Annotated in this window: 110 protein-coding genes (2 of these 110 cut by a window edge); 56 read left to right on the top strand and 54 right to left on the bottom strand. The window is 70.0% G+C overall.

What is annotated here, in order from left to right; all coding sequences use genetic code 11:
• Positions 1-308: the 3' end of an alpha/beta hydrolase gene (locus RWS82_RS08775; protein WP_314648972.1), read on the top strand. It extends 535 nt beyond the left edge of the window; the window shows 308 of its 843 coding nt (coding positions 536-843); its start codon lies off the left edge, out of view; its stop codon occupies positions 306-308.
• 166 nt (positions 309-474) lie between these two features.
• On the opposite strand, the gene RWS82_RS08770 is transcribed toward RWS82_RS08775, so the two are convergent.
• The 10 genes from RWS82_RS08770 to RWS82_RS08725 form a co-directional block, all read right to left on the bottom strand.
• Positions 475-1,428 carry a siderophore-interacting protein gene (locus tag RWS82_RS08770; RefSeq protein ID WP_314648970.1) on the bottom strand — a complete coding sequence of 318 codons (954 nt, stop codon included), beginning with the start codon at positions 1,426-1,428 and terminating at the stop codon, positions 475-477.
• On the bottom strand, positions 1,418-2,218 hold the full coding sequence (locus RWS82_RS08765; RefSeq protein ID WP_314648968.1) for an ABC transporter ATP-binding protein: 801 nt from the start codon (positions 2,216-2,218) through the stop codon (positions 1,418-1,420). The genes RWS82_RS08770 and RWS82_RS08765 overlap by 11 nt, the downstream gene beginning before the upstream one ends.
• On the bottom strand, positions 2,215-3,306 hold the full coding sequence (locus tag RWS82_RS08760; protein WP_314648965.1) for an iron chelate uptake ABC transporter family permease subunit: 1,092 nt from the start codon (positions 3,304-3,306) through the stop codon (positions 2,215-2,217). The genes RWS82_RS08765 and RWS82_RS08760 overlap by 4 nt, the downstream gene beginning before the upstream one ends.
• A complete protein-coding gene (locus RWS82_RS08755) occupies positions 3,303-4,346 on the bottom strand; it encodes an iron ABC transporter permease (RefSeq protein ID WP_314648962.1) in 1,044 nt (347 codons plus the stop codon). Before RWS82_RS08755 ends, RWS82_RS08760 begins: the two co-directional genes overlap by 4 nt.
• 33 nt (positions 4,347-4,379) lie before the next feature.
• Positions 4,380-5,408 (bottom strand): iron-siderophore ABC transporter substrate-binding protein, encoded by a 1,029-nt coding sequence (locus RWS82_RS08750; RefSeq protein ID WP_314648960.1) that lies wholly within the window; start codon positions 5,406-5,408, stop codon positions 4,380-4,382.
• Between the two features lie 354 nt (positions 5,409-5,762).
• Complete coding sequence (locus RWS82_RS08745) at positions 5,763-5,966, bottom strand: cold-shock protein (protein ID WP_314648958.1); 204 nt, start codon at positions 5,964-5,966, stop codon at positions 5,763-5,765.
• A 196-nt stretch (positions 5,967-6,162) separates the two neighbouring features.
• Positions 6,163-9,057 (bottom strand): AAA family ATPase, encoded by a 2,895-nt coding sequence (locus tag RWS82_RS08740; RefSeq protein ID WP_314648956.1) that lies wholly within the window; start codon positions 9,055-9,057, stop codon positions 6,163-6,165.
• Between the two features lie 89 nt (positions 9,058-9,146).
• The gene (locus RWS82_RS08735) at positions 9,147-9,377 is read right to left on the bottom strand and encodes a hypothetical protein (protein WP_314648954.1); all 231 of its coding nucleotides are present in this window, start codon (positions 9,375-9,377) and stop codon (positions 9,147-9,149) included.
• Between the two features lie 171 nt (positions 9,378-9,548).
• On the bottom strand, positions 9,549-10,004 hold the full coding sequence (locus RWS82_RS08730; protein ID WP_314648952.1) for an SRPBCC family protein: 456 nt from the start codon (positions 10,002-10,004) through the stop codon (positions 9,549-9,551).
• Between the two features lie 103 nt (positions 10,005-10,107).
• Positions 10,108-11,163 (bottom strand): DUF998 domain-containing protein, encoded by a 1,056-nt coding sequence (locus RWS82_RS08725; protein ID WP_314648950.1) that lies wholly within the window; start codon positions 11,161-11,163, stop codon positions 10,108-10,110.
• A 350-nt stretch (positions 11,164-11,513) separates the two neighbouring features.
• On the opposite strand from RWS82_RS08725, the gene RWS82_RS08720 reads away from it, so the two are divergent.
• The 3 genes from RWS82_RS08720 (at position 11,514) to RWS82_RS08710 (ending at position 16,032) form a co-directional block, all read left to right on the top strand.
• Positions 11,514-12,548 carry an FUSC family protein gene (locus RWS82_RS08720; protein WP_314649509.1) on the top strand — a complete coding sequence of 345 codons (1,035 nt, stop codon included), beginning with the start codon at positions 11,514-11,516 and terminating at the stop codon, positions 12,546-12,548.
• A 212-nt stretch (positions 12,549-12,760) separates the two neighbouring features.
• On the top strand, positions 12,761-13,474 hold the full coding sequence (gene deoD, locus RWS82_RS08715) for a purine-nucleoside phosphorylase (RefSeq protein ID WP_314648945.1): 714 nt from the start codon (positions 12,761-12,763) through the stop codon (positions 13,472-13,474).
• A gap of 59 nt (positions 13,475-13,533) precedes the next feature.
• Complete coding sequence (locus tag RWS82_RS08710; RefSeq protein ID WP_314648942.1) at positions 13,534-16,032, top strand: DUF3516 domain-containing protein; 2,499 nt, start codon at positions 13,534-13,536, stop codon at positions 16,030-16,032.
• A gap of 3 nt (positions 16,033-16,035) precedes the next feature.
• Here RWS82_RS08710 and RWS82_RS08705 read toward each other — a convergent pair whose 3' ends face one another.
• Genes RWS82_RS08705 through RWS82_RS08695 form a run of 3 tightly spaced genes read right to left on the bottom strand, consistent with a single transcriptional unit; the run spans position 16,036 to position 18,826 of the window.
• Complete coding sequence (locus RWS82_RS08705) at positions 16,036-16,992, bottom strand: D-alanine--D-alanine ligase (protein WP_314648941.1); 957 nt, start codon at positions 16,990-16,992, stop codon at positions 16,036-16,038.
• On the bottom strand, positions 16,989-18,155 hold the full coding sequence (gene alr / locus RWS82_RS08700; protein WP_314648938.1) for an alanine racemase: 1,167 nt from the start codon (positions 18,153-18,155) through the stop codon (positions 16,989-16,991). The genes RWS82_RS08705 and alr overlap by 4 nt, the downstream gene beginning before the upstream one ends.
• On the bottom strand, positions 18,152-18,826 hold the full coding sequence (locus tag RWS82_RS08695) for a M15 family metallopeptidase (RefSeq protein WP_314648936.1): 675 nt from the start codon (positions 18,824-18,826) through the stop codon (positions 18,152-18,154). The genes alr and RWS82_RS08695 overlap by 4 nt, the downstream gene beginning before the upstream one ends.
• Positions 18,827-18,913: 87 nt before the next feature.
• On the opposite strand from RWS82_RS08695, the gene RWS82_RS08690 reads away from it, so the two are divergent.
• From RWS82_RS08690 to RWS82_RS08675, 4 genes are all read left to right on the top strand, one after another.
• A complete protein-coding gene (locus tag RWS82_RS08690) occupies positions 18,914-19,672 on the top strand; it encodes a response regulator transcription factor (protein ID WP_314648932.1) in 759 nt (252 codons plus the stop codon).
• Positions 19,656-20,774: a HAMP domain-containing sensor histidine kinase gene (locus RWS82_RS08685; protein ID WP_314648930.1), complete on the top strand. Its 1,119-nt coding sequence runs from the start codon at positions 19,656-19,658 to the stop codon at positions 20,772-20,774. The genes RWS82_RS08690 and RWS82_RS08685 overlap by 17 nt, the downstream gene beginning before the upstream one ends.
• Positions 20,775-20,958: 184 nt before the next feature.
• Complete coding sequence (locus RWS82_RS08680) at positions 20,959-21,483, top strand: hypothetical protein (RefSeq protein ID WP_314648928.1); 525 nt, start codon at positions 20,959-20,961, stop codon at positions 21,481-21,483.
• Between the two features lie 287 nt (positions 21,484-21,770).
• Positions 21,771-22,277 (top strand): PKD domain-containing protein, encoded by a 507-nt coding sequence (locus tag RWS82_RS08675; protein WP_314648927.1) that lies wholly within the window; start codon positions 21,771-21,773, stop codon positions 22,275-22,277.
• Between the two features lie 488 nt (positions 22,278-22,765).
• Here RWS82_RS08675 and RWS82_RS08670 read toward each other — a convergent pair whose 3' ends face one another.
• Positions 22,766-23,863, bottom strand: coding sequence for a LacI family DNA-binding transcriptional regulator (locus tag RWS82_RS08670; RefSeq protein WP_314648925.1), 1,098 nt, complete (start codon positions 23,861-23,863; stop codon positions 22,766-22,768).
• A 166-nt stretch (positions 23,864-24,029) separates the two neighbouring features.
• On the opposite strand from RWS82_RS08670, the gene RWS82_RS08665 reads away from it, so the two are divergent.
• The 7 genes from RWS82_RS08665 (at position 24,030) to RWS82_RS08635 (ending at position 30,453) form a co-directional block, all read left to right on the top strand.
• The gene (locus RWS82_RS08665) at positions 24,030-24,899 is read left to right on the top strand and encodes an ABC transporter substrate-binding protein (RefSeq protein ID WP_314648922.1); all 870 of its coding nucleotides are present in this window, start codon (positions 24,030-24,032) and stop codon (positions 24,897-24,899) included.
• A gap of 57 nt (positions 24,900-24,956) precedes the next feature.
• Positions 24,957-25,745 (top strand): amino acid ABC transporter permease, encoded by a 789-nt coding sequence (locus RWS82_RS08660; RefSeq protein ID WP_314648919.1) that lies wholly within the window; start codon positions 24,957-24,959, stop codon positions 25,743-25,745.
• Positions 25,742-26,512, top strand: coding sequence for an amino acid ABC transporter ATP-binding protein (locus RWS82_RS08655; protein ID WP_314648916.1), 771 nt, complete (start codon positions 25,742-25,744; stop codon positions 26,510-26,512). Before RWS82_RS08660 ends, RWS82_RS08655 begins: the two co-directional genes overlap by 4 nt.
• Positions 26,512-27,564 carry a Gfo/Idh/MocA family oxidoreductase gene (locus RWS82_RS08650; protein ID WP_314648914.1) on the top strand — a complete coding sequence of 351 codons (1,053 nt, stop codon included), beginning with the start codon at positions 26,512-26,514 and terminating at the stop codon, positions 27,562-27,564. Before RWS82_RS08655 ends, RWS82_RS08650 begins: the two co-directional genes overlap by 1 nt.
• A 39-nt stretch (positions 27,565-27,603) precedes the next feature.
• Positions 27,604-28,779, top strand: coding sequence for an FAD-binding oxidoreductase (locus RWS82_RS08645; protein WP_314648911.1), 1,176 nt, complete (start codon positions 27,604-27,606; stop codon positions 28,777-28,779).
• Positions 28,780-29,104: 325 nt separating this feature from the next.
• Complete coding sequence (locus RWS82_RS08640; protein WP_314648909.1) at positions 29,105-29,629, top strand: hypothetical protein; 525 nt, start codon at positions 29,105-29,107, stop codon at positions 29,627-29,629.
• Positions 29,623-30,453, top strand: a complete 831-nt coding sequence (locus tag RWS82_RS08635) for a hypothetical protein (RefSeq protein WP_314648908.1) — start codon at positions 29,623-29,625, stop codon at positions 30,451-30,453. Before RWS82_RS08640 ends, RWS82_RS08635 begins: the two co-directional genes overlap by 7 nt.
• Positions 30,454-30,754: 301 nt before the next feature.
• Here the strand turns inward: RWS82_RS08635 and RWS82_RS08630 are convergent, their stop codons facing one another.
• A complete protein-coding gene (locus RWS82_RS08630) occupies positions 30,755-31,408 on the bottom strand; it encodes an NAD(P)H-dependent oxidoreductase (protein ID WP_314648905.1) in 654 nt (217 codons plus the stop codon).
• 76 nt (positions 31,409-31,484) lie between these two features.
• On the opposite strand from RWS82_RS08630, the gene RWS82_RS08625 reads away from it, so the two are divergent.
• Positions 31,485-31,817: a helix-turn-helix domain-containing protein gene (locus RWS82_RS08625; RefSeq protein WP_314648902.1), complete on the top strand. Its 333-nt coding sequence runs from the start codon at positions 31,485-31,487 to the stop codon at positions 31,815-31,817.
• Positions 31,818-32,068: 251 nt separating this feature from the next.
• Here the strand turns inward: RWS82_RS08625 and RWS82_RS08620 are convergent, their stop codons facing one another.
• Entirely contained in the window at positions 32,069-33,598 is a 1,530-nt protein-coding gene (locus RWS82_RS08620; protein WP_314648899.1) for an SDR family NAD(P)-dependent oxidoreductase, read from the bottom strand.
• A 257-nt stretch (positions 33,599-33,855) separates the two neighbouring features.
• On the opposite strand from RWS82_RS08620, the gene RWS82_RS08615 reads away from it, so the two are divergent.
• The 3 genes from RWS82_RS08615 to RWS82_RS08605 are packed head-to-tail and all read left to right on the top strand — an operon-like array spanning position 33,856 to position 35,740.
• Positions 33,856-34,380, top strand: a complete 525-nt coding sequence (locus RWS82_RS08615) for a hypothetical protein (protein ID WP_314648896.1) — start codon at positions 33,856-33,858, stop codon at positions 34,378-34,380.
• 9 nt (positions 34,381-34,389) lie between these two features.
• A complete protein-coding gene (locus RWS82_RS08610; RefSeq protein ID WP_314648894.1) occupies positions 34,390-35,454 on the top strand; it encodes a M4 family metallopeptidase in 1,065 nt (354 codons plus the stop codon).
• On the top strand, positions 35,429-35,740 hold the full coding sequence (locus tag RWS82_RS08605; RefSeq protein ID WP_314648891.1) for a protealysin inhibitor emfourin: 312 nt from the start codon (positions 35,429-35,431) through the stop codon (positions 35,738-35,740). Before RWS82_RS08610 ends, RWS82_RS08605 begins: the two co-directional genes overlap by 26 nt.
• Positions 35,741-36,104: 364 nt before the next feature.
• On the opposite strand, the gene RWS82_RS08600 is transcribed toward RWS82_RS08605, so the two are convergent.
• Positions 36,105-37,154 (bottom strand): mechanosensitive ion channel domain-containing protein, encoded by a 1,050-nt coding sequence (locus RWS82_RS08600; RefSeq protein WP_314648888.1) that lies wholly within the window; start codon positions 37,152-37,154, stop codon positions 36,105-36,107.
• Between the two features lie 98 nt (positions 37,155-37,252).
• Between RWS82_RS08600 and RWS82_RS08595 the strand changes: the two genes are divergently transcribed.
• The 4 genes from RWS82_RS08595 to RWS82_RS08580 all read left to right on the top strand — a co-directional run bounded on the left by RWS82_RS08595 (position 37,253) and on the right by RWS82_RS08580 (position 39,709).
• Positions 37,253-37,531 (top strand): hypothetical protein, encoded by a 279-nt coding sequence (locus tag RWS82_RS08595; RefSeq protein ID WP_314648885.1) that lies wholly within the window; start codon positions 37,253-37,255, stop codon positions 37,529-37,531.
• A 196-nt stretch (positions 37,532-37,727) separates the two neighbouring features.
• A complete protein-coding gene (locus RWS82_RS08590; RefSeq protein WP_314648883.1) occupies positions 37,728-38,477 on the top strand; it encodes a ribonuclease H in 750 nt (249 codons plus the stop codon).
• Positions 38,478-38,513: 36 nt separating this feature from the next.
• On the top strand, positions 38,514-38,900 hold the full coding sequence (locus RWS82_RS08585) for a DoxX family membrane protein (RefSeq protein ID WP_314648882.1): 387 nt from the start codon (positions 38,514-38,516) through the stop codon (positions 38,898-38,900).
• Between the two features lie 74 nt (positions 38,901-38,974).
• Complete coding sequence (locus tag RWS82_RS08580; RefSeq protein ID WP_314648881.1) at positions 38,975-39,709, top strand: Pr6Pr family membrane protein; 735 nt, start codon at positions 38,975-38,977, stop codon at positions 39,707-39,709.
• On the opposite strand, the gene RWS82_RS08575 is transcribed toward RWS82_RS08580, so the two are convergent.
• The 3 genes from RWS82_RS08575 to RWS82_RS08565 all read right to left on the bottom strand — a co-directional run bounded on the left by RWS82_RS08575 (position 39,697) and on the right by RWS82_RS08565 (position 42,681).
• Positions 39,697-41,058 (bottom strand): FAD-dependent oxidoreductase, encoded by a 1,362-nt coding sequence (locus RWS82_RS08575; protein WP_314648879.1) that lies wholly within the window; start codon positions 41,056-41,058, stop codon positions 39,697-39,699. The two genes, RWS82_RS08580 and RWS82_RS08575, sit on opposite strands and share 13 nt — an antisense overlap.
• 199 nt (positions 41,059-41,257) lie before the next feature.
• On the bottom strand, positions 41,258-42,238 hold the full coding sequence (locus RWS82_RS08570; protein ID WP_314648877.1) for an SRPBCC family protein: 981 nt from the start codon (positions 42,236-42,238) through the stop codon (positions 41,258-41,260).
• 2 nt (positions 42,239-42,240) lie between these two features.
• The gene (locus tag RWS82_RS08565; protein WP_314648875.1) at positions 42,241-42,681 is read right to left on the bottom strand and encodes a helix-turn-helix domain-containing protein; all 441 of its coding nucleotides are present in this window, start codon (positions 42,679-42,681) and stop codon (positions 42,241-42,243) included.
• 172 nt (positions 42,682-42,853) lie between these two features.
• Between RWS82_RS08565 and RWS82_RS08560 the strand changes: the two genes are divergently transcribed.
• A complete protein-coding gene (locus tag RWS82_RS08560) occupies positions 42,854-43,474 on the top strand; it encodes a 2'-5' RNA ligase family protein (RefSeq protein WP_314648873.1) in 621 nt (206 codons plus the stop codon).
• A gap of 31 nt (positions 43,475-43,505) precedes the next feature.
• On the opposite strand, the gene RWS82_RS08555 is transcribed toward RWS82_RS08560, so the two are convergent.
• Both RWS82_RS08555 and RWS82_RS08550 read right to left on the bottom strand, forming a co-directional pair.
• Positions 43,506-44,267: an HAD-IIB family hydrolase gene (locus tag RWS82_RS08555; protein WP_314648871.1), complete on the bottom strand. Its 762-nt coding sequence runs from the start codon at positions 44,265-44,267 to the stop codon at positions 43,506-43,508.
• A complete protein-coding gene (locus tag RWS82_RS08550; RefSeq protein ID WP_314648869.1) occupies positions 44,264-45,376 on the bottom strand; it encodes a LacI family DNA-binding transcriptional regulator in 1,113 nt (370 codons plus the stop codon). The genes RWS82_RS08555 and RWS82_RS08550 overlap by 4 nt, the downstream gene beginning before the upstream one ends.
• A gap of 209 nt (positions 45,377-45,585) precedes the next feature.
• On the opposite strand from RWS82_RS08550, the gene RWS82_RS08545 reads away from it, so the two are divergent.
• Genes RWS82_RS08545 through RWS82_RS08535 form a run of 3 tightly spaced genes read left to right on the top strand, consistent with a single transcriptional unit; the run spans position 45,586 to position 48,563 of the window.
• Positions 45,586-46,524, top strand: coding sequence for a sugar ABC transporter permease (locus RWS82_RS08545; RefSeq protein WP_314648867.1), 939 nt, complete (start codon positions 45,586-45,588; stop codon positions 46,522-46,524).
• Positions 46,521-47,417: a carbohydrate ABC transporter permease gene (locus RWS82_RS08540; RefSeq protein ID WP_400190074.1), complete on the top strand. Its 897-nt coding sequence runs from the start codon at positions 46,521-46,523 to the stop codon at positions 47,415-47,417. Before RWS82_RS08545 ends, RWS82_RS08540 begins: the two co-directional genes overlap by 4 nt.
• Before the next feature lie 33 nt (positions 47,418-47,450).
• Positions 47,451-48,563 carry a glycosidase gene (locus tag RWS82_RS08535; RefSeq protein ID WP_314648864.1) on the top strand — a complete coding sequence of 371 codons (1,113 nt, stop codon included), beginning with the start codon at positions 47,451-47,453 and terminating at the stop codon, positions 48,561-48,563.
• Positions 48,564-48,831: 268 nt separating this feature from the next.
• Here RWS82_RS08535 and RWS82_RS08530 read toward each other — a convergent pair whose 3' ends face one another.
• Entirely contained in the window at positions 48,832-53,388 is a 4,557-nt protein-coding gene (locus RWS82_RS08530; RefSeq protein WP_314648862.1) for a discoidin domain-containing protein, read from the bottom strand.
• A gap of 123 nt (positions 53,389-53,511) precedes the next feature.
• Complete coding sequence (locus RWS82_RS08525) at positions 53,512-54,819, bottom strand: sugar ABC transporter substrate-binding protein (protein ID WP_314648859.1); 1,308 nt, start codon at positions 54,817-54,819, stop codon at positions 53,512-53,514.
• A 395-nt stretch (positions 54,820-55,214) separates the two neighbouring features.
• Here RWS82_RS08525 and RWS82_RS08520 point away from each other — a divergent pair, with 395 nt between their 5' ends.
• Together RWS82_RS08520 and RWS82_RS08515 are read left to right on the top strand one after the other, a co-directional pair.
• Positions 55,215-55,967, top strand: coding sequence for an SDR family NAD(P)-dependent oxidoreductase (locus RWS82_RS08520; protein ID WP_314648856.1), 753 nt, complete (start codon positions 55,215-55,217; stop codon positions 55,965-55,967).
• Positions 55,968-56,241: 274 nt separating this feature from the next.
• On the top strand, positions 56,242-61,722 hold the full coding sequence (locus RWS82_RS08515; RefSeq protein ID WP_314648853.1) for a GH92 family glycosyl hydrolase: 5,481 nt from the start codon (positions 56,242-56,244) through the stop codon (positions 61,720-61,722).
• Positions 61,723-61,800: 78 nt separating this feature from the next.
• Here RWS82_RS08515 and RWS82_RS08510 read toward each other — a convergent pair whose 3' ends face one another.
• The 3 genes from RWS82_RS08510 to RWS82_RS08500 form a co-directional block, all read right to left on the bottom strand.
• Entirely contained in the window at positions 61,801-62,076 is a 276-nt protein-coding gene (locus RWS82_RS08510; RefSeq protein ID WP_314648852.1) for a hypothetical protein, read from the bottom strand.
• The gene (locus RWS82_RS08505; protein WP_314648850.1) at positions 62,073-62,402 is read right to left on the bottom strand and encodes a hypothetical protein; all 330 of its coding nucleotides are present in this window, start codon (positions 62,400-62,402) and stop codon (positions 62,073-62,075) included. The genes RWS82_RS08510 and RWS82_RS08505 overlap by 4 nt, the downstream gene beginning before the upstream one ends.
• A gap of 144 nt (positions 62,403-62,546) precedes the next feature.
• Complete coding sequence (locus RWS82_RS08500) at positions 62,547-62,978, bottom strand: MarR family transcriptional regulator (protein ID WP_314648847.1); 432 nt, start codon at positions 62,976-62,978, stop codon at positions 62,547-62,549.
• A 140-nt stretch (positions 62,979-63,118) separates the two neighbouring features.
• On the opposite strand from RWS82_RS08500, the gene RWS82_RS08495 reads away from it, so the two are divergent.
• Positions 63,119-63,379 (top strand): hypothetical protein, encoded by a 261-nt coding sequence (locus RWS82_RS08495; protein ID WP_314648844.1) that lies wholly within the window; start codon positions 63,119-63,121, stop codon positions 63,377-63,379.
• Entirely contained in the window at positions 63,379-64,026 is a 648-nt protein-coding gene (locus tag RWS82_RS08490) for a MarR family transcriptional regulator (RefSeq protein WP_314648842.1), read from the top strand. The genes RWS82_RS08495 and RWS82_RS08490 overlap by 1 nt, the downstream gene beginning before the upstream one ends.
• A gap of 9 nt (positions 64,027-64,035) precedes the next feature.
• Here RWS82_RS08490 and RWS82_RS08485 read toward each other — a convergent pair whose 3' ends face one another.
• From RWS82_RS08485 to RWS82_RS08475, 3 genes are all read right to left on the bottom strand, one after another.
• Positions 64,036-65,595 carry an MFS transporter gene (locus tag RWS82_RS08485; protein ID WP_314648839.1) on the bottom strand — a complete coding sequence of 520 codons (1,560 nt, stop codon included), beginning with the start codon at positions 65,593-65,595 and terminating at the stop codon, positions 64,036-64,038.
• Between the two features lie 107 nt (positions 65,596-65,702).
• The gene (locus RWS82_RS08480; RefSeq protein WP_314648836.1) at positions 65,703-65,876 is read right to left on the bottom strand and encodes a CsbD family protein; all 174 of its coding nucleotides are present in this window, start codon (positions 65,874-65,876) and stop codon (positions 65,703-65,705) included.
• Between the two features lie 50 nt (positions 65,877-65,926).
• A complete protein-coding gene (locus RWS82_RS08475; protein WP_314648833.1) occupies positions 65,927-66,193 on the bottom strand; it encodes a hypothetical protein in 267 nt (88 codons plus the stop codon).
• A 92-nt stretch (positions 66,194-66,285) separates the two neighbouring features.
• Here RWS82_RS08475 and RWS82_RS08470 point away from each other — a divergent pair, with 92 nt between their 5' ends.
• Positions 66,286-67,851 carry an SDR family oxidoreductase gene (locus tag RWS82_RS08470; RefSeq protein WP_314648830.1) on the top strand — a complete coding sequence of 522 codons (1,566 nt, stop codon included), beginning with the start codon at positions 66,286-66,288 and terminating at the stop codon, positions 67,849-67,851.
• A gap of 246 nt (positions 67,852-68,097) precedes the next feature.
• On the opposite strand, the gene RWS82_RS08465 is transcribed toward RWS82_RS08470, so the two are convergent.
• From RWS82_RS08465 to RWS82_RS08455, 3 genes are all read right to left on the bottom strand, one after another.
• Entirely contained in the window at positions 68,098-70,212 is a 2,115-nt protein-coding gene (locus RWS82_RS08465; protein WP_314648828.1) for a BCCT family transporter, read from the bottom strand.
• Between the two features lie 209 nt (positions 70,213-70,421).
• Positions 70,422-72,116 (bottom strand): AarF/UbiB family protein, encoded by a 1,695-nt coding sequence (locus tag RWS82_RS08460; RefSeq protein WP_314648826.1) that lies wholly within the window; start codon positions 72,114-72,116, stop codon positions 70,422-70,424.
• Between the two features lie 75 nt (positions 72,117-72,191).
• A complete protein-coding gene (locus RWS82_RS08455) occupies positions 72,192-72,866 on the bottom strand; it encodes a PadR family transcriptional regulator (RefSeq protein WP_314648823.1) in 675 nt (224 codons plus the stop codon).
• A gap of 128 nt (positions 72,867-72,994) precedes the next feature.
• Here RWS82_RS08455 and RWS82_RS08450 point away from each other — a divergent pair, with 128 nt between their 5' ends.
• Both RWS82_RS08450 and RWS82_RS08445 read left to right on the top strand, forming a co-directional pair.
• Positions 72,995-73,261 carry a hypothetical protein gene (locus RWS82_RS08450; protein ID WP_314648820.1) on the top strand — a complete coding sequence of 89 codons (267 nt, stop codon included), beginning with the start codon at positions 72,995-72,997 and terminating at the stop codon, positions 73,259-73,261.
• A 128-nt stretch (positions 73,262-73,389) separates the two neighbouring features.
• Positions 73,390-73,593, top strand: coding sequence for a hypothetical protein (locus RWS82_RS08445; protein WP_314648816.1), 204 nt, complete (start codon positions 73,390-73,392; stop codon positions 73,591-73,593).
• A gap of 10 nt (positions 73,594-73,603) precedes the next feature.
• On the opposite strand, the gene map is transcribed toward RWS82_RS08445, so the two are convergent.
• Complete coding sequence (gene map / locus RWS82_RS08440) at positions 73,604-74,380, bottom strand: type I methionyl aminopeptidase (RefSeq protein ID WP_314648814.1); 777 nt, start codon at positions 74,378-74,380, stop codon at positions 73,604-73,606.
• A 67-nt stretch (positions 74,381-74,447) separates the two neighbouring features.
• Between map and RWS82_RS08435 the strand changes: the two genes are divergently transcribed.
• The 3 genes from RWS82_RS08435 (at position 74,448) to RWS82_RS08425 (ending at position 75,590) form a co-directional block, all read left to right on the top strand.
• Positions 74,448-74,723 (top strand): helix-turn-helix transcriptional regulator, encoded by a 276-nt coding sequence (locus tag RWS82_RS08435; RefSeq protein ID WP_314649504.1) that lies wholly within the window; start codon positions 74,448-74,450, stop codon positions 74,721-74,723.
• Between the two features lie 175 nt (positions 74,724-74,898).
• A complete protein-coding gene (locus RWS82_RS08430; RefSeq protein WP_314648812.1) occupies positions 74,899-75,387 on the top strand; it encodes a DUF2975 domain-containing protein in 489 nt (162 codons plus the stop codon).
• Entirely contained in the window at positions 75,387-75,590 is a 204-nt protein-coding gene (locus RWS82_RS08425) for a helix-turn-helix transcriptional regulator (protein WP_314648809.1), read from the top strand. Before RWS82_RS08430 ends, RWS82_RS08425 begins: the two co-directional genes overlap by 1 nt.
• 35 nt (positions 75,591-75,625) lie before the next feature.
• On the opposite strand, the gene RWS82_RS08420 is transcribed toward RWS82_RS08425, so the two are convergent.
• Positions 75,626-75,994, bottom strand: a complete 369-nt coding sequence (locus RWS82_RS08420; RefSeq protein WP_314648806.1) for a VOC family protein — start codon at positions 75,992-75,994, stop codon at positions 75,626-75,628.
• Between the two features lie 70 nt (positions 75,995-76,064).
• Here RWS82_RS08420 and RWS82_RS08415 point away from each other — a divergent pair, with 70 nt between their 5' ends.
• The 6 genes from RWS82_RS08415 to RWS82_RS08390 all read left to right on the top strand — a co-directional run bounded on the left by RWS82_RS08415 (position 76,065) and on the right by RWS82_RS08390 (position 82,895).
• Positions 76,065-76,508 carry a MarR family transcriptional regulator gene (locus RWS82_RS08415; protein WP_314648803.1) on the top strand — a complete coding sequence of 148 codons (444 nt, stop codon included), beginning with the start codon at positions 76,065-76,067 and terminating at the stop codon, positions 76,506-76,508.
• Between the two features lie 163 nt (positions 76,509-76,671).
• On the top strand, positions 76,672-77,745 hold the full coding sequence (locus RWS82_RS08410) for an extracellular solute-binding protein (RefSeq protein ID WP_314648801.1): 1,074 nt from the start codon (positions 76,672-76,674) through the stop codon (positions 77,743-77,745).
• 46 nt (positions 77,746-77,791) lie between these two features.
• Positions 77,792-78,820: an ABC transporter ATP-binding protein gene (locus RWS82_RS08405; protein ID WP_314648798.1), complete on the top strand. Its 1,029-nt coding sequence runs from the start codon at positions 77,792-77,794 to the stop codon at positions 78,818-78,820.
• Position 78,821: 1 nt separating this feature from the next.
• A complete protein-coding gene (locus RWS82_RS08400) occupies positions 78,822-80,765 on the top strand; it encodes an iron ABC transporter permease (protein WP_314648796.1) in 1,944 nt (647 codons plus the stop codon).
• Entirely contained in the window at positions 80,762-81,934 is a 1,173-nt protein-coding gene (locus RWS82_RS08395; protein WP_314648794.1) for a LacI family DNA-binding transcriptional regulator, read from the top strand. The genes RWS82_RS08400 and RWS82_RS08395 overlap by 4 nt, the downstream gene beginning before the upstream one ends.
• A 46-nt stretch (positions 81,935-81,980) precedes the next feature.
• Positions 81,981-82,895 carry a metallophosphoesterase gene (locus tag RWS82_RS08390; protein WP_314648792.1) on the top strand — a complete coding sequence of 305 codons (915 nt, stop codon included), beginning with the start codon at positions 81,981-81,983 and terminating at the stop codon, positions 82,893-82,895.
• Between the two features lie 21 nt (positions 82,896-82,916).
• On the opposite strand, the gene RWS82_RS08385 is transcribed toward RWS82_RS08390, so the two are convergent.
• The 8 genes from RWS82_RS08385 to RWS82_RS08350 all read right to left on the bottom strand — a co-directional run bounded on the left by RWS82_RS08385 (position 82,917) and on the right by RWS82_RS08350 (position 89,232).
• Positions 82,917-83,240: a hypothetical protein gene (locus RWS82_RS08385; RefSeq protein ID WP_314648790.1), complete on the bottom strand. Its 324-nt coding sequence runs from the start codon at positions 83,238-83,240 to the stop codon at positions 82,917-82,919.
• A 518-nt stretch (positions 83,241-83,758) separates the two neighbouring features.
• A complete protein-coding gene (gene panB, locus RWS82_RS08380) occupies positions 83,759-84,628 on the bottom strand; it encodes a 3-methyl-2-oxobutanoate hydroxymethyltransferase (RefSeq protein WP_314648788.1) in 870 nt (289 codons plus the stop codon).
• Positions 84,625-85,008, bottom strand: a complete 384-nt coding sequence (panD, locus tag RWS82_RS08375) for an aspartate 1-decarboxylase (RefSeq protein ID WP_314648785.1) — start codon at positions 85,006-85,008, stop codon at positions 84,625-84,627. Before panD ends, panB begins: the two co-directional genes overlap by 4 nt.
• On the bottom strand, positions 85,008-85,856 hold the full coding sequence (gene panC / locus RWS82_RS08370) for a pantoate--beta-alanine ligase (protein ID WP_314648782.1): 849 nt from the start codon (positions 85,854-85,856) through the stop codon (positions 85,008-85,010). Before panC ends, panD begins: the two co-directional genes overlap by 1 nt.
• Positions 85,853-86,725, bottom strand: coding sequence for a DUF2520 domain-containing protein (locus RWS82_RS08365; RefSeq protein WP_314648779.1), 873 nt, complete (start codon positions 86,723-86,725; stop codon positions 85,853-85,855). Before RWS82_RS08365 ends, panC begins: the two co-directional genes overlap by 4 nt.
• A gap of 163 nt (positions 86,726-86,888) precedes the next feature.
• The gene (locus RWS82_RS08360) at positions 86,889-87,404 is read right to left on the bottom strand and encodes a hypothetical protein (protein WP_314648777.1); all 516 of its coding nucleotides are present in this window, start codon (positions 87,402-87,404) and stop codon (positions 86,889-86,891) included.
• A 10-nt stretch (positions 87,405-87,414) separates the two neighbouring features.
• The gene (locus RWS82_RS08355) at positions 87,415-87,666 is read right to left on the bottom strand and encodes a hypothetical protein (protein ID WP_314648776.1); all 252 of its coding nucleotides are present in this window, start codon (positions 87,664-87,666) and stop codon (positions 87,415-87,417) included.
• A 120-nt stretch (positions 87,667-87,786) separates the two neighbouring features.
• Positions 87,787-89,232: a DUF4352 domain-containing protein gene (locus RWS82_RS08350; RefSeq protein WP_314648774.1), complete on the bottom strand. Its 1,446-nt coding sequence runs from the start codon at positions 89,230-89,232 to the stop codon at positions 87,787-87,789.
• A 310-nt stretch (positions 89,233-89,542) separates the two neighbouring features.
• On the opposite strand from RWS82_RS08350, the gene RWS82_RS08345 reads away from it, so the two are divergent.
• The gene (locus tag RWS82_RS08345; protein ID WP_314648771.1) at positions 89,543-90,541 is read left to right on the top strand and encodes a hypothetical protein; all 999 of its coding nucleotides are present in this window, start codon (positions 89,543-89,545) and stop codon (positions 90,539-90,541) included.
• A 150-nt stretch (positions 90,542-90,691) separates the two neighbouring features.
• Here RWS82_RS08345 and RWS82_RS08340 read toward each other — a convergent pair whose 3' ends face one another.
• Positions 90,692-91,777, bottom strand: coding sequence for a type I restriction endonuclease (locus RWS82_RS08340; RefSeq protein WP_314648768.1), 1,086 nt, complete (start codon positions 91,775-91,777; stop codon positions 90,692-90,694).
• A gap of 349 nt (positions 91,778-92,126) precedes the next feature.
• Positions 92,127-93,308, bottom strand: coding sequence for a hypothetical protein (locus RWS82_RS08335; protein ID WP_314648766.1), 1,182 nt, complete (start codon positions 93,306-93,308; stop codon positions 92,127-92,129).
• Positions 93,309-93,452: 144 nt separating this feature from the next.
• Between RWS82_RS08335 and RWS82_RS08330 the strand changes: the two genes are divergently transcribed.
• Both RWS82_RS08330 and RWS82_RS08325 read left to right on the top strand, forming a co-directional pair.
• The gene (locus tag RWS82_RS08330) at positions 93,453-94,610 is read left to right on the top strand and encodes a DNA cytosine methyltransferase (protein WP_314648764.1); all 1,158 of its coding nucleotides are present in this window, start codon (positions 93,453-93,455) and stop codon (positions 94,608-94,610) included.
• Positions 94,611-94,657: 47 nt separating this feature from the next.
• Positions 94,658-95,059 carry a polynucleotide kinase gene (locus RWS82_RS08325; RefSeq protein WP_314648761.1) on the top strand — a complete coding sequence of 134 codons (402 nt, stop codon included), beginning with the start codon at positions 94,658-94,660 and terminating at the stop codon, positions 95,057-95,059.
• A 15-nt stretch (positions 95,060-95,074) separates the two neighbouring features.
• Here RWS82_RS08325 and gnd read toward each other — a convergent pair whose 3' ends face one another.
• Positions 95,075-96,136, bottom strand: a complete 1,062-nt coding sequence (gnd, locus tag RWS82_RS08320) for a phosphogluconate dehydrogenase (NAD(+)-dependent, decarboxylating) (protein ID WP_314648758.1) — start codon at positions 96,134-96,136, stop codon at positions 95,075-95,077.
• 208 nt (positions 96,137-96,344) lie between these two features.
• Positions 96,345-97,511, bottom strand: coding sequence for an MFS transporter (locus tag RWS82_RS08315; RefSeq protein WP_314648754.1), 1,167 nt, complete (start codon positions 97,509-97,511; stop codon positions 96,345-96,347).
• A 243-nt stretch (positions 97,512-97,754) separates the two neighbouring features.
• Here RWS82_RS08315 and RWS82_RS08310 point away from each other — a divergent pair, with 243 nt between their 5' ends.
• Positions 97,755-98,213, top strand: coding sequence for a hypothetical protein (locus RWS82_RS08310; protein ID WP_314648752.1), 459 nt, complete (start codon positions 97,755-97,757; stop codon positions 98,211-98,213).
• Between the two features lie 8 nt (positions 98,214-98,221).
• Here the strand turns inward: RWS82_RS08310 and RWS82_RS08305 are convergent, their stop codons facing one another.
• The gene (locus tag RWS82_RS08305; protein ID WP_314648749.1) at positions 98,222-98,833 is read right to left on the bottom strand and encodes a MerR family transcriptional regulator; all 612 of its coding nucleotides are present in this window, start codon (positions 98,831-98,833) and stop codon (positions 98,222-98,224) included.
• 95 nt (positions 98,834-98,928) lie between these two features.
• On the opposite strand from RWS82_RS08305, the gene RWS82_RS08300 reads away from it, so the two are divergent.
• Together RWS82_RS08300 and RWS82_RS08295 are read left to right on the top strand one after the other, a co-directional pair.
• Positions 98,929-99,438, top strand: a complete 510-nt coding sequence (locus tag RWS82_RS08300; protein WP_314648747.1) for a DUF4188 domain-containing protein — start codon at positions 98,929-98,931, stop codon at positions 99,436-99,438.
• Positions 99,439-99,635: 197 nt separating this feature from the next.
• Positions 99,636-100,640: a hypothetical protein gene (locus tag RWS82_RS08295; protein WP_314648745.1), complete on the top strand. Its 1,005-nt coding sequence runs from the start codon at positions 99,636-99,638 to the stop codon at positions 100,638-100,640.
• A gap of 16 nt (positions 100,641-100,656) precedes the next feature.
• Here the strand turns inward: RWS82_RS08295 and RWS82_RS08290 are convergent, their stop codons facing one another.
• Positions 100,657-101,229: a TetR/AcrR family transcriptional regulator gene (locus tag RWS82_RS08290; RefSeq protein ID WP_314648742.1), complete on the bottom strand. Its 573-nt coding sequence runs from the start codon at positions 101,227-101,229 to the stop codon at positions 100,657-100,659.
• An 85-nt stretch (positions 101,230-101,314) separates the two neighbouring features.
• On the opposite strand from RWS82_RS08290, the gene RWS82_RS08285 reads away from it, so the two are divergent.
• On the top strand, positions 101,315-102,307 hold the full coding sequence (locus RWS82_RS08285) for an SDR family NAD(P)-dependent oxidoreductase (protein ID WP_314648739.1): 993 nt from the start codon (positions 101,315-101,317) through the stop codon (positions 102,305-102,307).
• A 278-nt stretch (positions 102,308-102,585) separates the two neighbouring features.
• Positions 102,586-102,969, top strand: a complete 384-nt coding sequence (locus RWS82_RS08280; RefSeq protein ID WP_314648736.1) for a VOC family protein — start codon at positions 102,586-102,588, stop codon at positions 102,967-102,969.
• Here the strand turns inward: RWS82_RS08280 and RWS82_RS08275 are convergent.
• Together RWS82_RS08275 and RWS82_RS08270 are read right to left on the bottom strand one after the other, a co-directional pair.
• Positions 102,882-103,166: an NUDIX domain-containing protein gene (locus tag RWS82_RS08275; protein ID WP_314649500.1), complete on the bottom strand. Its 285-nt coding sequence runs from the start codon at positions 103,164-103,166 to the stop codon at positions 102,882-102,884. The genes RWS82_RS08280 and RWS82_RS08275 overlap by 88 nt on opposite strands.
• A 74-nt stretch (positions 103,167-103,240) precedes the next feature.
• On the bottom strand, positions 103,241-103,498 hold the full coding sequence (locus tag RWS82_RS08270; protein WP_314648733.1) for a hypothetical protein: 258 nt from the start codon (positions 103,496-103,498) through the stop codon (positions 103,241-103,243).
• Between the two features lie 374 nt (positions 103,499-103,872).
• Between RWS82_RS08270 and RWS82_RS08265 the strand changes: the two genes are divergently transcribed.
• The gene (locus RWS82_RS08265) at positions 103,873-106,296 is read left to right on the top strand and encodes a M1 family metallopeptidase (RefSeq protein WP_314648731.1); all 2,424 of its coding nucleotides are present in this window, start codon (positions 103,873-103,875) and stop codon (positions 106,294-106,296) included.
• Positions 106,297-106,402: 106 nt separating this feature from the next.
• On the opposite strand, the gene RWS82_RS08260 is transcribed toward RWS82_RS08265, so the two are convergent.
• Together RWS82_RS08260 and RWS82_RS08255 are read right to left on the bottom strand one after the other, a co-directional pair.
• Entirely contained in the window at positions 106,403-106,999 is a 597-nt protein-coding gene (locus RWS82_RS08260) for a TetR family transcriptional regulator (RefSeq protein WP_314648728.1), read from the bottom strand.
• A gap of 169 nt (positions 107,000-107,168) precedes the next feature.
• On the bottom strand, positions 107,169-107,612 hold the full coding sequence (locus RWS82_RS08255) for a VOC family protein (RefSeq protein ID WP_314648725.1): 444 nt from the start codon (positions 107,610-107,612) through the stop codon (positions 107,169-107,171).
• 96 nt (positions 107,613-107,708) lie between these two features.
• Here RWS82_RS08255 and RWS82_RS08250 point away from each other — a divergent pair, with 96 nt between their 5' ends.
• From RWS82_RS08250 to RWS82_RS08240, 3 genes are all read left to right on the top strand, one after another.
• Positions 107,709-108,665 carry a WYL domain-containing protein gene (locus tag RWS82_RS08250; RefSeq protein WP_314648722.1) on the top strand — a complete coding sequence of 319 codons (957 nt, stop codon included), beginning with the start codon at positions 107,709-107,711 and terminating at the stop codon, positions 108,663-108,665.
• Between the two features lie 195 nt (positions 108,666-108,860).
• Positions 108,861-111,188, top strand: coding sequence for a phosphoribosylformylglycinamidine synthase subunit PurL (purL, locus tag RWS82_RS08245; RefSeq protein ID WP_314648719.1), 2,328 nt, complete (start codon positions 108,861-108,863; stop codon positions 111,186-111,188).
• Positions 111,188-111,334 carry a hypothetical protein gene (locus RWS82_RS08240; RefSeq protein ID WP_314648717.1) on the top strand — a complete coding sequence of 49 codons (147 nt, stop codon included), beginning with the start codon at positions 111,188-111,190 and terminating at the stop codon, positions 111,332-111,334. The genes purL and RWS82_RS08240 overlap by 1 nt, the downstream gene beginning before the upstream one ends.
• Positions 111,335-111,359: 25 nt before the next feature.
• On the opposite strand, the gene RWS82_RS08235 is transcribed toward RWS82_RS08240, so the two are convergent.
• Complete coding sequence (locus tag RWS82_RS08235; protein ID WP_314648715.1) at positions 111,360-111,932, bottom strand: TetR/AcrR family transcriptional regulator; 573 nt, start codon at positions 111,930-111,932, stop codon at positions 111,360-111,362.
• Between the two features lie 69 nt (positions 111,933-112,001).
• Here RWS82_RS08235 and RWS82_RS08230 point away from each other — a divergent pair, with 69 nt between their 5' ends.
• A protein-coding gene (locus tag RWS82_RS08230; protein ID WP_314648713.1) for an MMPL family transporter crosses the window boundary here: on the top strand, positions 112,002-112,462 show its beginning. Its footprint extends 2,188 nt past the window's final position; 461 of the gene's 2,649 nt are visible here — the first part of the coding sequence; the start codon lies at positions 112,002-112,004; its stop codon lies off the right edge, out of view.

The following is a 112,462-nucleotide window of genomic DNA, read 5'->3' as shown; positions in this document are numbered from 1 at the left end:
GCCAGGAGGCCGTCACCGGCAGCTGGAACGTCGCGGTCGGCAGCGCACCCGTCGCCGCCTACGCCGTGGTGCCCGCCTGGATCGAAGACTTCCGCGCCGACGTGGAGGCCGTGGCCGCCGCCGCCAAGCCCACGCTCATCCTGCACGGCACGAAGGACAACATCCTTCCCATCGACGCCACCGCGCGCCGGTTCCACCAGGCGGTTCCCGCGGCCGAGTACGTCGAGGTCGAGGGTGCCCCGCACGGTCTGCTCTGGACGCACGCCGACGAGGTCAACGCCGCACTGAAGAGCTTCCTCGCCCAGTAACCCCGCACGCGAAGGGCCCGGCGTCCTGCCGGGCCCTTCGTCGTATCGGTCGAGCCCGAAACGCAGACCGTTCGCGCCGCGGTCGGCGCGTCGGGGCCCGACACCCCGGTGCAGGCGGAGGTCGTCTCCGTTTTCGCCCGGCCGACGGGGACGGGGTGGATGCGCGTCAGCCGCGCATCGCGACGCCGCGGCGCCAGTAGCCCATGAAGGCCACCTGCCCCCGGTCGATGCCGAGGTCCTTCACGAGGTGCCGCCGCAGCGTGGTCACGACGCCGCTCTCGCCCGCGATCCAGAAGTACCGGTCGCCCGGAGCATCCGCCGCCGCGATCTCCTCACCCGACGCCGAATACGCCGGCGTCTCCCACAGCAGGTCGTCGCCCTCGATGTCCTTCACCCGGATCTCGTCGCCCGCGTCGTCGTCACCCAGGTGGGCGAGCACCGCGGGGATGAGCTCGAATCCGTGCGGCTCGCCCTGGGCACGCGGCAGCCACCGCACCTCGACCCCGGCGGGGGCATCGATGGGCAGGGCGTCGGCCGGCTCCGGCACCTCGATGAACGCGCATCCGCGGAGGTCGCGCGGGGCGTCTTCGAGGATGCGCGCGATGGCCGGCGCCGCCGTCTCGTCACCGACGAGCAGCACCGAGGATGCCCCACCCGGCGCGTACTCGACGCCACCGAGGCCCACTCGTCCGCGGCGCGGACCGATGAGGAACAGCTCCTGGCCGACCGATGCGGTGCTGGCCCAGCGCGATGCGGGGCCCGAGAGACCGGGCGCGAGGTGCAGCACGAAGTCGACGTCGACCTCGGTGCCGGCATCCGTCACCCGCAGATCGCGCACCGAGTAGGTGCGCATCGAACCGCGCTCGTCCTCCGGCACCGCGAGGTACGAACCCCACCAGTCGTCGGTGTCTCGATCGAGCGGCGGGAGGATGCCGGAGGCGGGCGGGAAGATGAGCTTGATGCGCACGTCGAAGACGCTCCCCGGGGTGGCGAACTCGTCGAGCTCGTCGCCGCCGAACGTGACTCGCACGAAGTTCGGCGACACCCGCTCGACGCCCCGCACCGCGGCGCGGGCGAGCACGTAGGCCGGCTTCTCGGTGGTCGCGGTCTCAGCGGACATGGTGCCTCCCGATGGGTGTGACCATCGGCTTGCCCGAGACGGGATCGATGGTGATCTGATTGGCGAGGCCGAAGACCTCTTCGACGAGCTCGGCGGTGACGACGTCGGCCGGGGCGCCGATCGCATGCACGCGGCCCTGTTTCATCGCCACGAGCTCGTCGGCGTAGCGCGCCGCCAGATTGAGGTCGTGCAGCACCATCACGATGGTGGTGCCGCGGGCGACGCTCAGGTCGGTGAGCAGGTCGAGCACCTCGACCTGGTGCGCGACATCGAGGAAGGTCGTCGGCTCGTCGAGCAGCAGAATGTCGGTCTCCTGCGCCAGCGCCATCGCGATCCACACGCGCTGCCGCTGTCCGCCCGACAGCTCGTCGACGCTGCGGTCCGCGAGGTCGGCGATACCGGTGGCGTCGAGGGCGTCGGCGACGACCTCGTAGTCGTGGGCGGTCCAGCGGGCGAGCGCCTTCTGGTGCGGATGCCGTCCACGACCGACGAGGTCGGCGACGGCGATGCCCTCGGGCGCGACCGGCGACTGCGGGAGCAGGCCGAGGATGCGGGCGACCTCCTTCGTCGGCCGCGAGTGCACCGACTTCCCGTCGAGCACGACCTGCCCCGCGTTCGGCGAGAGCAGGCGGGCGAGCGACCGGAGCAGCGTCGACTTGCCGCATCCGTTCGCGCCGACGATCGTCGTGATCTTGCCGGGAGCGATCGACAGATCGAGGCCGTCGATGATGGTGCGGTCGCCGTACGCGAGGGTGACGCCCTCGGCCGACAGGCTGTGCGAGACGGTCACAGCGATCCTCCCGAGCGGTTGGTGCGGATGAGCAGATAGATCAGGTACGGGGCGCCGAGCACGCCGGTCACCACGCCGACCGGGTAGCGGGTGCCGAGCAGGAACTGCGCGATGAGGTCGCTGCCGAGCACGAGCGCCGCGCCCACCAATGCGCTGGGCAGCAGCAGGTTCGCGCCGGGGCCGGTGAGGCGTGCGGCGATGGGGCCGGCCATGAAGGCCACGAAGGCGACCGGACCGGCGGCCGCGGTCGCGAACGCCAGGAGTCCGACCGCACCGAGGATGAAGAGCAGTCGGGTGAGCGTCACCCGCACCCCGAGCCCGGAGGCCGAGTCGTCGCCGAGCTGCAGCGCTCCGAGCGCACGCCCCTGCGAGAGCATCAGCGGCACCAGCACGGCGGCCGCGATCAGCATCGGCAGCACACGCTCCCAGGAGGCGTTGTTGAGGCTTCCGGTGAGCCATTGCATGGCGACCTGGATGTCCCAGTTGGCCGCCCGCGAGAGCATGTACGAGATGAGGCTCTGCAGCATCGCCGCGATGCCGATGCCGATGAGGATCAGCCGGGTGCCGGCGAAGCCGCCCTTGATCGACAGCAGGTAGATGACGAGGGCCGTCACGACCGCGCCGCCCAGGGCGAACAGCGACACGAGCGGGCCGTTGAGCGAGAGCACGACGATGCCGAACACCGCCGCCGCCCCGGCCCCGCTGGACACGCCGATGATGTCGGGCGAGGCGAGCGGGTTGCGCAACAGGGTCTGGAACGAGACACCGGCCATGCCGAAACCGAGGCCCACCAGGATCGCGAGCAGCGCGCGCGGCAGGCGCAGGTCGCCGACGGTGAAGGATGCCCCCGGCACGGTCTCGCCCAGCATGACGCGGATGATCTGGTCGGGGGTGTAGAACGTGTTGCCGAACATGAGGGCCACGGCGAACAGCGCGAAGACGAGAACGGCGAGGACGATCGTCGCGACGGCGTGACGGCGGTGACGCGCCCGACGGCCGGCGATGATGCGCGCGACGCGGTGCGCGACCGTCTCGTCGCCACGATCGAGAGTGTGCTCGGCGGACACGGGGTGCTCGGTCGTGCTCACAGCTCACGCACCTTCTGACGGCGAACGATCCAGATGAAGAACGGGGCTCCGATGATCGCGGTGATGATGCCGACCTGGATCTCCTCCGACGACGGCGAAATCACCCGGCCGACGATGTCGCTCGCGGTGAGGAGCGCGGCGCCGGCGAGGGCCGAGAACGGCAGCAGCCAGCGGTGGTCGGTGCCCACGAGCATGCGGCACACGTGGGGGATGATCAGGCCGACGAAGCCGATCGGACCGGCGATCGCAGTGGCGGCACCGGCGAGCACCACCGAGCCGAGGGCCGAGATCATGCGCGTGCGGCCGACGTTCTCGCCGAGGCCCTTCGCCATGTCGTCGCCGAGGGCGAGGGAGTTCATGCCGCGGGCGCTGAGCAGGCAGATGAGCGCGCCGACCGCGAGCACCGGGGCGGTCAGGGCGATACGCGACCACTCGGCGCCGCCGACCCCACCGACCTGCCACGACTGGAAGTTCTGCAGCAGATCGACCCGCGGCAGCATGACCGCGCTGATGAGCGAGGCGAAGGCGGCCGAGGTCGCCGCGCCGGCGAGAGCGAGCTTGAGCGGGGTCGCCCCGCCTCGACCGAGCGATCCGACCGTGTAGACGAAGACCGCCGCGGCCGCCGCACCGACGATCGCGAAGGACATCTGCCCGACCGGGTCGTGCACCGCGAAGAACGCGATGCCGAGCACGACGGCGAGCGAGGCGCCGTTCGAGATGCCGAGGATGCCCGGTTCGGCGATCGGGTTGCGCGTGACCGCCTGCATCGTCGCCCCCGAGAGGGCGAGCGCGGCGCCCACCAGCAGCGCCAGCACCGTGCGCGGGATGCGCTTGACGATGGCCGCCTGCTCGATCGTGTCGGTCTGGCCGCCGAGCGCCGCGACGATGTCGTCGAACGACACGGCTCGCACGCCGAACGAGATCGACAGGATGCTCAACACGACGAGCACCCCGAGGCCCACGAGGAGCCAGGTGATGCGCGCCAGCGCCGGCCGCCGCAGATCTGCGGCGGCCGGCGCGAGGGCTGTTACTGAGGTCACGTGCTGTTCACTCCGCTGATGCGGACGAGCCGATCAGCCGGCGAGCGGCTCGGCGAGCATCGCGAGGTAGTCGTCGATGCCCCACGAGATCGACAGCGGCGACGGGTTGGCGGATGCCGCGATCGGGGTGGAGTTCGGAAGGATCGCGACGTGGCCCTCGGCGATGGCCGGGATCTTCGAGAGCAGCGGGTCGGCCTGGAGCGTCGCGAGGAGCGAGTCGTCGCCGTAGGCGACGAACAGGTCGACGTCGTCGAACTTCGCCGCGTCCTCGGCGCTGACCGTCAGGTCGAACTTGGTGCTGCCCACGCTCTCCTCGACGAGTGCCGGGTAGGGCAGGCCGAGGTTGTCGTGCAGGTAGCCGGGGCGCGTGTCGGTCGCGGTGTAGTAGCCGACCTGGCTGAGGTCGGACGGGTCGAGGTAGGCGAAGAGCACCTTCTTGCCCTGCAACGCGGGGGTGGCCTCGAGTGCGGCCTTGCCCTCGGCGTCGATCTTCTCGATGAGGGCCTGGCCCTCCTCCTCGAGCCCGAGGGCCTTCGAGTTCATCTCGATCATCTCGTCGACCGGGGTGCCCCAGGCGACCTCGGGGTAGGCGACGACCGGGGCGATCTTCGAGAGGGTGTCGTACTCCTCCTCGGTCAGGCCGGAGTACGAGGCGAGGATCACATCGGGCTGCGTGTCGGCGACGGCCTCGTAGTCGATGCCGTCGGTCTCGTCGAAGAGCACCGGGGTCTCGCCGCCGAGCTCGTCGATCTTCTCCTCGACCCAGGGCAGGATGCCGTTGTCGTCGTCGTCGCCCCAGGTGACCTTGCTCATACCCACCGGCACGATGCCGAGCGCGAGGGGCACCTCGTGGTTCGCCCACGCGATCGAGGCGACGCGCTCGGGCTTCTCGGTGATCGTGGTTTCGCCGAACGCGTGCTCGATCGTGACGGGGAACGCGTCGTCGGAAGCGGGGTTGGCGTCGGGGGCGGCGTCGCTCTCGGGCGCGGCGGAGGCGCAGGCCGAGAGGCTCAGCGCAAGGGCCGCGGCGGCACCGAGAGCGAGGAGACGAGAAGAGCGCACGGGTGGTCCCATCTGTTCGGGTGGAGGGCTGCGACGCGAGGGCGTCGGCTTCGGTAAGGCTCACCTAATGTAACCCGAAGTAAGGCAATCCTCAATTCGCCCCCGCCCCCTCCCCCCTTCCCTCTCCCCCTCCTCTCCCTCCCCCTCTCCCTCTCCCACTCCCCTCACTCCCTCGCAGCTCCCGTCGCATTTTCTGTCGCCTGGCCGGAGCTCGGGCGACAGAAAGTGCGACGGGAGCAGAGGGGAGGGGTGGGAAGGGACGGGTGGGAGGGGACGGGCGGAGGGGACGGGCGGAGGGGACGAAAAAACCGGCCGGCCCCCGAAGGGGCCGACCGGCTGTTCGATCACGAAGGATCAGAGGGGGCGAATGTTCGCAGCCTGCATGCCCTTGGGGCCACGCTCGGCGTCGAATTCGACCTTCTGGTTCTCGCGCAGCTCCTTGAAGCCGTTGCCGGTGATCGCCGAGTAGTGGGCGAAGAGGTCGTCCGTGCCGTCATCGGGAGCGATGAAGCCGAAGCCCTTCTCCGAGTTGAACCATTTCACAGTGCCGGTGGCCATGTGTTTCTTCTTTCTGTTGAGCTGGCCGCATCTACACGGCCGAGGCGCTGCACCGAATCGTCCGGTGAGCACGAATTGGGGCGTCGATCGACGCGGGAGTGGACTGCCCTCGATGCAGATTGCACGTCGGGATCCCCAGAGCGGGGCTGAGGTCACGGTATCACGTTCGGCTGACAGTGCGACGGGCAACGTCGGATCACCCGGCAATGGCGACGAGACCGCGCCGTCGCGCGGCTGCGGCCGCCTCGGTGCGCGTGCTGACGCCCAGCTTGCGCAGCACCGCCGACACGTGCACGCTGACCGTCTTGACGCTGATGAACAACCGCTCTCCGATCTGCCGGTTGCTCAGGCCCTCGACGACGAGGTCGAGCACCTGCTGCTCGCGCGCAGTGAGCGCGACGACGTCGCCTCCCGGGCGTGGCAGAGCGGATGCGGCGGGCGCCGCGTCGCGGATGCCCGCTGCCGCGGCGAACGTCGCCACTGCTTCATACAGCCGTGCGTGCCCGAGCGCCTCGGCGATGCGTCGCGCCTCGGCGAGCACCGGGACGGCCGCGGAACGGTCGCCGAGGTGCACGAGCAGCCGCGCGTGTTCGAGGCGCACGACCACCCGGAAGGTGACGGGCACGTTCTCGCCGTCGGCCGCCGAGGTGGCCTGCCGAAGCGACGTTTCACCCGGGTCGAGGAGGGCGTGGAGGATGACCGACCACGCGTCGTTCTCCTCGCGCAGCTGCGGTGGTTGCGCGGCCCAGACAGCCGCCACCCGCCGAGCGACGGCGCCCGTATCGTCGCCGCGTGCCCGCAGCTCCGCGATGATCGCCCCGGCTTGCAGCAGCAGACGCCGCTGGTGCAGCAGCACGGGCCCGGGGTCGTCGAGCATCCCGACGATTTCGGCGAGCGCCGCCGCAGGGTCGCCGGCACTCTCGGCGACCGCGACCGACATCGTGATGCGGTCGTACCAGATCTGCCGCTCGGTCTCTCCGGTTTCACGGAACGCCGGCGTCCATTCCCGGAGCATGTCTGCGGCCTCGTCCGACTGCCCCTGCCACGCGAGAGCCCGCACCCTGGTCATGCTCGAGTACATGCGGAAGACCCGCAACGCCCCCTGCCGGTGATCACGCGACATCATCTCGTCGACGCGGGTGATCTCGCCGCGCTCGAACAGCGCGACCGACATGTTCTGCATCATGATCGACCCCGAACTGCGCCCCACGCCCAGCGAGCGGGCGCGCTCGAGACCCTGCTCGGCGATGCGGATGGCCTCGTCGTAGCGGCCGAGCAGCGTGAGCGCGTCGGAGTAGTTGACGCGATAGCGCAGCTCGGCGTTCGAACTGCGGGCCAGCTCCCGGGCCCGGTCGAACTCGGCGATGCCCCGCTCGAGGTCTCCGAGGTGCGAGTAGGAGACACCGCGCACATTCGCTGCGATCGACAGCTGGTCGGGATCACCGGCGCGCTCGGCGGCCCGGTGCGCCTCGTCGGCGGTGCGGAGGGCGTCGTGCAGGCGACCGGCCACCATGTACCGGCTGGCGAGCTGGTTGAGCACGACGGCACGCAACGCCTCGTCGTCGACCCCGTCATCGACGATCTCGAGCGCCTGCTCCGTGAGGGGGATCGCCCCGGGGCGGCCGAGGTTGGCGAGGTACTGCGCCTTGTCGCGCAGCAATCGGGCGTGCAGCCGCGGGGGAACGGAGTCGGGCTCGATCTCGGCGAGCGCCGCACCGACGACCGCGAGGGCCCTCTCGCCGTCTCCCGCGTTTCGCAGCACGGAGCCGAGCAGTTGCAACAGGTCGACGTGAGGAATGCCGACGGCCTCGTCGGCGTCGGGCACATGCGGCCACAGTGCGAGCGCCAGCTCCCCGAATCGGGCGGCCGTGGCGAAGGCGAAGCGCGTCTTCGCATCGCGCATGGCATCGATCGCGGCGATGAGCGCGCGCCTCTCGTCTTGCGCGAGCTGCCAGTGGTGGGCGAGCGACGCCGTGTCGACCTCCTCGACGCCGTCGCGTCGCGCCTCCAGCGCCTCGGCGTAGGCGCGGTGCAGTCGCGCCCGCTCGCCCGGGAGCAGATCGTCGTGCACGGCCTCGCGCAACAGCGCATGGCGGAAGCGGTACAGGTCGTTCTCGACCACGAGGATGCCGCTGCGCGCTGCCTCGCGCAGGGCGGCGTCGAGGCGCATCTCGGGAAGGGCGGCGAGGTCGGCGAGCAGCGGATGCGCGAGCGGGCGCTCGGCGCCCGAGGCGACCTGCACGACGTGGCGCGCATCGTCGCCGAGTCGGTCGAAGCGCGTGAGCAGCACGTCGCGCAGCCCGTCGGGCAGGGGGCCCGTCGAGCAGTCGGCGAGCTCTTCGACGAAGAACGGCACGCCCTCGGCCCGCGTCTGCATGCGAGCGAGCGCGCTGTCGGAGAGCGGTTCGCCGGTGAGCTGCTCGGCGAGTTCGCGCACGGCCCCGACGTCGAGGCGGTCGAGGGTGACGCGCTCGAGCAGGCGTGCCCGGGTGGCCTCGACGAGGAAGCGGCTCACCGCATCGCCACGACGCACGTCGTCGCTCCGGCAGCTCAGCAGCAGCAGGATGCGCCCCCGCGCCAGGGTGCGCAGCAGGAACGACAGCAGCGCCAGCGTCGACTCGTCGGCCCAGTGCAGGTCTTCGATCACGAGCACCTGGGGCGCCGACTCGGCCGCCGTCTCGACCAGCGTGGCGATCGCGTCACGCAGCCGGTCGGGGCTCGAGAGCGAACGATCGACCGGCTCGTCGGCGAGTTCGGGCAGCAGCATCGCGAGCGCCTCGACGCCGATCCCCACACCCTCGCGCACGCGGTCGACGCCCAGCGACGCGACGATCGATCGGAGGATCGCGGTCAGCGGTCCGTACGCCGTGCGCGCCGGCCCCAGGTCGAGGCACCAGCCCACGTGCACATCGGCCCGCCCGGTCACACCCGCTGCGAACTCGCGGAGCAACCGCGACTTGCCGATGCCGGCTTCACCGTCAACGAGCACCCCCACCGCAGCGCCGTCGGACGCACCGTCGAACAGCCGGTGCACGAACGCCAGTTCGGCGTCGCGCCCGACCATCGCGGTGCTCGACGCGAAGGGGGCCATGCTCTCATCGTGCCAGGTGCCGCCGACGTTGGCAGGGCCTTCCACAGCCCCGCGCGCGGTGCCGGACGACCGCAGGGCGACGACCGGATTCACCGTGCCGCGACCGGCTCGCGCGAGTGCCGCACCCCCACCGCCGCGCCCTCGCGCGGCCGGCGGCGGGCGCGGCGCAGGGGCCGCAGCATCCGCCCCCAGAAGCCGGGGGTCGCAGGGACGATCCGATCCGCGTGCTCGTGCAGGAACCGCCGTCGCTCGACCACCCGGTCGAGCTGCGCCCGCTCCATCTCGGCGACGACCTGAGTGGCGTGAAGGGTCTCGTACATGATATCTCCTCTGTCTGTACGCCCTACCCAACGCTCTGAGGCCCCGCCCGGGCATCCGACGGATTCCCTATCTTCCGTCCACGCACCCCCTTATACGCGAGCCACCCCCTCCGGCACGGGGCGGGAGGGGGTGGCTCGAACAGCTGAGGATGGCCCGCGGGGGCCGAGAGGTCAGGCCTCGACGTCGCCGCGCCAGGCACCGGTCTCGGCGCCGCGGCTCTCGATGAACTCCTTGAAGTTCTTGAGGTCCTTCTTGACCGCGTGCGATCCGGCACCCACCAGGGAGCCGACCTTCTCGAGCATGCCCTCGGGCTCCCAATCGATCTGCACCGTCACGCGGGTCTCGATGTCGGAGAGCTTGTGGAAGGTGACGACGCCGGCGTGCTCGGTGTCTCCGCCGATGCTGTTCCAGGCGACGCGCTCGTCGGGGTGCTGCTCGGTGATCTCGGCGTCGAACTCGCGCTCGACTCCGCCGACCTTCACCTTCCAGCGGTTGTGGGTGTCGTCGATCTGCGTGATCGACTCGACCTCGTCGAGGAACTGCGGGAAGCTCTCGAACTGCGTCCACTGGTTGTAAGCCGTGTTGACGGGGACGTCCACGTCGATGGTTTCGATGATCTGCGCCATGGTGTTCTCCTCCTTGTAGATCGGATACCCATTCGAACCCGGCGACTCGATCCGTGCGAAGGGGTTGACACCGACGGCGGGAAAGCGGATGCTCGCGCCTCCGTCACCCGTGCAGGAGATGTGCGCGACGCGACGCCCGCGGCACATCGGGCGAGAGGATCGCGAGCACCCGCACGAGCGTCGTCATCCACAGCAGTCCGAGCCCCACCGCCATCGCCTCGAGCGCGGTCATCGTGATGAGCCCGAATACGGCGAACAGCACGAACGCGACAGTCACGAGCGCGCCGACCCCGATCGTGGTGATGGTGAGGGCGCGCGGCGCGCCGGGAACGATCACCGCGGTCATCGTCATCGACGCCGCGAACAGCAGCAGTGTGACCGGCGCCACCACGTTGTGCGCCTCGGGGAAGCGGTGCAGGGGTAGCAGACCGACGCCGGCGAGCCCGACACCCGTGACGATCCACAACCCGGACGTGATCGCGATGCGCCCCAGCGCGGGATCGCCGAGCACGCGGTGCAGGTCGCGTCCGATGTACGCGCCGACGGTGCCGACCAGCACCCCCGCCACGATGAGCGTGCCGTTGAAGGCCCACGCGTCGTCACCCATGCCGAGTTGCGAGAAGTTGACCTCCCACCAGCGCGGGTCCGCGGCCGTGACCATGGCGAACAGCGTGCCGATCACCAGGTACCCGAACAGGATGCTCGACAGATCGGCGGTGCGCAGGCCGATGCCCGCCGCGAATGCGAACCGACCGCCCACCGCGGCCGCGAAACCGGTGACGAGAGCGCCGCCGACGGTGGTGAGCTCGAGCCCCTGGAGTCCGATGGCGAGCACCTGCATGCCCAGCAGCACCCCCAGGCCGGTGACCCCGACGAAGGCGACCGTGAGAGCGATCGCCGAGACATCCGTCACGACCTTCTGCCAGCGGGGCATCGGCCGGGTCTCGCCCCGGCGGTGGCGGAGCGTGCTGACCACGAACGCGCCGCCCGCGATCACTCCGGCGATGGTCGCGGCGGGGAGCGCGAGCGCGCCGGAACCGATGAGCGGACGGGGGTCCGGGCCGAGCACGGCGAGCGCCGCGACCGCGCCGAGGAGGAAGCAGGCGACCGTGACCCAGACGGCGACCGTCTCACCGCGGAGACGGTCGCTCTGATCCATGGGTACATCGAATCACGACTGTGTTACGCCGGTGTACCGCGATTTCCGTCGATTTCCGGCCCGCACGGTGGCCGCGGCATCCCAGGCCGGAACCTTGCGCGGCCGAAGCGCCGCCGGAGCGCCGCCGAAGCGCCGCAGATCGGCACGATCTCGCACCCCCGGCGGCGGATGCGTGCGAGATTCTGCAGATCTGCGAGATGCCGCGCAAGACCGGGGCATCCGGCATCCGGCATCCGGCCTCCGGCATCCGGCACCCGGCACCCGGCCTCCGGCCTCCGGCCTCCGAACCGACGGGAGCGGCCGAGCGCAAGGGGCAGGGCCACGCGCATCCGCCCGGCTACCGTGGAGGGATGCGCATACCCGCCGCGATCCGCGTCGCCCAGCGCTCGCCGCTGCTCCAGGTCGTGAAGTCGGCCGCCGCGACGATCGCGGCGTGGCTCATCGCGGGGTGGGTGTTCCCGTCGCAGCTGCCGGTGTTCGCGGCGATCGCCGCCCTCCTCGTCGTGCAACCCAGCGTGAACCAGTCGCTGTCGAAGGCGCTGGAGCGCAGCATCGGCGTGATCGCGGGCGTGATCATCGCGGTCGGGCTCGGACTGCTGCTCGGTTCCCCGAGCTGGATCGTGCTGCTCGCGATCGTCGTGGCGATGCTCGTCGCCTGGGTCTTCCGCGCCTCACCCGGCACCGGCAATCAGGTCGCCATCTCGGCCATGCTCGTGCTGGCTCTCGGCTCATCGAGCCCCGAGTACGCGCTGGCCCGCATCGTCGAGACGCTGATCGGCGTCGTCATCGGCATCGTGGTGAACGCCCTCATCGTGCCGCCCGTGCTCGTCGGCCCGGCGCGACGTCAGCTCGGCCTGCTCGGCGCCGAGCTCGCAGCGAGCCTCGACAGGCTGGCCGATGCCCTGCCCCGGCCACAGCAGCCGGCCCGGCTGCAGGAGCTGATGCTCGAAGCGCGGCTGCTGCGGCCGATGAAGGATGCCGCCGATGCGGCGATCGCCGCGGGAGAGGAGTCGCTGACCCTCAACCCGCGCCGGTCGACCCACCGCTCCGATCTGCGCGAGATGCGGGCCCTGATGGAGCGCCTGTCACCGATCGTCACGCAGGTGATCGGCATGACCCGGGCGTACGCCGACCACTACGACGATTCGATCGGCGAGGAGCCGGCGGTCATCGCCATCGCCGAGCAGCTGCGGAGGGCCGGCCATGACGTGCGCCTCGCGGTGCAGATCGCCGACGTCGCGCCCGAACCCGACGCGCTGACGTCGGCCATCCCGGCGCTGACGTCGCCCCTCGTGATCCGACCGCCGTCGTCGCAGCACTGGATCCTCATCGGCTCGCTCATGGAGGACCTCCGCCGCATCCGCGGTGAGCTCGTCGAGGAGTAGCCCGTCGAGCATCCGCCACCGACCCGACAACAACTCAGGACAGCACCGGCCCCGACCGGCTCCGCCGCCTCATGGCGTGCTCTCGACGCGCGGCCGTCCTGAGTTACGGCGAGCCCACGGCGCTGCCACCGCCATGGGCCGCCATGGTCAGGGGGTCTCGGTGACCGTGCGCGGGCGCGGCTCCGCGAAGCGCGTGTCGGTACATTGGCATGGTGAGCACGCACATCGCGGCCGAGCCCGGCCAGATCGCCCCCATCGTCCTGTTCCCCGGAGACCCGCTGCGGGCGAAGTGGATCGCCGAGACGTTCCTCGAGGGCGCGGAGCTCTACAGCGAGACCCGCGGGATGCTGGGCTACACCGGCACCTGGAACGGCCACCGCGTCTCGGTGCAGGGGTCGGGCATGGGGCAGCCGTCGATGGCGATCTACGCCCACGAGCTCTTCGCCGACTACGACGTGCAGACCATCGTGCGCGTGGGGTCGTGCGGCGCCCTGACCGAGAAGCTGACGGTGCGCGACATCGTCATCGCGAACGCCGCCAGCACCGATTCGGGCATCAACCGCGTGCGATTCCACGGCCTCGACTACGCCCCGGTCGCTGACTTCGCGCTGCTGCGCGCCGCGGTCGAGGCGTCCGAGAGCGAGCAGCTCGACTCGACCGTGCATGTCGGGCAGCTGTTCTCGAGCGACCAGTTCTACAGCACGCGCCCCGAGCTCACCCAGGCGTTCGTGCAGCACGGCATCCTGGGCGTCGAGATGGAGGCCGCCGGCCTGTACACGCTCGCCGCATTCCACGGCCGCCGCGCCCTCGCCATCTGCACCGTGAGCGACCACATCGTCACGGGCGAGGAGACCACCGCGCAGGAGCGCGAGCAGACGTTCGGCGACATGATCCGCATCGCGCTGCGCGCCGCCACCGCGGTCTGACCCTCTGCGGCGCCTCCCGGCGTCGCGACCCCGCACCGGGGTGGGATGATCGAAGCACCATGGCATCGCTCCTCGACCCGACCACCCTGCCCGACGGATCCGATGCGGATGCCGTCTACACGGCGTTCGTTGAATGGGCGGAGTCCACCGGTCTCACCCTGTATCCGGCGCAGGACGAGGCCCTGATCGAGATCGTCTCGGGCAACAATCTGATCCTCTCGACCCCGACCGGCACGGGGAAATCGCTGGTCGCCGTCGGCGCCCACTTCGCCGCCCTGCTCGCCGGGCGACGCAGCTACTACACCGCGCCGATCAAGGCGCTGGTGAGCGAGAAGTTCTTCGCCCTCGTCGATGTCTTCGGCGCCGAGAACGTGGGCATGGTCACCGGCGACTCCGCGGTGAACGCCGACGCGCCGATCATCTGCTGCACAGCCGAGATCCTGGCGAACCTGTCACTGCGTCAGGGTTCGGATGCCGAGGTCGGCCAGGTCGTGATGGACGAGTTCCACTTCTACGGCGACCCCGACCGCGGGTGGGCGTGGCAGGTGCCGCTGCTCGAGCTGCCGCAGGCGCAGTTCGTGCTCATGTCGGCGACGCTCGGCGACGTGACCGACCTCGCCGCCGACCTGACTCGTCGCACCGGCCGCGACACCGCGACCGTGACGGGTGTCGAGCGCCCGGTGCCGCTGCACTTCTTCTACGAGCAGACGCCGATCCACGAGACGATCGACGACCTGCTCAACACCGGCCAGGCGCCGATCTACGTCGTGCACTTCTCGCAGGCGGCCGCGATGGAGCGCGCCCAGGCGCTGTCGAGCACGAAGGTGGCCACGCGGGAGCAGCGCGATGCGATCGCCGATCTCATCGGCGCCTTCCGGTTCACGACCGCGTTCGGCAAGACGCTCTCCCGGTTCCTGCGGGCCGGGATCGGTGTGCACCACGCCGGCATGCTGCCGAAGTACCGTCGCCTCGTCGAGCAGCTCGCCCAACGCGGTCTGCTGCGGGTGATCTGCGGCACCGACACGCTCGGCGTGGGCATCAACGTGCCCATCCGCACCGTGCTGCTCACGGCTCTCACCAAGTTCGACGGCACGCGGATGCGCCAGCTGAACGCCCGCGAGTTCCATCAGATCGCGGGGCGGGCGGGCCGTGCCGGCTACGACACCGCCGGCACCGTCGTCGCCCAGGCGCCGGAGCACGAGACCGAGAACCTGGCCGCGATCCGCAAGGCGGGCGACGACCCGAAGAAGAAGCGCAAGATCATCCGCAAGAAGGCCCCGGACGGCTTCGTGTCGTGGGGCGAGCCGTCGTTCCGCAAGCTGATCGACGCCGAGCCCGAGAAGCTCACCTCGCACATGCAGATCACGAGCGCGATGATGCTGAACGTGATCGGCCGCGGCGGCGACGTGTTCGCGAATATGCGCTCGCTCGTATACGACAATCACGAGCCCCGCCCTCGGCAGCGAGAGCTCGCACTCCGCGCCATCGGCATCTACCGCACGCTGCTCGAATCGGGGGTGGTCGAGCAGACCGACGACGGCATCCGCCTCACGGTCGACCTGCAGCCGAACTTCGCGCTCAACCAGCCGTTGTCGCCGTTCGCCCTCGCCGCGTTCGAGCTGCTCGACCCGGATCAGCCGTCGTATGCGCTCGACATGATCTCGGTCGTCGAGTCGACGCTCGACGACCCGCGGGCGGTGCTCAGCCAGCAGGAGTTCCTCGCTCGCGGCGAAGCCGTCGCCGCGATGAAGTCGGAGGGCATCGAGTACGACGAGCGCATGGAGCTGCTCGAGCAGGTCACGTATCCGAAGCCGCTCGACGAGCTGCTGGGTGCCGCGTTCGAGACGTTCAGCGCGGCGCAGCCGTGGATCCGCGACTTCGAGCTGCACCCGAAATCGGTGGTACGCGACATGTACGAGCGAGCCATGTCGTTCGGGGAATACGTCGCGTACTACAAGATCGCCCGGTCGGAGGGCGTGGTGCTCCGGTACCTCTCCGACGCCTACCGCGCGGCTTCGCAGACCATCCCCGAAGACCTGAAGTCGGAGGACCTGCGCGACCTCATCGAGTGGCTCGGCGAACTCGTGCGACAGGTCGACTCGAGCCTGCTCGACGAGTGGGAGGAGCTGCGCGCCGGCATCGACAACGGCCGGGTCGACGGCGTCGACGACGTCGTGCCGCCGGCGCCGAAGCGGCTCACGAGCAACGTGCGCGCGTTCCGCATCCTCGTGCGCAACGAGATGTTCCGCCGTGTGGCGCTGGCCGCACGCGAAGACGTGGAGACCCTCGCCGACCTGGACCCGGCGTTCGGGGCGGATGCCTGGAACACCGCGCTCGACGGCTACTTCGCCGACCACGACGAGATCCTCACGGGGCCCGACGCCCGCAGCTCGGCGCTGCTGATGATCACCGAGGGCGCCGACGCGTGGACCGTGCGGCAGATCCTCGACGACCCCGCAGGCGACCACGACTGGGGCATCTCGGCGACCGTCGACCTCGCGGCATCCGATGAGGCGGGCACCGCCGTCGTCGAGGTCACGGCGGTCGACCGGCTGTGACCGTCACCCCCGTCCCGCCCCGCGCACCATCCGGGCGATGAGGTCGGGGTACGACACTCCGGCCGCCGCGAACATCCGCGGAGCCTGCGAGGCCGCGGTCAACCCGGGCATCGTGTTCACCTCGTTCAGCACCGGCCCGTCCGCGGTGAGGAAGAAGTCCATGCGGGCGAGTCCGGCGCATCCGAGGGCGTCGAACATCGCCAGAGCTGAACGCCGAAGGCCCGCCTGCTCATCGGACGACAGCGCGGCGGGCACTGTGAAGCGCGCCGTGCCGTCGTATTTGGTCGCCGTGTCGAAAGGCCCCGCCGTGTGGATCTCGAGCGGCGGGGCCGCCCACCGGATCCCCCCGCTCTCGCGCAGCACCGCCACGTCGATCTCCCGACCCCGCACGACTTCCTCTACGAGGATGCGCTGATCGAGCCGCGCGGCAGCGCGCAGAGCGGGGAGCAGATCCGCCTCCGTGCGCACGAGGGCGACACCGTGACTCGACCCCGACGACACCGGCTTGACGACCACCGGGCTGTCGAACTCGACGTCGCCGATCTCGTCCGCCGCGACCACCCGACCCTTCGCGGTGCGCAGGCCCACGGCATCCGCCACGAGCTTGGTCGCCCACTTGTCCATGCCGATCGCGCCGGCGCGCAGGCCCGATCCGACGACCCGCACGCCGGCGAGAGCGCAGAGGGCCGCGAGCGCGCCGTCCTCGCCCAGCGCGCCGTGCACCGCGGGGAAGACCACGTCGGCATCGGCCAGCAGCGGCAGGGCTCGCGCGATCGACTCGGCGGGCGTCGCGGCCGAGGGCCCGCCGTCGGTCCGCCAGATGCCGTCGCGGTCGATGGTCACGCACGTCACGACGTGGTCGCTCATGCGCAGGGCGGCGGCGACCGCCGCGGCCGAGGCGAGCGAGACCTCGTGCTCGACGTTCTGACCGCCCCCGATCACCAGAACCTTCGTGGTCATGCGACGCTCCTCCGCACGCGCGGACCGATGCCGGTGAGGATGGTGTGCGGGATGGTGCCCGCCCACCGCGCCCATTCCTGCACCGACGGCACCCCGCCGCCATCCGGTCCGAACACCGTCGCGATGGTTCCGCGCGGCACGACCTCGTCGCCGGTGTCGACGACGATCTGGTCCATCGACACGCGACCGACGATCGGATGCCGTCTGCCCCCGATCTCGACGGATGCCGCGGGCGAGAGTTCTCGGGGGATGCCGTCGGCGTACCCCAGGCCGAGCACGCTGAGGTGCGTCGTCCGCTCCATGACGTGCCCTCCCCCGTAGCCGACGGGGGTGCCCGCGCGGACCCGCGCCGTGTGGACGACGGCGGCGGTGAGTCGGGCGGCGCCGGCGAGGGCGACGGTCTCCGACGGGTCGATGCCGACGAGGCCTGCGCCGATCCGCACCAGGTCGAAGTGCGTGGCGGGGTCGGCGAGGGTCCCCGCGGTCGCCGCGAGGTGCACGATCACCGGCCCGAGGCCGTCCCGCAGAGCGGCGTCCCGCCCTCGTCGCAGACGCTGCACCGCTGCGGCATTCGCCTCCGGCGTTCCCTCCTCCGCTCGCGGAAGGTGCCCCATGATCCCGCGGACCTCGACCGTGTCCCGCGCACCGCGGGCGACGCGCAGCAGGGCGCTCCACTCGTCGATCGGGCATCCGCCGCGCGCCATGCCCGTGTCGAGGTTGAGGTGCACGCGCACCGGAGCACCGTCGACGTCGTCGGCCTCCACGTCGGCCTCCACGTCGGCCTCCACGTCGGCGATGAGCCGACGGAGTTCGTCGACCGACCCCACCGCCACGTCGACCGCGGACCGGCGCGCCGCCCGCACATCGATGCCCGCCGGATGCAGCCAGGCGAGCATCGGCACGCGCAGGCCGGCATCGCGCAGCGCGGCGGCGTCGGCGATGTCGGTCAGCCCCAGCCAGCCCGCTCCCGCGTCGACCGCCGCGCGGGCGACCGGTACGGCGCCGAGGCCGTACCCGTCGGCCTTGACGACGGCCATCACCGTGGCGGCGGTACGTCGACGCACCTCGGCGACGTTCGCCGCGACCGCGTGCGGCAGCGTGGTGAGGGTGGGCGGGGCGAGGCGCGACAGCGCGCGCGTCGACCTGTCGAGCACGGCGGTCATCGTCGCATCCTCGGGTCTTCGGTGGGATCGGTGTACATCTCGGGGCACCCGTCGTCGACCGCCTCGGGCCGCAGCTCGTAGTGCCACGACTCGTTGCCGTAGATCTGGCAGAGGCCGTAGTCGGCTCCGTGCCGCACCAGCCAGTCGAGCGTGGGAAGCCCGCCGAGGTCGACCGCGTCGCCCGACACGTGCAGCGATGTCTCGGGGGTGGCGACCCAGCGCGCCGCCTCTTCGGCCGACCCGTAGCTGACGACGGCCTCGTCGAGCATGTGCTGCTGGAGGGCCGCCGAGCGCCACCCGCTGTTCACGAGGAATGGCACATCGGCGTCGGATGCCGCGCGCTGCAGCGCATCGAGCAGCGCCGGGTCGAGATTGCCCACCGCCACCCGATCGGTGTCGAAGACCGTGGGCTGGTCGCCGTCGCGGATCACGCCGTCGGCCTCGCTCGGCGCGACCGTCGAGCCACCGGCCGGCGAGCCGTTCGGCACGGGGGCGTGGGGCGCGTTCGTGCCCGGAGAGGATCCGCCACTCGCCGAGTGCGGCGAGAACAGGGAGTCGGCGGCGGCGAGCGACTGCTGCACCGCGAACGCGCCGAGCAAGGCGACGAGCAGGGCGCTCAGCAACCAGACGAGGCGTGAGGCACGGCGGTGGGGGGAGGTGGTGCTGTTCATGCCTCCACTCCAGCCGGGGCGCTGTTGCCACGGCGTATGCGGTTTCGCATACGTTCGCGATATACGGCCCTGCGTAGGATCGCTGCCATGCGTGTACTGATCGTCGAGGACGAGCCCTATCTCGCCGAGGCCGTACGCGACGGGCTCCGGCTCGAAGCGATCGCGGCCGACATCGCCGGCGACGGCCACGTCGCACTCGAGATGCTCGACATCAACGAGTACGACATCGCGGTGCTCGACCGTGACATCCCCGGTCCGTCGGGCGACGACATCGCCCGAGCGATCGTCGCGTCGGGCAGCGGCATCCCGATCATCATGCTCACCGCCGCCGACCGGCTCGACGACAAGGCGTCGGGGTTCGAACTCGGTGCCGACGACTACCTCACCAAGCCGTTCGAGCTGCGAGAACTCGTGCTGCGGCTGCGCGCGCTGGCCCGTCGTCGCGAGCGCGTGCGTCCGCCCGTTCTCGAGGTCGCGGGGCTGCGTCTCGACCCGTTCCGGCGGGAGGTCTACCGCGACGGGCACTACATCGCCCTGACGCGCAAGCAGTTCGCGGTGCTCGAAGTGCTCGTCGACGCCGAGGGCGGGGTGGTGAGCGCCGAGGAGCTCCTCGAACGCGCCTGGGACGAGAACGCCGACCCCTTCACGAACGCCGTGCGCATCACCGTGTCGTCGCTGCGCAAGCGGCTGGGCGAGCCGTGGGTGATCGCGACCGTGCCCGGGGTCGGGTATCGGATCGACGTCGGGGGGCCTGCTGACGGGCGGGCGGCACCCGGGGCGGGTGCTGGGGCGGATGCGCGGAGTGGCGCGGGAGTCGCGGCTGGGGCGGATGCGCTCGGTGGATAGGCGCCGAGGCCTGAGCGCGCGCCTCAAGCTCGCGCTCAGCTACGCCGCAGTGGTCGCGGGCACCGGAGCGGTGCTTCTGACCGTGGTCGGTCTGTTCCTGCTGCGCTACGTGCCCGACGTGCAGATCGTCGCCGATGTGCGCGTGCCGAACCGTCGCGACCTGCTGCGTGCCTTCGCCCCCGTCGCGACCTGGGCCATGATCGGCCTGCTCGTCGTCGGACTGGTCGGCGGGTGGCTGCTCGCTGGACGGATGCTCTCGCCGCTGTCGCGCATCGGTGCCGCCGCGCAGCTCGCTGCCCGAGGGTCCTTGTCGCACCGGGTGGCGCTGCCCGGTGCGCGCGACGAGTTCCGCGACCTCGCCGACGTGTTCGACGGGATGCTCGCGCAGCTCGAGGCCCACGTCGACGAGCAACGACGGTTCGCCGCGAACGCCTCGCACGAGCTGCGCACGCCGCTCGCGATCTCGCAAACGCTGCTCGAAGTGGCACGGAACGACCCCGACCGCGACGCCGACGCGCTGATCGCACGGCTGTACGAGGTGAACGCGCGGGCGATCGAGTTGACCGAGGCGCTGTTGCTGTTGAGCCGCGCCGAACGCCGCTCCTTCACGCGGGAGACGGTCGACGTGTCACTCATCGCGGAAGACGCCGTCGAGACGCTCCTGCCGCTCGCCGACCGCCGAGGCGTCGCGGTCGAAGTCGGCGAGACGGTGGTCGGGCCCGGAGGGGACCAGGCGTCGGCCGCGGGTGTCGTGCTCGGATCGGGCGCGCTGCTGCAGCAGCTCGTCGCGAACCTCGTGCACAACGCGATCGTGCACAACCTCCCTGCCGGCGGACGAGTGGCGGTGCGGGTGCACGAGCTGCACGATGCGGTCGCACTGGTCGTGGAGAACACGGGGCCGTCGGTGGCTCCCGAGCGCCTCGACAGCCTGGTCGAGCCGTTCCACCGCGGCGCCGAGCGCACGCGCTCCGACGACCATGCCGGAGCGGGCCTCGGTCTCGCCATCGCCGAGCGGATCACCCAGGCCCACGACGGCTCGCTCATCCTCACCGCGCGTCCCGACGGCGGACTGATCGTCACGGTGTGGCTCCCCCGCGCCTGACCAACGGCCTGCCCGGGTGAACTGCAGGCACCGCGGCCATTTGCAGGCGCGCACGCGCCGAGATCGCCTGCAGATGCCCGCGGTGCCGGCAACTCACAAGGGGCCGTCGGCGGGATGGCCGGAGGCGGCCTGGCCCTGTGGATAACTCCGGCGGATGCGCTCGGATTCGAGCTACCGTGTGCCCGTGATCCCGCCATCCCCTCGCCGCACTGTGCTCGCCTCCGTCGCGCTCATCACGCTCACAACGCTCGCAGCGACAGGCGGATGCTCCGCCTCACCAGCGCCGAAACCCACACCGACTCCGCTTTTCGCATCAGAAGAAGAGGCCTTCGCCGCCGCGGAGGAGGTGTACCGGGAATACAACGAGGCAGGCAGCAGAGGCGACGACACCACTAAGTTCCTCACGGGTACTGCACTCGAGAGCGAGCTCGAGACGCTGCGCTACCTCGAAGAGAACTCACTCGTTCTCGAAGGAGCCAGCGTGCTCACCGGTTTCGAAGCAGTGAACGCGTCGCCGTCAGGTGGTTCCTACGACCTCGACGCTCGCGTGTGCCTCGACCTTTCGTCCGTCGCCGTCCTCGACCAAAACGGGGACGACATCACACCGCCTGAGCGGGCAGATTCGGTTTCGTTGACGGTGTCGTTCGTCCCGCATGGGAAGGCTTTCCTCATCTCGTCATCTGAGACCAGCGAGGAGCTGTCATGCTGAGTCGCGCGGTGGCGGGAGTCCTGCTCCTCTCGTTGTTGTCCGGTGGCCCCAGCGTTCCGATGGAGAACTGCACTGAGGCTCGCGCAAAGGTCAGTTTGTGCGGCTCGAACGATGGATCTTCGGTCACCATCACCGGCGATCAGAAGGGCCCCCGGTCGCCGGGCGGCCCTTCGAACCCCGGTGGCAGCTCGCGTCCGTCGGGTTCCGCCGCTCCCGAAGACACCCGCCCGATCTGCACGAACGTGATCCGCGAGGACTGCCGTAAGGGCCTCATTCGCATCGACGCCGTGCCCTCCCCGGCATCCGGCGCTCCGGAGGTCACCATCTCCGACGTCGCGAGCTTCGCCCCCGCACCCCCGACCACTCTGGCCGAGCCTTCGAGCCTCGGTGTCGCCGGGCGTCCGGCGAACTTCGTCGCGACGGCATCCGCCCACACCCGGGAGGGCACGATTCTCGGCGCGCCCGTCACTGTTCGCTTCACCCCGTCGGCCTACACCTTCGACTACGGCGACGGCACCGCCGCCACCCGAACCACCGGCGGTGCGACGTGGTCGGCGCTCGGTCAGGCGGCCTTCACCCCGACCGACACCAGCCACGTCTACGAGCGCCGCGGGGAGTACACCGCGACCGTCACCGTCCACTACACGGCCGATGTCGATCTCGGCGCCGGATGGATCCCTCTCGACGGCACCCTCCCCGTCGCCAGCCCTCCCCAGACGATCCGCATCTTCGAGGCCCACACCGGCCTCGTCCACCACACCTGCATCGAAGACCCCGACGCTCCCGGCTGCTGATCCCCGCCGATTCCCCGCCCCCCGCCGCCCCTGCGACCCACAGCCCCCACCACTCCCCGCTCCCGTCGCGTTTTCTGTCGCCTCGGCGACGCGCAAGCGACAGAAATTGCGACCGGAGCGGCTGCTGCGGTCGTCACGTCCTCCGGAGCCGCTCATAACCACACGCCGCGGCCCCGCGCGCCCCCCGCCTGCACGGAATGGGCACACTTGCACGACCGAACCGCCCGATCCTCCGTGCATCCGTGCCGGCTCCGTGCAACTGACGCCCGGCACCCCGCACCTCAGCGCCCTGCCTCGACCCCGCCCTTGCCGCGTGTGCCTCGCCCGCACTTGCACGGAATGGGCACAGTTGCACGACCGAACCGCCCGATCCTCCGTGCATCCGTGGCCGCTCCGTGCAACTGACGCCCCGCGCCTTGTCACGCAGCACCCCGCACCCCGGGCACCCGGGCACCCAGGGCGGCACGCCCGGGCGCGCCGACCACCCCCTACCGCGGCGGCCCCACCGACCCGCGCTCGACGAGCTCCTGTGGCAGGGTGTGCACGGTCGCCGGGCCCGATTCGCCCTCGATCCGGGCGATGAGCAGTCGGGCGGCCATGGCGCCGAGTTCGCGTTCCGGCTGCGACACGACGGTGATTCCGGGCTCGGTCACCGACGTCCACGGGGCGTTGTCGAATCCGACCAGCGAGATGTCATCGGGGATGCGCAGGCCGAGGTCGCGGATCGCGCGGAACGCCTGGATCGCGATGACGCTGTCCGACGCGATGATCGCGGTCACGGCGGCGTCGCCGGTGATGAGCTCGGTGACCATGCGTCCGATCCCCTCGACGTTCGCTCCGAGGCGCACGAACGCCAGCGGGTCGTCGATGCCCGCCCGCCGCAGGGCCGTGCCGATGCCGCTCACACGATCGTCGATCACCGACGACGCGAGGCCCGGCGAGAAGCGCAGGGTGCCGTCGTCGTCCCAGACCGCCCGGGGTTCGATGGGCGCGGGGTCTTCGAGCGTCGAGACGTAGGCGATGCGGCGGTGTCCGGCATCCAGCAGCACCTGCGCGAGCCGCTGAGCGCCGTCGCGGTTGTCGGCGATGACGGCCTCGGCGTCGAAGCCGTAGACCACGCGGTCGAAGAACACCACGGGCCGGGCCGCATCGGCGATCGACGCGTAGCTCGCGGCGCGCAGCGAGGATGCCGGTGCGATGAGCAGCCCGTCGACGCGCTTCGACAGCTGCACCTCGATCGCGCTCTCCTCGGCGTCGGGCTGCTCACTCGAGTTCGACAGGATGAGGTCGTATCCGGCGGCTTCGGCGACGTCGGATGCTCCGCGGGTGGCCTGCGCGAAGGCGGGGTTCTCGATGTCGCCGACGATGATGCCGATCGAGTTCGAGCGTCCGGTGCTCATGCTGCGGGCGACCTCGTTCGGCCGGTAGCCGAGCTCGGCAGCCGCCGCGCGCACCTTCTCGCGCACCTTCGCGCTGACGGCGCCGTAGTCGCCGAGGGCCCGTGCCGCGGTGGCCTTCGCCACTCCCGCCAATGTCGCGACATCGGCGACCGTCGCCCCGCGGCGTCCCTCGTTCTGCGCACTCACCCGTCGCACTCTCCCTCTCCCTTGCGGCTTCTCAGCATATTGACGCCCCCGCACCGCGCGTGTACTCTCCTGGAAACACCCAATTGAGACCGGTCTCAATCTACCCGAGATCCGGCACCGGCTCCACGCCGACCGACACAGCAGTCCCTACGAGAGGAGCCACATCGTGGCTAGAAAGTCCTTCCGCCGCACCGCGGGCCGCACCGCGATCGCCGCCGCGATCGCCGGAGTCCTCGCCCTCACCGCCTGCGCCCAGGGCGGCACCGCATCGTCCGGCAGCGACGCCGACGACAACCCCTACGGCCTCATCACCCCCGGCCAGATCCGCGTCGCCAGCCTCGGCGACTCGAAGCCCTACACGTTCACCGACGAGAGCGGCACGTTCACCGGCTTCGACGTCGAGCTCTTCACCGACGTGGCCGGACGCATCGGCATCGACGACGTCGTCTTCACCGGCCAGGACTTCTCCGGCCTGCTCGCCGCCGTCTCGAACGGACAGTTCGACGTGGGCGTCGCCGCCATCGGCATCACCGAGGAGCGCGAGAAGACGGTCGACTTCTCCGACGGCTACCTCGCCGGGTACCTCACCGTCATGGCGTCGCCCGACAGCGACATCACCGACGAGGACAGCCTCGCCGGCAAGCGCCTCGGCGTCGTGCAGGGCACCCTGCAGGAGGCGTACGCCGTGAAGAACTTCACCGACACCGAGCTCGTGCGCTTCCCCGACAACAACTCGGCCATCTCGGCCGTGGTCAGCGGATCGATCGACGCGCACTTCCTCGACTACGAGGCGGCCAAGGAGTACGCCGACCAGTACGGGCTCGAGAACGCGATCGACATCCCCTCGTTCGACGCCCCCGCCGGCTTCGCGATCGCCAAGGGCAAGGACGAGTTCAAGAAGGCCCTGAACGACGCCCTGCACGAGGCGATGGAGGACGGCACCTGGAAGGAGCTCTACGAGAAGTGGTTCCCGGGCTCCCCGATGCCCGACCAGTACCTGCCCAGCGACGAGCAGGGCGACGGCGACAGCGAGTAATCGCCGCGGCGGGTGCGGAGCATCCTCCTCCGCACCCGCCCACCCGAAGGAGATCCCATGGACTGGTTCGACAACATCATCCGCACGTTCCTCGACTTCGACGCGATGCTGCAGGTGCTTCCGCAGCTGCTCGGCACGGGGCTCGTCAACACGCTCATCATCTCGGTCGCCTCGACCGTGCTCGGCATCGTCATCGGCATGGTCCTCGCGATCATGGGGGTCTCCCGCACCGCCTGGCTGCGCGTGCCCGCACGCATCTACACCGACGTCTTCCGCGGCCTGCCCGCGATCCTCACGATCCTGCTCATCGGGCAGGGCTTCGCCCGCATCAGCCAGCAGCTGTTCGGACCCTCGCCGTACCCGCTCGGCATCCTCGCGCTCAGCCTCATCGCCGGCGCCTACATCGGCGAGATCTTCCGCGCCGGCATCCAGAGCGTCGAACGCGGACAGCTCGAGGCCTGCCGTGCCCTCGGCATGACCTACGGCAGCGCGATGCGGCTCGTCGTGGTGCCCCAGGGCATCCGCCGGGTGCTGCCCGCCCTCGTCAACCAGTTCATCGCCATCGTGAAGGACTCCAGCCTGGTGTACTTCCTGGGGCTGCTGGTGAGCGAGCGCGAGCTGTTCCGCGTCGGTCAGGATGCCGCGGTGCTCACCGGCAACCTGTCGCCGCTGGTGCTCGCCGGAGTCTTCTACCTCGTCATCACCGTGCCGCTCACGCACCTCGTGAACTACTTCGACAACCGCTTCCGCACCGGCCGCCGCAAGGCCACCCCGCCGAAGAGCGGACTCGAAGAGGTGCGCGAGCAGTCCCTCAGCCCGGCCCTCGTCCATGGAGAGAACACATGACCTACACCTCCCCGCTCCCCGTCACCGACGGCCGCTTCTACGAGGGATCCGAGCTGCGGATCGACAACCTCGTGATGGCATACGGCGACGTCGACGTCATCCGCGACGTGTCGCTCACCGTCGAGCCCGGCACCACCACCTGCATCATCGGCCCCTCGGGTTCGGGCAAGTCGACGCTGCTGCGCGGCGTCAACCGGCTGCACGAGCCGAAGGCCGGCCGGGTGACCCTGGCCGACGACGACGCCCTGCGCCTGAAGCCCGATGTGCTGCGCCGCCGCGTGGGACTCGTCTTCCAGCACTTCAACCTCTTCCCCGACCACACAGCGCTCGACAACGTGGCGCTCGCGCTGCGCAACGTGAAGCGGATGTCGCGGGGCGAGGCGCAGCGCATCGCCCTGGCCCGTCTGACCGAGGTGGGCCTCGCGGAACGCGCTGACCACCGGCCCCGTGACCTGTCCGGGGGGCAGCAGCAGCGCGTCGCGATCGCCCGCGCCCTCGCGATGGAGCCCGAGGTGATGCTGTTCGACGAGGCCACCAGTGCGCTCGACCCGGAGCTCGTGAAGGGTGTGCTCAACCTCATGGCCGAGCTCGCGCAGCGCGGCATGACCATGCTCGTCGTCACGCACGAGATGGGCTTCGCCCGCAAGGTCGCCGATCAGGTCGTGTTCATGGACGAGGGCCGCATCCTCGAGGCCGGCACTCCCGACGAGATCTTCGATGCCCCGAAGAGCGACCGGTTGAAGCTGTTCCTGTCGGAGGTGCTGTGATGGTCCGTACCGCGATCATCGGCTTCGGCACCGCGGGACGCCTGTTCCACGCGCCGTTCCTCGCGGCCGACCCCGCATTCCGCGTCGAAGCCATCGTCACGTCCGACCCGGATCGGATGCGGCAGGCGGGGCAGGAGCATCCGCAGGCCCGCGTCCTCCCCGACGTCGACGCCCTCTGGGCGCAGGCGGATGCCGTCGATCTGGTGGTCGTCGCATCGCCGAGCGGCTCCCACCGCTCGCATGTCGAGGCCGCCCTGCGCGCCGGATGCCATGTCGTCGTCGACAAGCCGTTCGTCGCGGATGCCGCGGACGGCGAGGCGCTGATCGCCCTCGCGCGCGAGGAGGGGCGGATGCTGACGGTGTTCCAGAACCGTCGATGGGACGGCGACTTCCGCACGGTGCGGCACCTGATCGACGACGGACGCCTGGGACGGGTGCGGCGGTTCGAATCGCGCTTCACCTGGTGGAAGCCCACGATCAGCAAGGACTGGAAGGCGCGCGCGACGGTGGCGGATGCCGGCGGCATCCTGTTCGACCTCGGCCCCCACCTCATCGACCAGGCGGTGCAGCTGTTCGGCCCCGCCCGCGTCGTGCACGCGGAGATCGACCGCGTGCGGCCCGGTGTCGCCGCGGACGATGATGTGTTCGTCGCGCTCGAGCACGAGTCGGGCGTGCGGTCGCACCTGTGGATGAGCGCGGTCACCGCCACTCCCGGGCCGCGGTTCCGGGTGCTCGGAACCGAAGCGGCGTACACGACCTGGGGTCTCGACGGCCAGGAACCTGCGCTCGTCGCGGGCGCCCGTCCCGGCGACCCGGGTTTCGGTGAGACGCCGCCCGAGCAGTGGGGCACGGTCGGGCTGGGCGACGACGTCGAGCCCGTGCCGACCGAGAAGGGCGATTATGGCCTGTTCTACGCGGGCGTCGCCGACGCGATCGAGAACGGCGCCCCCGCCCCGGTCGACCCCGCGGATGCCGTCGCCGGGCTGCGCCTCATCGCGCAGGCCCACGCCCTCGCCGCAGGCGCGGCATCCGCCACCGAGACCACCGACTGAGCGCGCCGAGTACCGCGCGCAACGAGTAAGGAAAAACGCATGTCTGCAGCAGCATCCGAGAAGGTCGTCGTCATCGGCGGCGGCATCCTCGGCGTATCCACCGCCGCCCACCTCGCCCGTGCGGGCGCCGACGTGACCCTGGTCACCGCCGGGCCGCTCGCCGACGGCGCCTCCGGGCGATCGATCGCGTGGCTGAACTCGTCGGGCGACCGCTCGTCGGCCTACCACTACCTGCGCCTGCTGGCCCTCGACCGGTATCGCAGCTGGGGCGCACGGCACCCCGAGAGCGCCGAGTACCTGCGCTTCGACGGGGCGCTGAAGTGGGCGGGTCCGGACGAGAGCTTCCGTCCGACGTTCGAGTTCGAGCGGTCGGTCGGCTACGACTCGCTCTGGGTCGAGAAGGCCGATGTCGGCCGCGTCGCGCCCGACGTGAACCTCGACGCGGTCGCCGACGAGGGGGCCATCTTCAACCCCGGCGAGGGCTGGGTGAACATGCCGCACCTCATCGGTGTGCTCGCCGCTCAGGCGCGCACGGCCGGGGCCGACGTGATCGAGAACGCCGGTAACGCCCGGGTCGACGTCGCCGATGGCGCCGTGGTCGGCGTCGTGCTGGGCGACGGGTCGCGGGTGGCCGCCGACCGCGTGGTGCTCGCGACCGGACCCGGCGTGCCGGCGCAGCTCGCCGACCTCGGCGTCACGATCCCGGATGCCTCGCCCGCCGCCTTCGTGCTGTTCACCGACCCCGTCGACGTTCCGGTGCGCACGGTGCTGAACACGCCCCGCGTGGCCGTGCGGCCCACCCCCGACGGACGCCTCGTGCTCGACGCCGGCTGGGCCGAGGAGTCGATCGTCGTCGGCGACGACGGCTCGATCACGGTGCCGGATGCCTCAGTTCAGGGACTGCTCGACGAGGCGTCGAAGGTGCTAGCCGGTGCACCCGCGCTCACCGCGTCGCGCGTCGGCGCCGGGTGGAAGCCGATTCCGGGCGACGGCGAACCGGTCGCCGGCCCCGTGCCCGGCATCGAGGGGCTCTACGCCCTGTTCACGCACTCCGGGGCGACGCTCGGGCTGATCCTCGGAGAGCTCGCCGCCGACGAGGTTCTGTCGGGGCAGCCGTCGCCGGTGCTGCAGTCGTTCCGCATCGAGCGGTTCGCCGAGCAGGAGCTGCCGGGCTCCGTCGGCACCGACGCGTGGTCGCCGGTGGCGCCCGTGTAGGTGGTTTCGCGGGGCGCGCCGTGCGGAATGCAGGCGCGAGCGGTGCGTGCAGGCGGGATCGAGTCGATCCCGCCTGCACGTGTGTTCTGCGCCTGCAGTTGGGGGCGGGGGTGGCGGGGGCGGCGCGGGGGTCGGGCCGGATGCACGGAATTGCGACGTTTGCACGGCGGAATCGCCGGATGCTCCGTGCATCCGTGCGGTGTCCGTGCACCTGACGCGTTCCCCACGACTCAGCCGTGACCCGCCTCGCTCACCTGGTTCCCCGGACCGATCGGCCTGTGGACAACTCCGGCGGATGCGCTCGGATCCGAGCTACCGTGTGCCCGTGATCCTGCCCTCCCCCCGCTCCGCCCTCCTCGTACCGCTCGCCCTCGCGGCCTCCGTCATGCTCGCCTCGACCAGCGGATGCACCGCCCCACCCGAGCCCGAACCCACCCCCACACCGCTCTTCGCGACGGACGAGGAGGCATTCGTGGCGGCTGAGGAGGTGTACCGGGAGTACATCCGGGCGGGCGATCAGGGGAAGGACACATCCGCATATCTCGTCGGGTCCGCATTAGAGGATGAACTCGAGACCGCTCGCTATCTGGACGAGAGGGGGCTCTCCTTCACCGGAGAAACACTTGTCGCCTCGTTCAAAGGGACGCGCGCGAAGCTCAGGTCGCTCACCCCCACCGTCAATGCACTCGTTTGCTTGGATGCTTCGGCAACCAGGGTGATCGATGACGCGGGGGCCGACGTCACTCCCCCGGATCGTGCCGCTCGTGTCGCCCTGAACGTCAGTTTTTCTTGGGATGTCGAGGCCTTCGCTATCTCGCGCTCGCAAACGACTGAGGAAAGCGCATGCTGACGCGGGCGGCCGCGCTAGTGGCTGTCCTTGCGCTCTCGCTCTCCCCGCTCGGCTTCCGCGCACCGTCGAATGCCTGCAATGCCGCCGACATCAAGTCCGGATTGTGCGGTTCGAATGACGGGTCGTCCGTCATTATCACCGGCGGCCGCGGTAATCCCGCCTCGCCCGGCAGCTCAACGAACCCTCGCCGCCCCACTTCTTCCGTCCCGGATGGTCCGCACTACTCCCGCCCGGACCGGAACTACACGGTCGACGACTGCCGCGGCGTCTCCGACCTGCGATGCTCACGGGTCGCAGAGGCCGAACCGCCCAGCCCGTCCGCTCCTTCATCACCCGGGACCCCCGCGATCACCATCTCCGACGTCGCGAGCTTCGCGCCCGCGCCCCCGAGCGCCGTCGCCGAACCCTCGAACCTCGGTGTCGCGGGGCGACCGGCGAACTTCGTCGCCACCGCATCCGCCCACACTCGCGAGGGCAGCGTGCTCGGCACCCCGGTGACCGTCCGCTTCACGCCCGCCAGCTACACCTTCGCCTACGGCGACGGCACGACGACCACTCGCCCGACCGGCGGAGCATCCTGGACAGCCCTCGGCCAGGCCCCCTTCACCCCGACCGCCACCAGCCACGTGTACGACGAGCGCGGCACCTACGACACCACCGTCACGGTCCACTATTCCGCCGACATCGACCTCGGCACCGGCTGGATTCCCCTCGACGGATCCCTCCCCGTCACAAGCCCCACGCAACCTGTCCGCATCTACGAAGCGCACACCGCCCTCGTGCACCACACCTGCATCGAAGACCCCGGTGCCCCCGGCTGCTGACCGGTCAGCCCCCGCTCCTCCCCGGCACCCCCTGCACGCACCCCTCCCGTCGCACTTTCTGTCGCCCGTCACCGTGCTGGGCGACAGAAAATGCGACCGGAGCAGCTTGTCGGGTGAGTGAGAGGCGGCCCAACCAGCCGTTGCCAACCGCATCCGTTCCCGTCGCACTTTCTGTCGCCCCACTTCAGGCTTGGCGACAGAAAGTGCGACCGGAGCGGAGGGGCCTCAGCCGGGTGGCGGGACGCTGGCCTGCCTGGGCGACAGAGAATGCGACCGGAGCAGCAGCCGCTGCAGCAGGCGATCAGGCTGCGGAGCCGCGCAGCGCCGCGATCTCCTGACCGTAGGTGCGGGCATCCGATTCGGCGGACTCCTTGAGTTCGCGCGCGACGTCGGCGAAGGCGTCGAGCGCCGGGTTCACGCCGACGAGGGTGAACGGACGCTCCACGACGCGCAGGTCGAGGCCCCAGACATCCTCGAGCACGCGGCGGAGCCAACCGGTCGAGTGGTCCCACCCTTCCTTCGGGGTCCCCGGCGCGTAGTTGCCGCCGAGCACCGTCACCAGCGTGGCCGGTTTGCCCCGCAGCGCGGTTCCGGACGGGTCGATGCGCGGGTCGGTGTAGGCCAGGTCGAACCAGGTCTTGAAGTGCTGCGAGACGCCGTAGTTGTACAGCGGCACCGCGAACAGCAGCGCATCGGCACCGATCAGCTCGTCGGCGAAGCGGGTCGCGAGCGCACGCGCGTCGACCTGCGCGGGAGTGCGCTGCGCCTCATCGACGAAGCCGCCGGTGACCGCATCGGCCCACGCCGTGGCCGGCACCGGGTCGGCGGCGAGGTCGCGACGGGTGACGACGGAGTCGGGGTGCGACGACGTCCACTCGGACTCGACGAGATCGGCGAGCGCACGGCTGGCGGACGACCCGGGAAGGATGCTCGCATCCAGACGGAACAGGGACATGGACCTACCTCTCATTTCGGAGTCGCTCGGTTTTTCTTAGCGACAAGGGTTAACGTAGCACGCGTAGAATGGAGGCATGCCCGAGGCCGAGCACGACATCACCCGGTGTGACGCGGCCGTCACACTGGCGTTCAGCGTGCTCGGCAAGAGGTGGAACGGCATGATCGTGTCGTCGCTCGGCGGTGGCCCGTCGACCTTCGTCGCCCTGCGCCGCGCAGTGGTGGGCATCAGCGACACCGTGCTCTCCGACCGCCTCGCCGAACTCGCCGACGCCGGCCTGGTGGCACGCACCGTCGACCCTGGACCGCCGGTCACGGTGTCGTACGCGCTCACCCCCGGCGGCGAAGGACTGCTCCCGATCCTCGATCAGCTCGGCGTCTGGGCATCCGCCACCCTCGCGCGCCGCTGACCCTTCCTGCACCGCGCACCGATCCGCGGCATCGGCCCGCCCCGACTCCTGGCCGGTTGCACGGACTCCGCACAGATGCACGGCTCAACCCCACACTTTCCCGTGCATCCGTGTATTCGCCGTGCAGGCGGCGCGGCCCGCACACCGCCACTCCCGTCGCAATTTCTGTCGCCTCGGGCCACGCCAGGCGACAGAAAATGCGACCGGAACGGGGCAGTGATGAGGCGACGGGCGGCGGGGCGACGGCTACCTCACCAGGGGCTGGGCTCGTAGTCCTTCAGGAACACACCGTGGATGTCCTCACCGGCCTCACCGCGCACGATCGGGTCGTACACGCGGGCGGCACCGTCGACGAGGTCGAGCGGGGCGTGGAACCCCTCCTCCGCGAGACGCACCTTCGTGTAGTGCGGACGCTCGTCGGTGATCCAGCCGGTGTCGACGGCCGTCATGAGGATGCCGTCGGTCTCGAGCATCTCGCCCGCACTGGTGCGCGTGAGCATGTTGAGCGCGGCCTTCGCCATGTTGGTGTGCGGATGCCCCGGCCCCTTGTACCGGCGCGAGAACTGCCCCTCCATCGCCGACACGTTCACGACGTACTTGCGGTGGGCCGACGACGCCGCCATCGACGCGCGCAGCCGGCTGATCAGCAGGAACGGCGCGGTCGTGTTGGCCAGCTGCACCTCGAGCATCTCGAGCGGGTCGACCTGATCGATCGACTGCACCCAACTGTTCACGCGGTTGACGTCGGGCACGAGCCCGCCCGCATCGATCGCGGTGCCGTCGGCATGCTTCTCGAGCGACGACGATCCGGGAGCCATTGCGAGCCGTGCGAGGTCTTCGGCGGTGAGCGCCTGACCGCCCTGCTCGGCGACGGTCCCACCGAGGGCCGCGACAGACAGCAGCGGATGCGCGTCGACGGAGGCCTGCAACGCCTGCGGGTGCGGGTCGGCGGTGTGACCGAACGTCTCCATCTCGGGCAGCGGTCCATCGGGGAGCGGCTGCAGTTCGGCATCCGCGAGCAGGGAGTACGCACCCGGCGAGCGCCGCACGGTCTGGGCGGCGTTGTTGATGAGGATGTCGAGGGGTCCCTGCGCGGCGACCGAGTCGGCGAGACCGATCACCTGCGCGGGGTCGCGCAGATCGATGCCGACGACCCGCAGCCGGTGCAGCCAGTCGCCCGAGTCGGGGAGCGCACTGAAGCGCCGCACCGCGTCGCGCGGGAATCGCGTGGTGATGGTGGTGTGCGCCCCGTCACGCAACAGCCGCAGGGCGATGTGCATGCCGATCTTCGCGCGCCCGCCGGTGAGCAGCGCCCGCTTGCCCGTGAGGTCGGTGCGGGCGTTGCGCTTGCCGTGGCTGAAGCGAGCGCAGTCGGGGCAGAGCTGGTGGTAGAACGCGTCGACCAGGGTGTACGGCTGCTTGCAGATGTAGCAGTTGCGCGGCTTGAGCAGCTCGCCCGCGATGGGGGCGTCGACGACGCTCGACGCGAGGTCGTGGCCGCGCGTCTCGTCGTCGATGCGGTCGGGCGCGCCGGTCGCGGTGCGCGCCACGACGGCCTTGTCGGCCTCGGCGATCGCGTCGCGGATCTCCTTGCGACGCACCCGCTTCACCGCTTTGAACATCGCGGCGGTCGCGTGGCGCACGGCCACGAAGTCGGGGTGCTCGTTGTCGATCGTGTGCAGCTGGGACAGCACGCGGAGGGTGGTGGCGAGGTCGTCCGGGTCGATACCGGCGCCGAAGTCGGCTCGGTCGCTGAGCTCGTCGGAAGGGGCGTCGGTCATTGGGCCGATTCTACGCGAGCACGCTGGGAACGCCGCGCGGGGCGGGGGCTCGAGTGGGCGGCGCTGCGCGGGCGGGTGCGGGGCCGGCGGGCTCGGCCGCGGGCTGGGGCGTCCGGGCGGCTCGACAGGGCGGCGACAACAAGTCAGGACGCACCCGCCCCGGGCCGGCACCGGCGGCACGAACAAGGCGGCCGGCGGGGGATCCGTCCTGAGTTGTGCACCCTCGACCCGCGACCCTCGCGGAGGGACAATGGGGCATGGTCACCGATGATCCGCACGTGCTGGGTGACGGCCTGCTGCCCACTCCGTTCACGGCCGCGGAGATCCGTCGGGCAGCCGGCGACGGACTCACGATCGTGCTGTTCGTCGAGTCGCCCGACGGGTCGCGGCACGAGCGCGTCAACCGTTTCGAGCAGACGGATGCCGAGGGCGCCACGTTGCGGGCGTGGTTCACCGATGCCCCCGATGATGCGGTGATCAGCCGGCTGACCTGGCGGGAGCTGCAGGAGCACGCGTCCTTCCCTCGTGCGCACACGACGGTGACCGACGAAGAGCTCGCGCTGCCGTTCGGCCGTGTGCCCTGTCGGCGGTACGAGATCGCGGATGCCCCGGATGCTCCGGTCGAGACGTACTGGTTCTCGCTCGAGCACCCCGGGATGCCGGTGCGATACGAGGTGCCGCTCGACGGCGGGATCCTGCGGACGACCGTGCGGAGCATCCGCCGCGACGACGATCCAGCGGATGCCGGGAGCGGCGACACCGATGTCGGTGACCGGGCGTAGGGTCGCTGCATGAGCGCACCGATCGAACGTCACGGAGTGGTCCCGTCCTATCTGCTCGCGCGTCTCGCGGAGTCGGGGCGCTTCCCCCGCGCCGCCGCCGCGGCACGCCAGACTCTGACCGCCGGACGTCCGCCGTTCCGCGCGCGCATCGATCTCTCGATCGACGAGAACGGCGACCTGGTCGCGCAGCTCTCCGATGCTCCGAACCGCACGATCAGCGATGCGGGTAACACGCAGCAGCTGCCCGGCGCCGTGGTGCGCACCGAAGACGACGACCCCGTCGACGATGCCGCGGCGAACGAGGCGTTCGACGGGCTCGGGGCCACGTTCGAGATGCTCCTGTCGGCGTTCCGGCGCAATTCGCTCGACGACGCCGGGGCACCACTCGATGCGACGGTGCACTACGGCGTCGACTACGACAACGCCTTCTGGGACGGTGAGCGCATGGTGTTCGGCGACGGCGACGGCGAGGTGTTCCGCGGCTTCACCGGGTCGCTCACGGTCATCGGGCACGAGCTCGCGCACGGCGTCGTGCAGCACACCGCCGATCTCGAGTACCAGGGGCAGCCCGGAGCGTTGAACGAGTCGATCGCCGACGTCTTCGGTGCGCTGACGGAGCAGTACGCTCTCGGCCAGACCGCCGGCGACGCGTCGTGGCTGATCGGCGCCGAGATCTTCACGGATGCCGTCGAAGGCGTGGCGCTGCGGTCGATGATCCACCCCGGCACGGCGTACGACGACGACGAGCTCGGGCGCGATCCTCAGCCCGACCACATGAGCGGATTCGTGCGGACGACGGAAGACAACGGCGGGGTGCACATCAACTCGGGCATCCCGAACCGGGCGTTCGCCCTCTTCGCGATCGATCTCGGCGGGAATGCCTGGGAGACGGCGGGCACGGTCTGGTACCGGGCGCTGACCGGCGGCCTCTCGAGCACCGCGACCTTCACGCAGTTCGCCGACGCGACGGTCGCCGCCGCCCAGACGATCGACGAGGCCACGGCGACGGCGGCTCGACGCGCCTGGACGACCGTGGGAGTCTATGGAGATGAGCGAGTCCCCTCGGCCGAATGACCGCGTCGTCGTCGCGGTGATCCGGTCGGGCGGCATCGCGGGACTCCGTCGACGCTGGCTCATCGAGACCGCGGCGGAGAACGACGAAGCCGCCGCGTGGATCGCCCGGATCGAGCGCTGCCCGTGGGATGCGGACCTCGACACCGACCGCGGCGCCGACCGCTTCGTCTGGACGATCCGCGCACGCACCCCCTCCGAGCAGCGCGAGCGCGAGATCCCCGACGGCGCCCTCGACGGCCCGTGGCTCGAACTCGTCGAAGCCGTCCGCGCCGCCGCGCGGTCCTAGCGCGGTCGTAGCGCCTCATTCCCGCCCCGGGGCCCGGGGCTCGCAGGCCCGGGGCTCGCAGGCCCGGGGCCCGGACCCACCTGAGCGACGGTCGCCCGTCGCCGCATCGTGAGGGGTCACGAACGGCCGTCATTCGGGCATCCGACACGGCGTGTCTTGACCCCTCACGCGGGGCTTTCACTCGGGACCCTCCCACGGATCCCTCACTCACCCCTTTGGTGCGGGACCTGCGCGCTCCCCCAGCTCGCGAGGAGTCACGAGTGGCCGCCATCCGGGCATCCGACACAGCGTGTCTTGACCTCTCACGCGGAGCCCTGACGCGGGACCCCTCACGCGCGGCTCGCACGAGCGCGCCGCGCGAGGGTCAGGCGGAAGGCGAGGGCTCGAGTGCGACGCGAGTGCGGGGCAGCGCCTCGGAGTGGTTCTGCTGCAGCCAGGTCATCATCTTCTCCCGCACCTCGCAGCGAATGTCCCACTGGTCGGACGAGTCCTTCGCCGACATCACGAACCGCACCGTCACGAAGCCGCCCTGCGAATCGGTCACGAGCGCGCTCGACGAACGGCCGTCCCAGAAGGGCGACGCCTGGACGATGCGCATGAACTCCGCGCGCACCTCGTCCATCGGCACCCGCCAGTCGAGGTCCATGAGGACGACACCGAGAATCGCATCGGACCGTCGCGTCCACGTCTCGATCGGGTTCGTCGTGAAGTAGTTGCACGGCACGACCAGCCGGCGCTCGTCCCAGATGTAGACCACGACGTACGAGAGGTTGATCTCTCCGATGCGGCCCCATTCCCCCTCGACCACGACCACATCGCCCACGCGGATCGCATCGGTGAAGGCGACCTGCACCCCGGCGATGAGGTTGCCGAGGATCGACTGCGCGGCAAGACCGGCGATGATGCTGACGATTCCGGCGGACGCGAGCAGGCTCGTGCCGATCGCGCGCATCTCGGGGAACGTGAAGAGCACCGTGCCCAGAGCGAGGATCGCGATCGTCACCAGCACGAGCCGGTGGATGACGAGCAGCTGCGTGCGACGGCGTCGCGCGTGCGGGCCGATGAGCTGCGCCTCTTCGCGCGACATGAGCTGCTCGAAACCGAACGACACCAGGGCGCCGAGCAGCCACGAACCGGAGAGGATCGTGGCGATCAGGAAGATGCGCGAGATCGCCGGCCATTCGTCGATCGATGCCGGCTGCGTGACGGCGCACGCGACCCACAGCGCCACGATCGCCGCGGTCGTGAAGAGCGCGTTGCGCGCGCGGCGAGAGACCTCACGCAACCATTCCAGCTTGCGACTGACCAGGGCGACCACGAGCGCGAGCAGCGCGAGCACGCTCGCCGCCACCACCAGCGCGATGCCGATGGCCGCGACGGTTCCGATCCAGGATTCCCAGGTGAATGCGGGCATCGTCCCACCGTAGGAGAAGGCGCCTGGCCGCGGCCTGGACGGCATGCGATCGACGGAAAAGCCCGCGCAGCGAGGGATCGTGGAGGGAGAATGAGCGCATGGGAATGTTCCAGCAGCGCCGGGAGGACGAAGAAAACCAGTGGGCCGGCCTGCCCTCCGAGCCGCTCGAGCGCGGAGCCGCGGATGCTCTCGACGCCCCGCCCGCCGTCGACCCGCTGTCGATCGGGCTGGGGCTCGGCGGCGACACCACGTCGATCGTCTTCCCCGTCGCGCCACCGCCGCCGGCCGCGTTCGCGGTCGAGAACCGTGAGCCCGACGACTCGGATGACACGAACGGATCGCACGGCGACGACGACGAACCGGACGCCGATGACTGAGTCGTCGCCAGCGCGCCGCTTCCTTCCGGATCGAGAGGCCTGAGGGTCAGAAAGGGCCGCCTGCGCGCCCGCTCATGCGGCGTGTCTTGACCCCTCACGGGGAGAAGACGGGGAGAAGACAGCGAAGCGGGCGGGACGAGGCAGCGCAGAGCGAGGAGCGCCGGGCAGTGGGGGTGGCCCCGGCTACGGTGGAGGGATGACGATCATCGCCGCCGCAGACGGCTCCGCCCTGGGCAACCCCGGCCCCAACGGGTGGGCCTGGTACATCGACGACGACAACTGGGCGGCGGGCGGCTCGCCCCACGGCACCAACAACCAGGGCGAGCTGCAGGCGGTGCTCGAACTGCTGCGCGCGACCGCCGGCACCGACGAGAAGCTCCTCATCCGCTGCGACAGCCGCTACGTGATCGACTCGGTGACGAAGTGGATGCCCGGGTGGAAGCGCAAGGGATGGCGCAAGTCCGACGGCGGTCCGGTGCTCAATCGCGACCTGCTCGAAGGCATCGACGAAGCCATGCGCGGCCGAGACATCGAGTTCTCCTGGGTCAAGGGCCATGCCGGCGACCGCATGAACGAGGCCGCCGACGAACGCGCCAACTCCGCCGCGAAGGCCTATCAGCAGAAGCAGGAACCACGACGCGGCCCCGGTTTCACCCGTGCGACGGATGCTGGAGCCGCCGTGGCCGCATCCGCCCCGCTCGCCGCCGCAGCGAGCGCCGGTCGCTCGGCCACCACGACACCCGTCTCCACTCGCGCGGCGCGCGACGAGCCGGCGGATGCTCCGCTCTGGGCCGAGACCTCGTCGCTGTTCGACGACTTCGACGGCCCGACCGCCGAGCCGATCGAGCTGCGCATCGCCCTGACCGGCGATGAGCACGCCCGCCTCCGCGACCGCGCCGACGCGCAGGGCATCTCGCTCGAAGCCGCCCTGCGCCGCCTCATCTGAGCATCCACTCCACACACCCCGGCGTACACTCGGCTCATGTCGACGACCGCCCGCACCATCGGCCGCATCTTTCTCGGAGCATCCCTCGTGTTCGCCGGGGTCTCGCACCTCACCGTCGCGCGCGACGAGTTCCAGGCGCAGGTTCCCGAGTCGCTTCCGCTCGACCCCGACACGACCGTCGTGGCGTCAGGGGTCGTCGAGGTGGCCCTCGGTTCGGCCCTGCTCTTCGCGCGTCGCCGGCGCAGCCTCGTCGGCACGATCGCGGGCCTGTTCTTCGTCGCGGTGTTCCCGGGCAACGTGTCGCAGTGGATGCACCAGCGCAACGGGTTCGGCCTCGACACCGACATGAAGCGTTTCGTTCGGCTGTTCTTCCAGCCGGTGCTCGTCGCCCTCGCCGTCTGGTCGACCCGCCGCGCTCGCTGACCCCGCGCGCCCGGAGGACTCCCGTCCGGCGAAAAGTAGACTCGGCGGATGGGAGATCGGCCGGTGACGCAGCAGTGAAGACGCGTACGGTCTTCGGTCTGCTCCGTCTCGGCGCCGCTGCCCTCTGCCTCGTGGCCCTCATCCACCGTCTGGCGTGGGGGCTCGCCTCGCACACGATCGCGAGCCAGAACTTCTTCGCGTACCTGACCAACCAGTCGAACGTCGCGTTCGTGGTGGTTCTCACCATCGCCGGCATCCTCGCGCTCCGCCGCGTCCGCGATCCGCGCTGGCTCACGATCGTCCTCGCCCTCGTACTCACCTGGACCATCACGGCCGGCATCGTGTTCGCGATCCTCGTGTGGCAGGCGGGGCTGCGCGGCATCCGCATCGACGTGCCGTGGTCCGACCAGGTGCTGCACTTCTACCTGCCCGCCTGCGCGGCCGCCGCCTGGGCACTCGCCCCCGGCCATCGCATCGTGCCGTGGCGGGTCGTGCCGTCGACCCTGATCTATCCCCTGGTGTGGGGCGGGTTCACGATGCTGCGTGGACCGCTGATCGGTTGGTACCCCTACTACTTCCTCGACCCGCGCCAGGTGAGCGGGCCCGCGGAGTTCTTGGTGTCATCGGGCATCGCGCTCGCGACCTTCGCGGTCGTCGCGACCGCGCTCGTGCTCATCAGTCGGATGCCGTTGCCTCGACGGCTGCGTGACGACCCGGGCGACGACACCCCCGACGGTCCGGGTGATGGCCCCGACCGTGAGGATGCGCCGGTCGACGAGCTCGTCGAATCGGCCGCTCAGGCGAGATAGGGACCGAGCGCCTCGATCGCCTGGGCGAACGCCTCGTCGTCGTCCAGCTCGGCGAACTCGGCGGCGGCGTCACCGCCGACGATGCCCACGAGCACGTTCTCGCCCGTCGCGGGACGCAGGTTGATCCAGGTGCGGATGCCCGCGTCGCCGCCGACCGTGTGCCAGATCGCCTCCTCGGCGTCCCAGAACGGCTCGTCCCACCGCAGCCACACGGTCTCCACCGACCCCATGCCCAGGGAAGAGATCGCTCCACGGTTCGCGAACGGCAACGGGGGGTCGAACTCGATGCCCTGCTCCTGCAGCACCCCGAGCGGCACGGTCACGACGACCCGGTCGAACGACAGCGCCTCGCCGGTGCCCATGCGCACGCTCACCCCGGTGTCGTCGTAGGCGAGGCGGGTCACCGGCTGATTGAGACCGACTTGCACCCCGTCGAGCGTGTGCTCGATGAACGGCTGCAGGCTGTCGCGGGCAGCACGCGGCTCGTCGGCGGGGAACGGCGGGGCGAACCAGCTCGACAGCTGCCCCGCATCCGCCCCGGCCGCGGTCGCAAAGATGGCGAGCAGAGCGGCGGCGGAGGGGTCATCGGGGTCGATGCCGGCGGTGGTGAGGGCATCCTTGACGGAGGTGTCGTCCGCCGCGTCTCGGGCGGTCGCGATCGCCGCGGTCACAGGCTCGGAGGTAAGCGGCTCGACGTCTCCATCGGGTCCGCGCCAGCGCACGCCGGCGAGGTCGACGATGCCCACGTCTTCGGACTCGAGGGTGTCGACGAGGTCGGCGTCGTCGGTGCCGAAGAGCCACGCGCCCAGCTGCACGGGAACCGGCCACGAGTCGTCGACGCGCGAGTGCAACCGCCCGCCCACGCGGTCGCGGGCCTCGATCACGGTGACCTGGTAGTCGGCGGCGGCGAGCCGCGCGGCGGCCGTGGCGCCGGCCAGCCCGGCTCCGATCACCGCGATGCGCTCACCGGTATCTCCGGCATCCCGGACCTCCCCGGCCACGCGCCCACCCGAGGCGATGGCACCGCGCATGGTGCCCGGAGCGTCCTCGTCGGTGGCCTCTCCCGCGAAGAACAAACGGTCGTCGACCGGACGCGCCAGAGCGCTGCGGGTGTCGGCCCCGACTCCCACCGGCACGAAGCTGACGGCACCGAAGGCGTACTGATCGGTGGTCCAGGTGGAGCGGATGCTGCCCGCCGGACGCGGCACCCCGTTCGACGGCCCCGGCTCGGGGGTGCGGGTCGGGGTTCGCGTAGGCGTCGGCTCCGGTTCGGGCGTGCACGATGCCAGAAGCACCGAGACGACACCGGCCCCGGCGCCGAGCAGCAGAGTGCGGCGCGTGATCCTCATCGTGTCGCCACTTTATCCCGGCGGGCGGAGATCCGCCTCGTCCGTGGCGCCTCAGACCCCGGGTCGCCCGCCACAACTCAGGACCGATGGCGCGCTCCTGTCCGCCGCCGACGGCAGCACCGCGGCCGTGACAGCGGTGAGCCCCCGGCGGTCCTGAGTTGAGACCGCCGGGGGCTCGGTGCGGAGAGCCGCCCCCGGGTCAGACCGCGAGCAGCTCGCTCTCGAGGCGACGGTAAGAGGCCTCCATGCCGTCGGCCATGCCCGTCGCGAGGATCATGTCGCGCGTCTCCTTGTCGGGGTACTCGATGTAGAGGGTGAGGAGCGTCGCCCCGTCCTCTTCATAGAGGTTGAGGTCGTTGAGCGTCTCAGGCCCCGGCGTGCCCTGCATCTTCTCGGTGTCGACCGAGCGGCGCGGAGCATCCATCAGCAGCGCCTCACCCTCGAACCCGAACGGCTCGCCCTCGGTGTCGCCGACCGGTGCCCACGAGGTGCGGTAGCGCTGACCGACCTCGGTGGCGACGACGCACTCCGTCATCTCCCAGCCGTCCGGACCGAGCATCCACTTCTTCATGAGCTCGGGGTCGTGGTGCGCGCGCCAGACCAACTCGCGCGGTCCCTCGATGAGGCGGGTGATGCGAACGTGCGTGTCGTCGAGCAGCTCGACCTGCGTGCCCTTGCCCTGGGCGTAGTCGCGCAGGTCCTGCAGCACCGCGTCGAGCTGGCTCATCGCGAGCTTCGTGCCCTCGATCGCGCCCATCGCGACGACCTGCTCGAGCGCCTCGGCCGAGGTGAAGTAGCTCGTGTTGACCATGCGGGTGCCGTCGGCTGTCGCCTCGAACGTGAACGTCATGCGCATCGACGGCAGGTCGGGGTCGGGCGTGCCGTTCTCGTCGGCGAACGAATCGAGCACCGTGAAGCTGCGCGGGGCGTCGATCTCGACGAACTCCCACGTGCCCGACGCGCTCTCGCCGCGCGGACCGGTCATCGTGTAGTTGGCTTTGCCGCCCACCGTGTGATCCCAGTGGGTGAAGGTCGCCGGCCATCCGGGAGGGCCCCAGAAACGCTCGAGCTGGCGCGGGTCGCTGTACGCGTCCCAGACCCGCTCGACGGGGGCCGCCAGATCGGCGACGACCGTCATGGTGAGGTTCTCGGCATCGGTGACGACGTCGGTGACGGGCATGATCATTCTCCTTCTTCGGTTCGTGCGGTCGGGGTGGTGCTGTCGGTGGTCTTCGTGGGAGGGGTGGCCGGTGGCGCGTTCGTCGGTGCGGGCGGCGGCGCGGACGTGGCCGGCTCGGCGAGCAGGTCGTCGAGGCGGGCGATACGCGATCGCCACAGTTCTTCGTAGCGGGCGAGCAGCGCCCGGGCGCGGGCGATCATCTCGGGGTTCGCGCGGACCAGCCGCTCGCGTCCTTCGGCGCGCTTGACGATGAGTTCGGCCGCTTCGAGCACCGCGACGTGCTTCTGCACCGCGGCGAACGACATGTCGTAGGCGCCGGCGAGGGTCGACACCGATTGCTCGCCCTCGATCGTGCGGCGCAGGATGTCACGCCGCGTCGACGTGGCCAGTGCGTGGAAGACACGGTCCACCTCCGCTTCGCTGAGTTCTCGTTGTGCAACCATTTGGTTGTACGTTAGGCCCGGACGGATGCGGTGTCAAGAGGTGTCTCGCGGCCGTCGCGCGACCTGCACGGAACATGCACACCTGCACGGAGGATCGCCGGAGAACTCCGTGCACACGTGGAAAGTCCGTGCGAGCGGGACGCGGCCAGGCCGGGGCGGGTAGCGTCGACGCATGCGCCGACCGTTCATGAACACGCCGGAACAACTCGAATCCCTCGAGGGGCAGCAGTACCTGGTGCTCCGTCCGAGGGTGGGAGTGGCCAATTCGTACGCCGGGGAGCAGGACGAGGCGCTGACTCAAGCGCCGCTTCCGCACCCGCACACCGGTCACGTGACGCTCCGAGCGTTCTACGAGCCGGAGCGTCGCAAGGAGTTGAGCGCCCTCATCCGCCGCTGGGCTTCCGCGCGTCAACCGGTCGAGATCATCGGCGAAGCCGTGGATGCGTTCCCGGAACCGTGGCAGATCCTCATCCTCCGGCTCGCCCGCACTCCCTCCCTCCTCGACGCATACGCCTCATTGACCGAGCTGCTCGATGCGACAGACATGCGTCGACTCGGCGAGCTGCCCCTCGACGACTGGACCTTCCACATGTCGATCGTCTACGGCAAGACGCTGTCACCTGCGGACTGGGCGTCGATCGCCTCCGCACGCATGCGGGAGTTCGAGCATCCGATCGCCGAGACGATCGACGAGGTGGAACTCGTCTCGTACCTCGACGGTGAGGAACACAGCGAGGTCTTCCCTCTCGGCGAGCGCAGCCCCGGCTCTGAAGCCCCGACCTCCGAGGCCTGAACGATCGAGGAGCAGCAGATGCCCGGGGCCCCTACCCGAGCTGCGGGATCAGCTCCTCGAGGAACTCCGCCGTCGACTCCCACCCGGTCACCGCGTGGCAGCGGGCGCCCATCGCGAGCACGGGGTAGTCGTTGCCGGCGGGATCGAGGCGGTCGCCGACGAAGAGCATGTCGTCGAGGGGGATGCCGGTCTGCTCGACGAGCTTGCGCATGCCGTAGGCCTTGTCGATGCCGCGGTCGGTGATGTCGATCGAGGTGGAGCCGCCGGAGCGCACCTCGAGGTCGGGGAGCCGGGCGGCGACGGCCGCACTGAGGGCGTTGCGCTTGGCGCCGGTCGGGTCCCATGCGGCTTTGGCGTCGACCGGGGCGTGCTGCCCGAGGGCCGAGAACGTCACCTGCGACCCGCGGTCCTCGATGATGTCGCCCCAGGTCTGTGACTCCCAGAACCCGAGTCGGCGGGCCTCGTCTTCGAGCGCGGCTGCGGCCTGGGCGCGCTGGGCGGCGGTGAGCGAGAGGGCGTACACGGTCTCGATGCCGTCGGCCCCGATGCGGTAGTACTGCGTGCCGCAGGCGGGCAGCAGGTGGAAGCGCGCGAGCACGGCGGCACTCGGCTCGGGCAGGCGGTCGATCACCTGCGCCGTGAACTGACCGAGCTGTCCGCCCGAGATGATCGCCACCTCGACGCGCGCGGCGAGCGCGACGAGCAGCGCCCCCATGCGCGGATCGATGGCGCTCTTCGACGGGGCGAGGGTGTCGTCGAGGTCGAACGCCACGAGGCGGGGCAGCGGCGTCATGCGGATGCCTCGGCGAGGGCATCCGCATGCCCGCGCGCCGGGCCGGTGCTGCCGCGCACGACGAACTCCACGGGCGGGAGGTCGATCGGACCGGGCTCGCGCCCCTCGACGATCGAGACGAGGGCACGCGCACAGGCGTTGCCCCACTGGAACACGTCCTGCCGCACGGTGGTGAGCGGAGGGATGACGTAGGGCGCGAGGGGGATGTCGTCGAAGCCGATGACCGACAGGTCGTGCGGCACACGGATGCCCCGGTCGATCGCCGCCGAGATGCCGGCGATCGCCATGATGTCGTTCGCGAAGATGATCGCGGTGGGCGGTTCGGGGTCGTCGAGCAGCTCGTGGGTGGCGCGCGCGCCGGCGGCCCCCGTGAAGTCGGCCTCGACGACCGCTCCGGGGCGCAGGCCGAGCTGCGCGAGCTCGCCCGCCCAGGCGTCGCGACGCACCCGCGAGTGCACATACCGGTCGGACCCCGAGACGTGCGCGATGCGCTCGTGCCCGAGAGCGTGCAGGTGACGGACGGCACGACGGATGCCCGCGGCGTCGTCGAGTCCGATGGGCTCGGTGCCCTCGCCTGCACCCGTGCCGAGCAGCACGCACGGCAGACCGAGGCCCGCGAGCTCGGCGGGCCGCTCGTCTTCGACGCGCAGGTCGGTGAGGAAGACGCCGTCGACGCGGGCCTCGTGCGCGAAGCGCGAGTACGCCTCGCGCTCGGCCTGCTCGCCGTCGACGACCTGCAGCACGAGGGCGTAGCCGACGGTCGAGAGGAAGCTCTCGACACCCGCGACGAACTGCGGGAAGAACGGGTCGGTGCTGAGCAGCTCCGGGTCGCGCCGGATCACCAGCCCCAGCGCCTGCGCCCGGCTGCGCGAGAGGGCGCGGGCCCGGGCATCCGGACGCCATTCCAGCTCGCGCGCCGCCTCGAGGATGCGCTCGCGCGCCTCTTCGCCCACCCCGGAGCGACCGTTGAACACGAACGACACCGCGCTCTTCGACACCCCGGCCCGCGCCGCGACATCGCCGATCGTGATCTTGCGTTCCCTGGCGACGCCGTGGGGGGAGGAGGCGGGGCGCCCGGCGCCCGCGCTCTCGGGGATCGAGGCGTTCATGGTCTGTAGTGTAACCGACCGTTTAGCCCGATTTAGCTCGATCTCTTCCGCGCCGAGCTGCCGAAGTGGCGGCGATGTGAGCCCGCGTAGCGATGAGGTTGCAGCCTCTCACCAAAACCGGTTTACTAAGACGAGTCAGCGCCGCCCACCTTCGGGTCTCGCACCCCTCGCGGGCCGGCGGACGGTCGTATCAGTGAGGAACAATCGCCATGGGCAGTGCGGCACCAGCGCAGCAGAACACCACGCGACCCCGACGACGCTCCGGCGCCGTGCAGCGCTGGCTGGGCGAGAACCCGCTCGGCCTGCTGCTGAGCGCCCCGTACACGCTCTTCGTCATCGTCGTCTTCCTCATCCCGTTCGGGTTCGGCATCTGGATGTCGGTGCACGACTTCTACTTCACGGCCCCCGGTGTGGCGGTGGAGCATCCGTTCGTCGGCTTCGACAACTTCGCCGCCGTGCTCGCCGACCCCATCGTGCGCCAGGCCTTCGGCAACCTGCTGATCTTCCTCGTCATCAACGTGCCGCTGACGGTCGTGCTCGGCCTGCTGCTCTCGTCGGGACTCGACGCCGTGGTGCACTGGAAGGGCTTCTTCCGCATCTCGTACTACATCCCCTACGTGACGGCATCCGTCGCGACCCTCGCGGTGTGGATCTTCCTCTTCAACGGCAACGGCGTCGTCAACTCGATGCTCGGCTCGCTCGCCCCCGACCCGTCGTGGCTCGCGAACTCGGGCCTGATCATGCCGCTGATCGCCGTCTACGTCACGTGGAAGAACCTCGGGTTCTACATCCTGCTCTACCTCGCCGCGCTGCAGAACGTACCCAAGGAGCTGCACGAGGCCGCTCAGCTCGACGGTGCAGGACGCTGGCAGCGATTCCGCTCGGTCACCCTCCCCGCCGTCCGCCCGGTCACCTCGCTCGTGGTGCTGCTGTCGATCATCACCACCGGCCAGATCTTCACCGAGCCGTACCTGCTCACCGGCGGTGGACCCAACAACGCCTCGATGACTCCGGCGCTGCTCATGTACCAGCAGGGCATCCAGCAGGGGAAGCCCGACATCGCCGCCGCGATCGGCATGATCCTCGTCATCGCGGTGATGATCGTCTCGCTCGTGTCGCGCCGCATCACGGAAGGCAAGAACCGATGACCGCCCCCGACGCCGACGCGCGCACGACCCGCACGGTCCGCACGACCCGCCCGCCCCGCACCGGCCGGGTGCTCCCGACCCTGCGCTTCGCCCTGCTCTTCGTCGGCGCCCTCGCCGCGCTCGTGCCGTTCTACTACATGGTGATCGGCGCCCTGCAGCGCAAGCGGGACACCAGCCTCTTCGGCCTGCTGCCGCTGCCCGAGAACCTGAGCTTCAACAACTTCGTCGAGATCAACGAGTCGGTCAACCTGCTCGGCTCGCTCCTCAACTCGCTGATCTTCACGGCGGGCGTTGTCGCCTGCACGCTCGTGTTCGGGCTGCTGGTCGGCTACGCGCTCGCGGTGCTGTCGTTCCGCGGTCGCGGCCTCGTGTTCGCGCTCGTGCTGCTCGTGCAGGCGATCCCGTTCCAGCTGCTCATGATCCCGCTGTACGTCATGGTCGTGCGGTACTTCGGCCTCGCCGACAACTTCATCGGCATGATCCTGCCGTTCGCGATCAACTCCGTCGCCGTGCTGATCTTCCGGCAGTACTTCCTGCAGATCCCGCGCGACGTGTTCGACGCCGCCCGCATCGACGGCGCGAGCGAGCTGCGCATCCTGTTGTTCATCGCGGTGCCGCTCGTGCGCCCGGCCGTGCTGACCGCGATGCTCGTGACCTTCATCGGACCGTGGAACGAGTTCCTCTGGCCGTTCCTCGTCACCAAAGACGCCACGAAGCAGACCCTCGCGGTGAGCCTGGCGAACTTCTCGCAGACCAACGGCTCGTTCCTGGAGAACCCGATGGGCGCCGTGCTCGCGGGCGCCTGCGTGCTCGCGGTGCCGGTGGTCGTGCTGTTCCTCCTCTTCCAGCGGCACTTCACCTCCGCCAACCTCGGCTCCGCCATCAAGGGCTGAGCACCCGATACCGAAAGACCCGAAGGCACAGCGATGACATCGTCTCCCTCCCCCGCCGCACAGCGCACCGCCGAAAGCACCGCCGAAAGCACCGCCTCGGTGCCCTATGCCCTGAGCCGCGTCGGCACCATCATGACCGCGCGCACCGACGACCCCCTCGAGGCCGAGGGCGTGCTCAACCCGGGCACCGCCTGGGGCCCCGACGGCGAGCTGTACCTGTACCCGCGCGTCGTCGCGGCGGGCAACGTGTCACGCATCGCCCGTGCCCGCGTGGTCGTCGAGAACGGGGTGCCGGTCGGTGTGGAGCGCCTCGGCGTGGTGCTGTCGCCCGATGAGCAGTGGGAGCACGGGCGACAGAACGGCGGCGTCGAGGACCCCCGCATCACGTTCCTCGAGCCGCTCGGCCTGCACGTCATGACGTACATCGCGTACGGTCCGCTCGGCCCGAAGCCGGCTCTCGCCGTCTCACGCGACACCGTCACCTGGGAGCGCCTCGGGCCGATCCGGTTCGCGTATCAGCCCGAGCTCGGCACCGACCTCAACCTGTTCGCGAACAAGGACATCGTGTTCTTCCCCGAACTGGTGCCCGGCCCCGACGGCACCCCGCGCATCGCGCTGCTGCACCGCCCGATGTGGGACCTCGACTGGCTGCGCCCCGGCGAGGGATCCCGCCCGCCCGTCGGTATCGCCGAGGAACGCCCCTCGATCTGGATCGGCTACATCGACGTCGAGGCCGTCACCCGCGATGTCTCGGCCCTCACCGACGTGCGCGATTCGGCCATGATCGTCGGCCCCGAGATGGCGTACGAGAGCGCCAAGATCGGTGCGGGCCCCTCGCCCGTGCGCGTGCCGGAGGGGTGGCTGCTGCTGCACCACGGCGTCTCGGGCGCCACGCCCAAGGGCTTCGAGCTCGCCCACGGCTCGGTGTACTCCGCGGGCGCGATCCTGCTCGACGCCGACGACCCGCGCCGCGTGATCGCACGCTCGGCCGAACCGCTGCTCGCGCCCGAGACGGCGGAGGAGACCCAGGGCACCCTCGCGAACGTCGTGTTCCCCACGGCGGTCGAGCAGATCGGTGCCCGCACCTTCGTGTTCTACGGCATGGCCGACTCGTCGATCGGCGTCGCCGAACTCACCCGCGTCTGAGCATCCGAAAGGGCCGCCTCCTCCCGAGGCGGCCCTTTTCAATGCTCCCACTCACTCCCACCGACCCCAGTCCCCCGCGCCCTGCACCCTTTCCGCACCTCCTGCCCTCACGAAAACGGAGACGAAGGGCGGATGCTGCGGCGCGCCGCCCCGCGACACGCCGTCGTGCGCTCGGTCGGTCCGGGTTTTCGCGGCGGCGGGCCGCGTCGCGAGCCGCGGCGGGCACGCGGAAGGGGGCCGGTCCGTGGACCGACCCCCTTCTCGCACCTCAGTCGACGCGACCGCGGCGCACCTTCACGGCGATGCCCGACGCGATGAGCAGCAGCGCGATTCCGAGCGTCCAGGGCAGCCAGGTCAGGTCGCCACCGGTGGCCGGCAGGTCGCCGTCGCCATCCGCGCCCCCATCCGAACCGCCGGGAGCACCGCCCGCCCCGGGCGCACCCGGTCCGCCCGGCGAGGCGGGGTCGGCGGCGGCGATCAGCACCGGCGTCGATGCGATGTCGACATCCGCCTGCATCACAACGAGCGTGTGGGCGCCCGCCTCGACATCGACCGGCACCGTGCCGCGGAAGGCGATCGTGCCGTCATCCTCGGCGATCACGGTTCCCAGGTCGACGGGGGTCGATCGCAGCTGGATGCGATACTCGACCCCGGCCTCGAACCCGGTGCCCGTGGCGACAAGAGCGCCGCCGACCTTCGGCGAGCCGTCGACCCGCACCACCGGCACGATCACGTCGGGGTCGACGGTGACGGCGATCGGTGCGGACGGCTCCGACCATCCGCCGGCGTTCTGCGCACGCACCGTCACGGCATGATCGCCCGGGGCGACGTCGGGAACGGATGCCGTGAGCACATCGCCCCCGGTCTGCACGACGATGCCCCCCACGGTGACCTCGTACGCCGAGACGGGCGAGCCGCCGACGCTCTCGGGAGCGGACCACTGCACCTCGACGACCCGGGCCGAGGCGATCGCCCGTACATCCCGCGGAACACTGGGCGCGGCGTCGTTGCGCACGAGTCCGGCGAGCGCGGCCTGCAGCGCGGCGGTCGCGGCATCCACCTCGTCCTGCGGGGCGCCGGGGCGGCCGAGCACGTCCTTCGCGGCCTCGAGCGCGGGCAGCAGCGGCGCCCAGCTGTCGGCGGTGTAGGCGGTGCTGTCGAGCGCGTTCGCGGCGTCGATCTGCGCCTGCAGGCGCGCGGTGTCGGCCGAGACCGTCACGGTGCACCAGGCGATCTCGCTGCCGCCCGCGTGGCGGATGCCGACGCTCGTGCGCCCCGGCTGATGCGGCGCGAGGTCGACCTCGACGCGTCCGTCTCCCGACACCCGGGCGGCGCCCGCGACCGTGACGACCGACTCGTCCATCGACACCGCGCTGAACGTGTCTCCGGGCTGCAGCGGCGTGACGGTGGCGGCGGCCACGGCCGACCCGTCGCGCACGGCCGAGACGGGCGCCGCGCACTCGAAGGTGTAGCCGCCGTACAGCTCGAACTCCCAGATGTTGAGTCCGTACTGCGTCGCCGGCACCCCGGTCAGGCGCACGTACCGCACCTCCGCCGGAGCGAAGTCGTGCGTGTGGGTGAGCGTGGGCTGCGCGGCCTGCACGCGAGCCAGCGGCTGCCACGTCGACCCGTCGACGGAGCCCTCGATGCGGTAGTCGTTCGAGGTGCCGGACTCCCACGCGACGACGGCGCGCGACACCGACTTCACGCTCTGCAGGTCGACCTGCAGCCAGTGCTCGGCGACCGGGCGGGCCGACGACCACTTGGTCGACTTCGAGCCGTCCGTGGCCTTCGGACCGGTGATGGTGGCGTTGTTCTGGTGCACGCTGTCGGCGGTCGTCGGTCGACCGAGCGCGAGGTTGGAGTTGGCCGCGGGGATGACCGGAGCGTCGGCCACCAGCCGGTCGGAGAAGACCTCGAACTCCCACAGCGAGGGGCCGTAGTTCAGCGCGCGGGTGACGGTCTGCATCCGCACGTACCGGGCGGTCTGCCCGTCGAGGGTGATCACGTCGACACCGCCGTCGCTGCCCGCGGCGGGGGTCGTGTACGCGTCGCGCCAGGTTCGGCCGTCGTCGGAGAGCTGGATGCGGTAGGCCTTCGCGAACGCGGCCTCCCACGACAACCGCACGGTTGAGACCGGCTTCGACGCCCCGAGGTCGACCTGCGCCCAGGCGCTGTCGGCGTTGTTGCCGCGCCAGCGCGTGTTCGGGTCGCCGTCGGCGAGGGAGAACACGAGGTTGTAGCCCGCGTAGCCGGAGGCCCGGGTACCGGCGTCGATCGCGAGGTTCACGCTCGACGACACCGACAGCTCACGGATGCCGTACGCCGCCGCGTCCGCGTCGAGCAGCACCACGCGCACATGCTCCGCGGCGGTGGGGGTGATCGGAATCTCGCTGACCCCGCCGGTCGCACCCCTGACGCTCGCCCGGTCGGTCCAGTCGAGGCCGTTCGGCGACGTCTGGACGACGAAGTCGGTGGCGGGGGCATCCGCCGCCCAATCGATCGCGACCTTCGTGACCCACGATCCGCGGGGAAGCGTCTGAGCCACCCACTGCGTGCCGGTGCCCTCGGAGCGCCACACCGTCGCGGGGTCGTGGTCGCCGAGCGCGGCGACCGACGATCCGGAGGCCGTGCTGCTCGCGGTGAACGTCTGGACCGTCGGAAGAGGGCCGTCGGCCAGGGCCGCGGTGACCGTCTTGCCGAGATCCTCGCCCGAGCCGAGCGCGAAGACACCGTGCCGCGCCTGCCCGCCGCCGGTGAGGGTCACGCCGACGCGCAGGCCGGCGCGATCGGGGTTCGACAGGCTCACCACCGGCGCCTCGCCCCGTTCGTCGAGCACGACGAGCGCGGGCTGGTCGACCGCGAGGGTGCGACCGTCGCCCAGGTCGAGCGAGCCGGCGGCGGCGAACGCCGCCATGGTGACGCCGGCCCCGGCATCGCGCACCGCCTGCACCTCGGTGTCGTTGCGCAGCGTGCGGGCGGTCGGCGCCTTCGCGTACGCCTCGACCTCGGCCGGGGTGGCCGCGGGCAGCACGGTGTAGTCGTAGGTGCCGGCCGTCGGCTTCGCGCCGTGGTCAACGAACAGCGAGAAGGCGTCGTGGCTCTGCGCCTCCTGGCCCTCCCAGCTGCCCGACTGCGTCTTGTTCGAGACCTTCACGTTCTGGTCCGCGCCGAAGACGTAGCCGATCTGGTCGTTGTACGCCCAGGTCGCATCGCTTGCACCCTGCCGGTCGGTCCCGGCGGCGATGGGGGCGCCGCCGACCGACGCGTTCGGCTTCGCGACGGCCTGGTTGATCGTCGTGTGCACGGCGGCGTTGCTCGTCGAGGCGATACCGGCGCCGAGCGCGACCATCCCCTGGTCGAACGAGAAGTAGGCCTTGCGCGCCGTCGTGCCCGCGGTGTCGAGGGTCAGCACGCTCACGCCAAACTCGCCGTTCGAGGCACCACCCGTGAACGAGCCGCCGTCGCCGTTGCGGCCCCGATTCTCGAAGCCGCGCTCGGTGCGCTTCTCGTCGGGCGCCGTGACGCCCGGGTAGTGGAACCAGTCGAACGCCGGGCCCAGGTCAAGGTACTCGCGGTTGTCGACCTGGATGGCCGTCGAACCCATCGCGTTCCAGTAGACGGGGTTGCCGATCTCATCGCGGTACGACGTGCGCAGCTCCGCACCGAACGTGCGCGACGAGTTCAGGCGCGTGAAGATCCCGTAGTCGCCGCGCAGGTGCGACGAGAACTCCGACCGCCAGAAGTACTTGTTGCCGGTGACGCCGTTCGTCTCGGTGTCACCGAGCACCCCGTCGAGCACCGCCTGGTACGCGGTCGCGTAGAGGGCATCCGTCCGCACCATGCGCTGCAGCGGCTCGATGAACTCCGACGCGTGGCTCGTGATGCCGCCAATCGTCTTCGGCGGACGGTAGTTGAGGTACAGCATCCCGATCTCGCCGCGGATGAGCCAGCGGGTGCCGTTCACGAAGTAGAAGGCGATCGAGTCGAGCTGGTCGCGCGTGAACGCGAGGCCGGTGCCGCGCGCGACGTCCGACCAGAGGGCGGCGTACGTGAAAAGCACCATGCCGTAGCCCTCGCTGTACAGCTGCGCGCCGTGCGCCCAGAAGCTGCCGTCGGGCTGCACGGCCTCCTGCACGGTGCCGGAGTGGTCGACGGCGATGGTCGCCACGATCGTCGCGAAACCCTCCCTGACCTTCGCGATGTCGCGGGTCGAGAGGGCCTCGAAGATGTAGTTCGAGGTGCGCCACGCGCCGTTGGCACCCACGGGGTCGAGCTTGCCGGTGTTGTGCTTCAGCGCCACGGCGAGCGCCTCGGGGCTCAACTCCCCGCCCAGGAACATCGAGATGCGGCCCATGGCGATCGACTCGCCGATCTCGGTCTCCCACCAGTTGGTGTTGCCCGGGTCGACCTTGTCCCAGTGCAGCAGCGCTCGACCGACGGCGTCGACCAGACGGGGGTCGCCGAAGCCCGCGGCCTTCGGGTCGTTGTAGGCCTGCGTCATCGCGAGCATCCGGTAGAGCGCGGTGTACGCCGACCACACGCTGCCGTTCGCCGAGCTCGTGCGGTCGGCGTAGTTCACGTCGGACCACGAGCCGTCGGCGTTCTGCGACGCGACGTAGTCGAGCGCCTCGGAGGTGCGGGCCAGGTAGATGCCGTTGGCGATGATGATCTCGTCGCCCTGCCCGAGGTAGTACTCCTCGAGGCGGTCGATGACCGTCGCCACGTCGTCTTCGGGGGCGGCGGATGCCGGGGCCGCGACGATCGCGGACGACCCGAGGACGAGGGCGATCGTGAAGGCGATGAACGCGGCGATGCGCTTCATGGCGTGGCTCCTTTGCCGGACTGCTGCGTGAGGCCTCCGCGTTCGGGCGTCGGAGGGGATCCGGGGTGCGCGCCATGACACGCGCACCCCGGGGTGGATCGGCCTGGGCGACCGATCGGTCGATCAGCCCTGCGCGTCGAGCAGAGCGTCAATCTTGTCGGCGGCGGTGCCGAAGGTCTCACCGAGGTCACCCTCGCCCGCCTGCACGGCCTGACCCCACGCGTCGCGGAAGGTCTGCCACATCTCGGTCGCGTCTGCGACGTTCGGCACGTCGACCGTCAGCGGCACCGAGGCGGCGAAGGTCGACAGCACCGGGTTCGTGGCGAGGTAGTCGCCGGCGACCGCGTCGACGTCGCTGCGGGTCGGGAACTGCCCCGTGGTCTCGAGCAGCGCGAGGTCGTTCTCGGCGTTCATCGAGAACTTCGCGAAGTCCCACGCGGTCTGCTTGTTCTCGCACGAGGTGTAGAGGCCCACGTTCTTCGAGTCGCCGAACGTGTAGGTCTCCTCGGCGGCGGTGCCCTCGGCGGTCGGCAGCGGCACGATGCCGTAGTCGACCTTGCCGTCGAAGGCCGCCGCACCCCACGGTCCGGCGATGCCCATGGCCGCGACGCCGTCGGCGAAGGGTCCGGCCCATGCGTCACCGCTGTAGGCCTCGGCCGACGAGTAGCCCTCGGCGTAGAGCGTCTTCCAGAACTCGAGCGTCTCCATGCCCTCGTCGCTCGTGAAGGCGGCCTTGCCGTCGCTCACCAGCTGGGTGCCGCCCGAGTTGGCGAGGAAGAACGGGTAGAAGTCGAACAGCGCGTTCGTGTAGTCGCCGGATGCCGGCGGGTAGAGCGCGAAGTCGGCGGCGCCCGCGTCCTTGATGGCCTTGGCTGCGGCGAGCACGTCGTCGTAGGTCGCGAGCTGCGGGTTCTCGGCGTCGAGGCCGGCCGCGGTGAAGGCGTCCTTGTTGTAGTAGAGCATGAAGGGGTTGGCCTTCCACGGCACCTGGTACAGGTCGCCGTCGGGCGAACGGAAGCCGTCGGCCGCGTCGCCCGAGCGCTCCGTGATGAACGACTCGCCGTCGTCGAACGTCTTCGAGATGTTGACCAGGCCGCCCTGCTTCTGGAAGGCGGGCACAGCCGCCGGGGCGGTGTTGTAGACGAGGCACGGGGTGTTGCCGGCGGTGATGGCCGCGCCGATCGCGTCTTCCGACGACTTGCCGGACGGGATGGCGGCGGCCTTGACCTGCTCGTCGGGGTGCTCGGCGTTCCACGCCTCGACGACGGCCTCGGCCCAGGCGATCTCCTGCTCGTTCGTGGAGTACCAGATCGTGATCGGGCCGGACGTCAACTCGCCGGAGTCGGCACCCGGTGCGCCACCGGACGAGCCGCACGCGGCGAGGGGAAGGGCGAGGGCGGCGAGGGCCAGGACACCTGCATAACGCTTCATTGCGAGAAACTCCTTCGTTCGGATGCCTCGGGACGGCTTCCTGCTGTGGTGAGCGGGCTCGAACGACCGAACCGCCTGAGAGGTAGTAAACCGGTTTTGTTGAGTCGTGTCAAGGGTGCCAAGCGTGGTCGCGGCATGGCGCAGCGCAGCAACTCTATGACGCTGCCGCGCAGGGTCGCCGTGGCACTAAACGCCACTAAACACAGTCCCCGGGGTGTGCCGACGAACCAGACCCAGCCTTCCCGCGCACGAGGCGCCGGGCGTTCACGGTTCCCCTGCGAAGGAGATCCATGCACCTGAATCCAGTTCCCTCCAGCGGGCGTAGGGTGGAAGAGAAGGACGGACCGTCCGAGAAGATCTCCCGGCACCGTGCCCGCCCGGGAAAGAGCCCACCCATGGCCCAGTACGACGTCTCCGACCGCTCCGCGATCGTCACCGGAGCCGGCAGCGGAATCGGGCGCGCGGTCGCCCTCCTGCTCGCTCGGAACGGTGCCGCGGTGGTCGTCAACGACCTGAACGCCGACAACGCGAACGCGGTCGTCGAGGAGATCCGCGCGGCTGGCGGCACCGCCGAGGCCTCCGTGGGCGACGCGACCGACGCCGCGTGGATCGCGTCCTCGGTCGAGCTGGCCAACACGCTCGCCCCGCTGCGCATCGGCATCAACAACGCGGGCATCGGCGGAGCATCCGCCCCCACCGCCGAGTACGACGACGACGCCTGGGACAAGGTCATCTCGATCAACCTCAACGCCGTGTTCCGCAACATGAAGGCGCAGCTGCCCTCGATCCTCGAGAACGGCGGCGGCGCCGTCGTCAACGTCGCATCGATCCTCGGCAGCGTCGGCTTCGCGAACTCCCCCGCCTACGTCACCGCGAAGCACGGCGTCGTCGGCATGACCAAGAGCGCGGCGCTGGAGTACTCGGCGCAGGGCGTTCGCGTGAACTCGGTCGGCCCCGGCTTCATCGACACCCCGCTGCTCGCCACCATGGGCGACGAGGCCAAGCAGTACCTCGTGAGCAAGCATCCGATCGGCCGTCTGGGTCAGGCCGACGAGGTCGCGAACCTCATCGTCTTCCTCGCCAGCGACGCCGCGAGCTTCATCACCGGCAGCTACCACCTCGTCGACGGCGGCTACACCGCCCAGTAGGCGGGAGCTCCTCGCGCGCCCGCCCCGACGCGCAGGAGATCTCCTGCTGCGAAGGACTGCTTCGGCGATCCACTCCTTCGCAGCGCGAGATCTCCTCGCCGGCGGGGGCGCGGCGCGACCTCCGACACCGGCTGTTCACCCGTTGTTGGACACCGCGTCCATAAACCTCCATAGTGTTCCTGACAGCGTTGTCAGAATCGGGCGGCGCATCCCCCACCCCACCACACGGAGGTATCGCATGCCCCCCATGCGTTCGGCTGCCCCCAGCCGACACATGAGAAGACGACGCGCGGCCCTGGCCGCCGGAGTCATCACCGCCCTCACGGCGTCGTCCGTTCTCGTGACGCCCGCCGCCCACGCCGAGGAGGTGTCGACTCTCACCCCGTTCGACGCCGTCGACCCGTTCATCGGCACCGAGATGAACGACGCGAACAACGCCCGCGGCAACGACCACTACGGCAACACCTTCCCCGGCGCCACCGTGCCGTTCGGCATGGTGCAGTCGAGCCCCACGACGTTCGAGACCGGCAACGGCCAGCAGTACGGCGGCTACGAGTACAACGCCGACCAGCTGCGCGGCTTCGGCATGACCCGCCTCTCGGGCACCGGATGCCGGTCGAACTTCGGCGGCTTCGACTTCCCGGTCCTCCCCTTCACCGGCGCGCTGACCGACGGCGCGCTGCCGTCGAACCCGGCGAGCGCGATCGGCGACTACTTCCTCGACTTCTCGCACGAGAACGAGACCTCAGAGCCCGGGTACTACTCGGTCGACCTCGAGAACGTGCAGGCCGAGCTCACGAGCACCACCCGCACCGCGGTCAGCCGCTACTCGTTCGACGCGACGGCCGAGACCTCGACCCTGCTCTTCGAGGCGGGCGGGTCGAACAACCAGGTGCACGCGTCCGATATCGCCTTCAACCCCGCCACCGGCGAGCTCTCCGGCTCGGTGAAGGCCAACATCGTCTGCAACGGCGGCTCGCAGTACACCGCCTACTTCTCGGCGACGTTCGACCAGCCCGTCGGGGCGTTCGGCACGTGGACCCCCGCGGGCGTGCAGGCCGGCGGCACCGCGGCGAGCGCGGCGGCCAAGCACGGCGCCGGCGCGTACCTCACGTTCGCCGACGGCGCCGACGTCACGGCGAAGATCGGTCTGAGCTACGTGTCGGTCGACGGCGCCCGCGCGAACGCCGAGGCCGAGACCACGGCCCTCGGCTTCGACCAGACCCGGGCCCAGGCCCGCGCGACGTGGGAGGAGGCCCTCGGCACGATCGACGCGACCGGCGGCACCGACCGCGACCGCATCACCTTCTACACCTCGCTCTACCACGCCCTGCTGCACCCGAACACGTTCCAGGACGTCGATGGGCGCTACACCGGCTACGACGGGCAGATCCGCACCGTCGAGGAGGGCCGCGACTTCTACGTGAACTTCTCGGGGTGGGACACCTACCGCGGTCAGTCGCAGCTGATCGCCCTGCTCTTCCCGCAGCGCGCGAGCGACATCAACCAGTCGATCGTCGACATGGTGTCGCAGTCGGGCAAGTGGACGAGCTGGCCGACGTACAACCAGATCCAGACGAAGATGAGCGGCGACTCGCTGCAGAACATCGTCGCCGCGACCGACGACTTCGGGTCGACCGACTACGACCGCGCGAAGGCGCTCGAGAGCATGGTCGCGACACAGACCCTGCCGACGACGAACACCGGGCGGTCGGATGCCGTGATGTACGGCATCCACGGCTGGGTCGACGGTGACAAGGGCGGCGCGGCGACCTCGCGCACGATCGAGTACACGACGAACGACTTCGCCATCGCGCAGCTCGCGCAGCGCCTGGGGAACCAGGATGCGTACGAGCACTTCTCGACCCGTTCGCAGAACTGGAAGAACGTCTTCAACACCGCGCGCGGGCACATCGACGCGCGCAACCGCAACGGCTTCATGAACACGTCGCTCACCACGCAGGGCGCGCAGTTCGAGCAGTCGACGGGCTACCAGTACGGCTTCAACGTGGCGCACAACATGGCCGACCTCATCGCGCTGCGCGGCGGGAAGGATGCCGCAACCGCCCAGCTCGACAGCATCCTGCGCGACCTCGACGCGGGTGCCTTCAGCGACGCGGCGTACATCGCCAACCAGCCGAGCTTCGGCCTGCCGTGGGTCTACAACTGGCTGCAGGCACCGCACAAGACGACCGAGACGCTGTATCGCGCGGCCGACGAGCTGTTCACGACGGCGCCAGACGGCCTGGCCGGCAACGACGACCTCGGATCGTTCAGCGCCTGGTACGTGTGGGCGAACATCGGGCTCATGCCCGCGATCTGGGGCACCGCCGACCTGCTGGTCTCTGCGCCCATGTTCGAGCACATCGAGATCACGTCGATCGGGTCCGACCGCACGATCACGATCGACGCCCCCGGCGCCGGCGACGATCGCCGCTACACGACCGGGCTGTCGGTGAACGGTCAGTCCCAGACCGCATCGTGGCTGCCCGCCGACTTCGCCCGCGCGGGCGGAACGCTCGACTTCACGATGGGCGCGACGCCCGGCACGTGGGGCACGGGTACCGGCGACGTGCCCCCGTCGTTCCGTGACGGCAGCGACGCCCGCAACTCGGTGGGCATCACGTCGGACGGCGCGGTCAACATGGGCGGACTGGATGCCGGTGGCATCGGTCTGTCGCGCGAGGATCTCGCCAAGGCCGGCGTCACGGGCGGCGCGAAGCTCCCCCTCGGCAAGACGGGGGTCGAGTTCACGTGGCCCGACACGGTGGCCGGTGAGGCCGACCACTGGATCCCGAACGGCCAGGTGCTCGAGTTCGGCGATGTCGCGGCATCCGGCGTCTCGTTCCTCGGTCTCGCGACCAACGGACCGTCGCGCGGCACCGCTCTCGTCACCTACTCCGACGGGTCGACGAAGAAGGTCGACGTGCGCCTGACCGACTGGACGAACACGGGCGCCGAGCCGGGCAACATCCGCCTCGTGCCGCTCACGAAGCGCAACACGCTCAACGGCGGTTCCGACACGGCGAAGCCGAACCTCTTCGCGACGGCGGTCGTGCCGCTCGACGCGACGAAGACGGTGCGCAGCGTCACCCTGCCCAACGACGTGACGAAGGGCATCATGCACATCTTCGACGTGGCCCTGCGCCCCGTCGACACGATCGACCCCGAGCAGCCCGCTCTGCCGACGCGACCGGATGCCCAGGCGCCGACGGCACCGACCATCCCGGCGCCGTCCGACATCGACGGCACTCCGGTGGTCACCGCCACGACCCCGTGGCGCTTCCACGACACGGCCGACGACCCCGCCGCGGGGCTCGCCACGAAGACCGCATGGACCGCGGCCGACTTCGACGACTCGTCGTGGAAGACCGGCACGGGCAGCTTCGGCGCGAAGGGCGGCGCCCTCGCCGACCTCGGCGGCGGCTACACCCCCACGACCCTCGTCAGTCAGTACAAGCCGGGCGGCACGACGAACGTCGAGACGTTCTTCTTCCGCACGACGTTCGACCTGGATGCCGCGGACCTCGCGCAGATCACGCAACTGAACGGCGAGCTCGCCTACGACGACGCCGCACGCGTGTTCGTCAACGGCACGAAGGTCGCGGGCTTCGCCGACGAGCGGGTCGACGAGGCGACGGGCAACATGGTCTACGCGGGCGGCAACGGCTCGGCGCCGCTCACCGGGGCCTTCACGGTGCCGGCATCGGCGCTGCAGGCGGGCACGAACACGATCGCGATCCAGGTGCACAACACCAACGCGACGAGCTCCGACGTGTTCGTGCAGCTGAAGAGCCTGACCCTCGCCGCGAAGGGCGCCCCGGCCGCGATCTCCGACGTGCTGCTGCACGTGGGATCCGACGAGACGCAGCGCAACCTGACGTTCTACACCGACCGTCAGGTGCCCGCGCAGGTGCAGGTCGTTCCGGCATCCGCCCGCACCGGCGCCGGGTTCCCGGTCGCCGAGGCGCGCACGATCGACGCCGTCACCACGCAGGCCCGCGACGGCCGCTTCTCGAACCAGGTCGTCATCGACGCCCTGGCCGAGGAGACGTCGTACCTGTACCGGGTCGGCAACGCCGAGATGGGCTGGTCGCGCTCGTACGAGCTGTGGACCGGCACGTTCGACGAGTCGTACAGCTTCGTCTACCTGACGGATGCCCAGCTCGGCGCCTCGGGGAGCTGGCAGAACGACCGCGACCGCTGGGCCGCATCGCTCGGCCAGATCGACCAGTTCGAGAAGGACGCCTCGATGATCGTGAGCGGCGGTGACCAGGTCGAGACGCACCGTTCCGAAGACGAGTACGCCTCGCTGATCGCCCCGGAGCTGCTGAAGCAGCTGCCGTTCCAGGCCACGATCGGCAACCACGACAACCAGTCCGACCAGTTCAACTCGCACTTCTTCACGCCGAACCGCTCCGCCACCCACGGGTACGAGAGCACGGCGGGGCGTGCGGGCGGCGACTACTGGTACACCTACAACGGCGTGCTCTACCTCAACATCAACACCAACGCGCGCAGCGTGAACGAGGAGGACCACGCGGCCTTCCTCCGCCAGGTGGTCGAGGAGCAGGGCGCCGAGGCGAACTGGGTGGTCGTGATCATGCACCACTCGCTGTACTCGGCCGCGTTCCACTCGGTCGAGCAGGACGTCAAGGAGCGCCGGGCCGCCCTGGCGCCGGTGTTCAGCGAGCTGGGCGTCGACCTGGTGCTGGCCGGTCACGACCACATCTACACGCGCAGCTACCTCATGGACGGCACGACGCCCGTCGGTGACCTCGACGCGCAGGAGCAGTCGGGCGTGACGCTCGCGGCCGAAGAGGGGCAGGTGCTGTACGTCACCGGCAACTCGTCGAGCGGCAGCAAGTTCTACGGTCTCGACGCCTCCTCCCCCGAGGCGGCGATCAAGGCGCAGTCGAACCAGCCGCAGTACACCGACGTGGACGTGACGCCCGAGGCCCTCACCCTCACGACCTACCAGACGATGGATCGGACGGTCGTCGACGAGGTCACGCTCACCCGCACGGTGAACGACGAGAAGGGACCGCAGTTCGCGGGTCTGCCCACCGAGACCGAGGTCGCGCAGGGGCAGCCGTTCGAGCCGCTCGCCGGCGTCACCGCGACAGACGAGGTCGACGGCGACGTGACCGCGGCGATCACCGTCGACGGCACGGTCGACACGACGAAGCCGGGCGTGACCACGCTCGTCTACCGGGCGGTCGACCTGGCCGGAAACGAGACGGTGGTCGAGCGCACGGTCACGGTCACCGCGGTCGAGCCGACGTTCGGCGGCGTGCCGCCGACCCGTACGGTCGTCGAGGGCGAGGAGTTCGACGAGCTCGCCGGCATCACGGCGACGGATGCGAACGGCCTCGACCTCACCGACCGCATCGAGGTCGAGCTGGTGCGCGCGACCGGCACGGCGCGGATGGTCGGCCCGTCGGCCGGCGCGTACACGCTGGTGTACACGGTGACCGACGACTACGGCACGACGGCCGTCGCGGAGAGCGCGGTCACCGTGGTGGCGCAGGCCGACCCCACCGACCCGGGAACGGGCGGCGGTGACGGCGGCACCGGAGGTGGTGACGGCGGCACCGGTGGCGGTGCGGTCGGCGGTGGCGACGGCGCGGCGGATGCCGGCGACGAGACCCTCCCGGCCACCGGGGGCGAGGCGACGCTGCTCTGGATGCTCGGCATCCTGGCGCTGCTCGCCGGAGCGGGTCTCGTGATCCGCCGTCGTCCGGTGCAGAGCTGATCGCCTGAGATACGACGAAGGCCCCGCAGGTTCGCCTGCGGGGCCTTCGTCGTACGCGCCGGGACGAGCGCGTGGAGATCAGTGTGCGAGGGTGCGCGACGCCGAAGCGGCTCCGGCGCGAGCCGCCACCACGACAGCGGTCTTGGCGGCGTCGAGGTCGTCGAAGCGGCCGAGGAAGTCGGATGCCGGGCCGAAGGCCGTGAAGCCCTCCGCAGCGGTCCCCTTCACGGACCCGAGGAACTGACGCCGGTCGTTGCCGACGTGGAACCCGGGGTCGACCTCGGCCCAGAGCGGCCGGGGTCCCGCGAATACTCGCGAGGAGGAGACGCGGGAGCGCCGCGGGGCGACCGTCACGCCGGCACCGCCTGCAGGTTGCGGGCGCCCTCCAGCGACGCCGCGAAGTCCTCGCGGGTCAGGTCGAGGCCGTTGGCCGAGTTCGCCGACTCCATCATCTTCGCCAGCAGCGGGCGGTGCAGGTGCTGCTCGTCGTCGAAGGCGAAGCGCAGCGGGATGGAGGCGTGGATCCACAGCGTCTGGACGGAGCCGTCGCATGTGGGGATGGTCAGCGCGAAGGATTCGTTCCTCCGCAGTTTCGTCACGGTGACGGCTCGCAGGTGGACGAGCAGGGCGTCGTCCACTTCGATCGGAGCGTCGGTGTTGCCGTATGTCAGGTGTCCCATGATCTCTCCTCAAGGTCGAGATGTCGTCTGGGATTTACTTTACTAGGTTACCTAGCTAAATGCCATTCCGATATTTCAACCGAGTCCAGAACGGACGGTGAACAACGCGAACACCCCTCCCGAAGAGGGGCGCGAAGACCGCGGCTAGGAGAGTTCGGCGATCTCTTCGGTCAGACGGCGGAGGAAGCGGGCGACGGCGTCCGTCTGCTCCGGAGTGAACTCCGCGGCCAGCGCCTCCACGCGACGGGTGAGCTCGTCTGTCGGCGCCTGCAGGTCGCGCAGCGACGGCCGGAGCACCTTCGACCGGGCATCCTGCGGATGCGGCGCGACCACGATCTGACCTCGATCACCCAAGCGGCGGATGATGCTCGTCACGGCGGCCGTGCTCACTCCGAGGTGAGTGGCGAGGTCGCCGGGCGTGACCGGCTCGTCGGACGGCGCGTCGGCGATGAACCGCATCGCCACGCGGTCGGTATCGTTGGGCGCCCGCTTGGCCGCCTGCCGACGCGCGAGCTGAGCGTCCACTCGTCGCAGATCGTCGACGCAGGCGACAAGCACCGATATGGTCGCCGTCATCTCTTTCACCATTACTTGTCACCCCCTGACGGATCCATCTTACAAGATGACCATGTAAACAGGCTGACTAGTCATCTCGCGATGACCTTGACAATCCGTCCGAAGTGAGAAGATGGAATTCCGCAGCCGGAAGGGATCTCATGGCGGACCGACGCTCCCTCGACGAGGGTGGGTACATCCTGTACTCCGACCTCATCGATCGTCTGCGCACGCGCTTCCCGCGCGTGCCGCACTGGCGCCTCGAGCAGGTCGTCGCCGCCGAGAACGACGCGATCACCGGAGGACTCCTCCGTATCGTGCCCGTCGAGGTCGAAGACGGCACGATCGAGATGCTCGAACGCGAGGCGCCGGAGGCGCCCGCCCGCGAAGCATCCGACGCCGACGACGACGAGGTGGCCTGATGAGCGACTCCGAGGAATTCAACCGTTCCGGGTACTGGTACCCCGACTCCGACTCGGCGAGCACGGTCGACGTGCTCAACCTGCTGCGGCGGTACCGGTCGGCCGAGACCGCGATGCGCGCCCGCACCCGCTCGTCGATGGGCATGAACGAGACCGACCTGCTCGCACTGCGCTTCCTGCTGCGCGAGCAGAAAGCCGGGCGCATCGTGCGCTCGATCGACATCGCCCGCACGCTGAACATCTCGACGGCGTCGACCACGACTTTGATCGACCGCCTCGAGAAGGGCGGGCACGTGCGCCGCGAGGCCCACCCGACCGATCGCCGCGCCGGCATCGTCGTGCCGACCGTGAGCAGCGACGACGAGGTGCGCGAGACGCTCGGTGCCATGCACCGACGCATGCTCGCACTCGTCGACGAGATGACCGACAAGGAACGCGCCATCGTGACCCGCTTCCTCGCCGGCATGACCTCGGCGGTCGAAGAGGCCGCCGACCTCGACCAGGAGCTGCGCGCGGTCATCCGCGACCACGAGCAGGCCGTCGAAGACGCGAAGGACGCCGAGCAGGCGCGCGCGGATGCTGCCTCATCGCTCGAGGACTCGACCGACGGCGAGCGCGCGAAAGACGACAGCGCGACGAACGACTGACGCCGCGCGTCACGCCCGATCGGTTGCGGCCGCCTCGCCCTCCGCGCCGTCCGCCGCCTGATCGATCCGCTCCGGGAAGAGCTCGTCGAGATCGAGGTCGGGGTTCTCGTCCTGCGTCTCCACGAGCAGGATCGCCTCCTCCTCGGTCTGCACGCTGGGCATCGCCCCCGGCAGCGGCCGGCGGGCCGACTCCTTCAGCACGATGATCGCCACGAAGCCGGCGATCGAGGTGCCGATCACGTAGAACGCCGGCGCGAGCGAGGAGCCCGTGAGCTGCACGAGCGCCTCCATCACGAACGGCGCGGTGCCGGCGAACAGCGCGACTGCGAGGTTGTACGAGATGCCCATGCCGCCGTACCGCGACGAGGTGGGGAAGAGCGCCGGCAGCGACGACGCAAGGTTCGCGACGTAGAACGTCACCGGGAACGCGAGCAGCACCAGGCCGAGCAGGGTCGACCAGATCGCCCCGTGCATCATGAAGAGGAACGCGGGCACCGACAGCACGATCGCCGAGACCGAACCGATGAAGAGCACCTTCCTGCGCCCGATGCGGTCGGAGAGACGACCGGTCAGGGGGATGCACAACGCCATCGCGACCAGCACCGGCAGGGTGAGCAGCGTGCCGTGCACCTCGTCGTACCCGAGCGTTCCGGTGAGATAGGTGGGCATGTACGACGTGAGGGCGTAGCCGACCGTGTTCGCGGCGGCGACGAGGACGAAGGCGGTGAGCAGCTCACGCCAGTACGCGCGGATGAGCGCGATCACGCCCTTCGGGGCATCCGCCGCCTCCTGCGCCTCGTCGGCGGCGCGCGCCGCCGCGTCCTGCGCCTCCTGGAACGCGGGGGTGTCTTCGATCTTGAGCCGGAAGTAGATGGCGATCAGCCCCAGCGGCAGCGCGACCAGGAACGGGATGCGCCACGCGAAGCCCTGCATGACCTCGGCCGAGAGGGTGAGCTGCAGGATCGACACGAACGCGGCGCCGATCGCGAAACCCATGTACGAGCCGAGGTCGAGGAGCGAGGCGTAGAACCCGCGGCGCCGGTCGGGGGCGTACTCGGTGATGAAGGTGGTGGCACCGGCGTACTCGCCGCCGGTGGAGAAGCCCTGGGCCAGCTTGAGCACGATGAGCAGGATGGGAGCCCAGACGCCGATCACCGAGTAGTCGGGCAGCACGCCGATGAGGAAGGTCGCGGCCGCCATCATGATGAGCGTGAACGCCAGCACGCGCTGACGGCCCAGACGGTCGCCGAGCTGGCCGAGCACGATGCCGCCCAGCGGGCGGGCGACGAAGGTCACGGCGAACACGCCGAGCGAGAAGAGCGACTGCGCCCCGGCCTCGGCGTCGGGAAGGAAGGCCCGCCCGATGATGACGGCGAGGTAGCCGTAGACGCCGATGTCGTACCACTCCATGAGGTTGCCGACGACGGTGCCGGCGACCGCACGCCGCAGCATCGGGCGGTCGACGATCGTGACGTCGTCGACGGTGAGCCGGCGGGGCTCGGTGGATGCCGGACGGAAGCGCCGCAGCAGCCGCTGCCAGAACGACTCGATCGGGGTGGGGTCGGACATGGTGTTCTCACTTCCCGCGCCTCGCGGCGCCGTGTCTCCCGGTATACACCCGGACAGACGTCGGGGAGACGGTGTTCCCACCGTCTCCCCGAACCCGTTGCGGTGCCTCAGTTCTTGAAGGCGTCCTTCACGTTCTCGCCGGCCTGCTTGACGTCGGACTTGGCCTGATCGGCCTTGCCCTCGGCCTCGAGGCGCTCATTGCCGGTCACCTTGCCGGTGGCCTCCTTCGCCTTGCCGGCGATGTCTTCGGCAGCGTTCTTGATCTTGTCGTCGAGTCCCATGGGGGTCTCCTTTCTTATCGGTGGTCAGTGCGTTCGCGACGGTCGCGGCGTCATCCCGAGACGGTGAGGATCTCGGTGATGATCGGGGTCGCGGCCGCCGCGACGAGCGCGATGAGGCCGACGATGCCGGCGCTGCGCCAGAGGGGAGCCGGGGCTGCCGGGCGGCTTCGCGAGAGACCGGTATACCTTCCGACGGCGGCGCGCGCCGAGACCGGGGTCAGGTCGATCGGGGCGGCGGTCTCCGCGCGATCGGCGATCGACGGGCGGATCGCAGCGCGAACGGGGGCGGTGCGGGATGGCTCCGCGGTCCAGCTCATGTCGATCACTCTCCTTGCGAGAAAGATTACTAGGTTGACTAGTGAAAAGCCAGCCTAGTGAGAGACCGAGCACTTCGGCATACTCTCGTCCCATGACCGAGCTGACCCAACCGACCGGCCGCGAAAACGAGCTCCGCGCCGACCCCCGCGCAGACGGATCCGCTCCCGTCGCCCTCGTCCTCGGCGCGACCGGGTACATCGGCGGACGCCTGACCCCGCGCCTGCTCAACGCCGGCTACCGGGTGCGTGTGCTCGCCCGCGACGCGGCACGCGCGGCATCCTTCCCCTGGGGTCCCGACTGCGAGATCGTCGAGGGATCGGCCGATGACGCGGATGCCGTGGCCGAGGCCGTGCGCGACGTCGACGTCGTCTACTACCTGATCCACTCGATGTCGGCCGGCAAGGGCTTCGAGGAAGCCGACGAACGCGCGGCACAGACCGTGGCCGATGCCGCGGCCGCCGCCGGTGTGCACCGCATCGTCTACCTCGGCGGCCTGCACCCCGACGACGTGCAGCTCTCGCCGCACCTGCGCTCGCGCGTGCGGGTCGGCGAGGTGTTCCTCGAATCCGGCGTGCCCACGCTCGTGCTGCAGGCGGGTGTCGTGATCGGCTCCGGGTCGGCGTCGTTCGAGATGATCCGCCACCTCACCGAGGTGCTGCCGTACATGCCCGCTCCGAAGTGGGTGCGCAACCGCATCCAGCCCATCGCGATCCGCGACGTGCTGCACTATCTGCTCGGCGCCGCCCGACTCGACCCGAGCGTCAACCGGGCCGTCGACATCGGTGGCCCCGACGTGCTCCGCTACGGGCAGATGATGAACGGCTACGCGCTCGAAGCGGGCCTCCCGCAACGCGCCATCGCCTCACTGCCCGTGCTCACACCGGGACTCGCCTCACACTGGGTCAACCTCGTCACCCCGGTGCCGCGGTCGATCGCCCGACCCCTCGTCGCCTCGCTGCAGAACGAATGCATCGTCAAGAACCGCGACATCGACGACCTCATCCCCCGGCCCGAGGGCGGTCTCATGCCGTACCGCCAGGCCGTCGCCCTCGCGATCGGCCGGTCGAACGCCGACACGATCGAGACGAGCTGGCAGGATGCCGAGGTCTCCGGAGCGCCCAGCGACCCGCTGCCCAGCGACCCCGACTGGACCGGCAAGACCGTGTTCACCGATGCGCGCACACTCGAGACGAAGGCATCCGTCGACCGGCTGTGGCAGGTGATCGAGGGCATCGGGGGCAGCAACGGCTGGTACTCCTCCCCCTTCCTCTGGGCCGTGCGCGGATGGATGGACCGCCTCGTCGGCGGCGTCGGACTTCGGCGCGGTCGACGCAGCCGCACCGAGGCGCGGGTCGGCGACGCGATCGACTTCTGGCGCGTCGAGGCCGTCGAGGAGCCGGGCCGCGAGACCGAGTCGTCGCCCGCGAGCGGCGGGCTGCTGCGACTGCGCGCCGAGATGAAGGTGCCCGGCTCGGCATGGCTCGAACTGCGCGCCCTGCCCCGCGGCGACGGCGCGCTCTACGAGCAGCGGGCGGTGTTCTTCCCTCGGGGACTCAGCGGACGCCTGTACTGGTTCGCGGTGCTGCCGTTCCACGGCGCGATCTTCGCGGGCATGGCCGCACGCATCACCGGCGCGGCGGAGAGCGCCGGCGAGTAGTTCCGCCCGGCTCGCCCGCTCGCGCCTCACCACAACTCAGGACCCGCGCCTCGCGACCCCCTCGCCGCATGTCCCCAACTCAGGACAAACAGCGACGAGTCCGCGCGCACCCCCGAAGAACCGCGGCCCACCCCGCAGGGGGAGCTTCAACGTCCTGAGTTAAGTCCGAAGACGGCCCGCCCCGAACCGCCGGACGGGCCACCGCGTCCTGACTTGTGCGCGATCGCCCGGGGCGGGAGGCGCCGATCAGTCGGTGCGCGGGCGCTCCGGAGCATCCGTCGCAGCATCCGCGCGTGCACCCGCCGACGTGTCGGGTGCGGCGTCCACCGCGGCGTCCACCTCAGCGGGCGGGATGATGTCGATCGCCTCGGTCGCCGAGACGTAGACCTCGGCGAGAGTGTCGTCGACGGTCTCCTCATCGATCCACGCGAGGTCGTCGCCCGAATGGTCGTACTCGACGGGCACGAGCGCGAAGTCGTCGCCGTACTCCTCGAGACCCGCCATGACGCTGTGCCGCACCGCCGCCCGCGCGTAGCGCTCCCGCAGGATCAGCGGGTCGCGGCGCAGATCGATCATGAACGCGATCATCATGAACGCCATGATCACCGCGAACGGCAGCGCGGCGATGATCGTCACGTTCTGCAGCGACTGCAGGCCACTGCCCTCCGCACCGCTGACCAGCAGCACCGCGGCGATGACACCCACCAGCGCGCCCCACACGATCGACACCCAGCGCGAGGGGTCTGGGCGGCCCTGCTGCGACAGCGTACCCATGACCAGCGACGCCGAGTCGGCCCCGGTGATGAAGAAGATCGCGATGAGCAGGACGAGAAGGATGCTCGTGACGAGGGGCAGCGGCAGGTTGCCGAGCACGCCGAACAGCACCTCCTCGGGCGGATCGACCGCGAGGCCCGCTCCGTCCATCTGCTGGCTGATGGCGGTGGTGCCGAAGATCGCGAACCACACGAGCGAGATCGCGGCGGGCACCACGATGACGACCGAGACGAACTGGCGCAGCGTGCGTCCGCGCGAGATCTTCGCGATGAACATGCCGACGAAGGGCGACCACGAGATCCACCACGCCCAGTAGAAGATCGTCCACCCGGAGAGGAAGAGCTGCGCCTCGTCGCCCTGCGACGCCGAGCGACCGATCATCGTCGGCAGGTCGCCGAGGAACTGCACGGCCACCGAGGGGATGACGTTGAGGATCAGCAGCGTCGGACCGACGAAGAACACGAAGAACGCGAGCACGAGGGCGGCGACCGCGTTGATGTTCGAGAGCGCCTGGATCCCCTTCGAGACTCCAGAGACCGCCGACGCGATGAAGCAGGCGGTGAGCACCGCGATGACGCCGATGAGCACGCCGTTGCCGAGAGGGCCCGCGCCCGTGACGATCTCGACGCCGTGTCCGATCTGCAGGGCGCCGAGACCCAGCGACGCGGCCGTGCCGAACAGGGTCACGATGATCGAGAAGATGTCGATCGTGCGGCCGAGGGGTCCGGTCGTGCGACCCTCGCCGAGCAGCGGGGCGAAGATCGACGAGATCAGCGGGGTGCGGCCACGGCGGTAGGCGCCGTATGCGATCGCCCCGCCGACCAGGGCGTAGAAGGCCCACGCCTGCGGACCCCAGTGGTAGAGCACCTGCGCCTGCGCGGTGTGCATCGCCTCGAGGGTGTTCGCCTCGACGGTGCCGGGCGGCGGGTTCTCGAAGAACGTGAGCGGCTCGGCGGCGCCCCAGAACACCAGGCCGATGCCCATTCCCGCCGCGAACAGCATCGAGATCCACGAGAACATCGAGAACTCGGGTTCTTCGTCGTCGCGGCCGAGCGGGATGCGCCCGTACCGGCTGAAGCCGACGAACAGCATGAAGACGAGGATGACCGTGGCGATCGTCGTGAAGAAGAAGCCGAAGTACTCGACGACCCAGGCGAGCACCGTCTCGGCCGTGCCCGCGAGGTTGTCGCCGGCGAACACACCCCAGGCGATGAAGGCGATGGTGGCCGCGACGGCGACGCCGAACACGAGGGGATCGGTGCGGTAGGTGCGGCCGGTTTCTTCGACAGCGACACCGGGCACGAGGGCCGGATGCACGCTGCGGGGCGGCACGGCGGACATGTCGCGCACGAGCTTGCGCGCCGTCTCGCCGGCCTTCGTCGGGATGCGCCCCGTGTCGGACGTGCGCGTCGTGCCGGTGCCTGCGGTCGGGGTGGTTCCGGTGCCGCGGGTGGGAGTCGTTCCGGTGGCGCGGGTGGGGGTCGTTCCGGTCGCGACGCGCCCATCGACGGGTGCCACGGGGTGATCGGTGGGCCGCGGTGCGGCTCCCTCGACGCGACGGGGAGGCTTCTGCTCGGGTGTCTCCATGGGAATCGATTCTCCCACGACCGGTTCTCCGGCATATCGGGGGGTACCTGGCCCCGGCGGCCTCAGCCCGGGTCCCCCGTCGGCACAGTGCGAGAACGACGTGTCGGATGCAGGCACCACGGTGACGTGCAGGCATCCGTCGCCCGATCCCGCCCGCACACGGCCGCGGCGCCTGCAGTTCGCACGCGAGCACGCAGGCAGCCCGACGGCTACCGCCGGAACAGACCGCCGAACACCGCGTGCAGGAGGGGCAGCACCGACACCCACAGCAGGGTGAACCCGAGACCGGGAACGGGTTCGACGAGCAGCGCGCCGCCGACGAGCATCGCGGCGAAGAGCACACCGGAGCCGATGCGACGCGCGAGTCCTTCGAGCCGATCGATGCGGCGCTCGAGGCGCGAGGTGTCGAACGAGACGTTGCCGTCGTCGACGCGCGTGATGATGTGGTCGATGCGGGCCGGCAGGCGCCACGCGACCTGCATGTTGCCCATCGCCTGCTGCGCGAAGTCCTGGGCGAGGTTGCCGCCCTCCTCGCGGATCAGCCGCTGCGCATAGGGTTCAGCGGCATCCCACACGTTGAAGTCGGGGTCGAGGGCGCTGCACATGCCCGAGGTCAGCGACACCGCCCGGATGAGCAGCAGCAGGTGCTCGGGGAGCTGCAACGGCAGCCGCCGCACCATGTCGCCGAACTCCTTCGCGAAGTCCTCGAACTCGCGCGGGTCGACCTTCGCGAGTTCGGCGAACCCCATGCCCCCGAACCGCCCGAACAGGCTCGACAGCGCCCGCTCCAGCTCGGCGGTGTCGGCCGACGGCAGCAGCACGCCGATCTCCTTCGCCGCGGCGACGAGGCCGCGGCTGTCGCGGGCGGTCACCGCGATGAGCAGCGTGCGCAGACCCGCCCGAAGGTTGGCGGGCACCTCGGTCATCATGCCGAAGTCGATGAAGGTCAGGCGCCACGGCGGGTCACCGGCATCCGCCCCGTCGGCTCGCGGGGTGACGAACATGTTGCCCGGGTGCGGGTCGGCGTGCACGAAACCGTGCGTGAACACCTGATCGAACATCGTCTCGGCGAACAGGTCGGCGACCCGGCCCGGGTCGATGCCCGCGGCGCGCAAGGCATCGGTGTCGCTGATCTTGATCGCCGTGACGTCCGAGAGGGTGAGCACCCGGCGCGTCGAACGCTCCCACATGATCTCGGGGGCGTCGACGCGCGGGTCGTCGGCGAACGCATCGCGGAATCGCTCGGCGGATGCTGCTTCGTGCAGGTAGTCGATCTCTTCGAGGCTCGTGACCGCGAACTCCTCGACGAGGGCCGGGGCATCCACTCGATCCGCGACGATGCGCACGCGGGTCAGCCAGCGGCCGACCCGGCGCAGGGCGGCGAGGTCGGTTGCGACGATGCCGTCGATACCCGGCCGCTGCACTTTGAGCACGACGGTGTCGAGCCCGGTCGTCTCGGAATCCTGCGGCGAGAGCCGGGCGCGATGCGCCTGCCCGAGGGATGCCGCGGCGAGCGGTGTCTCGTCGACCCACGCGAAAGCCTCCGACAGCGGCACGCCGAGTTCGGTCTCGGCGAGGGCTCGGATCTCGGGGAACGCGACGGGGGGAACCTCGTCTTGCAGACCGGCCAGCTCGTCGGTGACCTCGGGCGGCAGCACGTCGAGGCGCGACGACATGAACTGGCCGACCTTGATCATGAGTCCGCCGAGCTCGACCGCCAGCACGTGGAACCGGCGGGCGAAGCGCTGCATGCGCGCGGTGCGGGTGCGGTCGGCGATGCCGCGCAGTCCGAACCGCGGCAGCACCAGCTCGAACCACCAGATCTTCGCGAACTCCCGCGAGGCGAACGACAGGATGCGTCGGTACCGGGCGCGATGGGCGCTCAGCGCCGGGGCATCCGTCATCGTGTGAATCCTCCGCCGTCGTCGGGAGCACTCGCCCGCGGGACGGGCGTCACGGGGCGCGGCATCCTCGGCGCGTCAGTCCTGCGCGAGGATCTTGTACAGCCTACGGCGGGCGTCGTCGAGGATGTCGATGGCGGCCTGCACCTGCTCGGGCGAGCCGCTGCGACCCACCTGCGCGGCGGCCGCGGCGAGGTCGAGACCCGCCTTCGGCAGCGCGTGGAACCGGGGGTCGTTGCGCTTGCCGTCACCGTCGCTCGCGACCCACGGCGCAGGGGTGCCCGTGGTCTCGGCGACGATGGCGCGACCCGCCTCGGTGAGCGAGTAGGTCTTGCGGCCGTTCTGCTCCTCGGCCTCGATCAGGCCCTCGTCGGCGAGCAGCTGGAGGGTGGGGTACACCGACCCGGCGCTCGGCTTCCAGGTGCCGCCCGAACGCTCGGCGATCTCGTTGATGATCTGGTAGCCGTGCATCGGACGCTCGGCGAGGAGCGAGAGCACGGCCTGACGCACATCGCCGCGGGCCATGCGGGAGCCGCCGGACGGACGCTGCTCGAACGACTTGCGGAGCTGGTCGAACGCGTCGAAGAGGGCACCGGCGGGGCCGTTCGCTCCGCCCAGGCCGTTGGGTCCGAAGAGGGAGCCGAACGGGTTGTCGGTGCGGTCGTTGCGACCGTCGCCGGCGTTGCCGTTGCCGTTGCCGTTGGGTCCGAAGCCGCCGAAGCCGCCGGGGCCGAAGGGGAATGCGTTGCTCATGATGCCTCCTCGAGGGTGGTGAACGATAGTCAACGATATATCGTTCACCTGGGTGCGGGGTGTGAATCCGGCAGGGTCCGTCGCGCGGGGGATGCGGCCGGCGGAAACGGCTGCGTAGCGTCGAGGACATGACGGATCAGCCGGAGAAGTCCCCGAAGAAATCGCAGAACGGCTTGGCCATCGGTATCGGCCTCGGCATCGCCTTCGGCGCGATGGCCGGGATGCTGTTCTTCGACAACCTCGCCCTGGGCATGGGGTTCGGCATCTCGATCGGCATCGCTCTGGGCGTCGCGTTCGACGCGAAGGGGTCGGGCGAGGACGAGGCGGACGACCCGTCGGGCGACGACGAGAGCGACGACGGCCCCGACCGGTCCCCCTCGCCGGATCCGCGATAGCCCCGCACCCCCAGACCCGCCTCGCCGAGGCGCGAAGCGAGGCTTGTCCTCGGGATGCGCCGTGCGTAACATCGCCCGGCATGACGGATCGCATTCAGAGCCCCCGAGAGCGCAGGAATCGTAGAGGGTTGGCCGTCGGTTATGCGGTGGGCACATTCCTCGGCATGACGGCAGGGATGCTGTTCGACAACCTCGCTGCAGGGATGGTCTTCGGAGGCTTGGCGGGCGTGGGCCTCGGCGCCGCATTCGACGCGACGCTCCGGCGGCGTGCGGACGCGCGGTCGAGTGGCGGAAGCGACGGCACCGGCGCCCCGGGTACTCCGCCGCGCTGATCGCCCGCGGTCAGTCCGACACGGGCGGGAGGGTGAGGATCTCGGCCCCCGACTCGGTGATCGCGACCGTGTGCTCGGTGTGGGCGGTGCGGGCCCCGGTGGCGCTGCGGAGCGTCCAGCCGTCGGCATCCGTCACGAGACGATCCGTGTCGGCCATGACCCAGGGCTCGAGCGCGAGCAGCAGGCCGGGACGCAGGATGTAGCCGCGGCCGGGGCGGCCGTCGTTCGCGACGTGCGGATCCTGATGCATGGTCGACCCGATCCCGTGGCCGCCGAACTCGAGGTTGACGGGATAGCCGAACGACTTCAGCACGGTGCCGATTGCGCGCGAGATGTCGCCGATCCTCCCGCCCGGTCGTGCGGCGGCGATGCCGGCGGCGAGGGCGCGCTCGGTCGCGTCGATGAGCGCGAGATCGGATGCCTGCGCCTCGCCCACGACGAAACTGATGGCCGCATCGGCCGCGATGCCCTGCAGCGAGACGGCGAGGTCGAGGGTGAGGAGGTCGCCGTCGCGGAGCGTGTAGTCGTGCGGCAGCCCGTGCAGAACCGCGTCGTTCACGGCGGTGCAGATGTAGTGACCGAAGGGTCCTCGTCCGAACGACGGGGCGTAGTCGACGTAGCAGGACTCGGCCCCGGCATCGACGATCATCGCCTGCGCCCATCGGTCGATGTCGAGCAGGTTCGTGCCGACCGACACCCGTCCGCGCAGGGACTGCAGGATGCTGCCGACGAGGGCGCCGGTCGCGCGGGCGCGGTCGAGCTGGGCGGGTGTGAGGATCTCGATCATGGGGGTCTCGCGTTCGTCTCCGATTGTTATCCCGGTAATACTATCCCGGGATTAGAATGGGCGCATGATGGTTCGGATGCCTCTCACGCCCGCCGAGGTCGCCCGCGGCGAGCGCCTCGGTGCTGTGCTGCGCCGAGCGCGTGGGGAGCGGTCGATGCTCACGGTCGCCCTCGACGCCGGCGTCTCGCCCGAGACCCTGCGCAAGATCGAGACGGGCCGCGTGGCGACCCCGGCGTTCTCGACCATCGCGGCGATCTGCGGCGTGCTCCACCTCTCGCTCGACGCTCTATGGTCCGAGGTCGACGCGGTCTCGCCTTCCGCCCCCGCCTCCCGCGCCTCCTGACCCCGCGCGCACCCAGGTCTCGCCCTCGCGCACCGCGCCCGCCCTTACGTGAGGGGTCACCACACGCCGTATCCACACCCCCGCACGCGGCGTTCTGACCCTTCACGCCCGAACACGTCGACAGATCGAACGATTACCGATAGATTACGGTCGTTGCTCGATGAGAGGATCCGCCGTGAACACCCCCACGATCACCGTGCTCCGCGTCGTCATCGCGCTCGCCCTCGCGGGGTCGGTCGTGGTGCAGGTGGCGGGGGCATCCGTCGTATGGAACGACCTCGACACCACCCCGCCCCCCGGCCGCCTCGCACTGGCGGCGTTCCTGATCGCGGGCGTGGCGACCCTGCAGGTCGTCGCGGTCGGCGTGTGGATGCTGCCGACGAAGGTGCGGCGCGGCTCGCTGTTCTCGGCCACGTCTTTCCGCTGGGTGAATGTGATCATCGGCGCGATCGCCGCAGCATCCGTCCTCATGCTCGCCCTCGGCGTGGCACTCGCCCCCGGCGATATCGCCCCGGGCGTGGTGGCGCTCATCGGCGGGGTCGGCGTCGTGCTCGCCGGCATGGCGCTGCTGGTCGTCGTGATGAAGGCGTTGCTTCGGCAGGCGATCGCCCGAGACGCCGAGGCGACGGCGCTGCGGTCCGAACTCGACGACGAGGTGATCTGATGCCCGTCGTCGTCGACATCGACGTGATGATGGCCCGCCGCAAGATCGGCGTGGGCGAGCTCGCCGAACGCATCGGCATCACCCCCACCAACCTCGCGGTACTCAAGAACGGGCGAGCGAAGGCCGTGCGCTTCACCACGCTCGACGCACTCTGCACCGCCCTCGACTGCCAGCCCGGAGACATCCTGCGCTGGGAGCCCTGACCCCGCCCACCCGAAGCCGGGCGGGCGGGGAGGCGTCAGGCGCGGGAGTGGATGGTGACGGCGTAGCCGTCGAGGTCGAGGAACGTGAACTGGAGCCCGAACGGCCCCTCGGTCGGCTCCTGCACGATGCGCGCTCCGGCCTCGACGAGACGGGCGTGCCGTTCGGCGGCGTTCTCGTCGTGGAACCAGACCCCGACCCCGGCGCCGAGCTGCGCGATCGCGTCGAGGTCGACGCCGGGGAGGGGTCCGCGCACGGCGAAGGCCGCACCCGAGCCGGTGGAGAACACGGCGGCGGCCGGGTTGCCCGGTACGCGGGTGAGGCCGACGACCTGTTCGTAGAAGGCGGCGGATGCGTCGAGATCGCGCACCTGGAAGGAGATGAAGTCGGGGCCGGACGTGGTCATGGATGCTCCTCGGGATCGTTTGCGTGTCAACACACTGACACGGCAAGGGACCGTGTGTCAAACTCTTGACATGACGGATCCGGCACCACGCACGCCCGCCGAAGACCTGGGCATCCTGATCAAGCAGACGCAAGCCCTGCTGCACCAGCGCATGGACGAGGCGCTGCGCCCGCTCGGCCTCACCGTGCCCCAGTACGTGTGCCTGCAGACCCTCTTCGACAGCCCGGGCATCACGGGATCGGAGCTGGCCCGCCGCACCTTCGTCTCGCGGCAGTCGATGAACGTGCTCGTGCAGGGACTCGAGCGGCGCGGGCTGGTGGAGCGTTCCGATGCGCCGGGGCCTCGGCGGGAGCGCGACACCGCGCTCACCCGCGCCGCGACCTCGCTCGTGCGTGATGCGCGGAGCGCGGTCGCCGCGGTGGTCGACGGCGTGGCCGGCACCCTCGGTCCGGACCGCGTGGATGCCCTCCGCCACGAACTTGCCGCCGCACGCGACGCGCTCGCCTCCCCCTGAGCAAGACGTTCACCCCGCTGCCCCCGTCCGTTCACCCCCGACCCTTACCTTGAGTGCGGACGCGCGACCGCGCTCATGAAACAGAACAATCTTTGTGCCTTCATCACAAAAGCCGGGTAGAGTCAGACCCGACACAGCTCGAAGGCGAGAAAGGGACACGGACATGGTCGACATGCGGAAGAGGCGCTGGTCTCTCATCGGGATCACGGCGGCAGCGGCGATCGCTCTCACGGGATGCACCGGCGGCGGGGAAGACACCGCGGGCGGAGGCGAAGGCGGCGGCTCGGGCGACACCCTGATCGTCTACACGAACTCCAACAGCGACGGCCGCGGCGAGTGGATCACCGAGAAGGCCAAGGAAGCCGGCATCGACATCGAGATCGTGGGCCTGGGCGGCGCCGACCTCACCAACCGCATCATCGCCGAGAAGAACAACCCCGTCGGCGACGTGGTCTTCGGCCTCAACAACATGTTCTTCGAGCAGCTCAAGAGCGAAGAGGCCATCACGGCCTACGAGCCCGAGTGGGCGGGCGAGGTCCCGGCCGACGCCGGCGACCCGGCCGACGGCGCGTTCTGGCCGCTCGTCGAGCAGGCCATCGTCACGGTCTACGACGAGACCCGCATTACGGATGCTCCGTCCGACGAGGAAGACCTCTGGACGGAGGAGTACGCGGGCCGCTACGAGGTCAACCCCGCACTGGGCCAGGCGACCCCGCAGCTCGTGCTCGCGAGCATCCTCACCCGCTACCTCGACGAGGACGGCGACCTGGGCGTGAGCGACGAGGGCTGGGAGAAGGTCGAGGCGTACTACGCCAACGGCTCCCCCGCCGTCGAGGGCACCGACCTGTACGCCCGCATCTCGCGCGACGAGGTCGACTACGGCGTCATCCCGTCGAGCGGCATCGAGGCGCGCGACGCGGAGTACGGCACCACCACCGGCATGATCGTTCCGGAGTACGGCGTGCCCTACGTGACCGAGCAGATCGCCCAGATCAACGGCACCGGCAACGAGGAGAAGGCGCAGGAGTTCATCGACTGGTTCGGCAGCGCCGAGGTGCAGGGCGAGTTCGCCGCCGAGTTCAACGCCATGCCGGTGAACGAGAACGCGGTCGAGAAGGCCAACCCCGAGGTCGTCGAGCTCATGGAGACCCTGCCCCGGCAGGAGATCGACTTCGGCTTCGTGAGTGAGAACCTCGGCTCGTGGGTCGAGAAGGTCACCCTCGAGTACATCGGCTGATCCGCCGGCGAGACCGCACAAGAACCACGGCAGAAGGAAAAACGCCATGATCCGTTTCGACGACGTCGAGGTCGCCTTCGGCGATCACCGTGCGGTCTCGCACCTGAACCTGGAGATCCGGGAGGGTGAGTTCTTCACCCTCCTGGGTCCCTCCGGGTGCGGCAAGACCACCGCCCTGCGGTCCCTCGCAGGATTCATCGAGCCCACCGGCGGGCGCATCTTCATCGACGGGCGCGATGTCACGCGCGTGCCGAGCGAGAAGCGCGGCGTGGGCATGGTCTTCCAGAACTACGCGCTGTTCCCCAGCATGGACGTGCGCGACAACATCGCCTTCGGCCTCACGGTGCAGAAGGGCGCGCAGAAGGTCTCGAAGGCCGAGCAGCGCCGCCGCGTCGACGAGGTCGCCGACCGCACGGGCCTCGCCTCGTCGCAGCTCGACAAGAACGTTTCGGAACTGTCGGGCGGGCAGCAGCAGCGCGTCGCCATCGCCCGCGCGCTCGCGCTCACGCCGAGCATCCTGCTGCTCGACGAGCCGCTGTCGAACCTCGACGCCAAGCTGCGGGTGCAGCTGCGCGAGCAGCTCAAGGAGCTGCAGCACGAGGTCGGCGTGACCACCGTCTACGTCACGCACGACCAGGAGGAGGCGCTCACCCTCAGCGACCGCATCGCGGTGCTCGACGCGGGAACGCTGCAGCAGGTGGGCACCCCCGAAGACATCTACGACCGCAGCGCGACCCCGTTCGTGTGCCGGTTCATCGGCGAGAACAACCGCCTCACCCCGGCGCAGCTCACGGGCCTCGGAGCCGGGCTCGACACGACGGCCGAGAGCTACGTGCGGCCCGAGAAGCTGGCCCTCGCCTCGGCGGATGCCCCGACCACCGCCCCGGCGACGCTCGAGGGCCGCGTGACGGAGCGCACCTACCACGGCAGCCACAGCGTCTACACGGTGACCGCGGCGGATGCCCCGCTGCGCGTGAGCGTGCCGGCCGCCGCGAGCGCCCGGGCCTGGGAGCCCGGCGACGCGGTGCAGGTCGGCGTCGACCCGCGGTGGATCCTCCAGTACCCGGCGGCGTGACATGAGCGACGACCAGAACCGTCCGCACGCGTCGGATGCCGACCGCGACACGACAGCCGGGCGCCCGGTCGGCGGCCGCGACGCCGACGCGACCCGCTCCGGCCGCCCCGTCCCGCCGCCGTCCGCGGCGATGACCGACACCCCCGGCGCTCTCACCGCCACCGCGGTCGACGTCGAAGAGGCCGCCGAGGGACGCCCCTCGTCGAAGCGCGGCCGTCGCGGCAGCATCCGCTCGATGCTCCGTTCGCCGCTCGCCTGGGTGACCGGCGTCGTCGTCATCTGGTTCGCCGCCGCGTTCCTCGTGCTGCCCAACACGGCGCTGCTGGGCACGACGTTCTTCCCCGACGGGCAGTTCAGCCTGCGGGCGATCGAGAAGCTGCTCGGCAGCGAGCGCGCCCTGAAGACGCTGGGCAACAGCTTCCTGCTGGCGATCACCCTGTCGATCACGGTCAACGTGGTGGGCGTGTTCATCGTGCTCGTCACCCAGTACTTCAAGGTGCGAGGGGCGAAGCTGCTGTGGCTGGGCTACGCCACGACGCTCATCTACGGCGGCATCGTGCTCGCCGCGGGCTACAACTTCATCTACGGCAAGTTCGGTTTCGTCACGAACCTGCTCGTGAACATCAATCCCGACATGGACCGCGACTGGTTCTCGGGCTACTTCGCGGTCGTGTTCGTGATGACGTTCGCGACGACCACGAACCACATGCTCTTCCTCTCCTCGTCTCTCGCGAAGGTCGACTACGCGTCGATCGAGGCGGCGAAGCTCATGGGGGCATCCACCTGGACCATCCTGCGGCGCATCGTGCTGCCGGTCATGAAGCCCATGCTGTTCGCCGTCACAGTGCTCACGTTCCTCATCGGACTCGGTGCGCTGACCGCTCCGCTCGTGCTCGGCGGTCCCGACTTCCAGACCGTGGCCCCGCTCATCATCGACCTGTCGCGCAGCCCCATCACGCGCGACATCGCCGCCCTGCTCGCCATCGTGCTCGGTGTCGCGACGATCATCCTGCTCGCGATCATGAACCGCGCTGAGAAGTCGGGCGTGTACTTCTCGGTCGCGAAGGTCGCGACGCCCATCCAGAAGCAGCAGATCCGCAACCCGTTCGCGAACCTCGCGGTGCACGTGGTCGCGTACCTGCTGTGGGTGATCTACCTCATCCCCGTGGTGCTCATCGTGATCTTCTCGTTCGTCGATGCGCGCAGCATCCTGGCGGGGTCGATCACGTTCGACAGCTTCACGCTCGACAACTACGTGACCGTGTTCTCGAGCGCCGAGGCGCTGCGGCCGTTCATCGTGAGCGTCGTCTACAGCGCGCTCGCGTCGATCATCGTCGTCGGCGGGCTGCTGTTCGTGGCGCGCATGCTGCAGCAGCACCGCAACGTGCTCACCACGGCGATCGAGTACGTGCTGCACATCCCGTGGATCCTGCCGATCGTGCTCATCGCCCTCGCGCTCGTCATGGCGTTCGACCGCCCGCAGGGCATCGTCGGCGGCATCGTGCTGACCGGCACCCCCGTGCTGCTGCTGATCGCGTACATCAGCGTGAAGATCCCGTTCACGCTGCGTCTGCTCAAGGCCGGGTTCGCGTCGGTGCCGGACTCGCTCGAAGACGCCTCGCGCATCCTCGGGGCGAAGTCGCTCACCACGTTCCGCCGGGTGCTCATCCCGCTGGTGCTGCCCACGGCCGCGGCGATCACGGCACTCAACTTCAACAGCCTGCTCGACGACTACGACGCGGCGATCTTCCTGTACCACCCGCTGTACAAGCCGCTGGGTGTCGCGATTCAGGAGAGCACCCGCGGCGAGAACAACCTCGACGCGATGCCGATCACGTTCGTCTACACCGTGCTGCTCATGATCATCATGGGTGTCACCATGTATCTCGTGTACGGACGAGGATCGCGCGCCGGAGGGCCCCGCAAGCGGAGGAATCGCGCATGACGGGGGCGGAAGACACCGCGCCGGAGACGGTCGCGGAGGGGGACGGGACGGATGCCGCGGCTGGGGAGCCGCGGACGACGGACGCGGCGCAGGAGGGTGCACGCCGCGCCGACGCCGGCCGCTCCGGGACAGCCGCGGGGGGTGCGGGCGCGACCCGCGACGCGGCGACCCCGGCGCTGCGCGTCACGATCAGTGACGTCGCGGCTGCGGCCGGTGTCTCCCGCGCGACGGCGACGCGCGCGCTGAAGGGCGAGGGGCGGTTCGCCCCCGAGACGCAGACGAAGATCCTCGACGCGGCAGAGCGGCTGGGCTACGTGCGCAACACGATGGCGGCCGAGCTCGCCGCCGGGCGCACCGACACCGTCGGCCTCATGCTGCGCGATGCGAGCAACCCCGCGTACGGTCTGCTCTTCTCCCGTCTGCAGGACGAAGCGCACCGCCGCGGGCTCGACCTGGTGACGGTCACGATCGGCGCCGACGAGCAGGGCGCGAAGCAGGTCGGCGCGCTCGACCGCCTGCTCGGCATGCGCGTCGCCGGGCTCATCGTCGCGACCGGCGGCATCGGATCGGCGCAGCTGGAGCGCTTCGCCGACCAGGTGCCGATCCTCCGCGCCGGGCGCATCGAGGAGTCGGGGCGCATCCATTCCGCGCACTACGACGACCCGGCGCATGGGCGGATGCTCGCCGCGCACGTCGCCGCACTCGGCCACACGCGCGTCGTGGTGCTGGCCGGCAGCGCCGACGCCTCGTACACCGAGCACCTCCGTGCCCTCGCGATGCGCGAGACGCTGGTGTCGGCGGGGGTCGCCGTGACCATGCTGTCGGTCGGCGCCGCGCCGTCCGACGGGGTCGACGAGGCCCTGAAGGCGGTGCATGCCGGGGCCACCGCCGTGCTGTGCGCCTCCGACTACCGTCAGCTCGCCGTGATGCGGGCTGCCCGAGCGGCGGGGCTGAGCGTGCCCGGCGATGTGAGTGTCACGGGCTGCGACGGCATCCTGCCCGGTGCCGATCTGCTCGGCCTCACCACCGTGCGCATTCCGGTCGAGAAGGTCGCCGAGGCCGCCGTCGAGACCATGCAGCGGTTGCTGTCCGGCGACGTCGACGGCGAACCCGTGCGTCGAGGTTTCTCCGGATCGCTGGTGGAAGGGGCCACCGCCGCCGCCGTCTGACGTTCTCCGTTTTTCCGTTGTGCCCGTTCGCTGACCAGGAAGAGACATGATCCTCACCGAACACCCCCGCCCGTCGCACACCTTCGTGCACATCTCCGACACGCACCTGCCTGGTGAACCCGCTCCGTTGTACGGCAGCGGGACGGATGCTGACGCCAACCTGTCGCTCATGCTCGCCCGTCTCGTCGAGTCGGGTCTGCGGCCGGACGCGCTGCTGATGACGGGCGACATGGCCGATCGGGGCGACGCGTCGTCGTACCGGCGTCTGCGCGCGCTCGTCGAGCCGGCGGCAGAGGCCCTGGGCTGCGAGGTCGTGTGGGCTGCGGGCAACCACGACTCGCGGGCCGCGATGCGGACCGAGTTGACTCTGGGAGCCGCCGCCGCCGGTTCGACCGACGATGTCGATGCCGCGGATGCCCCGATCACCGAGGTGCGCTGGTTCGGTGGGCTGCGCGTGATCGTGGCCGACTCGAACGTGCCGGGGTCGCACTGGGGGGAGATGACCGCCGCGCAGTTGTCGTGGCTCGCCGACGAACTCGCGACCCCTGCGCCCGACGGAACGCTGCTGCTCATGCACCATCCGCCGCTGCCGACCGTGCTCGACCTCGCGGTGACGGTCGAGCTGCGCGATCAGCCCGCGCTGGCCGCGGTGCTGCGCGGGTCGGACGTGCGGGGCATCCTGTCGGGACACGTGCACCACCCGTCGTTCGGCACGTTCGTCGGCATTCCGGTGGCCGTGGCGTCGTCGAGCGCCTACGGGCAAGACCTCGCACAGCCCGTCGGTGCGACCCGCGGGCAGGACGCCGCGCAGGGCTACAACCTCGTGCACGTGTACGCCGACTCGATCGTGCACTCTGTCGTCTCGCTCGAGCGTGGTGCGACCGTCGGCGAGCCCGTGGCCCCCGACGACGCCGCCCGCCGCATCGCCGGCGTCGGGATCGGCTGGCGCGAGCGGGGGTAGTGCGCGGGCGGTGTGCGCGAGTCAGGGCAGGGCGGACTGGATCTGGCCGACCAGCTTCTCGAGGGCCTTGCGGTTCTTCGCGCCGTCCATGAGAGCCGGCGGACGGTTGTGGTGCACGTTCAGCGACAGGTGCACCTCGGACCCGGCGGCTGCGGGGGTGACCGTCGCGCGCCCGAGGAGCTCCCAGTTCCGCATCGTCTTGCGGGTCTGGAAGTCGATCACCGCGCCATCGGGGCTCTGACCGAGCACCGTGGCCTTGTTGTCGGCGAGCACGCGCTGGATCACGCCCGCGGTGGTCGGCGCATCCGCCCTCGAGTGGAAAGTGGTGGTGGCTTCGGATGACATCGCGGTCCCTCCCCTGATCGTGGTCGCCCCCAGACTAGCGAAAGCGCTCTCGCCGGTATACCGGTAGCGGATGCTCCGCCCCGGAGTTGCACCGGATGCTCCAGTCGCACGAACGGCTGCTCTCAGCCCCCAGAGCAACCACTCGCGCGACCGGAACGGCCCGCGAGCGCCTGGCACGACCACTCACGCGACCGGAACAGCCCACCCTCGCCGGGCAACGCTCCGGTCGCACGAACGGCTGCTCTCAGCCCCCAGAACGACCACTCGCGCGACCGAAACGGCCCGCGATCGCGCGCAGCAGCCACTCACGCGACCGGAGCATCCTACGCATACCCGTAACGACCACTCGCGCGACTGGAGCATCGTCGCCCCGCTCGGCGTGCGTTCCCGTCGCACGAACGGCTGCTCTCAGCCCCCAGAACGACCACTCGCGCGACGGGAACGGCCCGCGAGCGCGCGAAGCAGCCACACGCGCGACCGAATGGCCCAGAACGGCGAGCGACCGCGCGAGCCACGCGTCAGCGGGCGGCGAGCAGCTCCGTGAGGCGCGCGGCTTCGGCAGCGGGCATCCCGTAGGTGTGCTCCGGCGCGGGGTATGCGCCCGACCGCACCTCGCCCGCATACGCCGCGACACCCGCCACAGCCGCCGCGCGCAGGTCGGCGTAGCGCTTCACGAACCGCGCGGCCGGGCCCTCGGTGAGTCCGAGCAGGTCGTGGAAGACGAGCACTTGGCCGTCGGCATCCGATCCCGCACCGATGCCGATGACCGGCACGTCGATCCGTGCTCGCACCGCCGCGGTGACCTCGGCCGGCACCGCCTCGACCACCAGCAACGACACCCCCGCTTCTTGCAGGGCGATCGCGTCGTCGATCAGCGCGATCGCCGCCTCGGCCGATCGTCCCTGCGCGCGGTAGCCGCCGAGGGCCGTCGCGGTCTGCGGGGTGAGTCCGACATGCCCGACGACGGGGATGCCGGCCGCGACGAGAGCCCGCGCCCGGTCGACGGTCGTGCCGCCGCGCTCGATCTTCACCAGATCGACGCCCGCCTCTTTCACGAAGCGCTGGGCGGTGGCGAGCGCGAGCGCGTCGGATGCCTCGTACGAGCCGAACGGCAGGTCACCGACGAGCAGCGGACCGTCGAGTCCGCGGCGCACTGCTCGCGTCAGCATCAGCATCTCGTCGACCGTGATCGGCACGGTGCTGTCGTATCCGAGCACCGTCATCGCCGCCGAATCGCCGACGAGCACCAGGTCGACGCCGGCCTCTTCGGCGATGCGCGCGCCCGGGTGGTCGTAGGCGGTGACCATCACCAGCGGTTCGCCGGCGCGCTTCTTCGCCGCCAGGTCGCCCAGGGTCACGCGCGGGCGCGCCGCGGGGTGCGCGCTCATCGCGCGACCAGCTCGCCGACCGCGTCGTCGACGCGCACGATCTCGTTGGCCCGGTCGACGTGCACGACGGTCGGCGCGTAGTCGGCGAGGTCGGCCGCGGAGTACTCGGCATACGAGATGACGATGATCGTGTCGCCCGGCTGCACCAGCCGCGCCGCCGCGCCGTTGACCTGCATGACGCGCGATCCGCGCTCGCCGAGCAGCGTGTACGTGACGAAGCGCTGACCGTTGTCGACATCGACGACGTGCACCTGCTCGTGCGGCAGGATGTCGGCGGCCTCGAGCAGGTCGGGGTCGATCGTGATCGAGCCGACGTACGACAGGTCGCTGCCGGTGACGGTCGCCCGGTGGATCTTGGACTTCAGCATGGTGCGTCGCATCAGACGTCGCCTTTCAACAGGAGGTTGTCGATGAGCCGGGCGGCGCCGACACGGGCCGCGACGAGCAGCAGCGCATCGCGCTCGACCCGGTCGACGGCGGCGAGGGAGTCGGCGTCGCGCAGTTCGAGGTATTCGGGGTCGATTCCGGCATCCGCCAGCACCGACAGGGCCGACGAACGGATGCCCTCGGCATCCCGCACCCCGTCGCGATGCACCGCCGCGGCCGCGTCGAGGGCTCGGTGCAGGGCGGTCGCGCGGACACGGGCATGCGCGTCGAGGTAGATGTTGCGCGAGCTCATGGCGAGGCCGTCGGGTTCGCGCACGATCGGGCACGGTTCGATGCGCACGTCGAGGTTCAGGTCGCGCACGACGCGCTGCACGACGAGCACCTGCTGCGCGTCTTTGCGGCCGAAGTAGGCGACGTCGGGGCGCACGATGCCGAACAGCTTCGTCACCACCGTCGCAACGCCATCGAAGTGGCCGGGGCGGCTCGCGCCGTCGAGCACCTCGGTGAGCCCTGCGACGTGGATGGTCGTCGCGAAACCGTCGGGGTAGATCTCCGCGGGGTCGGGGGCGAACAGCACGTCGACGCCTTCGGCTGCGGCGAGCGCCGCGTCGCGCCGCTCGTCGCGGGGATAGGTGCGGAGGTCTTCGTTCGCCGCGAACTGGGTCGGATTGACGAACAGCGACACGACGACGAGTCCGTTCTCGGCGCGGGCCCGGCGCATGAGAGAGAGGTGACCCTCGTGGAACGCGCCCATCGTGGGCACGAGGCCGACGCGGTGGCCGCGCTGCTTCGCGTCGTCGACGGCGGCGCGCACCTCGGCGATCGTGCGGGCGATTCTCATGCGCGGCCTTCCTGGTGCAGGGTGGGGGTGGCGGCGAGGTCTCGGGTCGCGGCAGCGAGGGCGTGTGCTTCGTCGGAAAGGTCGCGGCTCGCAGCGGCGAGGTCGCGGGTCGCGGCGGCGAGGTCGCGGCTCGCGGAGGCGAGGTCGCGGCTCGCGGCGGCGAGGTCTCTGGTCGCGGCGGCGAGGGCGTCGAACAGCGGGCCGAGACCGGCGGCGGATGCGGCGGCGCGCTGTCGCTCGACGGTGTCGGTGTCGCCGCGGGCGATGGGTCCGGTGAGAGTGGAGGCCGCGCCATCGGCAACCCAGTTGTCGACCGTGCGGCGCACGAGCGGGGCAAGGTGTTCGCGGTCGAGGCCCGCGTCACGGGCCAGGCGCTCGGCGGAGTCGAGCACGGTGAGCACGAAGTTCGAGGCGAACGATGCGGCCGCGTGATACTCGGCGCGGTGGGCGTCGTCGATCTCGAACGGCTCAGCGCCCAGGGTGCGCGCGAGTCCAATCGCGATCGCGAGGGCGTACGGGGTGCGTCCGCTCACCGCGACGCCGAGCCCGTGGAACACGTCGGGTGCCTCATCCCCGGTGAACGTCTGCAGCGGATGCAGCCCGAAGTCGACGTCGGTCAGCGGCGTCGCCCCCGACACGTGTCCGACGAGCGGCGCGTGCGCGCGGGCCCGCCGCGCGGCATCCGCGATCTGCGCATCGGGCACCGCGAGCAGGGCGATGTCGGCCTGGGGAAAGATGTCGTCGCGACCGACGGGTCCGAGGGCGACGACGGATGCCGCGGCGAGCGCTCGGGCGAGCACCGTTCCGAGCCGGCCCGCACCGATGACGAGCACGCGCGCGGGAGGCGTGGGAGGGGAGGTCTGGGTCATGAGGAGGCCGCGCCGGGGACGGCGGCACGGTGCGTCGAGTATCCGACGGTGAGGGCATCCGTGTCCAACGCGGAGATCAATATGCCAAGTCTTAACCGAAGCCACTGCTCATTTTCGAGCCACACTGCGCCCTCGGGCCGTCAGGATGCTCCAGCTCCCGACGTCAGCCCGCTGCGTTCTTCTCGATCGCGTACCACTCCCCCACACCGGCGAGGCTGCCCGGGTCGACCCCGTAGCGGCCGGTGAAGACCGTCTGGATGAAGGACTCGTCGAGATCGGTGCCCGCGGGTTCCTCGGGGAGTGGGTCGCCCGAGGCGGTCCGCACCGGCTCCTGCGCTTCATCGTCGAGGTCGGATTCGACCGTGAGGGTCCGGTCAACGCCGTCGCCGACGACCGTGAGCTCGTAGGTCGAGACGCTGTCCCAGACCGTGGCGAAGGCGCATTCCGTCGCGCCGAGACGCCGGGCGAGACGCGTGTCGATTCCCCGCGGCGTCTTCATCGGGGCGCTGGCGACCACGACGGCCGGACGACCCTTCACATTGATCGCGGCGACGGTCACGTCGTGCGACCGCCATGGACCCTCGACCCGATCCGTCACCGCATATCTGTCAGAGATGGCCGCAGCGAAGGCGTCGATCGTGACACCCGTGAACAGAGCAACGTCGTAGCGAGAACCCATGGCGGACACCCTACGGCGTCGTGCGCGCGCCCCGCTTCCGCTTCTCGGCGCGCGGCACCCACCGCCAGTGCAGCGCGGGGCCGTCGACCTGCGTCACGCGGAAGCGGCGTGCGCACGCGACGCACTCGACCTCGTACGTCATCGACCACCCGGGTTCGCTCGTCGAGACGATGCGCACGCGGCCGGCGCGCTCCTCGTCGTTCGGGTCGGTGCGATCGCTGCCGGGGTACTGGTCGCACGGGCATCCGCTGGTTGTCGACATCGTGCCCCTCTCGCGCCTGTTCTCCAGCATGCCGCGAGCCCGACCGAGCGAGCGCCCGCCGCCCCGAGACGCAACGAAGCCCCGACGCCGTGCGCGCCGGGGCTTCGTCGATGAAGCGGGTTACGGCTTGATGAAGACGTCGTCGGCGAGGATGCCGGGGGCGACGCGCAGCAGGTAGGTGTCGCCGTCGGGCACGAGGAACGCGATCGAGCCGGTGACGGTGCCGCCGGCGTAGAGCTCGTCGTAGCCGAGGTCGTCTTCGAGCACGACGAGCGCGTCGTACGAGCTGACGACCGAACCCGACGAGAGCACGGCGTCGACCATGACCTCGGCCGCGTAGCTCGAGTCGGCACCCTTGTAGGTGACGGTGAGGTTGACGATCTCGTAGTGCGAGCCGGCCGGGGCGGGCTCGTTGAACTGGTTCGCCGCCGAGACGACCGCGTTGCCGTCGGGGTTGACCGAGTTGACGACGACGGTCCAGTCGCTGTTGCTGATCTCGGAGCCCAGGGGGTACGGGTTCTCGCGCGAGCCCTGGGCTGCGCTCGGGTCTTCCTCGGTGGTGCCCTCGTCGGTGGAGCCCTCATCGTCGGGCTCGTCGGACGGCTGCGTGACCGTGGTGTCGTCGTTGCCGCCGAACGCCTGGTCGAACGAGTTGGCGAGCACCGCGAAGAACACGATGAATCCGGCGATGGTGCCGAGGATCGACAGGCCGAGGCCGACGAATCCGAGCCACTTCTTGTCGCCCTTGAGGAAGAGCGACACGATGCTGAGCACGAACGCGATCGGCAGCAGGATCCAGCCGATGAACAGGGCGCCGGGGATGCACGCGAAGATGAAGCCGACCGCGGCGACGATCGCCGAGATCAGGGCCACGATGTTGAGCTTCTTCGGTCCCGCGGGCGCTGCGCCGTATGCGCCGGGGTAGGCCGGGGCGCCGGAGCCGGGGTACGACGGGGCCGCGCCCGGGTACGCCTGGTTCGGGGTGCCGGGGGTTCCCGGGGTGCCGTACGGGTTCGCGGTGCCGGGCGCCTGGTACGCGGGTGCGCCGGCGTAGGCGGGGGCGTCGGATGCGGATGCTCCGGGAGCCGTGAACGACGGAGCCGACGGCGCATCGTAGGCGGGAGGCTGGGTGGCCTCGTACGCCGGCGGGGCCGGGGCGACGGGCGACTCGTATGACGGGGTCTCGGTCGCCTGCGGCTCGTACGCCGGGGTCGCGGTGCCGGGAGCCTCGTACGACGGGGTGGCGGAGGAGTCCGCGGCCGGGGCGTCGTTCGGCGCGTCGTGCGAGGGCGCGGCGTTGTTCGCGGGCGTCGTGGCGGAGGCATCCGACGGAGCGGCCCAGGCCGACGTGTCGGACGCGGGCGCGTCGTTCGCGGCCGAGGTGTTCGCGGCTGAGGCATCCGCGCCTTCGGTGGAAGACGCGTCGACGGAGGCGGAATCGTCAGTCGTGGAAGCCTGCGCGTCGAACTCGTCGGCGAAGATCCCCCACTGCTGACCATCCCACCAGCGCTGGCGCCCGGAGCCGTCGTCGTACCAGCCCGCGGGAGTGCTGTTCGGTGTAGTCATGCGTCAATCCTGGCAGAACGCTGTGAAGCGCGTGAGGGAGTTTGCGAGGTTGTTACTCGGGAGCTGGGGGTGGCTCGGCCTGATCTCGGAGTTGCCTGACGGGACGTGCCCGTTATGGAACATCGATGTGCCTCGCGGTCTACCGTTGTCGAACGTCGGCGGCCACCGGTAAGGAAGACGCATGATGTCTGCGCGTTCCTCCGCCCCTCCGTACACCGAACTTCGCGCATTCGCCCTGAGATGCGTCGCGTGGGTCATCTTGGCCGCCGTCGGAAACGTCGTGGTGCTGTGCGTTCCTTTCACGCTCCGGATGGCGGGACTCGAACCGGCCGCCGAGGCGGTCTCCGACGCGATGCTGGCCTTCGCCTTCCCCGCATACTCTCCGGCGTTCCTGTTCTTCACCGTGATCCTCACCGTCCTCGAGCGAAGCGGTCAGTCCCGCGCGACGGCCACCGCCGACGAAGTTCACGCCGACAGGTTGATCGCCCACAGCATCCGGTTCGCACTCATGGTGGTGCTGAGCTTCGCCGTCCTCGTCGCCCTCGCTCGCCCTACGGATCTGGCGCTGGTGCTGTTCGCCGCACTGGTGGGTTTCGTGTCGATCATCCGCGCTGAGGTCATGGCCCCACCGCGCCGGGAAGACCCCGCCGCGCTCTTCCGGCTTGCGCGCGACAGGCAGCGTTCGGCCGAGCGATCGGCAGTGAGCTCGCTCGGAGCGGCGTGGCGCGCCGAGGGGACCGCGCGACGGGTCATACCGACCCTGTTGCTCCTGCTGGGCATCTCGGTCGTGCTGCCCGCGGCGGTGATCGTCACGACCGCGTCTGCGATCTGGGGGATCGATGACGCCGTCACCGTCAACTTCGTGCTCATGAGCGTGATCTTGATGGTCGGGCCCGCCATGCTGGTCTTCTCGTGGCTCTCTTCCGCCGACAAGAGCGAATCGCGCCGTTCGCGAGGCTGGCGCACGGCGTTCCTGGTCTTTCTCAGTGCCCTTGGCACCCTTCCAATCGCGAGCCTCTTCCTCTCGTCAGGACCGGCATGGGCGTGGGTGGGCTGGGTCATCCTCGGGGATGCCGCGGTCGTCGCTCTCTGCCTGTGGACCCCCATCGTTCCCGGATTGGCCCGTGCACGACGCCGGGTGGAACGCCTCTGTACGCAGAAGCGGCTCGGGAAGCTCGCGGGTCATGCGGCGGCGGCGCGAATGAGGTGGGAAGCCGAGCGGGTACCACCACCCCGCGCTGTTCGCGTGCTCGCCGCGCTGCTGCGCCCGTTCCGCGCTGCGTATCGGCTGGCCGAACCCACCGACTGACGAAGACTGTTCGGTAGCGTGCAGGTGTTGCCGCCCGCTCCGACCGGAAGGCCCTTCTGCTAGGCGCCATCTGAGACTCAGCGGCAGAGTCTCGTGCTCGCCACCCCCCGCAACAGTCGCCAGCGCCCTTCAGCTTGCGGCAGGCGTCCTTCAGTCCTTATACCGCTGAACGGCCTCGCGAATTCCATCCGCGAAGGCATAGATCTCGTCGAGGTCGGTGATGGGGTGACGCGTCTCCTGCTTGTCCCCATCGAGAAGACCCAAGTACTTCTGCTTGCCATTGAAGTGCAGGCGCGCAATTGGTTTCCGGTTGTTGTCGTCGAGGAGCACCGCGAAGTAGCTCTTCGCATCACGCTGCGTCACACGCTGCGGCTTCACCTCGCCACACGCGATCGCCTTGACGATCTGATACCCCTCGAGCTCTTCGAGAGTGGTCTCGATCTCCGTATCGCGGTCGAGGTCCGCCTCCACGACCGGTGCGCTGGTGGTCGGCGGCACGTCGGACACCGGTGTGATCCCGCTCACCCCGAGAGCGGTCTTCAGCCGGTCATTCACTCGTTCGTTCAGGAACTGCTGCGCTGCCTTGGCGACCAGGTTGGTGAACTGCTGGCGCACCTTCTGGGTGAACGCGCCCTCATAGACGCGCGCCGTGAAGAACTTGACCCATTCGTCGGAGGGTTCGCGGAACTGCGCGGCGATCTCGCGCTTCAGAGCGCCGATGTACTTGAGCTCTTCGGCGGCGCTGATGATCGAATCGAGGTCGAAGCTCTCCTTGCTCAGCTTCTGGATCTCGGGGATGAGTGTCTCGTCAATATCGAGAAGGTCGAGGACGAGGAACGGTTTCGAGTCCATACGGTTTGGGGCGTCCAGATCGGTGTAGAAGTGCCACACGACGCCGTTCGTCAACACCGCAATGCGCGCGTTTGTGACCGCGAAATAACGGAAAAGCTGGGACGCGTGCTCGATCTTCAGTGAACCCATCGAAGGCTTGCACTCGATCAGAATCTGCACCTCACCATCGCGCATGATGGCGTAATCGACTTTCTCGCCCTTCTTCGTGCCCACGTCGGCAGTGAACTCGGGCACGACCTCGAGCGGGTCGAAGACGTCATATCCGAGAATCGTCGAGATGAACGGCATGACGAATGCGTTCTTCGTGGCCTCCTCCGTGCCGATCGCTGTCGCCTGGTTCTTCACCTTGGTCGCCAGGGAATCAAGACGCTCCGAAAACTCCACCGTTACTCCGATCGACGCTGAACACGCATTCATGCTGACGATAGCGGAAGCATGCAACTGGATACACGGCGGAGCGCTGGTGGTCCCGATTTCGCTCGGTATCTATCGATCATCGTCGTCGCGAACTCTGGCCCATGGCCAGCGCGCGTTTCGGGCACGGCTGACTGACCGCCGAACCTCGGCCGTCGCACCTAGGGTCGAGCTGCGGTGCGCAAGCCGGAATCGACGAAGGCAGAGTATCGGGCGAGCTTGGAGAGGCGGAGGACGAAGCACGCAAGCTCGCGCTGGAGCTATCCGGGCGCGCCTAGCGGGGATAGTGTGCCATTACACGTCGTGACGGGACAGCTATTCAATCAGTCGCGAGGTCGCCAATCTCTGTGACCCATAGATCGGTGATCCGCTGAATCGGTGCGAGCCTGTCCGGGAACACCTCGTGGCGCTTGAGATCGAGGGTACGCGCGAAGCGGAACTGCCACTCACCGGTTGCGGAAAACAGACATGCAGCGACAACGTCGAACCCATCGACGGGGTAGAAGCGCGACGCAGGATCACCCTTCGACGCACGGGTTTTCTGAACCTCGACTCGATATGACCCATCAGCGAAGGTCTTGGGACTCGCGTTCTTGCACTCGACACGAAGCACTCGACCATCGGTGAGATCGACATCGAAGTCGTGAAGGGCATCAGCGTCCAGGCGTTGAGAGCGAAGAACCTGCGCCGAAGCTTCTAGCTGTTGCTCCAGATGGTGCTCCGCAACGCCTCCGCGGACAGCCACCGCGAGTCGATTTCGACCTCCGATGATGTCGAGGATCTGCTCACTCGAGAGGGCGAACTGCTCCTCCAGGACGTGTCTGCCCTGCGTCTCCCGCTGACTTCGCTCGCGCACGATGGCTTCCGCCGCGGCGAATCGCAAAGGCGGATCTAGACGCAACGATGTCGCCCGCCGTTCCAGTCGCGCGTAATCGATGAAGTGTTGAGGAGTGAACGCGACGACAGTCTCGAGGTTGAGCGGTGATCGGGCGTTCTCTCGCTTCCTACCGGGCTTGTTCTTCTTCTCCCACACATGCCAACCCGATGCGATCGCAGCATCTACGTCGGCCTGTTTGAGGTAGAACGATATCCCCATGGGGAGGGGGTCCCACAGAGTTGCGTCGAGGCCGACAGCGACCTCGGCGATGGGGTCAATTCCGAGAATCATCGTTACGTCGATGCCGCCGATGTCGCGACCGACGGGATGTTCACGCCTCCAGCTCGCTTCCGAGCCGTAGCGCAGCTGACCCCGCACCTCGTCGGGCGGCCGGTTCGGGATCTGATTGTTTGTGATCCGAAACGGATACACCAGAAGGCCGATGCGTTCGTCGGACGGGAGCTGCACGCCGAGATAGACGGGAGCCCGCGTCGGTTCGCTCGCGTAGATGACCCGACCACCAGAGGCCTCCACCGCGTTGAGGAGGAAATCGTGAAGGTCAAAGCGGTTCTGAACCCGATACACCTCGCCGAACGAGCGCCCCGCAATCGTGTCATCCCCCACTGCCACTCCCGTCGCTCGCCTGATCGACTGTCGCCTGGCTCCCTCGCATGTCGGTGGCCTGAGACAGACTGCTCTCGACGATACTTGTTGAGACGTGTAGCTATCTTGGTGGCCGCACGCACGACCACGAAACTGAGGTGTCAGATGGGCGAGCAGCTCCCTGTTGTGAGCTTGTTCTCTGGTGCGGGGGGGCTGGACCTCGCAGTCGAGCGCGCCGATGCTGATCCGCTCGTCTCAGGCGACCACGGCAGCGGCCTCTTGAAGGTATCTGTCGCGACTGACTACAACGAGCCGGCACTCGACACCCTTCGAGCTAACTTCGACGGAGCGGCGACGGTCTCAGGAGATATTCGCGAGGTGCCCACTGACCAGATCCTCGCAACGGCCGGTCTTCGCCCGTCCGAGCCTGTTCTGGTGGTGGGCGGCCCGCCATGCACACCCTTCAGCAAGTCCGGTTTTTGGCTTGAGCAGAAGCGCGAGAGCCGTGACCCAAACGCCTCCCTCCTCGACGAGTACGTTCGCGTGGTCAGAGACTCCCGTCCCGAAGCGTTCGTACTGGAGAATGTTCAAGGCCTGACCTATAGCACCCATAAAGCCCAGTTCGAGCGTCTTCTTAAGGCGTTGGCCGAACTCGGCTATAACCCGCAGTGGAGGGTGCTTCTGGCTGCCGACTACGGAGTGCCGCAGCTCCGCCGCCGCGTCTTCGTTGTCGGGCGGCGCGACGGCAAAAAGTTTGAGTTCCCGGAACCCACTCACTCCGGATGGAGCGAGCGGGATCGCAAGGTCGACTCCACGAAGATTCCACACGTGACCGCCGGCCAAGCGTTCGCCGGTCTTCCTCCCGTCTTGAGGGTCGCGAGCGACGAGATCGTAGCGGGCCAGTATGGAGAACTGGCCGCCGAAGTCCCTCCGGGGCAGAACTACCTGTGGCACACGGATCGGTATGAGGGACGCGATCACTTCGAGTGGCGGAGCCGCTACTGGACCTTCCTGCTGAGGCTCGATCCGAATCGCCCGTCAACTACGCTGCAAGCGCAGCCGGGCCCATGGGTTGGGCCGTTCCATTGGGAGAACGTTCAAACCCCTGATGGTCTCGAACGAGCACGACGGCTGCGCGTTGCTGAGATGTTGCGGCTGATGTCTTTCCCCGACGACTTCAAGATCGCTGGCAACCGGGCCGACGTCCAGCGTCAGCTCGGCAATGCTGTGCCTCTTGAGCTAGGGAAGGCAGTTGTCCGAGCTCTAATGACTCAGCTCGGGTACATCGAGGAAAGGACGACGCGACGGCTAGCGGTAGGTTGACCGCTAGCGAACACCCTGAGCGGTCGGCTCCTCGCCCCCGCATCTGGATGTTCGACGTCGACGGCACCCTCGCCCTCATGGGCGACCGCTCTCCCTACGACATGCGGGAGGTCTCGATCGACACCCCGCATCACCCGGTCGTGATGGCCGCGCAGGCCCTTGCGGCGCATCCCGAGGTCGACGCGCTCCTCGTGGTCTCCGGGCGTGATGAGACCGCACGCCGGGCGACCGAGGCGTGGTTGGCGTTCCACGGCATCCCGTTCGACCGTCTCCTCCTCCGCCGCACCGGCGACCGCCGAGCCGACAACATCGTGAAGGCCGAGATCTACGACTCGTTCATCGCGCCGCACTACGACGTCATCGGCGTGGTCGACGACCGTCGCAGCGTGGTGAAGATGTGGCGCTCGCGCGGGCTGGTCTGCTTCCAGGTCGCCGAGGGCGATTTCTGAGCTCCCGCCGCGGCCCTACTTCTCCGCCGAGTCCGCCTTTTTCCCGCCGGCCTCCAGCACGTCGCCGGCCGGCAGCTCCTGGTGCCCGCCGAACTGCAGGCGCATGGCCGACAGCACCTGGTTCGCGAAGTGGTCTTCGCCGCGCGACGCGAAGCGCTCGAACAGCGCCGACGACAGCACCGGCACCGGCACGCCCACGTCGACTGCGGCCTTGACCGTCCAGCGGCCCTCGCCCGAGTCCGAGACGCGGCCGGCGAGACCGTCGAGAGTGGGGTTGTCGGCGAGCGCGGCGGCGGTGAGGTCGAGCAGCCACGACGAGATCACCGATCCGCGGCGCCACAGCTCGGCGACCTTCGAGGTGTCGATGGGGAACTGGTAGAACTCGGGCTCTTCGAGCGGGGCGACCTCGGCGGAATGCTCGGCCTCGCGCACCCCGGCATCCGCGTTCTGCAGCAGGTTCAGCCCCTCGGCGATCGACGCCATGATGCCGTACTCGATACCGTTGTGCACCATCTTCACGAAGTGCCCGGCCCCCGACGGACCGCAGTGCAGGTACCCCTGCTCCTCGGGCGTGAGGTCGCCGGTGCGACCCGGGGTTCGCTCGATCTCGCCGGCACCGGGAGAGATGGTCTTCAGGATCGGCTCGATGCGCTCGACGGCCTCATCGGGTCCGCCGACCATGAGGCAGTAGCCGCGGTCGAGTCCGAAGACACCGCCGCTCGTGCCGACGTCGACGTAGTGGATGCCGCGCTCGCGTAGCGCCGCCGCCCGCCGCACGTCGTCGCGATAGTTCGAGTTGCCGCCGTCGATGAGGATGTCGCCCTCCTCGAGTGCCGCAGCCGCCTCCTCGGCGACGCGACCGGTCAGCCCGGCGGGCACCATCATCCACACCGCACGCGGAGCCTCCAGCTTCGACGCCAGATCGGCCATGCTCTCGGCCCCGACGGCACCCTCCGCGACGAGCGCCTGCACGGCATCCGCATTCACGTCGTAGACCACGCACTCGTGCCCGTCACGCATGAGGCGGCGCACGATGTTCGCGCCCATCCGTCCGAGTCCGACCATCGCGAGCTGCATGAGGAGTCCTTCCGTCGACTGTGGGAGACGCCCGCGATCTTGGCACGGTCGGTGGGCGGGCTCAAGGGCGTTGCATCGAGGGTCTCTCGTGGCTGTGCGTTGCGGTGGGCGGCGGAATGCAGGCGAAGTGGCCGGATGCAGGCAGAAACGAGCATCCGTCGCCTGCGGATGGCCGCGATGCCTGCGGATGCTCGCTGGCACCGCTCCCTCAGCCCTGGTCCACTGCCTCGGCCACCAGAGGACCATCGGATGCCCCGACCCTGCGAACCGCCGGGAACAGGAACGCGGCGACAACCGCCGGCACCACCCCGAGGCCGAGCAGCGCCACGCCCCACCCGCCGAGCTGCACGATCAGACCGGTCAGCACCTGCGGCACGAATGCCCCCAGCGACGTCGCGGCATTGTTCAGCCCGAGCGCCGACCCGGCGGCGCGGGGTCCGGCGAGCGCCGCGATCTGAGTGAAGTGCGCGCCTTGCCACGCGCAGCTCGCGACCCCGACGACGAGCAGCAGCACCGACGCGAACACCGGCGAGGACTCGGGCAGCAGGAAGAACGCGAGCAATCCGAGGGCCTGCAGCACCGCGAGCATCCGCACCGCGAGAGACCGCGAGAACCGGGGCACCACGTCGGTCGCCACTCCGATGACGACGCGCAGCAGTCCGCCGCCCAACTGCATGGCGGTCACGATCGCCACCCCCGCGGCGGCCGACAAGCCGTGCAGCTCGACGAGCATGACGACCGAGAACGTCAGCACCAGGAACTGCGTCACGTCGAGCAAAAACCCGCTCGACGCCACGCGCCAGACACCCGACGAACGAAAAGCGGATGCTCCGCTCCCAGCGACGGCAGAACCACGGGCCGGGTCGAAGACGAAGAACCAGACGAGCGCCGCGCATCCCGCGCACAGCGCGGCGAACGTCGCGAACGCGACGAACGGCGGCGCAGCACCGAACAGTGCGGCGTAGACCACGGTTCCGACTGCGCCCCCGACAGGTACCGCCGCCACACGGAGCGACAGCAGCGTGCCGTGTCGTCGTTCTCCGAACCACCCAAGAATGGCGCTTCCGCTCGGACCCGTCACCGCCCCGCCCGCGGCCGCCGCGACGAACAACAGAACCGCCCACAGCCACAACGGCGCCCCGGTCGCCACGGCGAGCGCGAGCGACAGCAGCGCGACGACCGTTCCGCTGATCCCGACGAGCAGCACCCGCCGCTCCCCGAACCGGTCCGCCGCAATGCCCCACGGCGTCTCGACGAAGACCACGGCGATGCTCGCCGCACCGAGCAGCAGCGCCAACTCGCCCGCGCTCAACTGCAGCGATGACCCGAGGAGCAGCGACGCGGCCGGGAGCCCCAGGAATGCTGCGCTGAACACGATCTGCGCAACGATTCCGACGGCGAATATGGCATATCGGTTGGGTCTACGGGGCGACACGGCAGCCATCCTTCCGCCTCCTCGCGCATCTCGCGTGCGCCTCACGCGGCCTCGAAAAAGTACATCGATATACCTCGGTTTTGGCGGGCATCCGTCGTCCAGAATCGAGGGCGATCCCCCACTCGGCACCGACCACCGCGCCCCCGCGCGGGCCCCGGTCGATGGTGCCAGAAAGGTCCTCGCGTGACGGAACCCCTCAACCTCGATACGTCCCCGATCGAACGAGCGAGCAGCTTCGTCGGCGGAGCATTCCGCAACCGTCGCTACACACGACTGAGCTCGAGCATCGTGCTGAGCATCCTGTTTCTCGCCGTCTTCGTCACCCCGGCGATCGTCGCCGCGAGCACCACGCCGAACGGCCCGATGTCGGCCACGGCCGGACTCGTGACGCTCGCGGTCATCGGCGGCCTCAACGCGTTCTTCTATCCGCTCGTCCGCGAGGTGTACTTCCGCATGACGCAGCCGATGCGCGAGGGGGTGGGCTTCCTGCTCCTCGGCGGCGTGCTGGTCCTCATCCTCTGGGGCGCCAAGATCTTCGTCGCGCTGCTCCTCTGGACCTTCGCGTTCCTGCTCGGCATCCCCGCGTTCCTCTACCTCGCGCTCACCGAGGCGAACGGACGCGGCTGGCGCCTCGTCGGCTGACCGCCGCGCTAGCCCGCCATCCCGAACTTCTCGCCGCTCGAGACCTCCTGGGCGACGCGTCTCAGGGCGAGCAGCAGCGGTTCGACGAGCACGGAGCCGAGCACGACGTACTCGACGGCGGCGTCGATCGAGTCGGTGGGAACGGCGTCGATCTCGGCATCCGCCATCTTCCGGATGCTGTCGAGATACACGGGCATCACCGTGGTGGGCACCGTGAAACCGGCGTGCGCGAGGGTGTTCAGGGCGCGAGCGACGGCCCGCAGAACATCGGAGCTGCAGAGTCCGGGCTTCCATCCGAACCGCTCGACGAGGGCTTCGGCGTCGGTGAGGTCGAGCACGTCGTCGCCGACCGGGGTGATGGCGGCGTGGGCGGTGCCGAGCAGCTCGTTCGGGTTCGCCGGCGGGTGGTCGAGGGCATCCACCACCCGGCGGGTCTCGGCGACGCTGACTCCCGTGTCGAGCAGCGCGCGGATGACGCGCAGCCGCCGGGCGTGCGCGTCGCTGTAGGTCGCCTGCGTCGGCGAGGTGCGCTCACCCTCGGGCAGCAGCCCCTCGCGCAGGTAGTACTTGATGGTCGGCACCGTGACCCCGGTGCGCGCCGACAGTTCCGAGATCTTCATCGCCACCCCTTGACTTCGATAGTAGCGCTATCCAATATGGATAGCAGGACTATCCAATTGAAGGAGTCGCCATAAGCAAGGTCGTCCCGGGCCGTATGACCCACCGCTACGAGGGCGAGCTCGTCGTCTTCCACATCGGCATGCAGATCAACCGCTGGTGGCGGTTCGATCAGTGGATGCCCCTCATGAGCGACATGCCCAAGATGCTGCGCGAGCTGCTCACCGACCCCGACTCCGGCCTGATGGGCTTCGAGATGTTGATCGGATCGCGCGGACCGTACCTGGTGCAGTACTGGTCGTCGGTCGACAAGCTCTACGCCTACGCCGCGAATCCCTCGCAGGAGCACCGCCCCGCCTGGACGCGCTTCAACCGTCGGGCGCGCAAAGCAGTGGATGCCGTGGGCATCTGGCACGAAACCTTCCTCGTCGAGCGCGCCGAGAGCATCTACGTCTCGACGAAGCCCATGGGCCTGCCGAAGGCGACGGAGATCGTGCCCGTCGGACGCCGCCACGACGGCGCCCCTGCGCGCTTCGCCGACGGGCGGACGGTGGCGGGCGGGACGTCGAGGGCGGTTTCGGGGTCGGGCGCCGCCCCGGCAGCCTGACACCTGCACGACCGCAGCACACCTGCACGGAGAAAACGGCGGATGCTCCGTGCAGGCGTGTGGTCTCCGTGCATCTGGAACCTGGGAAGACCTGACTGACGCCGGTCACGGATATCGACCGAGCGGCGTGGGGGCCGGACGATAGCGTGGGACGTACTCGCACGGGGGAGCTGTGCGAGGTGACGACCGGAGCATCCATGTCCCCTTCGCGCCCGCACGCTCGCGCCACCGCCCGCACGACGACCCTCGCCGCGAGCATCGGACTCGTCGCGCTGGCGACCCTGGTCGGATGCAGCCCCGGCCCTCTGGATGAGGAGAGCGAAGTCTCGGCCAGCGTCGCCGTGATCGACGAGTTCTTCGCCCACCTCGAAGCCGGCGAAGCCGCAGAGGCCGCCGCTCTCACCACCATCGACTTCCCCGCGGAGGCGCTCGACGAAGACTTCTACACCGCGTCCGGCGTCACCCCATCGGAGGCGAAGGTCGTCTCGACATCGGGCGACGACGCGTATGCCGTGAAGGCGACCGTGGAGTACGTGCTCGACGACCCCGACGCTCCCGTGACGGCGACGTTCACGATCACGAACAGCGACGACGGCGAGCGCACGGTCGGGTGGGGGCAGGACGGCGGCTACCCGCTGATCCTCGTCGGCTCTCCGGGCCGGATCGTCGTGAACGACGAACTCGAGTTCTCGCCGAGCACCGAGGCGCACCGACTGGTGCTGCTGCCGGGTCTCTACGACGTCGCGTACGTCGACGAGACCGACACCACGCACCTCGACGACGACGGCACGACCGAGTTCGCGCTGCCGATGCCGGTGACCGGCGACGGCGAGGTGCCGAACCTGCCCAGCGGCATCTCGGCCACATCGGGCAACATCTCGGTGAGCACATCGGTGCCGCCCGAGACGATCGACGCCGTGGAGGCTCAGATCGACGAGCTCACCGCCGCATGCGCCGCGGAGGGCATGACCGGGCCGTCGTGCCCGCCCGAGCTGCGCGAGTACGGTGCGCCGCCGGTCGATCCGTCGAGCGTCGAGTGGTTCCGTTCCCCGGACTACGGCCTCGAGATCGCCGAGGGGCGCGTGACCTACTCGATGGGGTTCACCGTGCGGGCCCACGGCGAGGTCTTCCCCGAAACCGTCGTGTACGTCGGCGACGTCACTCAGAACGACGACGGCACGATCGTCTACACGCGCCGGTAGTCACACGGCGGGAGCCTCAGCCCGCCGCGATCCCCCGCAGCAGCACCCGCACGGTCGCGTCGACCTGCTCGGTCGACAGCGGGCGCCCGAGCAGCGCCGCGTAGCTCGACATCGCGACGAACTGGTCGGCGATGACGCCGGCGTCGGCATCCGCCCGCACCTGTCCCGCCTCGACCGCCACCGCCAGACGCGACGCCACCCACTCGCGGATCGGCGCGGCGAGGCGTTCGTTCAGAGCGAGGCCGAGCTCGGCATCCGCCGCCGTCACCGCGATCAACGCCCGCGCGACCGCCACGCCCTCGGCGTCGCCGAGCGACACGCTCATCGCCGAGAACCATGCCCGGAGGTCGGCGCCGAGGTCGTCGGTGAACGGCACGGCCACGTCGGCACCGGGCACGGATCCCTCGAGCAGCGCCTCGCCGAGGATCGCCTGCTTCGAGCCCCACCACCGGTAGATCGTCTGCTTCGAGACGCCCGCGGCATCCGCCAACCCCTCGATCGTCACCGCCTCGTAGCGCCCGGCGTACAGGGCGGCGCGCATCGCATCGAGCACCGACTGGCGGGCTTTCTCACTGCGAGGACGAGGCACCATCCGAGGCTACTCGGGCGTACGATGGATCATAAGTAGACGCACCGTTGCGAAACTCGCGCAGCGCCCGAGCAAGGAGAATCTCATGGCCCTGACCGCCCACTCCACCATCGGCGAATGGCTCGACCACCCGACCGGCGGACCCCTCATCCGCGGACTCTTCGAGCAGACCGGCGCCGACCCCGCCCTCCTCACCCCGGTGCTCGGCCTCCCGCTGCAGCAGCTCGTCGCCATGAGCCAGGGCGCCATGCCGCAGTCGGTCGTCGACGACCTCGTGCGGGCCGCGAACGGCGGTGAGCTTCCGGCAGAGGAGGCCCCGGCCGAGGTTCCGGCGAGCGCGCGCTTCGCCGGGAAGACCGTGATCGTGACCGGCGCCGCGTCGGGCATCGGTCGCGCCACCGCGGAGCGCATCGCGCGCGAGGGCGGCCGGGTGATCGCGAACGACATCGCCGCCGAGAAGCTCGACGCGCTGAAGGCCGACAATCCGGATGCTGACATCGTCACCGTCGCCGGAGACCTCACCACGCAGGAGGCGATCGACGCCGTCATCGCCGCCGCGGGCGACACGATCGACGGGCTCGCGAACGTCGCCGGCATCAACGACGACTTCTCGCCCGCCGGTGAGACGACGGATGCCGTGTGGGATCGCGTCATCGCCATCAACCTCACCGCGCCCTTCAAGCTCATGCGCGCCGTGCTGCCGATCATGGAGAAGGCCGGCCGCGGCTCGGTGCTCAACGTGTCGAGCGAGGCGGGCCTGCGCGGCAACGCCTCGGGCAACGCGTACACCGCGAGCAAGCACGGCATCATCGGCGTGACGAAGTCGGCGGCGTTCATGTACGGGCCGAAGGGCATCCGCGTGAACTCGGTCGCACCCGGCGGGGTGGCCACCGGCATCCCGATGCCCCCGCACATGTCGGAGTACGGTTCGGCCCGCCTCGCGCCGTTCCAGCAGGCGATCCCGACCGTCGCGACGGCCGAGCAGCTCGCCGCGTCGATCACCTTCCTGCTCTCCGACGACGGCGTGAACATCAACGGCGCCGTCCTCGCCTCTGACGGCGGCTGGTCGGTGCAGTAGCCCGGGTCCCGCCCCGCCCGCCGGCCCCGCGCCCCGCGCCCCGTCCCGTCCCACCCCCGCCTCCGTGCCTGTCCCCCGCCTGGTGCGGGATCAGAATCGCATGTTCCCGGCGCCAGGAGCGTGCGATTCTCATCCCGCACCGGGCAAAACCGCCCTTGTGGCCGCGTTCATCCGCGCGAGGAGTCGGAAAACGCCGCTCGCGGATGCCCGGGGGCGGCGTTCTGCGACCCCTCATGCTCCCCTTCACCCGCGGGGCGCGGGGGTCTAGCGTGAACGGCATGCTCGCCATCGTGTCGATCGTCATCCGGGTCAGCGACCTCCCGGCGCAGATGCGCTTCTGGAAGGCGGCACTCGATTACGTCGAGCGCGATCCGGCGACCGACGACTGGGTCGTGCTCCAGCCGCGTGACGCCGACGCGCCCTGCGTCGCGCTCGACGCGCACCGTTCCGAACGCGTGCTGCCCCCGCGCATCCATCTGGACATCTACACCGACGAGCCCGCCGCCGAGATCCTCCGACTCACCGAGCTGGGCGCGCGCGAGATCCCCTGGCCCGACCGCCCCGCCGATGCCGACTACGTCACGATGGAAGACCCCGAAGGCAACCGATTCTGCGTCGTCGACCGGCCCAACTGGGTCGGCTGGCGGCGCCCGGGCCGCTGACGGTCAGCCCAGCGCGTCGGCGAGAACGGTGTCGATCCACGGCTCCCGATCGAGGCCGGAGATCGCCGCAGAGCATCCGCCGGGTGCTCGCCGGGCTCGACGCCGCCACCGATGAAGCTCCACCGCGTTGCGCCCGCGCTCCTCGCCAGCAGCATCCGTTCGCCATCGCGGATCACTGCGGTCACGGCCGACAGCATCAGAAGGTCATGCCCGACCTTGCTCCGCAGCGCGCGGACGTAGTCCGAGATCATTCAGCCAGGCTACGGTCTCGTCAAAGGGCGGGCGGCTCGTCGCCCATCGGCACGCCGACGCGGTCGCGGGGGTGCCGCTCGACCGACGAGACGTCGTCGGAGGGACCCTCCTCGTCGCGGATGATGTGCTTCACCTGGCGGGCCGACGCCGACCCGCGACCGGCGATCACGGCGTCGTCTTTCGAGTCGTAGCCCGATCCGATCACACCGCCCTCACCCTCGATGCGGTTGAACCAGATGCCATTGCGGTGGAACGTCTCGATATCTCCGGCGGCCATGCCCTCACTCCTTCGAACTTCCCCTCTTTCTACGCGACGCCTCCGACACCCTGAACCCCCTTGCCGTATCCCGTACCGACGGGTATCCCGCCCCACCCTCCGCGCTGCGGGGGTGGCGGGATCGAAATCGCACGCCCCAGGGCCCGCGAGCGTGCGATTTTGATCCCGCACCGGCGGAACGGGGGCGGGGGACGCGGAACGGGGGCGCGGAACGGGAAAAGTTCCGCAACATCGCGGACACAACACCGATATATTCCAGACATCGGACTTCCCTAGGGTGCGAGCATCCCGCTCGCGCCGCACCGGCCACAAGCCACCCCGCACCACGACGACGTGACAGGTCGCTCCTCGACCATGCCTACCCGAAAGCACTCATGACCCGACGCACCTCACCCCTGCGGCGACGGATGCTCGCGACCACCACGGTCGCGGCGCTCCTCGCCGCCTCCCTCCTCGCGGCAGCCGCCCCGGCATCCGCGGCCGAACCGATCGACGGCGCCCACACCTCCGGCGATCCGATGTTCCCGAACGTCGGCAACGGCGGCTACGACGCCCTCGACTACGAGGTCACCATCGCGTGGAGCCCCACGGGCTTCGCGAACGGCGTGGCCACCGGTGTGTTCGACGAGGCATCCACCGTGATGACCGCCCGCGCGCTCGTGCCGCTGAAGTCGTTCTCGATGGACTTCGAGGGCCTGACCGTCGACAGCGTCGAGGTGAACGGCCAGCCCGCCACCTGGACGCGCGACATCGACGCCGCCGCCATCAAGTACAAGCTCGTCGTCACCCCCGCAACGCCGGTGGAGGGCGACTTCGCCGTCGAGGTGAAGTATCACGGCGTGCCGCAGTACCACACCGACGCCGACGGCAGCCAGGAAGGCTGGAGCGGCACGAACGACGGTGCGATGCTGCTGGGTCAGCCCATCGGCATGATGACCGCCTTCCCGCACAACAACACCCCGAGCGACAAGGCGACCTACCGCATCGAGGTCGACGCTCCGTCGACGAGCACCGACGCGAACGGCGTCTCGGCCCCCACCGAGGTCGCCAGCAACGGCGAGCTCGTGGCGAAGATCCCGCGCACCGACGGCTCGCGCACCACCTGGGTCTGGTACCAGCAGGAGCAGATGGCCTCGGAGCTCGTCGTCATCGGCATCGGCCGCTACGAGCTGGTCCAGGGTACGGTGACGCTGTCGGACGGCCGTGCCATCCCGTCGCTGTCGTACATCGACTTCGGTTACACCGACGCTCAGAAGACGACGGTGCGCAACCGCATCGCCCAGCTGCAGCCCATCACGCAGAACCTCGAGAAGATGTTCGGCCCGTACCCGGGCAACAGCACCGGCGTGATCGTGAAGTCCGTGCCGGTCGCCATCAACTACGCGCTCGAGACGCAGGACCGCTCGTTCTTCCCGAGCGTCGGGTCGGTGAACGGCAACACCCTCATCCACGAGCTGGTGCACCAGTGGTACGGCAACAACGTCGCCCCCACCACCTGGACCGACATCTGGATGGGCGAGGGCATGGCGACCTGGGCGCCGACCTACTACAACACCACCGAGGGCTTCGGAGCCACCACCGCGCGCTCGGAACAGACCTACTTCACCTCGTGGAACAACAAGGCCGCCTCGAGCGCGGACTGGAACATCGCCCCCGGCGTGCAGACCGATTCGGCAGAGCTGTACAGCTACCAGACCTACACGCGCAGCGCGCAGTTCTGGGCGGCACTGCGGGTCGCGATCGGCGACGAGCCCTTCTTCGCGCTGATCTCGAAGTGGCAGACCGACAACAGCGGCACGAGCCGCACCGGCGCGGAACTGCTCGCCCTCGCCGAGACGCTGTCGGGTCGCGACCTCGACGCGTTCTGGAGCGACTGGATCCTCGAGCCCGGCAAGCCCGCCTGGCCCGACAAGTCGACGATCGAGCTGACGACGGATGCCGTCGCCCCGCTCGAACCCGGCGACAAGACGCTCCTCACCGTCACCGCCGCGAACACGGGCTTCGTGCCGCTGGCTGCGACGACCGTCTCCGTCGACCTCTCCGGCGTGCTGGCGAACGCGACGCTCGGGGCACTTCCCGCCGAGGCATCCGTCTCGGGCACGACCCTCACCTGGACCGTTCCCGCGATTCCGCCGGGGGACATCGCCGAGCTGTCGTTCACCGCGACGATCGACGATGACGCCCCCGGTGGCAGCGTCGTGGTCGCCGCCTCGTCGGCGAGCCTCGGCACGACCTGCGAGAACTGCACGGCCGAGTTCGCCGTCGAAGAGGTTCTGGCGCCGACGCAGGCCCCGACCATCGCCGGGGAGGCCGTGGTCGGACAGACGCTCACCGCCACCTCGAACGGCTGGCCCGAGGGCACCGTGCTCAGCTACCAGTGGAACATCGACGGCAAGCCGTACGCCCCGGCCCCGGCCGACCCGGCGGATGCCGACGCGGATGCCGAGCCGGTGCTGCTGCTCGCCGCGGCCGACGTCGCGGCGAACCAGTTCGTGATCCCGGCCGAGGCCCTCGGCACCCGCATCACGGTCACCGTCACGGGCACGCTCCCGGGCTTCCGCGACGGCTCGGCGACGAGCGCCCCGACCGCGGTCGTCGTCGCTGCCGCAGCTCCCGGTGGGGGCGGCGGAGTCGGCGGAGGTGCGGGCACGCCCGGCGCCGGTGCGGCCGACCCGGACGGCCAGTTGAGCGCCACGGGGGGAGAACTGCCGATCGCGGCCGGTCTGCTGGCCCTTGTGATGCTCGTCGGCGGAGGAATCGTCGCCGTCGCACGACGCCGCAGCCGCCTGGAGGTCTGAGCCTCGTTGCATGACCGGAGCGCCCGTCCCCTCGTGGGGCGGGCGCTCTCGCGTGTGCGGCTCGGCCCGTGCGGCGGTGCGGCAGGCCGTGAACGGCCCGTGCGGCCTAGGCGCGCGCGGCGGTGCGGATGCCCGAGACGATCAGTTCCAGGCCCGCGGCGAAGTCGTGCGCCGGAGAGTCACCAACCGCCTCCGGCGAGAGGTCGGCCACCGGGGCCGCCGCGCCGACGACGGCGGCGTGCAGGCGCTGCTGCTCGTGGAAGGTGAACCCGATCACGAAGTGCACCAGGGTGTCGGCGGCGACGCGGGCCGCGGCATCCGCCAGTCCTGCGCCGCGGGCGGCGTCGACGAGGCGGGTGCGGGCGGGAAGGTCGAGCAGACCGAGCGCGAGAGAGCTCGACACGATCTCGGCGCCGTCGCGGTGGGCGAGCAGGCGGTCGCGGAGGGCCGCGGCGATGTCGGCGAGGTCGTCGGAGCGCACGGCATCCGCCCCGCCGACGATCCGTGCGCTGACCGCGGCGAGCAGCGCCTGCTTGTTCGGGAAGTGCCAGTAGAGGGCGCTGACCTGCAGGTCGAGGGCGTCGGCGATGCGCCGCATCGAGAGCCCCGCAATGCCGTGCTCGTCGAGCACCGCCATCGCCGCGTCGACCACATCGACCTTGCCGCGGCGGGCCGAGGCCGCGTCGTCGGATGCCGGAGTCATACCGCGACTCTACCGAACGCTGTTCATGAGCCGACGGGCGGCGCCGGCGGATGGTGCCGTGCGCGTGCGCGCACCAACTCAGGACCGACGGTCGGGAATCGGGCCGAGATCTCCCCGGAGGCCCGATTCCGTCGCGGCGGTCCTGAGTTGGTGTGGGGCGAGCCCGGCGTCAGGCGACGTCGAGCACCCAGGTCACACCGAACCGGTCGGTGAGCATGCCGAAACCGGCCGACCAGGCCGACGCGGCGAGCGGTTCGATGACCGTCGCACCGTCGGCGAGCGCCTGCCAGTACCCGGTGAGCTCGTCGAGCGAGGTGGCCCGCAGCGACTGGAAGAACGGGCGGTCGGTGATCGTCACGCCGTTCTCGCGGCGGGTGCGGCCGGCCGCGATCGGCGCCTCGGTCGCCCCCGGGATGTCGTAGGCCATGAGGGCGATCGCGCCCCCTGTGACCTGTCCGAACACGACGCCGTCGGCGCCGGGAGCCTCGGCCGGCATGCCGAAGTCGGCGTAGGTCGCGGCCATGACGGTGCCGCCGAAGACGTCTGCGTAGAAGTCGAGCGCGGCGCGTGCGGTGCCGGCGAAGTTGAGGTGGGTGGTGGTGGTGACGGTCATGATGCCTCCTGGTTGGTGGTCGAGCGGATGCCCGTACGAGAAGACTCGCAACAGAAGCGGTCAGTTTCGGTCCGCTACTTCACGCAGAATGAGGGCATGACCGGAAGCTCGTCTCGCATGCTCGCGCTGCTCTCCCTGCTGCAGACGCAGCGCGACTGGCCGGGCGCGGTGCTCGCCGATCGCCTGGGCGTGAGTCCCCGCACGGTGCGCCGCGACGTCGACCGGCTGCGCGACCTCGGCTACCGCATCGGCGCGATGAAAGGACCCGACGGCGGATACCGGCTCGCCGCAGGGTCGGAGCTTCCGCCACTGCTGTTCGACGACGAGCAGGCCCTCGCTGTGGCGGTCGCCCTGCAGAGCATGCCGTCGAGCGGGATCGACATCGACGACGGTGCCGAACGGGCCCTCGCCACCATCCGGCAGGTCATGCCGTCGCGCCTGCGACATCGGGTCGACGGCATCCGCTTCGCCGGTTCCCCGAGCGCCGATCGAGTCGACCCCGCCACGCTCGACGCGGTCACGGGCGCGGTACGCGACCGCCACGTGCTGCGGTTCGACTACGCGGCCCGGGACGCGGCGGATGCCCCGCGCCGGCGCGTCGAACCGCACGAGGTCGTGTCGCGCGGCGGCCGGTGGTACCTCGTCGCGTGGGACCTGGAGCGCGAGGACTGGCGCATCTTCCGCCTCGACCGGGTGCATCCGCGCATCCCGACCGGTCCGTCGTTCGCGCAGCGCGCGCTGCCCGATGACATGGACGCGCAGACGTTCGTCGCCGCCCGCGCGAAGGGATCGGATGCCGGTGACCGCTGGCCGTGCGTCGGCACGGTGGTGCTCGCGCTGCCTCTTCGGGACGTGACCCCGTTCCTCGACGACGCCACGGCCGCGGAGGTGGATGCCGAGTCGTGCCGGGTGACCGCGGGGTCCTGGTCGTGGACGGGCCTGCTCGCCTGGCTCGCGCGCTTCGACGCCCCGTTCACGATCGACGGCCCTTCGGCGCTGGCCGAGGCATCCGCGGTTCTCGCCGCCCGCCTCGCCGCCGCTTCCGCCCCTTAACCCACCCCCCTCCACCGCATGCGGGATCGATATGTCAGCTCCAGAGGGCCGGGAACCCGACATATTGATCCCGCAGCGGCGGTGGGGGGCGGGGGGCGCGGGCGGTGGGGCGGGGTGGGGGCGGTGGGGGGCGGGAGTGTCGGACCTCGCCGGTAGACTGAACCTGCCCCGCCGGCCCCTTCCCTTGGAGTGTGCGTGACCACCGCCCCTGCACCCGCCCGCAAGCACGTCCCCGACTCCGTCTCGAACGCGATCGAGACGCCCGAGAAGGAGCAGCCCTACGCGGCGCTCGGCCTGAAGGACGACGAGTACGCGAAGATCCGCGAGATCCTCGGGCGCCGCCCCACGTCCGGCGAGCTGGCGATGTACTCCGTCATGTGGTCGGAGCACTGCTCGTACAAGAGCAGCAAGAACTACCTGCGCCGCTTCGGCCAGAAGGTCTCCGACGAGATGAAGGAACGCCTCATGGTCGGCATGGGGCAGAACGCGGGCGTCGTCGACGTCGGCGAGGGCTGGGCCGTCACCTTCAAGGCAGAGAGCCACAACCACCCCAGCTTCATCGAGCCGTTCCAGGGCGCCGCGACCGGCGTCGGCGGCATCGTGCGCGACATCATCTCGATGGGCGCGCGCCCGGTCGCCGTGATGGATGCCCTGCGCTTCGGCGCGATCGACCACCCCGACACCGCCCGCGTGGTGCACGGCGTGACGAGCGGCATCAGCTTCTACGGCAACTGCCTCGGGCTGCCGAACATCGGCGGCGAGACCGTCTTCGACTCCGTCTACCAGGCCAACCCGCTCGTGAACGCGCTCGCCGTGGGCGTGCTGCGCCACGAAGACCTCAAGCTCGCGAACGCGACCGGTGTCGGCAACAAGGTCGTGCTGTTCGGCGCCCGCACGGGTGGCGACGGCATCGGCGGCGCGAGCATTCTCGCCTCCGACACGTTCGCCGACGGCGGCCCGACCAAGCGCCCCGCGGTGCAGGTCGGCGACCCCTTCGCCGAAAAGGTGCTCATCGAGTGCTGCCTCGAGCTGTACCGCGACGAGCTGGTCGAGGCCATCCAAGACCTCGGTGCCGCCGGCATCTCGTGCGCGACCAGCGAGCTCGCCGCGAACGGCAACAGCGGTATGCACGTGTCGCTCGACAACGTTCTGCTGCGCGACCCCTCGCTGACGGCCGAAGAGATCCTCATGTCGGAGTCGCAGGAGCGCATGATGGCGGTCGTCGCGCCCGAGAAGCTCGACGCTTTCCTCGCCGTCGTCGGCAAGTGGGAGGTCGAGACCTCGGTGCTCGGCGAGGTCACCGGCGACGGACGCCTCGTCATCGACTGGCAGGGCGAGCGCATCGTCGACGTCGACCCGTCGACGGTTGCGGTCGACGGCCCGGTCTACGACCGCCCGGTCGCGTACCCGACGTGGATCGACGCGCTCCAGGCGGATGCCGCCGAGAACCTGCCCCGTGCGACCGACCCCCAGACGCTGCGCGAGCAGTTCCTCGCGCTCGTCGCCTCGCCGAACCTCGCCGACACCTCGTGGATCACGAACCAGTACGACTACTACGTGCTCGGCAACACGGCCCTCAGCTTCCCCGACGACGCCGGCATGATCCGCGTCGACGAGGAGTCGGGCCTCGGCTTCTCGATCGCGACCGACGCGAACGGCCGCTACTGCCAGCTCGACCCGTACGCGGGTGCCCAGCTCGCGCTGGCCGAGGCGTACCGCAACGTCGCCGTCACCGGCGCGGTGCCCACCGCCATCACCGACTGCCTCAACTTCGGCTCGCCCGAGAACCCCGAGGTCATGTGGCAGTTCGGGCAGACCGTCGACGGTCTGGCCGACGGATGCTACGAACTGGGCACCCCGGTCACCGGCGGCAACGTCTCGTTCTACAACCAGACCGGCGACGTGCCGATCCACCCCACCCCGCTCGTGGGCGTGCTCGGCATCATCGACGACGTCTCGCGCCGCATTCCGTCGGGGTGGCAGGACGAGGGTCAGAACATCTACCTGCTCGGCACCACCTCGACCGAGCTCTCGGGTTCGGCGTGGGCCGAGGTCGTGCACCAGCACCTCGGCGGACTCCCCCCGAAGGTCGACCTCGCGGGTGAGAAGCGCCTCGCCGGCCTCCTCGCCGCCGCGCGCGACGAGTGGCTGATCTCGTCGGCGCACGACCTGTCGGAGGGCGGCCTCGCGCAGGCGCTCGCCGAGGGTGTCATGCGCTTCGGCGTCGGGGCCCGCGTGTGGCTGACCGAGATCATGGAGCGCGACGGTGTGGATGCGGCATCCGCCCTGTTCTCGGAGTCGACCGGTCGCGTCATCGTGACGGTGCCGCGAGAAGACGACGTGAAGTTCCGCGGACTCTGCGAGGGCCGCGGCTACCCGGTCATGCGCATCGGTGTCACCGACAGCGAGCCGCAGCTCGAGGTGCAAGACGTGTTCACCGTCTCGGCCGACGAGCTGCGCGAGCGCTCGACCGCGACGCTGCCGTCGTACTTCGGTCCGACCGTCACCGAGCCGGTGGCCTGATGAGCGGCGACGACCTCAGCGAGGACTACGGCGATCTCGGCGAGCGCCGTAACCGCCGCATCCGCGTCGTGTCGTGGGTCGTCATCATCGCGCTGCTGCTCGGCGGCGGTGGCGCGACGCTGTTCACCCTCCTCCCCGGCTTCTGACCGAAGCACCCAGCGGGGAGCCCGGTCAGCGGGAGAAGAGGAAGCGGGCGAGGCGCACGACCGACTCGGGATCGCGGGCCTCCCGGCCGAGCGCCTCAACGATGATCGCGCCGAGGATGGCGCGTCCGATCTCCTGCACGGGAGCCGTCTCGGGCAGCTGACCGGCACGGATGCCCGCGCGCAGCCGCGAGCCGAGATGCTCCTCGACACCCAGGCTCTGGCCGAGGTGCTGACCCACCCCGGCATCCTCGGTCGCGGCGGCGACGAGCGACCGCAGCAGCACCCCTCCCTCGGGGGCGTCGAGGATCGACAGCACGCTCCGCAGCCACGACTCGACATCGGAGAGCAGTTCGCCGGTGTCTGGAACCTCGAAGTCGACCGGCACCAACCGGCCCTCGGCGAGGCACTCGCCGATCAGCGCGCCGCGGGAGGGCCACCACCGGTAGATCGTCTGCTTGCCGACGCCGGCCTCTTTGGCAATGCCCTCGATCGTGAGGCGGTCATAGCCTTGATTGTGGAAGAGACGGGATGTGGCATCCAGGATGGCCTCGCGCGCAGCGGTGCTGCGGACGGGTCCGCTCCGGTGCTCGTTCGTCATCCGTTCAGGATAGCCACAGAAGGCTAGACGAGACGTACCGTATGATCTGAAGGTCTGAAGGAGATCACCTTGGCTTCACTGCTCTTCCGTCTCGGTACTTTCGCTGCCCGCAAGGCGTGGACCGTGATCATCACCTGGATCGTGCTGCTCGGCCTCGGCGTCGGCGCTTTCCTCACGTTCGGCGGCACGCTCAGCAACAGCTTCGACATCCCGGGGACCGCCTCGGGCAAGGTCATCGACGAGCTCGCCGACGAACTGCCCGACACCGCCGGCGGCACCGGCACCGTCGTCTATCAAACCGACGACGGCGAGCCCTTCACCGACGAGCAGAAGGCCGCGATCTCCGACCTCGCGACCAGCGCCGAAGATCTCGACGGGGTCGCCGCGGTCATCGACCCGTTCGCCACCCAGCAGCAGCAGGCCGAGCAGGCGCAGCAGCTCGCCGACGGTGAGCAGCAGATCGCCGACGGCCGCACCCAGCTCGACGCGGGGCAGGCTCAGATCGATTCGGGACGCACCCAGCTCGAGGC

Origin of the sequence: uncultured Microbacterium sp., from assembly GCF_963528945.1 — a bacterium.
Taxonomy (GTDB): Bacteria; Actinomycetota; Actinomycetes; order Actinomycetales; family Microbacteriaceae; genus Microbacterium.
This window is presented reverse-complemented; position numbering and strand designations above follow the sequence as displayed.

Bases quoted from the DNA above. Each gene is read 5' to 3' on its own strand.
- RWS82_RS08235 (WP_314648715.1), bottom strand. From the start codon at position 111,932: ATGACGAACGAGCACCGGAGCGGACCCGTCCGCAGCACCGCTGCGCGC.
- RWS82_RS08415 (WP_314648803.1), top strand. From the start codon at position 76,065: ATGACGGATCCGGCACCACGCACGCCCGCCGAAGACCTGGGCATCCTG.
- RWS82_RS08455 (WP_314648823.1), bottom strand. From the start codon at position 72,866: ATGAGCAACGCATTCCCCTTCGGCCCCGGCGGCTTCGGCGGCTTCGGA.
- RWS82_RS08450 (WP_314648820.1), top strand. From the start codon at position 72,995: ATGACGGATCAGCCGGAGAAGTCCCCGAAGAAATCGCAGAACGGCTTG.
- RWS82_RS08295 (WP_314648745.1), top strand. From the start codon at position 99,636: ATGTCCCCTTCGCGCCCGCACGCTCGCGCCACCGCCCGCACGACGACC.
- RWS82_RS08480 (WP_314648836.1), bottom strand. From the start codon at position 65,876: ATGGGACTCGACGACAAGATCAAGAACGCTGCCGAAGACATCGCCGGC.
- RWS82_RS08530 (WP_314648862.1), bottom strand. From the start codon at position 53,388: ATGAAGCGCATCGCCGCGTTCATCGCCTTCACGATCGCCCTCGTCCTC.
- RWS82_RS08730 (WP_314648952.1), bottom strand. From the start codon at position 10,004: ATGGCGCAGATCATCGAAACCATCGACGTGGACGTCCCCGTCAACACG.
- RWS82_RS08400 (WP_314648796.1), top strand. From the start codon at position 78,822: ATGAGCGACGACCAGAACCGTCCGCACGCGTCGGATGCCGACCGCGAC.
- RWS82_RS08655 (WP_314648916.1), top strand. From the start codon at position 25,742: ATGACCTACACCTCCCCGCTCCCCGTCACCGACGGCCGCTTCTACGAG.
- RWS82_RS08740 (WP_314648956.1), bottom strand. From the start codon at position 9,057: ATGGCCCCCTTCGCGTCGAGCACCGCGATGGTCGGGCGCGACGCCGAA.
- RWS82_RS08610 (WP_314648894.1), top strand. From the start codon at position 34,390: ATGAGCGCACCGATCGAACGTCACGGAGTGGTCCCGTCCTATCTGCTC.
- RWS82_RS08475 (WP_314648833.1), bottom strand. From the start codon at position 66,193: ATGAGCTGGACCGCGGAGCCATCCCGCACCGCCCCCGTTCGCGCTGCG.
- panD (WP_314648785.1), bottom strand. From the start codon at position 85,008: ATGCGACGCACCATGCTGAAGTCCAAGATCCACCGGGCGACCGTCACC.
- map (WP_314648814.1), bottom strand. From the start codon at position 74,380: ATGATCGAGATCCTCACACCCGCCCAGCTCGACCGCGCCCGCGCGACC.
- RWS82_RS08280 (WP_314648736.1), top strand. From the start codon at position 102,586: ATGCTCGCCATCGTGTCGATCGTCATCCGGGTCAGCGACCTCCCGGCG.
- RWS82_RS08420 (WP_314648806.1), bottom strand. From the start codon at position 75,994: ATGACCACGTCCGGCCCCGACTTCATCTCCTTCCAGGTGCGCGATCTC.
- RWS82_RS08365 (WP_314648779.1), bottom strand. From the start codon at position 86,725: ATGACCCAGACCTCCCCTCCCACGCCTCCCGCGCGCGTGCTCGTCATC.
- RWS82_RS08330 (WP_314648764.1), top strand. From the start codon at position 93,453: ATGGGCGAGCAGCTCCCTGTTGTGAGCTTGTTCTCTGGTGCGGGGGGG.
- RWS82_RS08260 (WP_314648728.1), bottom strand. From the start codon at position 106,999: ATGACTCCGGCATCCGACGACGCGGCCTCGGCCCGCCGCGGCAAGGTC.
- RWS82_RS08635 (WP_314648908.1), top strand. From the start codon at position 29,623: ATGCTGACGCGGGCGGCCGCGCTAGTGGCTGTCCTTGCGCTCTCGCTC.
- RWS82_RS08300 (WP_314648747.1), top strand. From the start codon at position 98,929: ATGACCCACCGCTACGAGGGCGAGCTCGTCGTCTTCCACATCGGCATG.
- RWS82_RS08590 (WP_314648883.1), top strand. From the start codon at position 37,728: ATGACGATCATCGCCGCCGCAGACGGCTCCGCCCTGGGCAACCCCGGC.
- RWS82_RS08685 (WP_314648930.1), top strand. From the start codon at position 19,656: ATGCGCTCGGTGGATAGGCGCCGAGGCCTGAGCGCGCGCCTCAAGCTC.
- RWS82_RS08550 (WP_314648869.1), bottom strand. From the start codon at position 45,376: ATGAACGCCTCGATCCCCGAGAGCGCGGGCGCCGGGCGCCCCGCCTCC.
- RWS82_RS08390 (WP_314648792.1), top strand. From the start codon at position 81,981: ATGATCCTCACCGAACACCCCCGCCCGTCGCACACCTTCGTGCACATC.
- RWS82_RS08720 (WP_314649509.1), top strand. From the start codon at position 11,514: ATGCGCATACCCGCCGCGATCCGCGTCGCCCAGCGCTCGCCGCTGCTC.
- RWS82_RS08650 (WP_314648914.1), top strand. From the start codon at position 26,512: ATGGTCCGTACCGCGATCATCGGCTTCGGCACCGCGGGACGCCTGTTC.
- panC (WP_314648782.1), bottom strand. From the start codon at position 85,856: ATGAGAATCGCCCGCACGATCGCCGAGGTGCGCGCCGCCGTCGACGAC.
- RWS82_RS08265 (WP_314648731.1), top strand. From the start codon at position 103,873: ATGACCCGACGCACCTCACCCCTGCGGCGACGGATGCTCGCGACCACC.
- RWS82_RS08515 (WP_314648853.1), top strand. From the start codon at position 56,242: ATGAGAAGACGACGCGCGGCCCTGGCCGCCGGAGTCATCACCGCCCTC.
- RWS82_RS08615 (WP_314648896.1), top strand. From the start codon at position 33,856: ATGGTCACCGATGATCCGCACGTGCTGGGTGACGGCCTGCTGCCCACT.
- gnd (WP_314648758.1), bottom strand. From the start codon at position 96,136: ATGCAGCTCGCGATGGTCGGACTCGGACGGATGGGCGCGAACATCGTG.
- RWS82_RS08270 (WP_314648733.1), bottom strand. From the start codon at position 103,498: ATGGCCGCCGGAGATATCGAGACGTTCCACCGCAATGGCATCTGGTTC.
- RWS82_RS08535 (WP_314648864.1), top strand. From the start codon at position 47,451: ATGACATCGTCTCCCTCCCCCGCCGCACAGCGCACCGCCGAAAGCACC.
- RWS82_RS08625 (WP_314648902.1), top strand. From the start codon at position 31,485: ATGCCCGAGGCCGAGCACGACATCACCCGGTGTGACGCGGCCGTCACA.
- RWS82_RS08500 (WP_314648847.1), bottom strand. From the start codon at position 62,978: ATGACGGCGACCATATCGGTGCTTGTCGCCTGCGTCGACGATCTGCGA.
- RWS82_RS08520 (WP_314648856.1), top strand. From the start codon at position 55,215: ATGGCCCAGTACGACGTCTCCGACCGCTCCGCGATCGTCACCGGAGCC.
- RWS82_RS08645 (WP_314648911.1), top strand. From the start codon at position 27,604: ATGTCTGCAGCAGCATCCGAGAAGGTCGTCGTCATCGGCGGCGGCATC.
- RWS82_RS08485 (WP_314648839.1), bottom strand. From the start codon at position 65,595: ATGTCCGACCCCACCCCGATCGAGTCGTTCTGGCAGCGGCTGCTGCGG.
- RWS82_RS08495 (WP_314648844.1), top strand. From the start codon at position 63,119: ATGGCGGACCGACGCTCCCTCGACGAGGGTGGGTACATCCTGTACTCC.
- RWS82_RS08355 (WP_314648776.1), bottom strand. From the start codon at position 87,666: ATGTCGACAACCAGCGGATGCCCGTGCGACCAGTACCCCGGCAGCGAT.
- RWS82_RS08630 (WP_314648905.1), bottom strand. From the start codon at position 31,408: ATGTCCCTGTTCCGTCTGGATGCGAGCATCCTTCCCGGGTCGTCCGCC.
- RWS82_RS08425 (WP_314648809.1), top strand. From the start codon at position 75,387: ATGCCCGTCGTCGTCGACATCGACGTGATGATGGCCCGCCGCAAGATC.
- RWS82_RS08565 (WP_314648875.1), bottom strand. From the start codon at position 42,681: ATGGTTGCACAACGAGAACTCAGCGAAGCGGAGGTGGACCGTGTCTTC.
- RWS82_RS08575 (WP_314648879.1), bottom strand. From the start codon at position 41,058: ATGAGGATCACGCGCCGCACTCTGCTGCTCGGCGCCGGGGCCGGTGTC.
- RWS82_RS08620 (WP_314648899.1), bottom strand. From the start codon at position 33,598: ATGACCGACGCCCCTTCCGACGAGCTCAGCGACCGAGCCGACTTCGGC.
- RWS82_RS08385 (WP_314648790.1), bottom strand. From the start codon at position 83,240: ATGTCATCCGAAGCCACCACCACTTTCCACTCGAGGGCGGATGCGCCG.
- RWS82_RS08285 (WP_314648739.1), top strand. From the start codon at position 101,315: ATGGCCCTGACCGCCCACTCCACCATCGGCGAATGGCTCGACCACCCG.
- RWS82_RS08540 (WP_400190074.1), top strand. From the start codon at position 46,521: ATGACCGCCCCCGACGCCGACGCGCGCACGACCCGCACGGTCCGCACG.
- RWS82_RS08395 (WP_314648794.1), top strand. From the start codon at position 80,762: ATGACGGGGGCGGAAGACACCGCGCCGGAGACGGTCGCGGAGGGGGAC.
- RWS82_RS08735 (WP_314648954.1), bottom strand. From the start codon at position 9,377: ATGTACGAGACCCTTCACGCCACTCAGGTCGTCGCCGAGATGGAGCGG.
- RWS82_RS08460 (WP_314648826.1), bottom strand. From the start codon at position 72,116: ATGACGGATGCCCCGGCGCTGAGCGCCCATCGCGCCCGGTACCGACGC.
- RWS82_RS08435 (WP_314649504.1), top strand. From the start codon at position 74,448: ATGGTTCGGATGCCTCTCACGCCCGCCGAGGTCGCCCGCGGCGAGCGC.
- RWS82_RS08490 (WP_314648842.1), top strand. From the start codon at position 63,379: ATGAGCGACTCCGAGGAATTCAACCGTTCCGGGTACTGGTACCCCGAC.
- RWS82_RS08745 (WP_314648958.1), bottom strand. From the start codon at position 5,966: ATGGCCACCGGCACTGTGAAATGGTTCAACTCGGAGAAGGGCTTCGGC.
- RWS82_RS08585 (WP_314648882.1), top strand. From the start codon at position 38,514: ATGTCGACGACCGCCCGCACCATCGGCCGCATCTTTCTCGGAGCATCC.
- RWS82_RS08250 (WP_314648722.1), top strand. From the start codon at position 107,709: ATGACCGGAAGCTCGTCTCGCATGCTCGCGCTGCTCTCCCTGCTGCAG.
- RWS82_RS08345 (WP_314648771.1), top strand. From the start codon at position 89,543: ATGGCGGGACTCGAACCGGCCGCCGAGGCGGTCTCCGACGCGATGCTG.
- RWS82_RS08660 (WP_314648919.1), top strand. From the start codon at position 24,957: ATGGACTGGTTCGACAACATCATCCGCACGTTCCTCGACTTCGACGCG.
- RWS82_RS08325 (WP_314648761.1), top strand. From the start codon at position 94,658: ATGTTCGACGTCGACGGCACCCTCGCCCTCATGGGCGACCGCTCTCCC.
- panB (WP_314648788.1), bottom strand. From the start codon at position 84,628: ATGAGCGCGCACCCCGCGGCGCGCCCGCGCGTGACCCTGGGCGACCTG.
- RWS82_RS08525 (WP_314648859.1), bottom strand. From the start codon at position 54,819: ATGAAGCGTTATGCAGGTGTCCTGGCCCTCGCCGCCCTCGCCCTTCCC.
- RWS82_RS08350 (WP_314648774.1), bottom strand. From the start codon at position 89,232: ATGACTACACCGAACAGCACTCCCGCGGGCTGGTACGACGACGGCTCC.
- RWS82_RS08690 (WP_314648932.1), top strand. From the start codon at position 18,914: ATGCGTGTACTGATCGTCGAGGACGAGCCCTATCTCGCCGAGGCCGTA.
- RWS82_RS08705 (WP_314648941.1), bottom strand. From the start codon at position 16,992: ATGACCACGAAGGTTCTGGTGATCGGGGGCGGTCAGAACGTCGAGCAC.
- RWS82_RS08725 (WP_314648950.1), bottom strand. From the start codon at position 11,163: ATGGATCAGAGCGACCGTCTCCGCGGTGAGACGGTCGCCGTCTGGGTC.
- RWS82_RS08360 (WP_314648777.1), bottom strand. From the start codon at position 87,404: ATGGGTTCTCGCTACGACGTTGCTCTGTTCACGGGTGTCACGATCGAC.
- RWS82_RS08240 (WP_314648717.1), top strand. From the start codon at position 111,188: ATGAGCGGCGACGACCTCAGCGAGGACTACGGCGATCTCGGCGAGCGC.
- RWS82_RS08275 (WP_314649500.1), bottom strand. From the start codon at position 103,166: ATGCTGTCGGCCGTGACCGCAGTGATCCGCGATGGCGAACGGATGCTG.
- RWS82_RS08695 (WP_314648936.1), bottom strand. From the start codon at position 18,826: ATGAACAGCACCACCTCCCCCCACCGCCGTGCCTCACGCCTCGTCTGG.
- RWS82_RS08405 (WP_314648798.1), top strand. From the start codon at position 77,792: ATGATCCGTTTCGACGACGTCGAGGTCGCCTTCGGCGATCACCGTGCG.
- RWS82_RS08560 (WP_314648873.1), top strand. From the start codon at position 42,854: ATGCGCCGACCGTTCATGAACACGCCGGAACAACTCGAATCCCTCGAG.
- RWS82_RS08470 (WP_314648830.1), top strand. From the start codon at position 66,286: ATGACCGAGCTGACCCAACCGACCGGCCGCGAAAACGAGCTCCGCGCC.
- RWS82_RS08605 (WP_314648891.1), top strand. From the start codon at position 35,429: ATGAGCGAGTCCCCTCGGCCGAATGACCGCGTCGTCGTCGCGGTGATC.
- RWS82_RS08305 (WP_314648749.1), bottom strand. From the start codon at position 98,833: ATGAAGATCTCGGAACTGTCGGCGCGCACCGGGGTCACGGTGCCGACC.
- RWS82_RS08555 (WP_314648871.1), bottom strand. From the start codon at position 44,267: ATGACGCCGCTGCCCCGCCTCGTGGCGTTCGACCTCGACGACACCCTC.
- RWS82_RS08410 (WP_314648801.1), top strand. From the start codon at position 76,672: ATGGTCGACATGCGGAAGAGGCGCTGGTCTCTCATCGGGATCACGGCG.
- RWS82_RS08770 (WP_314648970.1), bottom strand. From the start codon at position 1,428: ATGTCCGCTGAGACCGCGACCACCGAGAAGCCGGCCTACGTGCTCGCC.
- RWS82_RS08600 (WP_314648888.1), bottom strand. From the start codon at position 37,154: ATGCCCGCATTCACCTGGGAATCCTGGATCGGAACCGTCGCGGCCATC.
- RWS82_RS08465 (WP_314648828.1), bottom strand. From the start codon at position 70,212: ATGGAGACACCCGAGCAGAAGCCTCCCCGTCGCGTCGAGGGAGCCGCA.
- RWS82_RS08255 (WP_314648725.1), bottom strand. From the start codon at position 107,612: ATGACCGTCACCACCACCACCCACCTCAACTTCGCCGGCACCGCACGC.
- RWS82_RS08570 (WP_314648877.1), bottom strand. From the start codon at position 42,238: ATGCCCGTCACCGACGTCGTCACCGATGCCGAGAACCTCACCATGACG.
- RWS82_RS08710 (WP_314648942.1), top strand. From the start codon at position 13,534: ATGGCATCGCTCCTCGACCCGACCACCCTGCCCGACGGATCCGATGCG.
- RWS82_RS08505 (WP_314648850.1), bottom strand. From the start codon at position 62,402: ATGGGACACCTGACATACGGCAACACCGACGCTCCGATCGAAGTGGAC.
- alr (WP_314648938.1), bottom strand. From the start codon at position 18,155: ATGACCGCCGTGCTCGACAGGTCGACGCGCGCGCTGTCGCGCCTCGCC.
- RWS82_RS08595 (WP_314648885.1), top strand. From the start codon at position 37,253: ATGGGAATGTTCCAGCAGCGCCGGGAGGACGAAGAAAACCAGTGGGCC.
- RWS82_RS08545 (WP_314648867.1), top strand. From the start codon at position 45,586: ATGGGCAGTGCGGCACCAGCGCAGCAGAACACCACGCGACCCCGACGA.